The organism is Paenibacillus sp. 01T424 (assembly GCF_056398745.1).
This window is the reverse complement of sequence record NZ_JBFTPZ010000024.1, coordinates 1-108978: the sequence shown is the minus strand read 5'-3', so window position 1 is coordinate 108978 and position 108978 is coordinate 1. Positions and strand designations below refer to the sequence as shown.

The 108978-nt window shown below is 46.2% G+C and carries 84 protein-coding genes and 1 pseudogene; 57 read left to right on the top strand and 28 right to left on the bottom strand.

Annotated features, from left to right (window positions below; all coding sequences use genetic code 11):
- Both AC1DPK_RS18660 and AC1DPK_RS18655 read left to right on the top strand, forming a co-directional pair.
- Positions 1 to 244 (top strand): helix-turn-helix domain-containing protein (locus AC1DPK_RS18660; protein WP_477511277.1); only part of this gene is annotated, 244 nt, incomplete at its 5' end.
- 346 nt (positions 245 to 590) lie between these two features.
- Positions 591 to 803 (top strand): annotated as a pseudogene (locus AC1DPK_RS18655) (IS3 family transposase); the annotation flags it as partial.
- A 22-nt stretch (positions 804 to 825) separates the two neighbouring features.
- Here AC1DPK_RS18655 and AC1DPK_RS18650 read toward each other — a convergent pair.
- From AC1DPK_RS18650 to AC1DPK_RS18640, 3 genes are all read right to left on the bottom strand, one after another.
- A complete protein-coding gene (locus AC1DPK_RS18650) occupies positions 826 to 1410 on the bottom strand; it encodes a hypothetical protein (protein ID WP_477511276.1) in 585 nt (194 codons plus the stop codon).
- 109 nt (positions 1411 to 1519) lie between these two features.
- The gene (locus tag AC1DPK_RS18645) at positions 1520 to 2068 is read right to left on the bottom strand and encodes a hypothetical protein (RefSeq protein ID WP_477511275.1); all 549 of its coding nucleotides are present in this window, start codon (positions 2066 to 2068) and stop codon (positions 1520 to 1522) included.
- Between the two features lie 205 nt (positions 2069 to 2273).
- Entirely contained in the window at positions 2274 to 2732 is a 459-nt protein-coding gene (locus AC1DPK_RS18640) for a hypothetical protein (protein ID WP_477511274.1), read from the bottom strand.
- Between the two features lie 380 nt (positions 2733 to 3112).
- Here AC1DPK_RS18640 and serS point away from each other — a divergent pair, with 380 nt between their 5' ends.
- The 6 genes from serS to AC1DPK_RS18610 all read left to right on the top strand — a co-directional run bounded on the left by serS (position 3113) and on the right by AC1DPK_RS18610 (position 13110).
- Complete coding sequence (gene serS / locus AC1DPK_RS18635) at positions 3113 to 4396, top strand: serine--tRNA ligase (protein ID WP_477511273.1); 1284 nt, start codon at positions 3113 to 3115, stop codon at positions 4394 to 4396.
- Between the two features lie 227 nt (positions 4397 to 4623).
- Positions 4624 to 4872, top strand: coding sequence for a hypothetical protein (locus tag AC1DPK_RS18630; RefSeq protein WP_477511272.1), 249 nt, complete (start codon positions 4624 to 4626; stop codon positions 4870 to 4872).
- A gap of 69 nt (positions 4873 to 4941) precedes the next feature.
- Positions 4942 to 9237 (top strand): endo-1,4-beta-xylanase, encoded by a 4296-nt coding sequence (locus AC1DPK_RS18625; RefSeq protein ID WP_477511271.1) that lies wholly within the window; start codon positions 4942 to 4944, stop codon positions 9235 to 9237.
- Positions 9238 to 9443: 206 nt separating this feature from the next.
- Positions 9444 to 10409 carry an ABC transporter permease gene (locus AC1DPK_RS18620; protein ID WP_477511270.1) on the top strand — a complete coding sequence of 322 codons (966 nt, stop codon included), beginning with the start codon at positions 9444 to 9446 and terminating at the stop codon, positions 10407 to 10409.
- A gap of 18 nt (positions 10410 to 10427) precedes the next feature.
- Positions 10428 to 11306 (top strand): carbohydrate ABC transporter permease, encoded by an 879-nt coding sequence (locus AC1DPK_RS18615; RefSeq protein WP_477511269.1) that lies wholly within the window; start codon positions 10428 to 10430, stop codon positions 11304 to 11306.
- Positions 11307 to 11412: 106 nt separating this feature from the next.
- A complete protein-coding gene (locus AC1DPK_RS18610; protein WP_477511268.1) occupies positions 11413 to 13110 on the top strand; it encodes an extracellular solute-binding protein in 1698 nt (565 codons plus the stop codon).
- Positions 13111 to 13169: 59 nt separating this feature from the next.
- Here the strand turns inward: AC1DPK_RS18610 and AC1DPK_RS18605 are convergent, their stop codons facing one another.
- The 5 genes from AC1DPK_RS18605 to AC1DPK_RS18585 form a co-directional block, all read right to left on the bottom strand.
- Entirely contained in the window at positions 13170 to 14783 is a 1614-nt protein-coding gene (locus tag AC1DPK_RS18605; RefSeq protein WP_441874611.1) for a response regulator transcription factor, read from the bottom strand.
- Entirely contained in the window at positions 14761 to 16473 is a 1713-nt protein-coding gene (locus tag AC1DPK_RS18600) for a sensor histidine kinase (protein ID WP_477511267.1), read from the bottom strand. Before AC1DPK_RS18600 ends, AC1DPK_RS18605 begins: the two co-directional genes overlap by 23 nt.
- Before the next feature lie 237 nt (positions 16474 to 16710).
- Entirely contained in the window at positions 16711 to 17133 is a 423-nt protein-coding gene (locus AC1DPK_RS18595) for a DUF1284 domain-containing protein (RefSeq protein WP_441874613.1), read from the bottom strand.
- Positions 17134 to 17255: 122 nt separating this feature from the next.
- Positions 17256 to 17774: a DinB family protein gene (locus tag AC1DPK_RS18590; RefSeq protein ID WP_441874614.1), complete on the bottom strand. Its 519-nt coding sequence runs from the start codon at positions 17772 to 17774 to the stop codon at positions 17256 to 17258.
- A 65-nt stretch (positions 17775 to 17839) separates the two neighbouring features.
- On the bottom strand, positions 17840 to 20143 hold the full coding sequence (locus AC1DPK_RS18585) for an AraC family transcriptional regulator (protein ID WP_477511266.1): 2304 nt from the start codon (positions 20141 to 20143) through the stop codon (positions 17840 to 17842).
- A 145-nt stretch (positions 20144 to 20288) separates the two neighbouring features.
- On the opposite strand from AC1DPK_RS18585, the gene AC1DPK_RS18580 reads away from it, so the two are divergent.
- The 6 genes from AC1DPK_RS18580 (at position 20289) to AC1DPK_RS18555 (ending at position 27223) form a co-directional block, all read left to right on the top strand.
- Positions 20289 to 21809, top strand: a complete 1521-nt coding sequence (locus AC1DPK_RS18580; protein WP_441874616.1) for an extracellular solute-binding protein — start codon at positions 20289 to 20291, stop codon at positions 21807 to 21809.
- Between the two features lie 298 nt (positions 21810 to 22107).
- Complete coding sequence (locus tag AC1DPK_RS18575) at positions 22108 to 22293, top strand: hypothetical protein (RefSeq protein ID WP_076266352.1); 186 nt, start codon at positions 22108 to 22110, stop codon at positions 22291 to 22293.
- 240 nt (positions 22294 to 22533) lie between these two features.
- Positions 22534 to 24093, top strand: a complete 1560-nt coding sequence (locus AC1DPK_RS18570; protein ID WP_441874617.1) for an extracellular solute-binding protein — start codon at positions 22534 to 22536, stop codon at positions 24091 to 24093.
- Between the two features lie 71 nt (positions 24094 to 24164).
- On the top strand, positions 24165 to 25127 hold the full coding sequence (locus AC1DPK_RS18565) for an ABC transporter permease (RefSeq protein WP_441874618.1): 963 nt from the start codon (positions 24165 to 24167) through the stop codon (positions 25125 to 25127).
- 63 nt (positions 25128 to 25190) lie between these two features.
- Positions 25191 to 26066, top strand: coding sequence for a carbohydrate ABC transporter permease (locus AC1DPK_RS18560; RefSeq protein WP_477511265.1), 876 nt, complete (start codon positions 25191 to 25193; stop codon positions 26064 to 26066).
- 53 nt (positions 26067 to 26119) lie between these two features.
- Positions 26120 to 27223, top strand: coding sequence for a glycoside hydrolase family 88/105 protein (locus AC1DPK_RS18555; RefSeq protein WP_477511264.1), 1104 nt, complete (start codon positions 26120 to 26122; stop codon positions 27221 to 27223).
- A gap of 88 nt (positions 27224 to 27311) precedes the next feature.
- Here AC1DPK_RS18555 and AC1DPK_RS18550 read toward each other — a convergent pair whose 3' ends face one another.
- Complete coding sequence (locus AC1DPK_RS18550) at positions 27312 to 28034, bottom strand: amino acid ABC transporter ATP-binding protein (protein ID WP_430056719.1); 723 nt, start codon at positions 28032 to 28034, stop codon at positions 27312 to 27314.
- Positions 28027 to 29532, bottom strand: coding sequence for an ABC transporter substrate-binding protein/permease (locus AC1DPK_RS18545; protein WP_441874620.1), 1506 nt, complete (start codon positions 29530 to 29532; stop codon positions 28027 to 28029). The genes AC1DPK_RS18550 and AC1DPK_RS18545 overlap by 8 nt, the downstream gene beginning before the upstream one ends.
- Before the next feature lie 363 nt (positions 29533 to 29895).
- On the opposite strand from AC1DPK_RS18545, the gene AC1DPK_RS18540 reads away from it, so the two are divergent.
- Genes AC1DPK_RS18540 through AC1DPK_RS18530 form a run of 3 tightly spaced genes read left to right on the top strand, consistent with a single transcriptional unit; the run spans position 29896 to position 31857 of the window.
- Positions 29896 to 30219, top strand: a complete 324-nt coding sequence (locus AC1DPK_RS18540; RefSeq protein ID WP_076266345.1) for a hypothetical protein — start codon at positions 29896 to 29898, stop codon at positions 30217 to 30219.
- The gene (yidC, locus tag AC1DPK_RS18535) at positions 30189 to 31013 is read left to right on the top strand and encodes a membrane protein insertase YidC (protein ID WP_076266344.1); all 825 of its coding nucleotides are present in this window, start codon (positions 30189 to 30191) and stop codon (positions 31011 to 31013) included. Before AC1DPK_RS18540 ends, yidC begins: the two co-directional genes overlap by 31 nt.
- Before the next feature lie 19 nt (positions 31014 to 31032).
- Entirely contained in the window at positions 31033 to 31857 is an 825-nt protein-coding gene (locus tag AC1DPK_RS18530) for a sugar phosphate isomerase/epimerase family protein (protein WP_441874621.1), read from the top strand.
- A gap of 91 nt (positions 31858 to 31948) precedes the next feature.
- On the opposite strand, the gene AC1DPK_RS18525 is transcribed toward AC1DPK_RS18530, so the two are convergent.
- Positions 31949 to 32491 carry a DUF5673 domain-containing protein gene (locus tag AC1DPK_RS18525; RefSeq protein ID WP_441874622.1) on the bottom strand — a complete coding sequence of 181 codons (543 nt, stop codon included), beginning with the start codon at positions 32489 to 32491 and terminating at the stop codon, positions 31949 to 31951.
- A gap of 564 nt (positions 32492 to 33055) precedes the next feature.
- Between AC1DPK_RS18525 and AC1DPK_RS18520 the strand changes: the two genes are divergently transcribed.
- Complete coding sequence (locus tag AC1DPK_RS18520; protein WP_477511263.1) at positions 33056 to 33331, top strand: hypothetical protein; 276 nt, start codon at positions 33056 to 33058, stop codon at positions 33329 to 33331.
- Between the two features lie 63 nt (positions 33332 to 33394).
- Here AC1DPK_RS18520 and AC1DPK_RS18515 read toward each other — a convergent pair whose 3' ends face one another.
- A complete protein-coding gene (locus AC1DPK_RS18515; protein WP_339205489.1) occupies positions 33395 to 33565 on the bottom strand; it encodes a hypothetical protein in 171 nt (56 codons plus the stop codon).
- A 485-nt stretch (positions 33566 to 34050) separates the two neighbouring features.
- Here AC1DPK_RS18515 and AC1DPK_RS18510 point away from each other — a divergent pair, with 485 nt between their 5' ends.
- The 5 genes from AC1DPK_RS18510 to AC1DPK_RS18490 all read left to right on the top strand — a co-directional run bounded on the left by AC1DPK_RS18510 (position 34051) and on the right by AC1DPK_RS18490 (position 40720).
- Positions 34051 to 36021: a helix-turn-helix domain-containing protein gene (locus tag AC1DPK_RS18510; protein WP_477511262.1), complete on the top strand. Its 1971-nt coding sequence runs from the start codon at positions 34051 to 34053 to the stop codon at positions 36019 to 36021.
- A gap of 63 nt (positions 36022 to 36084) precedes the next feature.
- Entirely contained in the window at positions 36085 to 37110 is a 1026-nt protein-coding gene (locus AC1DPK_RS18505; RefSeq protein WP_441874833.1) for a FecCD family ABC transporter permease, read from the top strand.
- Positions 37107 to 38120, top strand: coding sequence for a FecCD family ABC transporter permease (locus tag AC1DPK_RS18500; RefSeq protein ID WP_477511261.1), 1014 nt, complete (start codon positions 37107 to 37109; stop codon positions 38118 to 38120). Before AC1DPK_RS18505 ends, AC1DPK_RS18500 begins: the two co-directional genes overlap by 4 nt.
- 9 nt (positions 38121 to 38129) lie before the next feature.
- Positions 38130 to 38999, top strand: a complete 870-nt coding sequence (locus AC1DPK_RS18495) for an ABC transporter ATP-binding protein (protein ID WP_441874626.1) — start codon at positions 38130 to 38132, stop codon at positions 38997 to 38999.
- Positions 38996 to 40720 carry an ABC transporter ATP-binding protein gene (locus AC1DPK_RS18490; protein ID WP_441874627.1) on the top strand — a complete coding sequence of 575 codons (1725 nt, stop codon included), beginning with the start codon at positions 38996 to 38998 and terminating at the stop codon, positions 40718 to 40720. Before AC1DPK_RS18495 ends, AC1DPK_RS18490 begins: the two co-directional genes overlap by 4 nt.
- Positions 40721 to 41043: 323 nt before the next feature.
- Here AC1DPK_RS18490 and AC1DPK_RS18485 read toward each other — a convergent pair whose 3' ends face one another.
- From AC1DPK_RS18485 to AC1DPK_RS18475, 3 genes are read right to left on the bottom strand one after another with little or no spacing between them, the layout of a single operon-like run.
- Entirely contained in the window at positions 41044 to 41589 is a 546-nt protein-coding gene (locus AC1DPK_RS18485) for a chromate transporter (RefSeq protein ID WP_441874628.1), read from the bottom strand.
- On the bottom strand, positions 41576 to 42214 hold the full coding sequence (locus tag AC1DPK_RS18480) for a chromate transporter (protein WP_441874629.1): 639 nt from the start codon (positions 42212 to 42214) through the stop codon (positions 41576 to 41578). The genes AC1DPK_RS18485 and AC1DPK_RS18480 overlap by 14 nt, the downstream gene beginning before the upstream one ends.
- A complete protein-coding gene (locus tag AC1DPK_RS18475; protein ID WP_339209783.1) occupies positions 42215 to 42664 on the bottom strand; it encodes an Lrp/AsnC family transcriptional regulator in 450 nt (149 codons plus the stop codon).
- 287 nt (positions 42665 to 42951) lie between these two features.
- On the opposite strand from AC1DPK_RS18475, the gene ggt reads away from it, so the two are divergent.
- From ggt to AC1DPK_RS18450, 5 genes are all read left to right on the top strand, one after another.
- A complete protein-coding gene (gene ggt / locus AC1DPK_RS18470) occupies positions 42952 to 44532 on the top strand; it encodes a gamma-glutamyltransferase (protein WP_477511260.1) in 1581 nt (526 codons plus the stop codon).
- Between the two features lie 19 nt (positions 44533 to 44551).
- A complete protein-coding gene (locus AC1DPK_RS18465; protein ID WP_441874836.1) occupies positions 44552 to 45742 on the top strand; it encodes an amidase in 1191 nt (396 codons plus the stop codon).
- Positions 45743 to 45761: 19 nt separating this feature from the next.
- Positions 45762 to 46622, top strand: coding sequence for a fumarylacetoacetate hydrolase family protein (locus AC1DPK_RS18460; RefSeq protein WP_441874631.1), 861 nt, complete (start codon positions 45762 to 45764; stop codon positions 46620 to 46622).
- Positions 46623 to 46690: 68 nt separating this feature from the next.
- Entirely contained in the window at positions 46691 to 47389 is a 699-nt protein-coding gene (locus tag AC1DPK_RS18455; protein WP_441874632.1) for a pirin family protein, read from the top strand.
- Between the two features lie 85 nt (positions 47390 to 47474).
- A complete protein-coding gene (locus AC1DPK_RS18450) occupies positions 47475 to 47801 on the top strand; it encodes a hypothetical protein (protein ID WP_441874633.1) in 327 nt (108 codons plus the stop codon).
- A gap of 203 nt (positions 47802 to 48004) precedes the next feature.
- Here the strand turns inward: AC1DPK_RS18450 and AC1DPK_RS18445 are convergent, their stop codons facing one another.
- On the bottom strand, positions 48005 to 48136 hold the full coding sequence (locus AC1DPK_RS18445; protein ID WP_076266332.1) for a DUF4023 domain-containing protein: 132 nt from the start codon (positions 48134 to 48136) through the stop codon (positions 48005 to 48007).
- 236 nt (positions 48137 to 48372) lie between these two features.
- Between AC1DPK_RS18445 and AC1DPK_RS18440 the strand changes: the two genes are divergently transcribed.
- On the top strand, positions 48373 to 49035 hold the full coding sequence (locus AC1DPK_RS18440; RefSeq protein WP_477511259.1) for a hypothetical protein: 663 nt from the start codon (positions 48373 to 48375) through the stop codon (positions 49033 to 49035).
- Positions 49036 to 49200: 165 nt separating this feature from the next.
- Positions 49201 to 49431: a cold-shock protein gene (locus tag AC1DPK_RS18435; protein WP_053373644.1), complete on the top strand. Its 231-nt coding sequence runs from the start codon at positions 49201 to 49203 to the stop codon at positions 49429 to 49431.
- 132 nt (positions 49432 to 49563) lie between these two features.
- Here AC1DPK_RS18435 and AC1DPK_RS18430 read toward each other — a convergent pair whose 3' ends face one another.
- Both AC1DPK_RS18430 and AC1DPK_RS18425 read right to left on the bottom strand, forming a co-directional pair.
- Positions 49564 to 51186 carry a response regulator transcription factor gene (locus AC1DPK_RS18430; protein ID WP_477511258.1) on the bottom strand — a complete coding sequence of 541 codons (1623 nt, stop codon included), beginning with the start codon at positions 51184 to 51186 and terminating at the stop codon, positions 49564 to 49566.
- On the bottom strand, positions 51183 to 53039 hold the full coding sequence (locus AC1DPK_RS18425; RefSeq protein WP_477511257.1) for a cache domain-containing sensor histidine kinase: 1857 nt from the start codon (positions 53037 to 53039) through the stop codon (positions 51183 to 51185). The genes AC1DPK_RS18430 and AC1DPK_RS18425 overlap by 4 nt, the downstream gene beginning before the upstream one ends.
- A 187-nt stretch (positions 53040 to 53226) precedes the next feature.
- Between AC1DPK_RS18425 and AC1DPK_RS18420 the strand changes: the two genes are divergently transcribed.
- From AC1DPK_RS18420 to AC1DPK_RS18410, 3 genes are all read left to right on the top strand, one after another.
- A complete protein-coding gene (locus AC1DPK_RS18420; RefSeq protein ID WP_477511278.1) occupies positions 53227 to 54114 on the top strand; it encodes a carbohydrate ABC transporter permease in 888 nt (295 codons plus the stop codon).
- Positions 54114 to 54947, top strand: a complete 834-nt coding sequence (locus AC1DPK_RS18415; protein ID WP_076266327.1) for a carbohydrate ABC transporter permease — start codon at positions 54114 to 54116, stop codon at positions 54945 to 54947. Before AC1DPK_RS18420 ends, AC1DPK_RS18415 begins: the two co-directional genes overlap by 1 nt.
- Before the next feature lie 149 nt (positions 54948 to 55096).
- A complete protein-coding gene (locus AC1DPK_RS18410; protein ID WP_477511256.1) occupies positions 55097 to 56413 on the top strand; it encodes an ABC transporter substrate-binding protein in 1317 nt (438 codons plus the stop codon).
- Positions 56414 to 56535: 122 nt separating this feature from the next.
- Here the strand turns inward: AC1DPK_RS18410 and AC1DPK_RS18405 are convergent, their stop codons facing one another.
- Positions 56536 to 57816 carry a glycoside hydrolase family 125 protein gene (locus AC1DPK_RS18405; protein WP_477511255.1) on the bottom strand — a complete coding sequence of 427 codons (1281 nt, stop codon included), beginning with the start codon at positions 57814 to 57816 and terminating at the stop codon, positions 56536 to 56538.
- 16 nt (positions 57817 to 57832) lie between these two features.
- Positions 57833 to 60625 (bottom strand): alpha-mannosidase, encoded by a 2793-nt coding sequence (locus AC1DPK_RS18400; RefSeq protein WP_477511254.1) that lies wholly within the window; start codon positions 60623 to 60625, stop codon positions 57833 to 57835.
- A 414-nt stretch (positions 60626 to 61039) separates the two neighbouring features.
- On the opposite strand from AC1DPK_RS18400, the gene AC1DPK_RS18395 reads away from it, so the two are divergent.
- The 3 genes from AC1DPK_RS18395 to AC1DPK_RS18385 all read left to right on the top strand — a co-directional run bounded on the left by AC1DPK_RS18395 (position 61040) and on the right by AC1DPK_RS18385 (position 64589).
- Positions 61040 to 61924, top strand: coding sequence for an ABC transporter permease (locus tag AC1DPK_RS18395; RefSeq protein WP_372238957.1), 885 nt, complete (start codon positions 61040 to 61042; stop codon positions 61922 to 61924).
- 19 nt (positions 61925 to 61943) lie between these two features.
- Positions 61944 to 62855, top strand: a complete 912-nt coding sequence (locus AC1DPK_RS18390) for a carbohydrate ABC transporter permease (RefSeq protein ID WP_076266323.1) — start codon at positions 61944 to 61946, stop codon at positions 62853 to 62855.
- Positions 62856 to 62975: 120 nt separating this feature from the next.
- Complete coding sequence (locus AC1DPK_RS18385; protein WP_477511253.1) at positions 62976 to 64589, top strand: extracellular solute-binding protein; 1614 nt, start codon at positions 62976 to 62978, stop codon at positions 64587 to 64589.
- A gap of 85 nt (positions 64590 to 64674) precedes the next feature.
- On the opposite strand, the gene AC1DPK_RS18380 is transcribed toward AC1DPK_RS18385, so the two are convergent.
- Positions 64675 to 67008, bottom strand: a complete 2334-nt coding sequence (locus tag AC1DPK_RS18380) for a helix-turn-helix domain-containing protein (RefSeq protein WP_477511252.1) — start codon at positions 67006 to 67008, stop codon at positions 64675 to 64677.
- Positions 67009 to 67141: 133 nt separating this feature from the next.
- Here AC1DPK_RS18380 and AC1DPK_RS18375 point away from each other — a divergent pair, with 133 nt between their 5' ends.
- From AC1DPK_RS18375 to AC1DPK_RS18345, 7 genes are all read left to right on the top strand, one after another.
- On the top strand, positions 67142 to 70261 hold the full coding sequence (locus AC1DPK_RS18375; protein ID WP_477511251.1) for a beta-galactosidase: 3120 nt from the start codon (positions 67142 to 67144) through the stop codon (positions 70259 to 70261).
- 1058 nt (positions 70262 to 71319) lie between these two features.
- Positions 71320 to 72486 (top strand): PP2C family protein-serine/threonine phosphatase, encoded by a 1167-nt coding sequence (locus tag AC1DPK_RS18370; RefSeq protein WP_477511250.1) that lies wholly within the window; start codon positions 71320 to 71322, stop codon positions 72484 to 72486.
- Positions 72487 to 72555: 69 nt separating this feature from the next.
- Positions 72556 to 72930, top strand: a complete 375-nt coding sequence (locus AC1DPK_RS18365; protein ID WP_477511249.1) for a hypothetical protein — start codon at positions 72556 to 72558, stop codon at positions 72928 to 72930.
- A gap of 213 nt (positions 72931 to 73143) precedes the next feature.
- Positions 73144 to 75447 carry a helicase C-terminal domain-containing protein gene (locus tag AC1DPK_RS18360; protein ID WP_477511248.1) on the top strand — a complete coding sequence of 768 codons (2304 nt, stop codon included), beginning with the start codon at positions 73144 to 73146 and terminating at the stop codon, positions 75445 to 75447.
- Positions 75448 to 75451: 4 nt separating this feature from the next.
- The gene (locus AC1DPK_RS18355; RefSeq protein WP_477511247.1) at positions 75452 to 75892 is read left to right on the top strand and encodes a hypothetical protein; all 441 of its coding nucleotides are present in this window, start codon (positions 75452 to 75454) and stop codon (positions 75890 to 75892) included.
- Positions 75893 to 76449: 557 nt separating this feature from the next.
- The gene (locus AC1DPK_RS18350) at positions 76450 to 78195 is read left to right on the top strand and encodes an ABC transporter ATP-binding protein (RefSeq protein ID WP_477511246.1); all 1746 of its coding nucleotides are present in this window, start codon (positions 76450 to 76452) and stop codon (positions 78193 to 78195) included.
- Between the two features lie 22 nt (positions 78196 to 78217).
- Complete coding sequence (locus AC1DPK_RS18345; protein ID WP_477511245.1) at positions 78218 to 80239, top strand: ABC transporter ATP-binding protein; 2022 nt, start codon at positions 78218 to 78220, stop codon at positions 80237 to 80239.
- An 80-nt stretch (positions 80240 to 80319) separates the two neighbouring features.
- Here the strand turns inward: AC1DPK_RS18345 and AC1DPK_RS18340 are convergent, their stop codons facing one another.
- Positions 80320 to 82065: a methyl-accepting chemotaxis protein gene (locus tag AC1DPK_RS18340; RefSeq protein ID WP_477511244.1), complete on the bottom strand. Its 1746-nt coding sequence runs from the start codon at positions 82063 to 82065 to the stop codon at positions 80320 to 80322.
- A 285-nt stretch (positions 82066 to 82350) separates the two neighbouring features.
- Here AC1DPK_RS18340 and AC1DPK_RS18335 point away from each other — a divergent pair, with 285 nt between their 5' ends.
- Positions 82351 to 83268 carry a hypothetical protein gene (locus AC1DPK_RS18335; RefSeq protein WP_477511243.1) on the top strand — a complete coding sequence of 306 codons (918 nt, stop codon included), beginning with the start codon at positions 82351 to 82353 and terminating at the stop codon, positions 83266 to 83268.
- A gap of 109 nt (positions 83269 to 83377) precedes the next feature.
- Here AC1DPK_RS18335 and AC1DPK_RS18330 read toward each other — a convergent pair whose 3' ends face one another.
- Positions 83378 to 86014 (bottom strand): EAL domain-containing protein, encoded by a 2637-nt coding sequence (locus AC1DPK_RS18330; RefSeq protein WP_477511242.1) that lies wholly within the window; start codon positions 86012 to 86014, stop codon positions 83378 to 83380.
- 156 nt (positions 86015 to 86170) lie between these two features.
- Positions 86171 to 86734, bottom strand: coding sequence for an FAD-dependent oxidoreductase (locus AC1DPK_RS18325; RefSeq protein WP_477511241.1), 564 nt, complete (start codon positions 86732 to 86734; stop codon positions 86171 to 86173).
- 229 nt (positions 86735 to 86963) lie between these two features.
- On the opposite strand from AC1DPK_RS18325, the gene AC1DPK_RS18320 reads away from it, so the two are divergent.
- Positions 86964 to 87404 carry a MarR family winged helix-turn-helix transcriptional regulator gene (locus AC1DPK_RS18320; RefSeq protein WP_076266311.1) on the top strand — a complete coding sequence of 147 codons (441 nt, stop codon included), beginning with the start codon at positions 86964 to 86966 and terminating at the stop codon, positions 87402 to 87404.
- Positions 87405 to 87431: 27 nt separating this feature from the next.
- Positions 87432 to 90647, top strand: a complete 3216-nt coding sequence (locus AC1DPK_RS18315) for an MMPL family transporter (RefSeq protein WP_477511240.1) — start codon at positions 87432 to 87434, stop codon at positions 90645 to 90647.
- Positions 90648 to 90718: 71 nt separating this feature from the next.
- Here AC1DPK_RS18315 and AC1DPK_RS18310 read toward each other — a convergent pair whose 3' ends face one another.
- Positions 90719 to 91330, bottom strand: a complete 612-nt coding sequence (locus AC1DPK_RS18310) for a PadR family transcriptional regulator (RefSeq protein WP_477511239.1) — start codon at positions 91328 to 91330, stop codon at positions 90719 to 90721.
- Between the two features lie 196 nt (positions 91331 to 91526).
- Here AC1DPK_RS18310 and AC1DPK_RS18305 point away from each other — a divergent pair, with 196 nt between their 5' ends.
- The 5 genes from AC1DPK_RS18305 to bcp all read left to right on the top strand — a co-directional run bounded on the left by AC1DPK_RS18305 (position 91527) and on the right by bcp (position 96993).
- Positions 91527 to 93077, top strand: a complete 1551-nt coding sequence (locus AC1DPK_RS18305; RefSeq protein ID WP_477511238.1) for a helix-turn-helix domain-containing protein — start codon at positions 91527 to 91529, stop codon at positions 93075 to 93077.
- A gap of 136 nt (positions 93078 to 93213) precedes the next feature.
- Entirely contained in the window at positions 93214 to 94545 is a 1332-nt protein-coding gene (locus tag AC1DPK_RS18300) for an ABC transporter substrate-binding protein (protein ID WP_477511237.1), read from the top strand.
- Between the two features lie 222 nt (positions 94546 to 94767).
- Complete coding sequence (locus AC1DPK_RS18295) at positions 94768 to 95826, top strand: asparaginase (protein ID WP_477511236.1); 1059 nt, start codon at positions 94768 to 94770, stop codon at positions 95824 to 95826.
- A 1-nt stretch (position 95827) separates the two neighbouring features.
- On the top strand, positions 95828 to 96508 hold the full coding sequence (locus AC1DPK_RS18290; protein ID WP_477511235.1) for a VOC family protein: 681 nt from the start codon (positions 95828 to 95830) through the stop codon (positions 96506 to 96508).
- Positions 96509 to 96522: 14 nt separating this feature from the next.
- Positions 96523 to 96993: a thioredoxin-dependent thiol peroxidase gene (gene bcp, locus AC1DPK_RS18285; protein ID WP_339205449.1), complete on the top strand. Its 471-nt coding sequence runs from the start codon at positions 96523 to 96525 to the stop codon at positions 96991 to 96993.
- A gap of 76 nt (positions 96994 to 97069) precedes the next feature.
- Here the strand turns inward: bcp and AC1DPK_RS18280 are convergent, their stop codons facing one another.
- Positions 97070 to 98932, bottom strand: a complete 1863-nt coding sequence (locus AC1DPK_RS18280; RefSeq protein ID WP_339205448.1) for an LTA synthase family protein — start codon at positions 98930 to 98932, stop codon at positions 97070 to 97072.
- A 340-nt stretch (positions 98933 to 99272) separates the two neighbouring features.
- On the opposite strand from AC1DPK_RS18280, the gene AC1DPK_RS18275 reads away from it, so the two are divergent.
- On the top strand, positions 99273 to 100160 hold the full coding sequence (locus tag AC1DPK_RS18275; RefSeq protein WP_477511234.1) for a M15 family metallopeptidase: 888 nt from the start codon (positions 99273 to 99275) through the stop codon (positions 100158 to 100160).
- A gap of 93 nt (positions 100161 to 100253) precedes the next feature.
- On the opposite strand, the gene AC1DPK_RS18270 is transcribed toward AC1DPK_RS18275, so the two are convergent.
- Positions 100254 to 100409, bottom strand: a complete 156-nt coding sequence (locus AC1DPK_RS18270) for a DUF1540 domain-containing protein (protein ID WP_076266302.1) — start codon at positions 100407 to 100409, stop codon at positions 100254 to 100256.
- A gap of 73 nt (positions 100410 to 100482) precedes the next feature.
- On the opposite strand from AC1DPK_RS18270, the gene AC1DPK_RS18265 reads away from it, so the two are divergent.
- Positions 100483 to 101454 carry a nucleoside hydrolase gene (locus tag AC1DPK_RS18265; protein ID WP_441874661.1) on the top strand — a complete coding sequence of 324 codons (972 nt, stop codon included), beginning with the start codon at positions 100483 to 100485 and terminating at the stop codon, positions 101452 to 101454.
- A gap of 158 nt (positions 101455 to 101612) precedes the next feature.
- Here AC1DPK_RS18265 and AC1DPK_RS18260 read toward each other — a convergent pair whose 3' ends face one another.
- The gene (locus tag AC1DPK_RS18260) at positions 101613 to 102929 is read right to left on the bottom strand and encodes a deoxyguanosinetriphosphate triphosphohydrolase family protein (protein ID WP_441874662.1); all 1317 of its coding nucleotides are present in this window, start codon (positions 102927 to 102929) and stop codon (positions 101613 to 101615) included.
- 205 nt (positions 102930 to 103134) lie between these two features.
- Between AC1DPK_RS18260 and cls the strand changes: the two genes are divergently transcribed.
- The 4 genes from cls (at position 103135) to AC1DPK_RS18240 (ending at position 108531) form a co-directional block, all read left to right on the top strand.
- A complete protein-coding gene (gene cls / locus AC1DPK_RS18255) occupies positions 103135 to 104583 on the top strand; it encodes a cardiolipin synthase (protein WP_477511233.1) in 1449 nt (482 codons plus the stop codon).
- Positions 104584 to 105716: 1133 nt separating this feature from the next.
- Positions 105717 to 106112: a Fur family transcriptional regulator gene (locus tag AC1DPK_RS18250; protein WP_477511232.1), complete on the top strand. Its 396-nt coding sequence runs from the start codon at positions 105717 to 105719 to the stop codon at positions 106110 to 106112.
- The gene (locus AC1DPK_RS18245) at positions 106088 to 106915 is read left to right on the top strand and encodes a winged helix-turn-helix transcriptional regulator (protein ID WP_477511231.1); all 828 of its coding nucleotides are present in this window, start codon (positions 106088 to 106090) and stop codon (positions 106913 to 106915) included. Before AC1DPK_RS18250 ends, AC1DPK_RS18245 begins: the two co-directional genes overlap by 25 nt.
- A 161-nt stretch (positions 106916 to 107076) precedes the next feature.
- Positions 107077 to 108531, top strand: a complete 1455-nt coding sequence (locus tag AC1DPK_RS18240) for a catalase (protein WP_477511230.1) — start codon at positions 107077 to 107079, stop codon at positions 108529 to 108531.
- Positions 108532 to 108978: the final 447 nt, after the last annotated feature.

Below are 108978 nucleotides of genomic sequence, written 5' to 3'. Positions count from 1 at the left end.
TGGGAAGACTGCGGAGCAACATCAGGTTTCCTACCAACAGGTATATCAGTGGGTGAAGAAATACCAAGACGGCGGGCAAGATGCGCTGCAGGATGGACGTGGACGTAAAAAGACCGAAGAAGAGTTAACTGACACAGACCGCCAAAAGCTTGCCATGAAGAAGATGCAGGCTGAAAATGAACGTCTGCGCGCAGAAATTGCATTTCTAAAAAAGTTAGAGGAACTCGAAAGAAGGCGACGCTAAGTCAAGTACGTCAAGAAAACATCTATCTTGCCATTCAAGCTGTACAGCAAGACGGGCAGTTCAGCATAAAGATACTTTGTGAAATTGCAGAGATTCCACGATCCAGCTATTACAAATGGTTGAACCGCAAGCCTAGCGTACGTGAACTAGAAAACCAGAAACTCACAAGATCGATGATCTCGCTGCATGAGAAGGTAGGCGGTATCTACGGGTACCGTCGATTGACCCTTCACTTATGCAAAGAAACGGAGCAGCAGATTAACCACAAGCGCATCCAGTAGTAGACCGAKGCTTTCAATACACTTCYCWACGGTTCAAAAAGTYATTTGGMAAAAAATTAACCCATAGCATGTCYCKCGTAGGGAGMTGCATTGATAACRGWCCCATAGAATCCTTCTGGGRAACCCTGMAGTGCGAAAAATWTTATTTGCATACATACCGAACTTTTGATGAGCTTGAACGGGACATTGAAGCYTACATTCACTTTTACAATTACGAACGATTACAGGCRAAACTAAACGGCCTCAGWCCAATGGAGTTTAGGACTAAGGCCGTTTAACAGTTTTTATTTTTTGTAATGTCTACTTGACGGGGGGCACTTCAGTGCTACCAACTTCTAGATTAACGGCAATAATGCCGTATGCTTGAGGCTCCTCGGCTGATGCTCCAAACCAAAGCTCACCGTCTCCGACCATCACGCCTAGATCGCGTACGAACAAATCCTCCACCTTCTGAGCGGCTAGCGCATCCTTCACGGGTTTTGTCATAATGGCATCATATTTCTCTATAAACTCTGCTTTGGTTGTAATCTCCATCGATGTTTTTCCATTTACTCGAAGCGGCAGCAGCACTAGGTCTGCAACGGCCTCTTTATCATCAGCGGCAACAGCTGTCTTAACCGCTTCAAACATTTTGATAAAAGCTTTAGGATCGGTAATGCCAGCAGCGGCGAAAGGGTTATCCTTCTCTGAAGCAGCATTTGTTTCTTCGGTTTGATTAGCGGGAGCGATTGCAGCGGAATCTGGATTAGGTTGAGCACCCATTTCACTCGTTCCTGTTTGACTGCAGCCAGCTAATAAAGTCATCGTTATGCCAAAAGCGGCGAAAGCCGCAAAACCTTTCCGCCTTTTATTTGTACGCGGTATTGTTGTCATCTCATTCAGCATGAGAAGCCTCCTTCATGAAGGGCTTGTATAATCAAGCCCATCAGTTATGTCTCCATGTTATTTTAAACGAGTTGTCCTAATCTCAATCACAAATCCCCAAAATAATGCATCAGCGTCGTCCTAGTTTCCCTTTACGTTTCAATAGAAGGAATACGGTGACGATAACAGCGGCAGCAACGATGGGAATAATAATAAAATAAACCATGTTAGTCATCTTTTTATATTCATCTATCGCTTCAAGATCGTAACTTGCAAGCGACAATGGTTTTGTTCCGCCGCACCAAGTATCAGTCGCTATTTCGCCTGGTTCAAACTTGTATAAGTAATTTTTCTTTGTTGTTTGATAAGCATATACTAGATAGTCTGTGCCTTCAGTAAATTCGCTGCCAGCAGTCGTGACAATGGTTACTTTATCGCTGGAGGTGCCTTTTAATGTCGACTTCACTTCAAAGGTTGTCCTGCTTTTGGGATTCATACTGCCGGCTTCCTCATAGGTGGTCTCCATGGCTTTAGCAATATATACAAAATCATGTTTTTTAAACAATTGCTTGGGTGCATCGCTCTCGGCACATGACCATGCGAAGCTTTTGGAAGGTGCAATCGTTAGAGACAGGGAGACGAATACGATTAAAAAGAGAAGAGAACGGAACATTTTCATTACTGTATGACTCATTTTTTTCTAATATAAGAAAAGACCAGTATCCAGAAAATGCATCCGAGCAATATTTCAACTCCGCTATCCGTAACATCTCTACCCGTTCCAGCAAGCAGTATGCCTGAAAAAAAGCCTAAAACAATGCAAATTAATACTTCGAGTAATTTGGATTTCATAATATGCTCCTTATACGTTTGTCATGAATCCGTTATTTTAAAATAGTACTCAGCGTTTCTGCATCCTCTTGCGACGTTTTTTTATAAGAATGAATGCCGCTTATATAAATCTCAGCGATGTCGTTCGTAAACCAAACCTCATATAATACCGCTTTTGCTTCTGAGCCATCGGTAGGTTGGAAATGCACTTTATAATCGGATGGTCTTGTCATTAGGAATTTAACTTCTTCCCATTCGCCTTTGTTTAAAATGTTCCTCACTGTAGAAACGGATTTCTTTTCGATTATTTCCTTATGATCTTCGTATTGGTTTTCCATGCCAACTCTTTTGGCAATGATCAATTTATCGCTTGATTTGGACAACGATTCCGTCAGGTGATCTTTGTTCACCTGCTCTGTATGAGTGGTTAAGCCATTGTTCGCTCCGGAGCTTTCGCAGCTTGCCAGCCCAAACAGGATAAGTAAGAATGTAAGTAGAAGACCATATCTCAACAAATGCACCTCCCCTTCATATAACCTACTGACTGTTAATAAGTGGATAAAGTTGCATATGAAACACACTAAAAAGATGAATTGGAATTTTATTTCCACAATGACACTTGTGTTGGCCTTATATAATGTGTTATATTACTACAAAATTAATTATCGGATCACGCCAGTGAAGAGAATCCAACTCGGAGGCGTTCTCGTCAAGGGGAGGGAAGCACCTTCCCCCTAAGTTTACCGGGCCCGCCCGTTATCGCGGAACAAAGAGGATTAAACAGTGCGTCTGTTTAGTCAATTTGGGTGGCACCGCGAGTAAAAACGCTCCTCGTCCCATTGGGATGAAGGGCGTTTTTTGTGTTTTTCTAATGAAAAGGAGCGCGGTTAGCATGTTGGACATGAAATGGGTTAGGCAAAATCAAGAGCAGGTACAGACGGTTGCGAATCAGAAGGGGATTCAGATTTCTATTGCAGAGCTGATGCTCTGGGACGAGAAGAAACGTCAGCTCATGCAGGAATCGGAAGCTTTACGGGAAATTCGCAACAAGCTCTCGAATCTTATCGGTACACTAGTGAGGCAGAATGCTCAAGCTGAAGTGGAAGAAACGAAGTATAAGGTCAAGGAAACAAATGAGAAGCTGGGCACAGTGGAAGCAGAGCTTGCGATAGTAGAGCAGCATGCAGCTGAGCTCATGGCGTTGGTACCTAATATCGTATCGCCAGACACGCCAGATGGACGATCGGACGCGGACAATATAGAGCAAAAGCGTGTTGGCGAAGCCCCGAGTTTTCCTTTTGAACCAAAGGATCATATGGCGCTGGGTGATCTGCACCAAATGATTGATGTGCAGCGAGGTGTGAAGGCAGCAGGCAGCCGCAATTATTACTTGAAGGGGGCAGGCGTTTTGCTCCATCGTGCCGTGCAGCAGCTGGCTGTCGATTTGCTGCTGAGAAAAGGCTTCACACTGCTGGAAGTACCATTAATGGTCCGCACCGAAGCGATGAAGCATACTGGCTTTTTCCCGCTTGGTGAGGATCAGACCTACCGGATTGCAGGCGAGGATAAATGGCTGGTAGGCACCTCGGAGGTACCTATGGTTACCTATTACGCGGACGAAATTATAGAGGTAGGAGAGCCAATCAAGCTGGCTGCTGCATCGGTATGCTTCCGCAGCGAGGTCGGCTCGGCTGGCAGAGATGTTCATGGTCTATACCGTGTACATCAGTTTGCCAAGGTCGAGCAGGTTATTTTGTGCGAGGCTGATCCGGCGTTGTCGGAGTCGCTGCTGCAGGAAATAACGGCTAATGCCGAGGAACTGCTTCAATGCCTTGAGCTGCCCTATAGAGTCATGGCAGTATGTACTGGCGATATGTCGCAAAAAACGTATAAGCAATACGATATTGAGACATGGATGCCAAGCAGGCAGGCCTACGGGGAGACGCATTCGTCGTCGAACCTGCATGATTTTCAAGCACGCCGCTCGAATATACGGTACCGTGCAGAGGATGGCTCGTTAAAATATTGCCATACGCTCAACAATACAGCAGTGGCTAGCCCGCGTATTCTCATTCCACTCATCGAGAATCATCAGGAGGAAGACGGCTCGATTCGTATCCCAGCTGCACTTCAGCCTTATATGAGAGGGCTGGAGAAAATAGCAATTAATGAATAAATTGAAAATGCGGTAAGGAGATGCTCAGCAGCATTTCCTTATCGCATTTTTTGGTTCTATTTACTTTGATAATGAAAAAAGGTTACTCGATTAGGGACAAAGCTAATAATTTGTTATGTGAGTGATGTATTTGTTATATGGAAACGCTTACCTTAGAGCTATACTTCAACTATCCGGTTGTAGTACATGAAGTGAAGAGCGGGATTTATATACTAGGGGGAAAAGCATTGAAGAAGAGAGGGGGGGCGCTTTGGATGCCCCGGTTGAAGGGGCGTGGGATATGGTTATTGAGGAAGCCAACGCATCAAGGTGCGGAGTGGATGGCTGAAGAATATGGAACTAGGGGAGTTTGGCGTCTATCGCACGGCAGACATGGCTTCCCGAGTGGTTTGGACGGAGACCGTACGCTTGGATGCAGAGCGACTAAGCATGCCTTAGGCCTACTGGGAATTCGGTGCCACCTTTGGTTTATATAATCGCACAACAAAAGAATGGAACAAAGAGCTAGTTGCAGCGCTATGATCATCACATTAAGGAGGATTTATATGAAATTTACTAAATCGTTCGCATTATTTATCGCTTTTGTCATGCTTATCACTATCATTCTTCCTCCCTCTCAGCAGGTGTTTGCTAACGAGAGTAGCACAACCATTCTCACTTCAGATTTTGAGAATGGAACAACACAGGGCTGGGCGCGTAAAGGAAACGAGTCACTAATAGTCTCAGGCGATGAATATCATAGCGGTTCTCATAGCCTATATATATCGGGGAGAAGCGAGGATTGGGAGGGACCCAATTACGTTTTAACGGAATTATTGGCTCCTAGCAGCACCTACTCCATTAGCGCTTGGGTTAAGCTAACCCCCGGTACAACGCCAGCTGATATTAAGCTTACAATGAAGAGCCGCATTGACGGGCAAAACCACTGGGAGCAGATAGGCACGGCGGATCAGAATGCCGCATCGCAATGGACCTTAATTAAACGGAATTATACGACAGGGAGCAAGAATGGCCAATATGATCTTTATGCAGAAGCCACGGCAGGTACCTCCTTTTATTTTGATGATGTTTCCATAGAGCTTGTTCCTGATTCAGAGGGCCCGGTGGGCGATGATCGACTGCTTATCGATTTTGAAGATGGAACGCTTCAGGGGTGGTTGCCGCGAATCGGACATGAGGCGCTGACCGTTTCCGCAGCCGAAGCCTATAGCGGCAGCAACAGTATGTTGGTAGAAGGGCGGAGCCGTACGTTTCATGGGCCAGCACTTGAGCTTAAAAATCACCTTCAAAAGAACAAGGAATATGAATTAATAGCCTATGTTCGATTAAAGAAAGAGCCAGCCTCTGACATCAAATTGCAAATGACGGCCTATAAGAAGTCCGGATCGGAGAGCTGGAATGCACTAGATACCATTACGATTAAGAAATCGGAGTGGCAGCAATGGTATGAGCTTAAGGGACAGCTTAATTACAGCGATTCTCCTTCGGAGCTAAAACTATTCATCGAAACGCCTTACATTACGGAGAATACTTCAGATACGCTATCTTTTTATGTAGATGAAGTAACAGTAGTCCCTGTTTCGGCGCTATCGATTCAAAACGATATCGTGTCCTTAAAGGATTATTTTAAGGATGACTTTCCAATTGGTGCTGCCGTCTATACCTGGCAAATGGAAGGAGCCTATGGGGAGCTTCTCAAAAAACATTTTAACAGCATAACGGCAACGTATGAAATGAAACCAAAGTTTATTTCCCCAGCTGAGAATCAGTATACATTCGATGCAGCCGATTATTACGTGAAATATGCTCAGGATAATGGAATGGGGCTGCGCGGACATGCTCTTCTATGGCATATTGATGCGGCCGAGTGGATGTTTACGGACAGCAATGGACAGCCTGCCAGCCGTGACTTGCTTCTGCAGCGCCTTCAGTCTTATATAGAGACGGTAATGACACGTTATAAAGGGAAAATATACGCATGGGATGTTGTAAATGAAGCTATCGCTGACAATGGGGGAGATGCGGACGGTGTTAGAATTTCACCGTGGTATACTCTCATAGGTCCTGATTACATCGAGAAGGCATTCGAGTTTGCTCGTGCTGCGGACCCTGATGCCAAGCTGTATTATAATGATTACTTCACAGAGGTTCCGGAAAAAAGAGAACATATCTATCAATTGCTAAAGCGTCTCAAAGATAAAGGTCTGATCGACGGAGTAGGCTTGCAATCTCACTATGGGTTGGTTACGCCGCCAATTGAGGAGGTTGAAAAGACAATCAAGCTGTTCTCTTCGCTAGGGCTAGATATTCAGGTTACCGAGTTGGATGTTGATAGCGGAGTGAGCATGGGTACGCCTATGCCTGATGACATAGCTGCAAAGCAAGCACATAGATATAAGGAATTGTTTGACTTATACAAAACCTATAAGGACAAGATTTCCTCTGTAACGATTTGGGGACTGCAAGACGAGAAATCCTACAATAATCAGGCTATGCTATTCGATGCGAATCTCCAGGCTAAGCTAGTCTACTGGGGAATTGTAGATCCACTTACACTTCCTATTATTACAAACCGTACGGTATCACTCATGGCAACGCCAACGGCGGGCGATCAGAATTCTACAGATTCCGTATGGAAAAAAGCTGTACAGACGCGGCTTAAACGCAGCGGCAGCGAGGCTGCAACGTTCCGTACCATATGGGATATGACCAATCTTTATGTTCAAGTAGAGGTTAAAGATGCTACCCGTGATGCAGCGGACAAGATAGAGCTGTTTGTGGATGAGAATAATGGAAAGTCGGCGGTTTACGAGTCAGATGATCGTCATCTTACTTTTAATCGGTCAGGCGCTGAAAATGGCGATAGCAGCTATAAAATAAAAGAAACAGCAACTGGTTATAAACTAGAAGCCGTTATTCCTTGGAAAGGCTTAGCGCAAGGAACGGAAGAAATCGGATTCGATATTCGTATTCAGGATGCATCGACAAGCGAGGTACTGCCGGTTTATTGGAATGACAGCACATTAAGTCAAGATCTGGACACAAGCAAGTATGGCGTCATTCAGCTTGCTAGTATGCCAAAAAGCGCACAGTCGATAAAAGGCACTGCACGTATTGATGGACAAATGGAAAGCGAGTGGGAAAAGGCAAAGCCATTCGCTGTGGATCTAACTAATAATAACAGCAAAGCAACGGCTCAAGCTCGCTCTATGTGGACGGATGACAGTCTGCTGCTGCTAATCGACGTAACCGATCCTTTGCTTAAATCAGACGATCCGCAGCCATGGCTGCAGGATTCAATCGAAATTTTCATCGATGAAAATCATCATCGTACATCGGCTTATCAATATGACGATGCACAATATCGGATAAATATTGATAATGCGGCAACTTTTGCTGGAAATGCTTCTCCTTCTCGTCTGGAGAGCGCAGTTGTAAAAACAGAGAAAGGCTACCGCATGGAAGTGAAGATCGCGCTGCCTGAGCTTCGTCCGAATAAAGATAGTGTAATAGGTCTGGACATTCAGGTGAATGACGATCAGGGCGAAGGAGTGCACAGCACCGCCAAATGGAACGATCCAACAAACGATTCATGGAGAAATACTTCTCAGTTCGGCATTTTGACTTTTGCCGAGTCAGAAAAGAACAGCGGTATCGATAATGGCGGTGACAAACCTGGAAGCTCTGGGCAATCTGGCAGCACTGCTAATCCTGTGATGACCATTACTCAGGAGAATTTTCAGAACGGGTCGCCTAATCAGGTAAGCATTAGCGTACCAGAAGGTAAGCATCATGTACGGCTGCCCCTTCAATTAGCTGGTCTATTAAAAGGCAGAGAGCTGGAGCTAGCCAAGGGGTCTGCTACACTAACAATTGATTCAAAAGTGCTCCAGCCCCTCATTGATCAGTTGAAGCCTGAATTGCGGAATGGAGCTGAGCTGTCGCTTCGTATGGAGCCTGCTAAAGAAGCTACAGGCAGTCAGCAGCTAAAAGGAGAGCAAGGGTTATCTGCGAAGTTTATTGGCGGAGAAAGCTGGTCCTTTGAACTGTCCTTAATAACGGGTGATGGTCGTGAGCTGAAGGTGGGCACATTTGATGGAGCTGTCACCTTATCTTTCTCCTATTTAGCGGAAGCCAATATGCAGAAGTCGCTCTTAGGCATTTACATGCTGAATGAACAGACCAATAAGTGGGAGTATGTAGGCGGGAAGAATGACGAAAAAACGAATCAGATCTCTGTTGATCTTGCGCATTTCAGTAAGTACGCGCTGCTTGAATATGATAAGATCTTCAATGACGTTAATTCAAGCCACTGGGTATACGAGCCGTTGAAGGTGCTGTCTGCAAAACAGAATGTGAATGGCCAAACCGCTGCTCTCTTTGCTCCAGACAAATCTATTACGCGAGCGGAGTTTACCGTTCTATTGGTACGCCTGCTTGGACTTAAAGAGCAAGGGGCCTCCAGCTTCAAAGACGCTGCGGAAGGAACTTGGTTCTCGTCGGCGGTTAATGCTGCCTTTCACGCAGGAATTGTTAAGGGTGTGTCAGCGGATCGGTTTGCTCCGCTTGCAAACATTACCCGTGAAGAAATGGCGGTTATGCTTGCCAATGCGTATGCATACCAAGCAAAAACGAAACCTGAGGAGACTAACGTCGAGCTAGTATACGTAGACAAAGCTAACATCTCAGCATGGGCGGAGAACGCTGTTTCTATTGTTTCTTCGCATGGAATGATGAAGGGCAAGGATGACCATCGTTTTGTTCCTAGTGAGCATACTACTCGAGCAGAGTCAGTTCAAGCTTTATATAATATGCTCATGATCCTGAATACAAGCAAATAATGAATGGATTTAATGACGCCAAGCTCTCTTCTATAGAAGGGGGCTTGGCGTTTTATTTGTATTCAAACAGCGTCAGCTCGGATATTAACAATTTGTTATCGATGCTTATGATTTATCATAGTAGCGTCTCTAGGCGCCACTTATAATGAGAACAGACGATAGGACAGATAGGGTTTATGTCATTCAAACAGAAGGGAAGCACACAAATGAAGAAATCAATAACGCCAGCAGATGCCCTTGCAGAGACCGCTCCACAGCTGTCTAAACGCACGGATCGCCGCTCCAAATGGCAAAGGGCGTTGGTGCTGGATGCGATGCTGCTGCCAGCGGTTATCCTTACTTTAATCTTTGCTTACATTCCAATGTTCGGACTCGTAATTGCTTTCCAAGATTTCAAGCCTTGGCTAGGATTTTCCCAATCCAATTGGATTGGCTTGGAGCACTTTCGTTACCTTTTCAGTACGCCAGAGTACGTACAAGTCATTTGGAATACCGTTATTATAGCCGGAATGAAGATGGTTTCAGGACTCATCGCTCCGTTTACCTTCGCTCTCTTGCTCAATGAAGTGAGAAAGGCGGCTTTCAAACGGACGGTACAGACGCTGGTTTACTTGCCGCATTTCCTTTCTTGGGTCATCATAGGGGGCATCTTGCTGGACATGCTGTCCAGTGAAGGACTCGTCAATCAGTTTCTAGGCGCGGTGTTCGGTTTAAAACCGATATTCTTCCTCGGCGACGGCAATTGGTTCCGATTTATCGTTGTTGTAAGCGATGTCTGGAAGGAGTTTGGATTTGGAACGATCGTATTCCTTGCTTCACTAGCAGGAATTAATCCGTCATTGTACGAGGCGGCGGAAGTAGACGGAGCGAACAGATGGCATCAAACCTTGTTCATTACCATCCCAGCACTTATCCCAATTACAATCGTGGTTGGAACACTCTCTTTAGGCAATATATTGAATGCGGGCTTTGACCAAATATTCAATCTGTATAATGCATTGGTTTTCGACAAAGGGGATATTATTGATACGTTTGTCTATCGTATCGGTATCATAGACGGCAAGTTCGGATTCTCCACAGCAATAGGGCTTTTCAAATCGGTCGTAGGCTTCGTGCTTATCGTCGCAGCTTACCGCTTGGCTTACAAACTGGCCAATTACCGTATTTTCTAGAAAGGATGAACCGACAGTATGTATCATAAATCGAACACCTACAAATTATTCACAGTGATCAACTATACGTTCCTAACTATATTATCTATTGCTTGTATTATTCCATTAATTCATATTTTAGCTGTTTCATTCAGTGGGAAAGCAGCTGCGAACGCTAATTTGGTCGGATTGCTGCCCGTTCAGTTCACGGTTGAAGCCTATAGCAAGACATTGGAGAATGAGAATTTTATTCGCTCTCTGTGGGTGGCTGTTCAGCGTACTACATTAGGCACGCTGATCAGCATGGTACTCGTTACGCTCGCGGCGTATCCATTATCTAAAGAAGCTTACCATTTTAAACGCAGAAGTATTTATACGTGGTTTTTCGTATTCACTATGCTGTTCAGCGGTGGCTTGATTCCCTTCTACATTCTTATTCAAAAGCTGAACATGATGAATACGCTTTGGGTGCTTATCATTCCTGGAGCTGTATCAGTATGGAATATGATACTCCTTCTTAATTTCTTTCGTGGGGTGCCTAAGGATTTGGAGGAAGCCGCATTCATCGATGGAGCCGGCCATCTGAGAACACTATTCAGTATTTATTTGCCAGTATCGATGCCTGCAATTGCTACACTATCGTTATTCTCAATGGTTGGTCATTGGAATTCCTGGTTTGATGGTCTAATCTTTATGACTGATCATAAAAACTATCCACTTGCGACTTTCCTGCAGACCATTATCGTACAGCAAGACTTCAGCAAAGTGACGGTGCGTCCTGAAGACTTGGAAAATATTTCACAAAGAACCGTAAAGGCTGCTCAAATCTTTATCGGCATGGCACCCATTCTCCTTGTGTATCCGTTCCTTCAAAGATTTTTCGTCAAAGGAATTGTACTTGGTGCCGTGAAGGAATAATGGATTTGCTTCATGAGAGGGGTGTTGCTGCACAGTAGGATCTATCTATGATTTGGTTGGAAGGGTCAAAGCAAACCAAATAAATTCCATTGGGGGAAATAAAGATATGCTAACTAAATTGAAAAAGCCGGCTGTTATGGTTATGACAGGGGCAATGCTGATGGCATCGCTTGCAGCTTGCGGCAGCAATAAAGACGATCAAACAGAAGGAAAGGCCGATAATGATTCCTTTTATTCAGCGAAGTTCGACAATGGAAAATATGTGGAGCCTGTTTCCATTACGACGGTCTTCCCTATTACAACCAATTTGAAATTCAAAAATGGCGAAAATATTGATAATAACGTTCATACAAAGTGGGCGAAAGACACTTTGGGTATTGATATTAAGTACTTATGGACGGTCAGCGATCAAAACAATGCCTACCAAACGAAGCTTAGGCTGATGCTTACCTCGGGGCAGGAAATGCCGGATATTATTTCATTCAGGGGCGATCCAACGCTGATTGCTGATTTAATTTCGAGCGGGCAGTTTGCGGATGCAGGAGAACTGTTCGATAAATATGCTTCCGATACCTATAAAGAAGCAATGGCACAGGACCCAACGGTTTGGAACCCGTACATGCGTGATGGAAAACGAATGGGAATTCCGATTTTGGAGAATGCCTACAATAATGATCCAGTCATGTATATTCGTGAAGATTGGTTGAAAAAATTAAACTTGAAGGCTCCTCAGACGATCGATGAGCTTGAAACGGTAATGGAGGCCTTTACTAATCAGGATCCAGACGGTAATGGCAAGAAGGATACCACAGCTTTATCCGTTGGCTTTAAAAACAATTTGAATACTTGGATGTCCGAGACAGGATGGGTGTTTGGCATGTTTGGCGTAATGCCAAACCAATGGAACGTAGGGGCCGATGGCAAGCTTGCCTATGGTTCTATTCAGCCAGAGATGAAGCCTGCACTCTCCAAGCTGCAGGATTGGATGAAGAAGGGCTACATTTCGCAAGAGTCGGGACTGTATGATGAAGTAAAGGCTTCAGAAGCTTTCACAGCTGGCAAATCAGGTATCATTGTTGGCCCTTATTGGATGACAGGCTGGCCAATTCCCGATTTGAAAACAAATGTCCCTACTTCTGAATATAAGCCGTATCCGCTGCCTGCTGGTCCTGATGGCAAGGTTGGCCGTCATGGAACTCCAATTAGCACAGGTGCGGTTCTTATCAATAAAAACATGAAAAATAAAGATGCATTCTTCGTCTATCAGAATTACCTATTTGACAACTGGGCAAACCCTGATGGGGATGGTCCATTCTCTAAAGGCTTCGCAAAAGGGTATGACTATGATATTGGCCCGAACGGTGAGATTTACCGCGAGCAGGATAGTGATAAAATCCCTGGCGGTTGGGTAGATGCCATACGATATACACTAACCTTTGATGGAGCCATCATTCCTTTTCTTCGTATCAACGGGTTAGCAAAACTAGCGAACGGCGAAAAGCCGTCCACGCCGTATGAAGAGACGCTTACTACCTCTATTCCAGAGCAAATGCAAGCGGCGAAGATTGTTGTTGATCAGAAGGATGCTATTATGCCTAGTATGTTTACTGGTACTCCTACGGAGACGCAGCTATCCAAAGGCGATATGCTAAGCAAGCTGGAGAAGGAAGTACTGAACAAAATCATTTATAATAAAACCTCGGTTGATGAATTCGATGCTTTTGTTGAAAGATATAATTCTTCAGGCGGAGCGAAAATAGCGGAAGAAGTCAACAAATGGTACGATGAAATTAAGTCAAAATAAATAACAGCAAGAAGGGCGGCTCATTTATGGGCTGCCCTTCTTGCTGTTATTTAATTCAACTAGGTCTTATCCCGAAAATCCTGAGGGGTCATACCATGCTGCTCCTTGAATACCTTAATGAAGTATTGTGAATTTGAATAACCGAGCTTATCCGAAATTTCGTATACCTTATCGGTTGAATTTCGGAGCAAAGCAACGGCATGCTCCATCTTCACACTGAGAATATACTCACTCAGGCTGCTGCCGCTCAGCTGCTTGAACAGCTTGGATACGTAAACAGGATGGAGGGATACGCAATCGGCTATCGATTGCAGGCTGACTGTCGACAGATGAGATGAAATAAATACTTGGATCTCTCGAATAATTGCTTGTTGTTGACTAGAAACGTCTTTCTCCAGCTTCTCCTTTAGTGTTAAGGCAAGCTGTTTTGCCCATTCAATAAGCTGACAAAGTGAGCGGAACGTTTGTCTATACATAAGCGCATTTCCCGCTACATCTGACAGGAGAACATTGTTTCTATGAGCTATGTAATGGAAGGAGGACATGAGCACCGTACTTATTGCATCCAAATGCTCTTCCGTTTGCTCGGATAAAGCGCTGAAAGCTTCCTCAACTTGGTTCAATCTGTCTTCAAATCCGTCCCATTGGCTGGTTTCCAGCAGATGGATAAACGTAGGCGGATCATATAATACGTTCATGGATCGAACGTAGGATACTTGTGACGGCTGCTCGGCAAGCGCTAGAAAATAGCCTGTACCGTTTCCGACTTGCTTTCTGATTGCTGTGACTGCATTCTCATGCATATGGCGAAGATCACTACTGAATTTTCCCGGATAGGTAAGGATGACCGATATGCCGCCCCCCAAGTATTCATTCACATTACGATGCAATTGGAGTGAACGACTGGTAAGCTCCTTTAATAGACTTTCAGAGTTCTGAAACCCGTCTGTTTGTTTTGCTTTGAGCGTAAATATAAGATAATCATAAGCATCTCGGCAATGCCAAGTCTCGAAGGAGTCCTCGAGCAGCTCGCAAGCGATGTTTGTCACTGCATATTCGAAAAGCAGCAGGCTGTTTTGTCCATAGCGGTTGAAATGCTCCTCCAGACGAATGACAAGAAGAAAGACATCATCGTCTTTCCCATAGGTCAGTGAGAAGCTGGAAAGCTTGTCGACAAGAGCCTCCTCCGAGTAGTTCTTGCCTTGCAGCAGCTCATTAAGGAGCTTGTCCTTCATGACAGGAAGATGCTCCCGGAACGTGAATAAAGCCTGCTCGTAGGATGCGGTCTGCTCCATCTCCTCTTTCATGATATTTATCGTTTCTTCAAGACAGAGGCCGAGCTTATTATGATCAAGCGGCTTAATTAAATAGTCTACGACCCCCTGCTTTATCGCCTCCTGGGCATATTCGAATTCCGCATAGCCAGTAAGCAGAATGCATTTGATTGCCTTATTAAATTCTTTAACTCGTGAAATGAGCTCTAGTCCAGTCATTCCTGGCATGGCAATATCTGTAATGAGAATATCAATAGAATTCCGTTCAATGACCTGCAGCGCCTCTATGCCGGAATAAGCTGTATATACCTTTTCAACCCCATATTTGGTCCAGGGGAAGGCAATTTCTAGATCATCGACGACATAGGATTCGTCATCAACTAATAATACTTGTAGCATGGTTGTCCTCCTGCTTTTGAATTGTAATGATATAACAAGTTCCTTCGGCTAATTTAGATTGAATAGTCAGCCCAGATCTCTTTCCAAAATATAGCTTGATACGCTGGTGTACATTCCTCATGCCTGTACCTACCTTATTCTCAGAAAATATGCGTTCCTCAATATGTTGATTAACGATAGAGAGTCTATCCTCCGCTATTCCGACTCCGCTATCTTGAATCAATATACGCAGGGACTGCTCGTCCTCCTCCGCACTAATCTTGATATGACCGGGATGCAGAGAGGGTTCTATGCCATGCTGAATGCAATTCTCGACAAGCGGTTGAAGGATCATTCTAGGCAAGCGATACATACACATGGATGGTGGGATTTCAATAGAGAAGGTCATCGACCGTTTACGCAACTGTAAAATGGACAAGTAGTGCTCAACGAAGACAAGCTCCTCGTTAATGGTAGAATCGATATTTTCAATTTTGTGAACGTATCTGCAATAAGCTCCGAGATGAAGCGTCATCGCAGTTACGGATTCATGGTCCTCGATGCTGGCTTTACTCTGAATATAATTCAAGCAGTTATACAAAAAATGGGGATTAATTTGAGCTTGGTATTGCTTAAGTCTTGCTTCGGTAACTTCCAGCTCTGCAACGAGCACCTGCTCAATGAGTCGCTGCGTATTCTCGGCCATACGATTAAAGGAGTTGCCAAGCATTCTGAACTCGGTTGCATGAAGATCGATGACACGACTAGAAAAATCACCGCGATCAAATTTGTCAATAGCCTTCCTTAGTACAATAACAGGTGTCTGCACTTGCCTGCGCAGCACGAGGCTATACATCAGTGAAATAAGCAGCAGCACAATGATGGAAAATATAAAAAGAATATTATTTTGAGAAATAGGCTCAATGAACTGACGCATAGGGTGGTAATCTATAAAGTACAAATCAAGCAAGTCAGATTTCATATAGTTGAGCAGGTATTCAGTTCCATTGTCGTCGACCGATAAAAAGCCGCTCTTTCCCTCAATTAACGGAATAATTCGGCCTGTCGTATCCTCCAGTAGAGGGGAATTACCAGTTTGGATAATCGTTTTGTTAAAAGAATCATAAAGCAAAGGGGTTCCGGATGAGTACTGCTTCATCATTTTAAGTAGATTATCCAAAGACACTCTTGTTTCAATAAGCAATGGACCGATATGGCTCCGGGTCAAATTAGAATAATATCCAGTACCATCCTTCTCCCAGTGCACGACCCACTTATTCAGCCGTTGGGAGGGCGGATTATAGGTTGAGAAGGATAATGTACTGTCGGAAGAGACGGTTTCCTTCAAATCAGGGTAGTAGAGAGTGATCGTGTTGTTCCAGGATGTAGAGGCACTGTTGAGAGCGAGCTTGTCAATAATAGCTAATTTCGCTTCGTACTTGGAATAGGCATCCCCGAATTGCAGGACATAGGGATATCCTCTGACCGAATGGTCTTCAGACATGGTCGTCGTATTCATAAGGACTTGCTCGAACTGGGTGGAGAGTTGTGAGGTCATGAATTTGACTTCACCAATTTTGTTTTTCTTTAGTTCTTCTTGGATGTCCGTTACATTAAGCCGATATATAATCCAGAAAATAATGATGATTAAGAAGAACATGAGCAGTAGCCCTAGCATCAGCTTTTGAAATATAGAAAGACCAGCATTCATGATTAATATTCCTCCGGAAATTTAAATAGCAGCACCTTCTATTTTACTATATTTTAATAAGCATGGTGGGAATTGTACTAATAATTAGGCATTAATCAGCTTATTTTGCGCACTAAATAAAAGGCTGCGCCAGTTTCAGCGCAGCCTTGTGGGAATTAATAATTTAATTAGTTCTATTTAGCTGTATTTCGTTTGTAACGAATATAACATAGCTGCATTGATGTTTTCTCCATAGGTCTACTTAATGCCTACCTTAGGCAAAGACTTGCCTTGTATAACGAGGCCAACACCCTCCGCACAGACGCCATATTTTTCCCAAGGGCAGGTCATACATAGATGACTGATGTCCTCAGGCACCATCGTTTTAGCTACGCGGTCACATATGGACTGCCAGCTTCCTCGCTCAGCTACTTGGAGCCCAAGCTTTGCGAGTATCGCTGCATCCAAGCTGTAGACGGTTCCCTCGCAATGATAGGCTTTGTCCGGCGGATATGCTTTGCAAACATCGTCTGGGCCTAAAATAATTTCAATTTCAGTTTCAGGCTTTGCGAGCAGCAATTCGTAAATGGCAGTCATATTGACGCAGAAATCATCCGAATAACCCATACCTCGGTAGCCTAGTAGACAAAGCAGATGGTGTCCTCGTAATCGAATCGTCATAGAAGTACCGCTCCTCATGCAAAAAAATCCTATATGTTAACCATTTTATCATAATAAAAGGTTTACATATAGGATTTTATCTAGCTATTCATTAAGTTAATGAGCGAATAAGAGAAAACGATTTATTTTCCTAAATATTTTTCTTGAATGATGTTCAAATGATGAGTCTCATGTCCGGCAATAATGTAAGCGAGAGCTCTAGCGGAGATATTGCCGCCATTAGCTACGCCAATGCGAAGCCATGCTTCATCCGACAAGCCGCGCAACAAAGCGAGAGTAGCCCGGCGAACCGAGATGTAGTCCTCGATAATCTGTGATAAAGACCATTCTTGAAAGGTGGCGCCGTTCATAAATTCGTCCTGATCATAGCCGGCAAGAGGTGTCTTGTCACCCCGTGCGATTCGAAGCAAACGGTAGCTCATGACGCGCTCATTATCCGAGATGTGACCGATGACTTCCTTAAGCGTCCATTTTCCTTCCGCATAGCGGTAATTAGCCTGCTCCTCGGGAATATCGGAAAGCAATTCAGTTGTGCTTGCGAGCTGTTTTGTCAGCCATTCCGTAACAGATCCTTCGCCTACTAGGCCGATATACTGTTCATAATAATCAAAGTATTCATCCCGTGACGGTCGTTGTGTCATGCGTAAAGCCTCCCATTCATATTGAAGAGCATTTATTTTCCAAAAGCTTTCATTATTTTTATCGGCTATCCGCTGCGTTTTTTATAGCGGTATTGCCCTGGAGTAATTCCCTCTTGTTTGCGGAAGGAACGGATGAAGTTTTGCGGATTATTGTAACACAGCTTTGCAGCGATGTCTTTAATTGGCAGCTCGCTATCAGCGAGCCATTGTTTTGCCATTTTGAAACGGTACATCGACAAATACTCGCTAAACGAATAATTCGTCTCCTTACGGAAAACGCTGCTTAAATAATTGGCATTATAGTGAAGCCGCGATGCACATTCTTCTAGCGTAAGATCGGTGTCGTACAAATGCTGTACGAGGTCAATGATCTTCTCCGAAATGTTGTGGTACTGCGCCTCCTGACGATCCTTGAATATGTTGATCATTGGATAAACAACGCTAGTCCAGAACCAATCATCGATCTCGGCAGAGGTATGCAGCTCAAGCAGCTCCTCAAGCAGGGAACCCTTTAACGGATGGATTTGATTAAGGCTTACGCCTGATTCCTGCATAACGATCAACAGATTATTGAGCAGCCGGGCAAGCGGAATTTGATATTCCTGCGGCGATAGCTCCACGACAAATACCGCCTGCAAAAAAGCTCGCAGCAGCTCCTTTGATTTATCCTTCTCGGCCAGCTTAATCGCATCGATAAGCTCATTCTCGATATGCCCTGGGTAGTTGAGATTCAAATAATGTTTGCCGGCATTCACATTCTCATACTGAATAATGATGCCTTCGCCTAATTTCATGCGCTGCTTCAGTGCCTCAAGGCCTTCTCTGTACGCTGTCGACAGCGATGAGAAGGAGTCGAACGGCAAGCTCATGCCAATGCTGACCTGCACGTTTAGGTAGCTTGCGATCTGCTGCTGCAGATGCTCCGTTAACGCGTATTTTGCATTGTGGAAAGCTTCCTTGCCCACTTCTGCGCTGCCGATAATCGTCACAATCGTTTGATCCATAATGATCGGGGCAAGTCGCTGCTCGAAGGGAATAAGCTCCTCGATGATGTTATGGACAGCGAATAGGAGCAGCTCCAAATCACTTTTGGAGTAACGGCTGTTATCAGGAAAATCAATTTGCAGCGTAATCGCGGCCATCGTTTTCCACTCTTTTAGCTGAGAGCCATAGCCGAATTGAGCCAGCTTCTCCGGAATTTCACTTGACTTGATGTTGCCTTGGAAGGCTTTCATGAAGAAGAAGGTGCGCACTTGATGAATATGYTGCCTAACCTCTTTTTCAAGCTCGGATTTGGACTGGAATAAATGGGTGACGCGTTCGCCAATCGCTTGGAATTCATTTGTTTTCCGCTTCTGAATGTCGGTTAGACGCTCGCCGATTTGATTCAAAAGCAATTGAATTGGCGAATACATATGCCGTGAGCCGATCCAAGCGAGCAGCATGGATAGCGTGAGCATAAATAGACATACATAAAGTGTATACGTGCCAATTTTATTTGATTCCTTCGTCATGCCGGCAATGGACGTGGCAGAGAGATAGATCCAGCCGTTAAGGTCGGAACGGTAATAGGTGACGGAATAATCCTTCTGTTCAATCGATTGTGTAAACTGCCCAGAGGGCTCAGTGAGCTGTCCCATATGCAGTCCGCTCTCGAGCACAGGCTTGCCGATTAATGCTTGGTCGGGATGGAGCAGAATACGGTATTGATCATCCAAAATCATAATGGTCGAAAAAGGGTCCTCATCGCTCTTTAGCAGCTCCTGCAAGCTGCAGGTCGGAATGTTGGCGAGCGCCAAGCCGTATTTTTCAAGCCCATTGGTCGGCAGCTTCTTCACGAGGCTGATGCTGTAGCTGCAAGCAGCGCTTTCCGCGGCTTCCTCACTATAAAACCAGCTGGACGGGTTAAGCACCCACGAGGTTCCTTCGGGCATTTGCATAAGGCTGGACAGCTCATCGAAATAAGCATATTGTTCAAACGAATATAGTCCGGAATTTTTGATCATCCAGTTATGGCGCTCATTGATCAGGATGACATCCTCAAGCTTGGTGTCAAAGGATTGCATATGGCGGATCTCGTTCCGCAGGTCATCATACATCACAAAATCGTTGACGGTTAGCGGCTGATTCATCGCTTTTTTGAGCACGGTCGAGTTAATAACCTGATTCAGCGTGTGGTTGACAGTCGTCAATTTCTGCTCTACATTGGAGTTGATTTGCATGATAAGCTGCATTTTCCCACGGTTTACATTTTTCTGAATTTCACTGGAAGAGGTCGCATACGAGAATGCGCCGATAAAAATGACGGGAAGCGTGCTGAGCAGAAAGCCGAAGATCGTCATCTTGCTTAAAAAGGTTAAAGATCGCACAGCTATCAACACCTTGTCTAGTAATGAGCGAGCATTAGCTTTATTTTAGTAAACGCATACATTTTGAGCAATAATCATCTATCGCGCAAATAATCATTTCCTTAGATTATGAAGAGAAAAGGCTGATAAGACAAGGGGGATTAAGGTGGTAATCCATTCACGGAACATAGGAGTACGCGCAGGCTGTCGCTTTTTTATCGTGCTGCTTATCCTTTTCATTTGCGCTTCATGCACCGCATCTTCTGCTCCAAATGAGCGAAAAGACGCAAACACAAAAACGACGATCTCCATTATGGCACCGCTGCACTTTCCCCATCCGCCAAGTGAAGAGATCATTGCGCTCATCGAGGATTTAACAAATGTGAAGCTTGATATTAACTGGGTACCGGACGGCATCTACACAGATAAAATGAACACAGCCCTCTCCACAAATTCGCTGAAGAAGGCGACTTTCGTGAAGCATACCGATTATATTTTTGTGAAAAATGCCATTCGCTCGGGCTCATTCTGGGAGATCGGCCCTTATTTGGAGCGGTTCCCGAATTTAAGGCATTTGAATAGCGGCATTTTGGGGCAATCCGCAATAGATGGCGGCATATACGGGCTTTACACGGAGCGGCCATCGTCTAGACAAGGCGTTATTATAAGGGAAGACTGGCTGGATAATCTCAAGCTGGACAAGCCGGGAACGATTGAGGAGCTGTATGAGGTCATTCGGCAGTTTACGCTCGGTGACCCGGACCGCAATGGGATAAAGGATACCGTCGGGCTGGCTGACCGTAATGATTTGGTATTTGGGGCCTTTAAGACGCTGAGCTCTTATTTCGGCACGCCGAACAACTGGGGTATCGTCGATAAGAAGGTAGTTCCAGAGTTCGAAACGGCAGCCTACATGGATACGATGAATTTCATGAAGAAGTTGTATGATGAGCAGCTCATTAACGCGGATTTTGCGGTAACGAGCAAGGAGATGCAGCGGGCTAACATTATACGAGGTGCAGCAGGCGTATATATCGGCAGCATGACCGACGTGCAGCGGCTCTCGGATGAAGCGAAGCAGATCAATCCTGCTGCGCGCTTCACCTTGGTGAATCGCATTCAAGGACCGGAAGGGTATCGTGTCTGGTCGATTCCGAATTATAACGGGCTATATTTATTTTCCAAAAAGGCGATTCGGACGGAGGAGGAGCTGCTGGAGCAGCTTGCGTTCTTCGACCGTACGATGGATAAGGATGTTGCCAATCTTATGCGGTATGGGATAGAAGGCAAGCACTATCTTATGGAGGGTGAAGAGGTTCAACTGCCTGAAGAGACGTCGCAGCTGCGCGTAACAGAGGTCAACGCGCTTTATCCGCTTATGATTGCCGATCTAAGCAATCCGAATGTACTTAAGGTAGCAGAGAAAGAAACGATGTGGGAGATGGCGGAGCGTCTCAGCGCAGATAACGATAAGTTTCTCGTGACGGATAAGGTTATTGGCCTTGAATCGAAGACTTACGATGAGAAGAGCATGGAGCTGTACAAAATCATTTCCGACGCGACATACAAATATATTCTCGGACAGATTAGTATGGAAGGATTTTATCAGGAGGTCGAACGCTGGAAGCGCAGCGGAGGCAGCTTAATGATTAGCGAGTATACGGATGCATATTTCAAGAAGCAATGAGCGGGCCGGATTCCAAGTAACAGCATATTAAAAGAGAAGTAGGCAATATCATTATTTATAGAGCAGCTAAGCAGGTTATTTATTCCCTGCGTGGCTGCTATTTTTTTGCTTATAAAAAATAGAAGTGAATTCATATGAGCACAAAGAACTAGGTATAAATATCGATTTTAAAATAAAAAAGATATATTATTGTCGAAAAATCCCGTAAATTGTTTAGAAATTGCATAGAACAGCAGTATATAATAAGAATCTGCTTAAGTATTGGCAGAAGTGAATAAGACGACATGGAGTGTGACGTATGATGAAACCTGATTTTTTCCAAGAAGTACATAAACTCGGATATGATAACGAATGGAGATACCAGCTGCTTATACGAGGTCTGCGCAACATACAAGAAGAGAAAAAGACCCAAGGTTTTTTTAAGAAGCTGGAGAGAAGATTCGTGAACAAATATAAGAAGATCAAGGTTTCTGCTTGGAAGTAAAGGGCGCCATGAAATAAGTGCCATTTCATATAAACTACATGATTTGAGGGTGAAGAGCGATCTTCACCCTTTTTGTGTTGCGGTATTTAGTCAAAAGTGTCACCAGAAGCGGCAATAATCATTAGCTCAGATGCCTCTAAAACGATATGCCATATGAACAAATGATTGTTTCGGCACTCTTCTTCCAGGTGGTAGCTTGAAGAGGTAGCAACCAAAACGATATATGGAGGTCAACGCTGTATGAAGAAAAAATCGTTTTCGATTCTGATGGGCGTAGTTTTAACATTTAGTTTATTGCTCGCAGCTTGCTCAAGCGGCAGCAATAACGGAAAAAATAGTACGCCGCCAGCAGCAACCAATGACAGCGCAGCAAAGACGGAAGAGACAGACAAACCGGCAGAGCCGGAGAAGCCGACTGAAATTACGATCATGCTGCCTCTTAACATCGCAGAGACACCGCCAGATACAATCAAAAACGAGCTGGAGAAGCTGACGAACACAAAACTAACGTATCAATTTTTTCCGGCAGACACGTATGAGGAGAAGCTGAACGCATCCTTTGCGACGGGTTCGCTGCCGCAGGTTACTTATTTGAAGAACCAAGCGACCTTCGTTCAAATGAAGGAAGCGATCAGAGACGGTCAGTTTTGGGAAATTGGCCCTTATTTCAGCGAGTTTCCTAACCTGAGCAAGCTGAAGGAAGAGATTTTGAACAATACAAAAGTGGATGGCAAGCTATATTCGCTATACATCGGCAGACCGCTGGCTCGCCAAGGCATTATTTATCGCAAGGACTGGGCAGATAAGCTTGGCCTCGCCGCACCTGCTAACGTGGATGAGCTGTTTGCGATGATGGAGAAATTTACGACAGGCGACCCGGATGGCAACAACAAGCCGGACACGATTGGTTTAGCTGACCGGAACGATCTCGTATATGGTGCGTTCAAAACGGCCTCCGCATGGTTCGGCACGCCGAACAACTGGGGTGAGCGGGACGGCCAGCTTGTTCCAGAGTTTACGACGCCTGAATATGCAGCCACGATGGATTTTATCAAAAAAATTCGCGACGCCAAAGCGATGAACGTAGACTTTGCAGCGACAAGCAAAACAGATCAAGTCAATATGTTCACGAGCGGCAAGGCAGGCGTATACATCGGCTCCATGCAGGATGTGGACTCACTAGTGAAGGACCTTGTTAAAAACGTGCCGACCGCAGTCGTTGATACACACAGCATGATTGCTGGACCAGACGGGAAGCTGGCATCATGGTCCATTCCGGGCTACAACAACGTAGCGTTATTCCCGAAATCTGCGATTAAAGATGAAGCCGAGCTGAAGAAGATTTTGGCTTACTTCGATAAGCTGATGACGCCGGAAGTGGCGAACATGATGTTCTGGGGCATTGAAGGCACTCATTATACGGTAGTGGATGGCAAGGCAAAAGCATCGGCAGATAAAGAGCTGACGGAGCGCGAGGTCAAAGGCTTTAAGGACAGCGTTATTGGTGAGCCGGAAACAAACGGTATGTACGATGGTTTCCACGAGCTTCCGGCGAGAATTCATGCGGAGCAGCTCATTATCGAGAACGAGAAGATCGCCATTGCCGATCCTACTGCGCCGCTTGATTCGAAAACGTATACCGAGAAGGGCACGGAGCTTCAGGAAATTATAAAGGATGCCACTTACAAATATATTTATGGATCGATTGATAAGGCTGGATTCGACAAAGCGGTTGAGGATTGGAAGAAGCGCGGCGGGGCTCAGATTATCGAGGAATACAATGCTGCTTACAAAAAATAAAGAATAGCCCATAGAGGCTGCTCGCATGCTCGAGCAGTCTCTATAACCTCCCGTGGAAAGGAAGAACCCATATGCAAGAAGCTCATCAGGAAAACGCGGTTCAACTGGCAAGGGTACCTCAGCCTAGAACGAGCGAGCTTAAGAAGCGGCTTTGGAAAAACAAATGGCTCTATGTCATGCTGCTGCCGGGCGTACTTTTCTTCATTATTTTTAAATATATTCCGATGTTTGGGCTTGCTATTGCCTTTCAAGACTATAAGCCGTTCAAGGGTATTGGCGGGAGTGAATGGGTGGGCTTCAAGCATTTTGAACGTTTGTTCACCGAGCCTGATTTTTTGAACATTTTAACGAATACACTGCTGCTGTTTGGCATGAATTTATTATTTTATTTTCCGATCCCGATCCTGCTGGCGCTTATGCTGAACGAGGTTCGATTCTCTTTTTTCAAACGGACGTTTCAGACGCTTGTGTATTTGCCGCATTTTATGTCTTGGGTCATTATTGTGTCGATCAGCTTCGTCATGCTAACGTCGGACGGCGGTATTGTGAACGAGCTGCTTGAGTACTTTGGATTCGAAAAAGTCAATTTCCTGCTCAGTCCCGAGTGGTTCAGACCAACCTATATCATTCAGGTGATCTGGCGGGAAGCGGGTTGGGGAACGATCATATATTTGGCGGCCATCGCCTCCGTCGATCCTGGCCTCTATGAGGCAGCACGGATGGATGGAGCGGGCCGGCTTAGACAGGTATGGCATATTACGCTGCCTGCCATTCGTAGCGTTATTATTATTTTGCTCATTCTAAAGATCGGCGATGTGCTTGAGCTTGGGTTCGAGCATGTGTACCTGCTGCTGAACTCGATGAATCGTGAGGTTGCTGAGATTATCGATACCTATGTCTATACGGCTGGACTTAGACAGGGGAAATTCAGCTACAGCACGGCGATTGGCTTCTTCAAATCCTTTATCGGGCTTGTGCTTGTAATGACGGCCAATAGGCTCGCGAAGAAGATGGGCGAGGAAGGCATCTATTAGGATAAGGCGCTCGAAGGTTAAGTCGCCAGAAGCTTCACTACAAAAACTTAAGGAGGATTCAGCATGGTAGAGGATAAAACGTTTAGCGGGCGGCTATTTTCCATTGTGAACTTCACGCTCCTTGCCATTATCGCGCTCGTTACGGTGCTTCCGTTTCTGCATGTTGTTGCCGGATCATTCAGCACAAGCGCCGAGATGGCGATGAAGAAGTTCATCCTCGTGCCAACGATTTGGAGCTTTGATGCCTATAAATTCATTTTCTCGACCAATACGATTTTTCGTGCCATGACGGTATCGACCGGCGTTACGATCGTCGGCACCCTGTTCAGCATGTTCACAACAGCGTTGATGGCCTATGGCTTGTCGCGAAGAGATCTCGAYGGACGCAAGGGAATTATGTTTCTCGTTGTATTTACGATGCTGTTCAGCGGAGGGCTCATTCCGACATTTCTTGTTGTGCGCGAGATGGGGCTGATCGACAGCTATGCAGCGCTCATTATCCCGTCGGCAATCAGCGCGTTCAACCTTATTATTTTGAAAAACTTTTTTCAAAATATACCCGAAGGGCTTGAGGAATCGGCCAAAATCGACGGCTGCAACGACTTCGGCATCTTGTTCCGTATCGTGCTTCCGCTATCGATGCCCGCGATCGCTACCATTTCATTATTTTACGCGGTCACCTATTGGAATACGTATCTCAGTGCGATTCTGTACTTGGATGACAGCGCCAAGTGGCCGATTCAGGTGCTGCTCCGCCAAATCGTCGTGCTGGCTAGCGGCCTAGACTACAGCTCTGACCTGGATGCAGCAGTTCCGCCGCCGGATCAGACGGTGAAGATGGCTGTCATTGTTGTAGCGACGCTGCCTATTCTGATCGTATATCCGTTTTTGCAAAAGCATTTCGCTAAGGGTGCGATGCTGGGCTCGATTAAAGGTTGATGTTGTTTGAGCTTGAACTGTAACAGTGGAAAATGGAGAGGAGTACTGTTTGGATGCGAAATGATGTGAAATTGACACCTATCGATTGGGCGAGAGCCGCTTGTGATTCATTAATGGACACCTATTTGCCAGAAAAGCTTCCTCCTGCTGGCCGCTGGCATTATCACCAAGGCGTGTTTCTTTGCGGGATGGAGATGCTGTGGCAAGCGGAGGGGGATGAACGTTACGCTGCTTATATTAAGCGCTACGTAGACAAGCTGGTGGATGAATGCGGCAACTTTGATTTTGCCCGTGACGAGCTGGATGCTATCCAAGTGGGGCTGTTATTGTTCCGTTTAGATGATCAAGGCGATGAGCGCAAATACCGAATCGCAGCCGATAAGCTGCGCAGCCTGTTCGACACGCTGCACCGCACCTCGGAGGGCGGCTTTTGGCACAAGGATAAATATGCCTACAATATGTGGCTGGACGGCTTGTATATGGGCGGAGTATTTGCGCTAAAATATGCGAACGCMTACGGAGAAATAGCGCTGCGCGATATGGTTCTGCATCAAGAGCAGCTGATGCGACGCTATATGAGGGATGAGAAGACGGGGCTGCTCTATCACGCTTGGGATGAGAGCAAGCAGATGCCTTGGGCAGATCCTGAGACCGGCTGTTCGCCAGAGTTTTGGGGTCGGTCACTTGGCTGGTATGGTCTTGCAGTCGCTCAGTTTCTTGATGAAATAGCGGAAGGCGAAGCGGGACGTGCTGAGCTGGAAGCCGTGCTGGCTGATTTCTCTCAGTCGCTGATTAAGTATCAGGATGGAGAGAGCGGACTCTGGTATCAGGTCGTGGACAAAGGCCATTTGGCTGATAATTGGCTGGAAACTTCTTGTACTTGTTTGTTCGTTTATACGCTAGCAAGAGCCTACAAGCTTGGCCTTGTAGGAGATGAGTGCTTGGATGCGGCAAGGCGCGGGTTTGAAGGGCTTGTTCRAGTGGTGCAGTCTGACGAGCAGGGACGTTTCATCCTGCCGGATATTTGCATCGGCACCTCGGCTGGCGACTATGAAAACTACGTCACGCGCCCAACGAGCCAGAACGATCTGCACGGCGTCGGGGCTTTCATTATGGCATGTGTTGAGATGGAGTCGCKTGTTGATCGGAAGGAGTAGCGTATAAAAGAGAAAGCTCTGCGGCAGAATGAGCCGCAGAGCTTTGTTTAAATGTGCGCTTAGCACCTGTTATCCTTAATAAGCTAATTTAAAGCACCTGCTCCAGGAAACGTGCAGCTCTCTCGCTTTGCGGCTTAGTGAAAAACTGCTCAGGCTTCGTTTTTTCAACAAGCTTGCCGTTATCTAGGAAATAAATCGTGTCCGCAGCTTCACGGGCAAACTTCATTTCATGCGTAACAATAAGCATCGTCATGCCGCTGTCGGCAAGGCTGCGAATAACATTAAGCACCTCTTTGACCATCTCAGGATCAAGCGCAGAGGTTGGCTCATCGAACAGCAGGATGTCGGGCTCCATCGCTAAGCTTCTTGCGATCGCAACGCGCTGCTTCTGTCCGCCGGATAAGCGGGATGGATAACTATCTGCTTTGTCCGAGAGACCTACGCGAGCTAGCAGCTCCATCGCTTTCTTACGGGCTTCCTGCTGCGATACTCCTTTGACCTGAATCGGAGCAAACGTAATATTGTCGATCACGGTCATATGCGGAAATAGGTGAAAGTGCTGGAATACCATGCCGATCCGCTGCCGCACGCGGGCAATATTTGTTTTGGGGTCGGTAATGGCTGTTCCATCTATTGTAATTTCGCCGGAAGTTGGCGTCTCCAGCATATTTAAACAACGTAGAAAGGTGGATTTCCCTGAGCCGGATGGTCCGATTAGAGCAACAACCTCTCCTTTTTCAACGGTTGTTGTAATACCTTTTAGCACTTGGTTTTTGCCGAAGGTTTTAGTTAAGTCGGTTACATTAATCACTGCGGCGCAGCCTCCTTTCAAGCATTCGAGCAAAGGATGTTAAGACAAGCACAAGCACGTAATAGATTGCAGCTATAAATAATAACACTTCAATGGAGCGGAACTCAGTGGAGCGTACTACATCTGCACGGCGCATCAAATCGGATACCCCAATGACAGATACGAGTGACGATTCCTTAAGCAAAGCAACACATTCGTTCACGAGCGCCGGCAAAATATTACGAAGCGCCTGCGGGAATATAATGCGAAGCATCATCTTCCGGTACGGAATGCCGAGTGCAATGGCAGCTTCGCGCTGCCCTTTGTCCACGGCCATTATGCCGCCGCGGATCGTTTCTGACAAATAGGCAGCTGAATTGAGTCCGAAGGCAAGGCCGGCAGCCATTAACGCAGGTATATCGTAATTGAATAGCTGCGGCGTTGCATAATAAATAATGGTCAGTTGTACAAGCAGAGGCGTGCCGCGGAATATAGATGTATAAGCGGTTGCGAACCACTCAAGCGGCTTAATGCCGGATATTTTGAATAGGGACAACACTGTACCCCACACAAGTCCGAACAATGCGGAGACAAGGGTGAAGAGCAGCGTGACATATACACCCTTTAGAATATAAGGAGTGTATCCCTTCAGTATACTGAAGTCGATGTTCAAATTAAGCAGAGAGTTGGATTGTTCCTTCTCAGCAGTAAACCATTTCTGCACGATTTCATCGAGCTTGCCGTCGTCCTTCATTTTTGAGAGGACACCGTTAAACTCGTTCACAATAGTGGACTTCTTAGGAAATGCAATGGCATAACCATTTTCCGCCGATTCAGCTGGCAGGAAATGCATCGCCAAACCCGGGTTAAGGTTGGTCATCTCAATGGCGACAGCGTCTTCTACGATAGCCGCATCGACACGTCCGGAGTTCAGCTCTTGAATAAGATCTGGAATCTTATTAAGCTTCTTAAGCGTGGCTCCTTCAATCGTTTCTGCGTAAAGATCCTGTGTGGAGCCAAGCTGCGTCGCGACTAGTTTACCCGATAAAGAAGCTTCTGTTTCGAGCGGTGCAGACTTCTTTGAGACAATCGTATTGCGGGCAGCGTAATACGTATCAGAGAAATCGACATTTTGCCTGCGCTCATCCGTGGCGGACATTGCGGACATGACGAAGTCGACTCGGCCGGTCTGAAGCGCAGCAACAAGCCCATTGAAATCCATGTGTGTGATTTCCAGTTCGTATCCGAGCTGACTAGTGATATACTTGGCTATATCGATATCTAATCCAACGAATTCGCCGTTGTTTTTGGCATCGACGCTTTCGTAAGGTGGATAATCGGCGGATGTGCCCATTATGAGTTTCTTTTTTTGACCATTAACTGGAGTGCTTGATGCACTCTCTGCACTAACGGAATAAGCGCTGCTTTTCCCCATAGGGAAGGCTTGTCCAAGTCCGATTAGCAGAACCGTAAAGACGATAAGCGATAAATAAATGACTTTGAGCTTTTTTCGATTCATGGTGTCCTCTTTCTTCTAAGTTGATAGGTTTAACAGGCTTATCTGTCATCACGAGATGAGTGTATATGATAAAATAGCTCCGTTTCAGCCGTATGCGCCTGTAACATTAGAAATTATATGGTGTTCACTATCCTTTGTAAATAACCAATGGGCCACTTTTGTGAAAATTTCAGCATATTTATTAGTACCCACTTATATTTATGCTGAATAATTTATGCGAAAAGACTGCATTTATTGAAGAAATTAGTGCCTGCCATTTTTGTTTGCATATTCGAGATTTTGACAGTCGTCATTTGATCAGAATTACTGTTATAATATCCAGATAGAAAGAAAACTATTTTTAGATGAAGGGAGGTGAGTACATTGTTCGAGCTTGAACTGCATGACATCATACCGTATCTCATTTCAATCAGCCTACTTTGTTCATTAGCGTATGCTTACGCTTCGCATCTGCATTCTGGTGCCTATGAGTACTGGGAACGGAATCAGGTTGTAAGTATAATGTATAGTTTGCTGCCGCAGGTATTGATTCGTTCAATACCGCTGCATCATTGGTTAGTTCGCAAGGTAAAGCGGAAAGAATCGCCAGATGATGACATAGCAGACTGTTCCAACTCGTTTGTTCAGCTATTTTCAAACAAACGAGGAGGATTTTTATGCAAACGAACAATGTATTCACTTCTTTAAAATACGGACGTGTATTAATGGCCGGTTTGATGCTGGCAGGGCTGCTTCTAGTAAGCGGCTGTAGTACGGCTAGTGGTACGATTGATGGAAATACACCGGGTATTTTTAACCACTATGTCATTTACCCATTATCAGCGGTGCTTCAATATCTGGCTGATATGTTTGGCGGAAATTACGGTTTTGCGATTATTGGCATTACACTTATGATCAGACTTGTTCTATTGCCGCTCATGATGCGCCAGTATAGATCTCAGAACCAGATGAAAACAAAGATGGCTATCCTTCAGCCGGAGCTCAAGCAGCTCCAAGATAAGTACAAAAACAAATCAGATGCAGCATCCAAGCAGAAGCTGCAGCAGGAAACGATGCAGCTTTACCAGAAGCACCAAGTGAATCCGCTCGCTATCGGGTGTTTGCCAATGCTCATTCAGATGCCGATATTGATGGGTCTATATTCCGCAATCAAGCTTACGCCAGAGCTGGCAGATCATTCGTTTCTTTGGTTTAAGCTAGGCTCGCCGGATATTGTGCTGCCGATTATCGCAGCGCTCGTTTATTTTGTACAATTCAAGGTTTCGCAGACGACGCAGCCCAATGCGAATGCTGCACAACAGAAGCAGATGGCTTTCATGGGTTACCTGTCTCCGATACTGATGGGCGTATTCGCTCTATCGGCACCGGCAGCTATCTCACTTTACTGGGTAACAGGTGGGTTGTTCATGATTGCGCAATCTTATTTAGCCAAAAAAGTGTACGCGCCGAAGGTGGATGTCGCACTCGAGGGCAGCGCCTAAACTTGAAGGAGACGATCAGATGTCAGTCGGTGTACTCGCTCATTTATTCGGAAGCTTGCCGTACAAGGAGCTTGCTCCTAAGGTTGCGGAGAGCGGCTTCAGCCATGTGCAGCTAGCTTTGTGGAAGGCGATTAGCGATGTCGATTTCAGCAAGCCTGGGAACTTAAGCCCAGGTCTTGCGAATGCAATCGGCGAGCAGTTCGATAAGCATGGCGTTTCGATTTCAGTGCTTGGCTGCTATGTTCATTTATTTGAACGTGACGAGCAGCTGCGCCGTGCCAATGTGAATCGCTTTAAGGAGCTGCTGCGCTATGCGAAGTATTTCGGAGCGCCAATGGTAGCTGCGGAAACGGGACGGAATGAAGGTGGAGACTACACTGACCGAGATTGGTCCGTGATGAAGGTGACATTAGAGGAGTTAGTAGAGGAAGCTGAGAAGTGGGGCGTCTTTGTCGGTCTAGAGGCGGCAAACGACCATTTGATTGGAACGGCTCCTGAGCTGGCTCGGATGCTGGGGGAGGTTCCTTCCTCCAATATCGGTGTCGTTATTGATCCTGGCAATCTGCTGACATCTTCTAATTTTACGAGGCAGGATGAGGTCATTGGGCAAGCGTTCGAACTGCTCGGTGATCGTATTATTGCGGCTCATGCGAAGGATCGCATGCTGCTCGGGAGTGGCGAACTGGCTACCGTAACTGCTGGCCTCGGACAGATGAATTATGAGCTGTATATGAAGCTTTTGAATCAATATAAGCCGCATGTACACATCATCATGGAAGAAGCGAAAGAGCATCAGATGGCGGAGTCAAAGGCTTATATAGATGGAATTCGTGCGCGGGTATAAGGGCTTAAACGCAAAAAAAACAGTAGACCATGGGACTCCCGAGGGCTGCTGTTTTTGTTTTTTTATATTGGAAAAGACGGTTTAGCCCGTCCTATTCAGTTGGAATTTCATCTACATTACCTGAAGTCGGAACATTTCGAAGCAGCACAAGTAATTTTTTTTTGGAATCGGCATGAACTACTCCGCGAAAAACCTGATGTTTTGTGTGGATGTCGAGTGAAAATTTCGTATGAAAAGGATCTGTTTCCGTCAATTGATAATAAACAACATCCTCCCAAGGAATGACTGTTTTTGCATGGTACACGCCATCTTCACCAATTGAATAATTGATTTTACCGCCAGAGAATATGGTGGTGAGCATAATGGGAAAAACATACGCAAACCAGTGCTTATAAACGATATCCGTTAAACCAAAGATAAGCAGTATCCATAAGGTCGTAACGATAACTACATACGACAGCACTGTGAGAGTGAATTTTTTGTCGGGAATAAGGAAAGATGGATTATATACCTGAACATTTTTTTTGGATTTTTTAAATATCCGAAATTGTTTATGCTCATTGTAGAAGGACCAAATGAGGATCAAGCAGCTGAGGATGTTCAATAATAATGTAAACAAAAAATCGATGTGCAATTCGGTCGCTCCTCGTATATTTGCTGTAGTTGTTAGTATAAAGGGATATATCCGATAAGGTAGAGGAGGTACTGAGAGCAGTTGAATAAGAATTGTTACTCTTCCATTGATTATAGGGATAACAATACTTTTGTACCAAGGGACTAAATTCCTATTTCATTTAAATTATATTTGATTTAAAAGAGCGCAAGCAACGAAATATAGTTTGGTAATTTCCGAAAGAGGTTTTGCGTGCATTAACTAAACGCTAACAACTGTTTATCGGTGGAATCTAAAAAAGAAATAAATAGTGCAGAAAATGCCGTAGCCTTATCACTTCCAGGTTAACGGTATTTTTATGTTGGCTTAATTGAAAATTGATTTGAAATCCTCAAATATGTAAGAATGGAATAGGGATTTATTGTAACTATTTTTGAAAATATACTATGATGAAGAAGAAAATATCGAAAGAAAAATTAAATGATGAGTAAACCTTACTACAGAGCCAAGGGAGGCACATTGTGAGCCATAAAATATGGATGGGTAAGCAGACTGATTGCTTATGGAAAAATCATCAATGATGTTGTGACGCTGCTTGCTGTGCTGGAGGAAGCCGAAGCTTTTGAGAAGAGTTTCATAAAAGAGGGCAATCTACCGAGGTTGATGCTCACTATTGGTGCAGACGAGCTTCCCGCTATGGTGAAGGATGCAGAACAGCTTGCTGAGCGGCTGCTGCCCCTTGCGGAAAAAGGCTTTTATTCTGAAATGGTGAAATTTTGTGATGAGAGTCATGTCAGTGTGCTGCCAGCGACAATTAGCAGAGTATTGCGGTTCGCGTTATCGAGCAATCATAAGGGATGATAATTTAGATTTTTAAGAAAACCTCTAGTCTACCGAAACGTAGCTGGAGGTTTTTTTGCAGTCCTAACTGCTGATAGAAGCTTGTTTGGATTTAATGATTTTTTTGCCTATAAATCCTATCAAACCTAATCCAGCAAAAGCGAACATGATGCCCTTGTAGTCGTATAAAAAAATACGCATAATAATAAATCCAGCCAATCCACCGTAATAGGCGAATTCAAATATTTTTTTCATTTATATATCCTTTCTTGAAGAGTAGTCTCCAATCGGTCAAATCACTAGACATCATATTTTGGTCATATTTGGTATAATACACTAAATTTTATAATTTATATAGTGCTAACTATGACTTATGCAGTTCGCTGAATGAAGTGGGAATTGTGAGAATTTATGCTTGAATAAACCGACCACCAAGGGCTTTAAGCTGAAGAGATATTTTTTTGGGAAATTTGCTTGTTTTAGTTGCCCTTTTACCACTCGTGTGCCAATTACGTCAGTAACGTTATAAGGGGATTGTATCCTACGAAGTAAATATTTCTCTCAAACGTGTCTAGCGCACACTACTGCTAAAAGGATGAAGAAAAGCATAACGTCCGTTGCCTGCTCCCCAATGTCAATTAATGATGATATACTTATCTAACACAAATGATATTGATAATCAAAATCAATTATTAGCGGTAAGTAAATTAGAAAAAAGTGAAATAAGGGAGCTCGGATAGATGCAGGAAGAAGCAGAAGCAAGCCAGGTATATACACCAGAGATGATCGATACGATGGCCCGTATTTGGACACGTTCGGTCATTACATTAATAGATGTACGCTTTCAGAATATAGAGCCCCAATACCCGTTAGAGCAGTATAAAATGCCTAGTAGCATGTTTATCTATGCATGTGGAGGAGAAGCGGAAATTCAACTGAATGAAACTACATTTGGAATGGAGCGCTTCGGTTTAGTTCACGGCGGGAAGGGGAGCCTGCTCAGTATTTCGCCTAAAGGGGGAAATGTGAAGACCTTTATGATGTTTTATAAAGCAGAATTACCTCTTTTTTTCAATAAGTATCTGCAGCAATTACTGGAGCAAGTGAATCCATTTATTCAACAGTTTGGTTATACGCCAAGTAATCCCATCTTGCTGCTCGATTGGTTTCAACAGATGATGAATGGCTGGAACCGCGGTAAGGCGATGGATCAGCTGCAGGCCAAAAGTTTTCTATTTCAACTGATTCATGGGGTGTACAGAGATTTTGAGGGTGGTGAGATTAGGTATCTCCAGCCAGATCCAGCCTGTTCTGCCAAGATATATCTTGATAAACATTACAGAGAGCCGATTATGTTTCAAGAGATTGCCGATATGTTTGGCATTAGTGGTGGGCAATTGACGCGGCTGTTTAAAAAGAAGGAAGGGATGAGCTTACAGGAGTATCTCATTCAGAGAAGGATTGAAGCTGCGTGTCATGACTTGAAGCATACAGAAGCAACCATTAAAGAGATCGCAACAGGATCTGGTTTTGCAGATGAGAAAAACCTGTTTCGGATGTTTAAGAAGTATTACAAGATGACGCCAAGTGATTATCGGAAAATAAACGCACTATCCATGCAGGTTGATGGTATTGATAACGATTCTCATCTTCATTACAATAAGATGGAACTAGCGAATCTAGTCAAGTCTTATAGAGAAGGGGAATCAACCATGTTTGGACAAGTAAGAAGTAAAGAAATGATTTTGGCGGCGGCAATGAGCTTGATGCTGTTGTTGTCGGCATGTACATCGGGGACGCCAGCGAATAACGGAGGAACGGTGAATCAAGCGCCTGCACAGACACAACAGACGACACAATCGGAAGTCTCGGAGACGAAAGCTTCAGAAGCAGTCTCGCAGACCAGAACGATATCTACAGTAAAGGGTGATGTTGAGGTGCCTAGCAACCCTCAGCGTGTTGTAGTCGATTATTTGGTGGGTGATGTGGTGGCCCTAGGTGTAACTCCTCTAGGTGTGGCAAGAGCGGCAAGGGGCGAGACGGAACCTGTGTTTGCTAACCAGATTAAAGACGCCATTAATATAAAAGCGGAGCCGGAAGATGTCATGACTCTTGAGCCTGATCTAATCATTTTAGCATGGGGTGATGAAAATTATGAAGATTTATCCAAAATTGCCCCGACAATTTATGTCCCTTATGGTGATATGACTACAGAAGAGCGGATAAATTTTATTGGTGATGTTTTGAATAAGCAGGAAGAGGCTAAGGCTGTTTTGAATGCTTATGCCGGAAAAATCGAAGAGGCGAAGCTAGCCCTTCAGAATGCAGGTCTTTCAGACGTGACGATTACGATGGGAGAATTCAGTGATAAAAGTAACTACGTTGCTGGAGCCAAGCATGCGGTTGGCGAGCTTGTTTATAATGAACTTCAAATGCAGGCACCGTCAAAAGTTCAAACTGATATTATTGACACTGATAGATATTGGGGAGATATCTCTATGGAGGTCTTGGACGCTTACATAGGGGATTATCTGATCTCCATAGGAGATACGGAAATACCTGCTGATAATGCGGTTTGGAAATCACTACCTGCTGTGCAGAACAATCATATCGTAAAGGTGGGTACATCGCTATCTTGGTCCACGGATATAATGACTTCCAGTGCATTGATCGATCATATTGTAAATCAATTGCTGAAATTAGCTAAATAAGGTTTTTAATATAAGAGCAATGTTTCAAACTAGATTGTCATTAGGTGAGGAAAGGAACACATGATGAAAAACAAGCCTGAACAAAAACGCCGTGGAGCAATAAACTTCACCATGTACATGGTGGTAGGGCTTGGATTAACGGTTCTCATGTCGGCGGCATCGATTAGCTTCGGTGCCGCCGACATGAGGTTAGCGACTGCATGGGAGGCTATTTTCCGATTTGATCCAACTCTGACTGAGCATCAAATTATTCAAACCCTACGTCTTCCTCGTACCGTAGCCGATCTGATTGTCGGGTGCAGCCTTGCGGTATGCGGGGCTATTATGCAGGGGACGACGCGCAATCCGCTGGCCGACTCTGGGCTGATGGGAATCAGCTCTGGGGCAGCATTCGCGATTGCACTTTGCCTGGCCTTTCTGCCGGGTTATTCGTATGGGCTGATGATGCTGTTTGCTTGTCTGGGTGCAGCGCTTGCGACCGGGATGACCTATTTTTTCGCTTCACTGGGCAAGCGCGGAATGACGCCTCAGCGGTTGGTTCTGGCAGGACTCTCCATATCCATGCTGTTTGGTGCACTCAGTCAGTATTTAGCGATTAATTATAACCTTGGTCGAGCATTAGCATTTTGGACGGCAGGCAGTACAGCGGGGACTAAGTGGGGGGAATTGCTGATTATTTCACCGCTATTTGTTGGTGGCGTACTGCTGGCGCTGGCGCTGTCTCCTTCCGTTACACTGCTCAGTTTGGGGGATGATGTGGCAAGTGGACTCGGTATTCGCAGCGGATTGGTCAAGGGTCTATCGACGATTATCGTGCTCGTGCTGACTGGATTGGCAGTTGTCATGGTTGGCCCTGTTGGTTTTGTTGGTCTGATTACCCCGCATATTGTACGATACATGGTCGGTGTCGACTATCGGTATATTATTCCTGCTGCTGCGCTATATGGTGCGTTGCTGACCGTATCGGCCGATCTGGTTGGCCGATTGATCAATAAGCCTTTCGAAACACCGATTGGCATTATATTTTCTATCATTGGTGTACCGTACTTTCTCTTCCTGGCTCGCAGGCAAAGGAGGGAATTTGAATGATCAAGCAGCGTTATACGGTGCAACGGGGCATCATCGTCAATGTAGTGCTCTTGGTGCTCATCCTTATGTTTGCTGTCCTTAGCGTGAATTCTGGCAAAATGAATCTTTCGCCGCTAGAAGTGCTGAACGTTCTTCTGGGAAACGGTACCGACAAGCAAAATCTGATCGTGTTCGATTTTCGCCTGCCACGAATTGTACTGTCGATCTTGGTAGGTCTGGGGATGGGAGCGTCTGGGGTCGTGATGCAGAGTTTGCTGCGCAATGACATGGCTAGTCCGGGGACACTTGGAATTAGTTCGGGATCGGGTTTGTTTGTCCTATTCTTCGTCGTATTCATTGCATCGACAGGAAAGAGCGCCTTTATTGCCCTGCCATTGCTGGCCTTTGTTGGGGGACTGTTGGCGGCAGGATTGATCTTCTTATTATCGTATCGCCGTGGGCGAGACATCTCGCCAATCGGTTTGATTTTAACCGGTGTCGCGCTCGGAAGCGGGTATGGGGCGCTGACCACCTTCCTGACGCTCAAGCTGGATGATTCGCAGATGAACTTCATGCTGCACTGGATGGCGGGAAGCTTGTGGGGCGATGATTGGCGCTATATTTCCATACTAGCACCATGGGTCTTGATTTTACTCGGCTATATTTTCTATAAGGCTCGCATGCTGAACACCCTCTATCTGGGCAATCAGACGGCACAAGGGCTGGGCCTTGCCGTGAAGCGGCAGTTTTTGGGGTTGTCGATCGCTGCTGTTGCTTTATCCTCTGGCAGTGTGGCCGTGGGTGGAAGCTTCTTCTTCGTTGGCTTGATCGCACCGCATATGGCAAGAAAACTGGTCGGGCCCGATCACAAATTGCTCGTTCCGGCTGCCAGTCTGACCGGGGGATTAGTCGTGGTTCTGGCTGACACGATTACGCGCACGGTTAGTCTTGGGGGAGATGTGCCGACGGGAATCGTTATTACGGTCATCAGTGTTCCTTACTTTCTTTATTTACTAGCGAAGGCCAATTAGGAGGACGCCATGGAATGTATTACAGCGCAACAAATCGATATTGCCTATAATGATACACTTATCGTAAAAGAACTGGATTTGCAGATTCCGCGTGGACAGATTACCTCGATTATTGGTCCCAATGGATGCGGCAAATCAACCGTACTAAAGGCAGTCGGTCGGCTGCTCAAGACGAAACATGGCACGGTTTATTTGAATGGTGCCGATATCCACACACTGTCCACCAAGGAAGTAGCCAAGCAGATGGCGATTCTGCCGCAGACGCCGACCGCACCGAGCGGTTTGACAGTCGGTCAATTAGTCGCCTATGGGCGCTTTCCTCATCAACGGGGCTTTGGCAAGCTTTCCAAAGAGGATAAGCAAGTAGTCGCTTGGGCCCTATCGGTTACACAACTTACAGTGCTTGAGCATCGTGAGGTCGATACGCTCTCTGGCGGTCAGCGTCAGCGCGTATGGATTGCGATGGCGCTCGCCCAGCAGACCGATCTGATCCTGTTGGATGAACCCACCACTTATCTGGACTTGGCGCATCAGCTTGAAGTGCTGGAGCTGCTCTATGAACTGAATCGCAGTCAGCAGGTGACGATTGTGATGGTGCTGCATGACCTGAATCTGGCAGCGCGCTTCTCCGATTATATGGTAGCGATTCGTGAGGGCCAGGTGGTGGAGCATGGCTCGCCAGAGCGCGTAATGACGGTACGGACACTGCGTGAGGTGTTTGCCATTGATGCCGAGATTATGCTGGAACCACGAACGGGGCGACCGGTGTATGTGACGTACGAGCTATTGCGTGATAAACGTAGAGAACAAGGAGCGGATCAAGGAGCAGATGAAGCACTCCTAAGAGCTAAGGAACAGAAGGAGGCAATTGCCACATGAAAATCGCATGGCGTGTCCTACTGGGCGCCCGGAAATACTGGTTACAGTTAGGCATTGGATTTGCCGGTGTCTTAACGGCTACAATGGCAGGGTTTTATTTACCCTGGGCGCTCCGCTCGTTGACACAATTGGCGACTGAAGGTAGCAGTCAGTTTGCCTCAGAAGCGCTGACGATTGGTTTGTTGCTGCTTGGAGCCACCTGTCTGCAAGCCATCGGAACATCACTGGCAGGTTATATGAACCATTATGCCGCACTTCATTATGTGGCGGATTTAAGAACAAGATTGTATAGCAAATATCAGCAGATGAGCTTGCGCTATTTCCATCGAAGCCGGACGGGTGACTTGACCGGGCGCGTTGTTAATGATGCGATGGAAGCGGAAATTTTCATTGCCCATGCTATTCCTGAATTTATCATCAACGTACTGACTTTTATCGGAGTAGGCATCTTGCTCTTGACGATCAATGTGAAACTGGCACTGATCAGTCTAATCACGATTCCGTTGCTGCTTGCGATCACGATATGGCAAAGCAAGCGCTTGTCGCCGCTGTGGGGAGAGAATTCCAAGGCGCGGGGAGAAATTGCTGGCAAGGTTCAGGAAAACTTGTCGGGCATGAAGGAAATCCAAATTTTCAATCGGCAGGAGGAGGAGCGGGGCAACGTTTCTCGTCTGGCTATGAAAAATACTAAGGCCTATTTGCGCGCTAGTCTGTTCTATGAAACCTCTGTACCGTTGTTGGCATTTGTGACCGCGCTGGGTACCGTGTTTATTGTGATAATGGGCGGCAGACTGATGGCAACAGGCGAGGTAAGCATTGCTGATATCATCGGATTCATCGCCTACCTGGGTATGTTTTATCAACCGGTAAAGTCCTTTTCCGGCTTGGTAGAAATGGGAGGGCGAGCCGCCGCTGGTCTTAAACGGGTATATGATGTGCTGGAAGAAGAGGAAGACATACAGGAGAAGCGAAACGCAGTTCGTTTGCCTCGTGTACAAGGACAGATATCCTTTCAAAATGTCTCATTCGCTTATCAAGATGGTGCGCCTGTACTAGAGAGGCTGAACCTCACTATTGAACCCGGAAAGACCGTGGCGCTTGTAGGAACAACCGGCGTAGGAAAGTCGACATTGGCCAGTCTCGTTAACCGTTTCTACGATCCAAAGGCCGGTTCGATTCGAGTAGATGGCATCGATATTCGTGATGTGACGCTCTCCAGCCTACGTGACAATATCTCGATGGTGCTGCAGGATACCTTCTTGTTTGATGGCTCGGTGTATGACAATATCGCTTATGGCTGGAAGGACGCGACCCAGAAAGATGTGATTGATGCAGCGAAAGCGGCTAAAGCGCATGATTTTATAGCACAGATGGAGCAAGGCTACGATACGGTAATTGGTGAACGCGGTGTGCGTCTGTCCGGAGGGCAGAAGCAACGGCTCTCGATAGCACGGGCGATTCTGCGCGATGCACCGATCCTCATTCTGGATGAAGCGACATCGGCGCTTGATACCAAGACCGAGCAAGAGATCCAGCAGGCGCTGGACGACATATCCAAGGATCGCACAACACTGGTAATTGCCCATCGGCTATCGACGATCCTTCATGCCGACCAGATCGTCGTGCTGGAGGGTACAGAGATTGCCGAGATGGGTACGCATAAGGAACTGCTGCGAAGTGGCGGGATTTATGCACGATTGTATGCGACGCAAGCCTCTTGAATGTACTATGGTGCTAACAGTTGTATAGACATATTCCTTTCCCTCCCTGGAGCGTTCGCTCCGTTCATTTGTCAATGGTAGGGAGCAGGGCTTGATAAAAACATGAAAACCCGCAAAAAACCTTGATTTTATAAGGCTTTTCGCAGGTTTTCTTTCCTCTTCTTAGATTTATCTTCTGCTATCAACTATAAAAAAAATAAACTGATTGTTATTCCTGCAGCACTCACCCATGTTATAAACTTTTTTGATTAATCGTTATATTCATGAAAAAATAGGGCGAACCCCACTAGACATTTGCTACTGGGATTCGCCCTATTAGTTATTTATAGTACGTTCAAATGAGGAATAACAAGACCGCCATAGGCGAATGCGATAACGATGACGATGGCAGGATGAATTTTGCGGAACTGCATCGCCCAGAAAGCGACTGCTGCAATAATGAGCGATTGCACAATTCCGATCGATTCGATAGAGCTTTCAGCCATTTGCCATGTAAGCAGCAGCATCATTATGGCAATTACGGGCTGTACAAGCAGCGTCATTCCTTTGACTACAGGCGATTGACGATGCTTCTGCAGCACCTTAAGAAGTAGAATGAGCGCAACAGCGGATGGAACAATCGTTGCAGCTAATGCGGCAATTAAGCCGATCCAGCCGCCGACATCGTAGCCGACAAAGGCGGCAATTTTAGTCGCAATCGGACCTGGGAGTGCATTGCCAAGCGCCAGTATGTTTGAGAATTCTACTGGTGTCGTCCACTGATGATTCGTTACAATCTCCCTGTACATAAGCGGAATGGAGGCTGGTCCGCCCCCGTAGCCAAGCACATTAGCAATAAAAAATCCGATAATTAAATTAATCCATTCCACGTGTTACGCCCTCCTTCTGCTGGCTGCTTCGGAGTTGCTTCTGCTTTTTTTTGCGCTGAAGGGCTGCAACTGTTTTTAGATGAAAAGCACCGTAACCAAGAAATAAAAGAATGACGATAGCAGGATGAATATGAATGCCTTGCAGCAGTCCAAATGCTAATGCAAAAAAGCCAAAACCGACGTATTTGCCAAGTCCTTTGACGGCACGTTCTCCGAATTCATAGGCCATCATGCCAAGCATGACAGCGATGACAGGCGTTACCGCACCGATCATACCTTGTATGAAGGCCGCGCTGCTGAGGAATTGAACCGTCGTTAATAGCAGAATCATCGCAACAGCAGAAGGGATGATATGGGCGAGAACAGACACGATGGCACCGAGAGTACCTTTTTCGCGATACCCTAAATAGGCGGCAATCTTTGTTGCGATCGGACCTGGCAGTGCATTAGCAAGCGCAAGAATTTCGCCAAATTCCTCATCTTCAATCCATTTATAGTTCGTAACTGCCTCGTATCGAATCAGCGGGATAACGGACGGGCCGCCCCCGTAGCCAAGAATACCTGTCTTCATCATCGCCCATGAAAGCTGCATGTAGCGGTTATTCATTATTTTGCCAGCCATCATCTACAGCCTCATTCCCATTCGACTCTTGTAACGATTGATTAACACTTGACAATCGACGCTCATAATGCCGGGCAGTGTGTAAAGCTTATCTTTGAGAAAATGCTCCATCTCCTGATTGTTGCGAAACAGACCATGCATATGCAGTTTACTCGGTCCAGTCATATGGTAGAGGCTTGTGACAAACGGCTCTGTCGAAAGCTGATCAGCAACGGCGTGCAGATGCTTAGGCTCTACCTCTACATTGAAAAAAGCCGATACATTTATACCGATTCGCTCAGGGTTAATGACGGCCGTGAATCGTTCGATGACGCCGCCGTCCATCAACGCATTAATCCGAGATTGGACAGCTACTCGCGATAATCCAATCTCCTTCGCTAAGTCTGTGTAAGATATTCTTCCATTAATATTGAGCTCAGCAATGATTTTACGATCGATATCATCAATTTCCATGATTTTTGGTTCATCAATAAGCTTTTCTTGCACTTGTTCATCAGCTCCAATTTTATTTCATTATTTTGCAAGGTGTCTTGTAATACCGAGTTTTAATTACCATATGTATAAATATATACACATCACCATTCGTTTTCAACACAATTAATAAAAAGAAGTTACATTTTTATTGCCTATCATTCTCTGAGGTGGTATTTTAAAAGAATACACAATGTTATATTATCTAACATATTAATAATGAATTGCGAGTTTGATTAGAGTTATATCCATTTTTAGGGGTGGTAGATATGAATCAATCGGTCATCGGAACCAAAACTATGGTTGTCAGCCCTCATTATTTAGCTACTGCAGCTGGCGCTCGTATGCTTGCGCAAGGTGGGAATGCTTACGATGCAGCTGTCGCTGTGAGCGCATGTCTCGCCGTCGTTTATCCGCATATGACAAGCCTTGGAGGAGACTCCTTCTGGCTCGGCTATCATCATAGTGAAGGAAAGGTGCGCGGCTATAATGCCAGCGGCCGATCTGGTTATAAAGCTAGTATTAGTGCTTACGATGGCTTGGCGGCGATTCCGAATCGGGGCATTGGCAGTATCGTAACGGTGCCCGGCATGGTAGATGGCTGGGATGCGGTTCACCGAGAGTATGGCAGACTGGACTGGGCGCAGGTGCTGGCACCCGCTATTGATTACGCCGCGAATGGCTTCCCTATGTCGAATGATCAATATCAAAATACGGTTCATAATGAAATCGTTCTTGCAAGAACACTCGAAACAGCAGATATATACTTGCCAAACGGGCAGGTGGTTAAGGTTGGCGAGCGATTTAAGCAGCCTGCGCTTGCGAAGACGCTGCGCCGTTTAGCTGAATTTGGGCGCGATGAGTTTTATAAAGGCGAAACTGCAAAGGAAATGACGAGTTTTTTGGGCAAACAAAATGGTCTGCTTGCCGAGGATGATTTTGCGGATCATCATGGCGACTGGGTGCTCCCGATTGAGGGCACTTACCGAGGATATACGCTTCATCAGATGCCTCCCAATTCACAAGGCTTCTCCGCTATTATGGCGCTTCAAATACTAGAGCAGTTTAAGCTCGGTGAAATTGAACATGGCTCCCATAATTATTATCATCTATGCGTCGAGGCACTAAAGCTAAGCTTCCATGACCGGAACAAATATTTATCAGACCMTGCATTTACGAGCATACCGCTTGAGCGGCTCTTGGATAAAAAATATGCGGCAGCGCTAGCTGCTTCAATTGAGTTAAATCATGCTTCATGCGAGAAATCAGAGATGCTGGGCAGCGACACCGCCTATGCAGCAGTTGTAGATGAGGAAGGGAATTCCCTCTCTTTCATTCAAAGCTTGTACTTCGAGTTTGGATCGGGCGTCGTAGCGGGCAATACGGGTGTTTTATTGCAAAACCGCGGCTCGTTTTTCTCGCTTGATCCGAATCATGTAAACAGTCTGAAGCCAGCTAAAAGGACATTCCACACCTTAATGCCAGCGATGGCATGTCGTGATGGCAAGCCTGCTGTGCTGTATGGCACGCAAGGCGGCGAGGGCCAGCCTCAGACGCAAACGGCGATATTTACCCGGATGATTGATTATGGCATGGATCCTCAGCAAGCGATAAATGAACCTAGATGGGTATGGGGCCGAACGTGGGGAGAGCCAACGCAGGAGCTGAAAATAGAAGGACGTGTTTCTGCAGACGTACTAGCATCGCTGGCGCAGGCAGGTCACTCGGTAAAGAAAGTGAAGGACTTCGACGGCATTATGGGCCATGCTCATGCGATTATGCGAGATGAGCAAGGATTACTGCAAGGCGGATCGGATCCGCGCTGCGATGGCGCAGCAATGGGATGGTAAAGAGGAGGCGGGGATCTTGATGAAGCAAAGCTGGAATGCGTATGCGACGGAACAGCTTGAGATAGAGCCTTTAGCTGAAGGTGTCTTAAGCGGTAAAACGTATGCGGCAAAGGATGTATTCGATATTGCTGGGCATATCTCTGGTGCAGGCAATCCTGATTGGCTGCGAACACATGACGAGGCGGATAAGCACGCTTCGGTCATAAATCGGCTGCTTAGAAACGGAGCGACATTAAAAGGAACAACCATTACAGATGAATTGATGTACAGCATTAACGGGGAAAATGCCCATTATGGAACACCGGTGAATCCTAAAGCGTTTGGCCGAATACCCGGAGGCTCCTCCAGCGGATCAGCTGTTGCGGTGTCGGCAGGATTAGCAGATTTCGCTATAGGTACGGATACGGGAGGCTCCATTCGAGTGCCATCCGCCTATTGTGGAATTTATGGAATACGGCCTACGCATGGTGCAGTGGATACGAATGGGCTTATACCGCTGGCGCCTAGCTTCGATACGGTAGGCTGGATGGCCCGAGATGCGCAGACACTGCTTCAAGTGGGCAGTGTACTGCTTGATGAACAAGGGAGCAGTAAGGAGACATTCACGCGAATGGTGTTTGCGAAGGATGTATGGGCATTGACGGATGAGCACACATCTACAGCTTTGTCGCAATATTTTCCAATGCTGCATGATCTAGCCCGGAGGCATGAACAAGCCATCATTGCGCCAAACGGGCTGCGAGAATGGGTGAATGCTTTTCGTATCATTCAAGGATTAGAGATTTGGCGTGAGCATCGGGACTGGATATTGCGCGAGCAGCCTGCCTTCGGACCGGGCATAGCGGAGCGATTTGCTTGGGCGAGCACGCTGCGGGAAGAGGATAGTGGTACAGCTTTCACCATTCGGGATGAAGCGCGGGCGCTTATGGATGGATGGCTTGGAGAGGATACGGTGCTCGTTGTGCCGACCGTGCCTGCGATAGCGCCGCTGCTCGGATTATCGGGCTTGGAGGTTGAGCAGCGTCGTGCTCAAACGCTCGAAATGAGCTGTTTAGCAGGGCTGGCAGGGCTGCCGCAGGTTACGGTTCCGATTGCAGGCGAGCTGGGTTGTCCAATTGGCCTCTCCTTCATTGCGGGAAGAAGTCAGGATATGAGGCTGTTGAAATGGGTCGCTGATCACGTCTCGATACGAATAAAGCCATTAAGCTAAAGAAAAGGAGCTGCTGGCAATGAAAATATCAACAGTAAAAAGGAATGGCAAGGAGCTCGCTGCGATACCAAGTGCAAAGGGCCTTGTTCTTATAGAAACGATTAATGAGGCGGAGAATGCCAGCTGGAGTACAGAGCTGTTCGAGCTTATTCGTTTGGGCGAGCTGGAGTTTTTAACAAAATGGTACGAAGGAGCAGGGAAGGAAAAGTTGAAGCGATTGCCGGCGATTCCTTATGAGGAGGTACAGTACGCTCCGCTATACCGTCACCCTCGCAAAATTTGGGGTATCGGCATGAACTACGTAAAGGATGCGGCAGAATTAGCGTTGGCGGACCCAAATGAAGAGCCAGTCAGCTTCATCAAGCCGGATACGACGATTATCGGCCCGCTTGATGCGATACAAATTCCAGAGGGAGTTGGGAAAATCACAGCAGAAGCTGAACTCGGCATTATTATCGGAAAAACCTGCAAAAATATATCAGAAGCTGAAGTGTATGACGTCATTGCCGGGTATACGACGACAATTGATGTTACGGCAGCTGATATTCATGCTAGACATCAGAGGTTTTTATCGAGGGCCAAAAGCTTCGATACCTTTTTCAGCTTCGGGCCGGAGTTTATTACGAAGGATGAGTTTCCTGATTTGTTAGAGCTGAATGTGGAAACCGCAATTAATGGTGAGGTCGCACATCGCAATAAGGTATTCAATATGAAGTTTCGCCCCTTTGCAGCTGTTGCTTTTCATTCCAGAGTGATGACGCTGCTGCCGGGCGACATTATGATGACTGGAACACCAGGTGCTGTCATTATTCGCGGCGGAGATATAGTAGGCTGCCATATCGATGGTTTCGAGCCGCTGCTGAACGCTGTTCAATTTTAAGCTTGCTCAGAGAATGAAAAACTGCTATATATAAGTAAGTAAATAAAAACTTGTTTGGAGGAGAGACGATGATCGACGTATTCCCCGCGGCATCGCGGCATTCGGCGGATCTAGGCTGGCTGCGCAGCCACCCAAGCTTCTCATTCGGAGCTTATCATGATCCGAATCGAACAGGCTTTAGTGTGATGCGTGTGTGCAATGACGATTATTTGGCTCCGGAAAAAGGTTTTGGCGCGCATCCACATAGCGACATGGAAATCGTATCTATCGCATTGAATGGTCGCATTAGACATGAGGATAACATGGGCAACTCTGTCGTGTCCTCGTTTGGCGAGGTGCAACGGATGTCAGCTGGCACGGGCGTTATCCACACGGAATTTAACGCATCAGAAGATCAAGAGCTGCGCTTGCTCCAACTGTGGTTCATGCCGCAGGAACGAGGAACGAAACCTTCTTATGAAGCGAGCCGATTCGATGTAGACAAGCTGCATAATGCACTGCTTCCTGTCGTTTCAAATCAGGTTTTGGAACAGGTTGCCTCGATAAATCAGAATATGACGATTTATCTGAGCAAGCTGGAGCAAGGAAAACAGCTCGAATACGTTGTCGATCCGGGACGCAAGCAATTTATATATATTATTGAAGGTGAACTGTCGGTTCACGGCGAAACGCTAATGACCGGTGATGAGGCACAAATTGAGGCAGCTGAGGAGCTTACACTCACCGCTGCGGCTCCAGCCTTTTTTATGCTGATCGATTTGCCTTAGCTTTCGAAGTAAGTTTGCATTCGCAAACTTTAAGCATACGCTTTCGAAGTAAGTTTGCATTCGCAAACTTTAAGGAGGGATAAAAATGAAACAAACGTTTCTTGTTAAACATGCGGTGGGTGGACGGATGTTTATTGATTCGAATAAGCTGGAAGTGCCCTATACGCTTGTTCCACAGGGGGAAGGCTGGCGATTCACGGTTTCTGTGCCATGGAGCGAAAGTATCGAAGAGCTGCTTGCACATAAAGCGGAGCTGAACGTGTTTGTTTTCCAAGAGTTTGATGATAAGCCCACGTTAAAGACGTGGTATTACGTCAAAGACGGTCCAGTTGAATATAACACTGATGAGAACAGTCTCACGATTGTAGCGGATTCTCATATCCCCTACTACCCTCACGAGTATTCGGTTTAAAAGCACAAGGCAATCATGTGCAATTATCAATTTGCTGTACACATAGGCCAGTCAGACATGCTTCCACATGTAGGGCTGGTTTTTATTTGTGTCCATACATGTCGGAGTTGTCCAGCTGCTGAAAGAAATGACCTTCTCTGCAAAGCAAGAAAGGTGCTGCCACCCTGCGGCGACAGCACCCTATCGAAGCCTTATCCAATCATTTATTTATTGGTGCTGTGCTGCTTATTTACAAGTCTCTCTGCAGGGTTGCCGTTGCCGTTTCTTCTTTTGTTGAGTTCGGCTTTACGCTGCGTAGCCTGTACCTTTTGGACAAACTCACTTGTGCTTTCCAATTGTATTTCCTCCTCGTTTTTTTGGCATTCTTTCCAACTTCCTTAATTAGAATATCCAACATTCAAAAAAACTGGCGTTAGCGTCACTTATTTTGAGAAAATCGATTGATTGTAGCATTGGGCTCCCTTATGATACCGATATGTACTACCCTTTTGATAAAGTCATTTACGTTAACTATATAGGGAAGATTTAAATTTGCACTTCAATTGATCGTACGAGCGGAGCGAGAATAATCATGTTTAGAGTCATAGCGAGGGCGCAAATGAAAGAAGGCTTCGAGATGGAAGCCATCGAAGCGGCGAAACAGTCAGATGCTGTACAGCAGCTAATAGAGCAAGGGGAGATTATGACGGTTGGCTGTTTCCAATGGGAGCGAAATGTGTTCATTTACTGTGAGTGCATCCATCGAGTGCTCGAGCCCGAAGAGCTGCTTCCAGAGATGGCTGCTTTTTTGGAGAATTGGCCCGGACAGTCAGCTGCGCGAAAATGGATTCCGATGATTGATGTCTTCCATTTCAACGAACCAGCCAGCTTTGATCATTGGCTTCGCAAAGAAACAGTTGAACGGCGTGTTGGAAGAGTGGCGCATTTAAAGCCGGATATGGCAGCAAGCTATATTTATTTTCATTATCAGCTCCAAGAGGAGCGGGCTTTCCATGGGCCGAAGTATGAAATCATTGCGATGCATGAGAATTTACTGTTTGGTTATCAGGAATTTCCTGCCGTCGTCGAGGAGCCCATATTGCCGGGGAAGCTTAGTACGACAGGGACTCCTGCCAATTGGAGCGATTCTAGAATGGATCTTCATTTTCAACCTTGGGAGGATGGGCATTTGTATTTCAAACCGATTGAGCAGCTGTTTGCGCATTACTGCCACTCTCCAAAAAAAAGGCGCTAAAATATAGGCTGATATTTGCCTTTATTGGACGAAATATGGTACAATAAAATCAATTGCAAGTTTGAAGCAAATATTCACAATACACTGCTGTTTATAAATGATAACTGCCCCTTACTCTAAGTTCGAGGCAGTTTTTCCTTTTTTATCGCGAAGGGGGCTGACCATATGTACAATCGTAAAAAACCGCTTGAAGAAATTCCGGAAGAAAACACGAAGGTATGGACATGCGAGACGGAAGGGTGCAACAGTTGGATGCGCGATAACTTTGCGTTTGATCACGTTCCTACTTGTTTAATCTGCCATGAACCAATGGTCAGTGGCGAGAAGATGCTGCCCGCGCTCAATAACTCCAATAGTGACATGAAGACGTTGAAGAAGGGTACACCGATTATGTAGGTGTCTTTCTTAGACAAAGAGAAGCTGAGTTTTGCTCGGTTGGTTAACGCCAATTGAACGAAGCTCAGCTTTTTTTTGCCTTTGAATCAGTTTATGGAGCGACTTTAATCCCTTAGCAAAAGCAGTTTCCCGCTAACTATCCCCGCTGTAATGATGTTTCCTATAGTCGTTCGGAGAGCAGTTCGTACGTTTCTTGAAGACGCGGCTAAAATATTTCTCATCCTGAAAGCCTACCAGCTCTGCAACCTGAGCGATCTTTAACTGCCCGTTCGCCAAAAGCTCCTTTGCCCGCTTGATCCTTACCTCCGCAATAAAATCGGATAAATTGCCATTCGTCTCCTGCTTGAATTTGCGCGAAATGTATTCTCTGCTTAAATAAAAGCGCTCGGATATATCCTGCAGCGTGATCTCCTCGTGAGGATGCTGTTCAATATAGGCAGCGATGTCCTCAATGACACTGCGTTCCTTGTCATGTTCAGCCAAACGCAAGGAAACATCACACGTTTCTATAAAAACGCCCTGTTTCCACAGCTCGTAATCAAAAAATCCATTGGCATCCAAGGATAAGAGTGCCTGATCCTCAATTAAATCTGATTTGCTTCCAGTTTTGTTTTTGTCGCTTTTGTATTCCCATATAGATTTGGCGAATTCGAATTGCTGACGCCAGTTCATTAGCTGCTCTTGCGAGATGAATCCTGCTTGATCAAGTGAATCGAACCAAGGCTTTAAAGCGCGGCGGATTTGTTCTTTGTTGCCGCTCTGCACAGCAAATTTTATTTTTTCTTCATGCTCGCTAAAGAGCAGAAGCGTGTTTTTGTGCTGATGGACAGCTGCCTCAAAAGTATGGCAATACGAATCGTTAACGAGCAAATTCCGGCGCAAAAGCGCATGCTTCGCTTGTTGATAAGCGGTGGCTGCTGATGAAGGAAAGGCTGTAGCATGCCCGAGTCCAAAATGAAACCGCGTCTTCAATATCACAAATATCGCATCGTTCATTTCCTTGATTAACGCAGGCGCCAGCTCGCCATCTCCCCAAAACAGCAGCAATAGCTCCTGCTCCTGTCCGCGGTGGCGAAGCGCGAAGCCGATTTCTTTTTCCTTTAGAAATTCATTGCAAATATTCGTCAAAGAGAACAGCAGCAAATCGAGTCCTGAGGCAAATTTCTCTCTGATGAACGTTGAAGCAAGCTCAAGCTTGACCAGTGCAACACGTGCACGAGGTATAGGCTTCGTAATCCCTAACTCCAGTCTGAGTGTTTCAGCAAAATTAGAGTAGGAGCCAGGTTCGTTGATCATTGCTGAAAAATATTGCTCCAAGTACATCGGCTTAAGCTGATTAAGCTCGATATTCATCCTCGTTTTGCGGCATCGCTCCTGCTCCTCCAAGGTATAGCAGCTCACTGCTTTCGCTAATGCACTAACGAGCTGCTCCGCATCAATGGGCTTCAAAATATAATCGATTCCGCCGTATTTGACCGCATGGCGAACGAGGCTAAAGTCGTCATGGCCGCTAATGACGATGATTTTGCTGGCAGGCGCATGTTCGGCCGCCCATTGCAGCAGCTCCGTGCCATTCATATTGGGCATCATCATATCGGTAAAAATAATTTCTGGCCGTTCCGTGCGAATTAATGCAGTAGCGGCGATACCGTCTTGTGCCTCAAGCAGTGTATCGATGCCGTAATCATCCCAAGGGACGAGCAGCCGTATCGCTTCCCTCACATGCTTCTCATCGTCAATGATTAATGCCTTCATCGTTCATTCTCCTTTGCCAGCGGAATATGAATCGTAACGGAAAAGCCATGCGGCTTCACGTGACGCAGCTCCATAGCAGCTGTTTTGTTAAAATGCAGGCGCAGACGCGAAAGCACGTTAGGCAGGCCAATGCCGCCTTCTTCTTGATCATTCGGCTGCCCGGTTCCGATTGGAGGCATTTTCTCCAGTTGAAGCCGCACCTCTTGCAGCCGATCCTCGGACACGCCGCAGCCATTATCTTGAACAGTAATCGAAAGCCATTCCCCTTGTTTATCCAAACCGCTGGTAATCAGAAGCTCCGAAGGCTCCTCCGATGATTGCACAAACCCATGCTTAAAAAAGTTTTCGAGCAGCGGCTGCAAAATCATTTTTGGAACGAGTATTTGCCTTGTCTGCTCGTCAATTAGCAGCTGCACATGGAGAGCTGTATCAAAACGCTGTTTCTGCAGATCGAGATAGGCCTGAACATAGTCGAGCTCCCGGCGCAGCTCCACGACCGAATCCATGGCGTTCATTTGATAGCGCATCATTTTCCCAAGAGACGTAATGAGTGAATACGCTTTGGTGTCGCCGTGCTGCAGTGAAACGGTACCGATCGATTGCAGCGCATTATAGAGGAAGTGTGGATTCACCTGAGCTTGCAGCGCTTTCAGCTCATTGGTTTTATTGGCAATCTCAAGCCGATATTCGGTCAAAATGAGATTGTTGATGGTCTGCATCATCGAGCGGAACCGCCTTGCGAGCAGGCCGATTTCATCATTGCTGTGTATGTCGATCGATACATTCAAATTGCCCGTCTCAATCTTGTTCACGTAACCGATTAAGCGAATCAGCGGCTTCGTAAACCGAATTGAAATGAACAAAGTGGCTAACACGACAATGGCTAGAAAAGCGATTCCGACTGCTGTATTAATGCGGGCAATCCGATCAGCAGCGCTGAAGAGATGCTTGTAGGGCGTCTGTTTGATTAAATACCAGTCCATGTAAGGCGTCTTAATCCGATCATAAAAAATCATGCCTTTGAACGTTTCCTCTTTCCAGTCAAAATGGCCGCTGTCTTGCCCAGAGCCCAAAATCGTCCCCAGCCAGCTCTGTTTAGCAGGCGTACCGATTTCGTTTTTATCTGAAGAAAGCACGATTTGACCATTGGAATCCGCGATATAGAAGCTTTCCTCACCGCCGTCATAGAGCTGGCGATTTAAATCCTCTAATACATTCAATCTTACATCGATAGATAATTCAGCAAGCAGCTCATCACTTGGGGCGAGGAAGATCGGACGATGGAGCGTAAATACCATTTCCTCGCTTGCCGAAGATTTGAGGTCAACGAGTCCGTAATTATGGCTCATATGTGTAGGCTCTATATATGCTTTCTTAAAGGTTTGTGGAATGGGAACATTATTTCGCCCAACCTTAATGTCGTCATTCCATAGTAGATACGTTGCGTTTTGGTTGACCGCATAAAGCCTTACTTTATGAAATTCACTGACGCTTTGATACATGTTGTACAAATGATCCTTCAGCAGGTTGCGATTGCGAATGACGTCGGTAATATCGTTCGGGAATACCTCATCCTCCATGCTGTGCTCCAAAATATAGTACAAAGAGCGCGGAACGTTCATTGCGTTGTAGACAGCGAGCGACTTCTGATTGATGTTGTTCATGTAGTTCATAATGTTGGTTTTCCCGAGCGACAGCAGTCGATTGTTGCGAGCAATCGCATCCTCTGTAATCGATTTGGTTGTCGCATTATAAGAGATAATCATCGAGGTTGCAATCGGCAAAATCGTAGCTGCGAGCAGCAAAAGCATGAGCTTTTTGCGAATCGTGTTAAATGGCTTAATCGTATTCATGATCACAATCGCCCGCTTTCTGTCTAAGTCACTCTTGCATAAACACAGTAACCGATCCTGCTGCGGATGGTCAATATAGTCCACCTACCTTATCATCATCCTCTGTGGTTTGATGGGGGACTCGGTTTTATACTGTGAATATCAACAGATACATTGACACATAGGGAAGAGAAAGGGGACGAGAATGATGTCCAAAAAAATCAAGTGGAACGAATGGGTACAGCAAACGGTATTTGTTGGACCGGGACTCATTGCCTTTATATTGATTGTGCTTGCGCCATTCGTGATGGGTTTTTACTACACCTTTACGGAATGGAACGGGATGGACCTCGGCAACGCCAAATGGGTAGGAATGAAAAATATAGTTAAGATTTTCTCGGACGATGAGCGTTTTTGGAATGCATTCTGGTTTACGACTAAGTTTACGGCTGCCGCGGTTATCGTCACCAATCTGCTGGCATTTCTGTTATCTCTGCTGCTTACGCGAAACCTGAAGAGCCGCAACATTTTGCGAACCGTATTTTTTCTGCCTAACGTAATCGGGGGACTGCTGCTCGGCTACATTTGGTATTTTATATTCGTAAGGGGCTTTCGGGCCATCGGCGAAGCGACGGGCTTCGGATTCTTTAACCTTCAGTGGCTAGGTACTCCAAATACTGCCTTCTGGGGCATCGTTATCGTATTCGTATGGCAGACGGCAGGGTATATGATGATTATTTATATCGCAGCTATGATCAGTGTGCCGAAGGATTTAATCGAGGCCGCCAAAATCGACGGGGCAGGAGCTTGGCAAATGCTGCGTTCAGTCACCGTGCCGCTTATTATGCCAGCCATTACGATCTGCTTGTTCCTTACGACATCAAACTCGTTCAAAATGTTCGATTTGAACCTGTCGCTGACCGCTGGCGGTCCTGGCAATGCAACGGAGTCGATCGCGCTAAACGTTTACCGCGAAGGGCTAGTTAACAACCGTTATGGACTTGGAACAGCGAAAGCGATGATTTTCTTCTTCGGCGTAGCTTTAATTACGGTCACGCAGGTATGGTTCACGAAGAAGAAGGAGGTGGAGGCGTAATGGAAAACAAACAGCGCTATACACCTCTCATTTTATTGCTCGAAATTATAGGTATCGCGGCTGCGCTCATTTTCTTGGCACCGTTCTACTTTTTGATCATCAACTCGTTCAAGGAGCTCAAATTTATTTTGCTCAACGCCGCTTCGCTGCCGGAGAAGCTGGGGCTGGACAACTTCAAGCGCGCATGGGTTGCTATCGATTTTCCGACGGTGTTTCTGAATTCGTTTATGGTGACCTCGATTAGCGTCCTTATGCTTGTCATCGTCAGCTCCATGATGGCTTATCGCTTAGTTAGGCGTCCGACGACCTTTAATAAAATATTGCTGACGGTGCTTATTGCTGCCATGATCATTCCGTTCCAATCGGTTATGCTGCCGCTGATGCGCATTACGTCGATGTTCGAATTGCGCGGACATTTGTATGGTATCGTTATATGCTATATGGGCTTCGGCATTTCCTTGTCGATGTTTCTGTATCATGGGTTCATTAAATCTGTTCCGCTAGAGGTAGAGGAAGCGGCGGTTGTGGATGGCTGCTCACCTTATGGCGTGTTCTGGCGTATCGTGTTTCCGCTGCTGAAGCCGATCACGGTAACGGTCATTATTTTGAACGTGCTGTGGATTTGGAATGATTATTTGCTGCCAGTGCTCGTTATAAATGATAAGCTGACTACGATTCCGCTCGCCGTGCAAAAGTTTTTTGGCCAATATTTGCGCAAGTGGGATCTCGCAATGGCTGCACTCACGCTTAGTACGATTCCGATTATTTTGTTTTTTTTATTTTTGCAAAAGCACATTATTGAAGGAATTACAGCCGGTTCAGTTAAAGGTTAACGATAAAAAGTTTTATTATGGAAGTTATCAACATTTTACACCTAGAAGTACAATATATTCGGTGTTGTGCCACGTTGTTGCACAATTATAATGACGATGTAAGCGATACAAAAACGAAATGATATATAAAATTTGCGGGAGGTCATAAGATGAAAAAAGTTTCCTTACTTATGCTAGCTGCTATTATGCTCATCGTTCTGGCAAGCGGCTGTGGAAGCAACAACGGCAACAGCGGGAAAGCAACAAATGCACCAAAAGAAACTGAAAAAAACGGTGGAACAGAAGCGACGGCAGCGCCGAAGAAGGACGTTACCATTAAAGTGTTTCAATTCAAGGTAGAGATAGCTGATGCACTTGCCAAAATGGCTGCTGAATACGAGAAGGAAGCCGGCGTAAAAGTGGAAATCGAGACACACGGCGGCGGGGAAGACTACAGCGCATTGCTGAAAGCAGAGCTGGCTGCCGGCGAGGAGCCGGAAATTTTCAACTCAAGCGGCTGGGCAGGCTTCGATCCTTACGTGAACCGTGCGACGGACTTGACTGGCGAGGCTTGGGCAAAGGATTTGGTTGAAGCATCGAAAGCGCAAATTACGCGTGACGGCAAGCTGCTTGGCATGCCGATGAACCTTGAAGCTTATGGCTTCACCTATAATAAGGATCTATTTGCAAAAGCAGGCATCACCGACCTGCCGCAAACGCTCGAGGATCTAGAAGCAGCAGCTAAAAAGCTGAAGGATGCTGGCATCATTCCATTCGCGCTTACTTCGGAGTGGTGGTCGATGGGCATTCATACGCTAAATATCGCATTTGCTAACCAAGCTGATCCTGCGGCATTTATCGAAGATGTAAAAGCGGGCAAAGTGAAGCTGAAAGATGATCCGATCATGAAGCAGTGGATTCGCCTAGTGGACATTATGTTCGCGAATGGTCAAGACAATGCGCTGACAACGGATTACAATACGCAGGTAGCGGAGTTCGCAGCAGGCAAATATGCCATGATTCAGCACGGCAATTGGATTCAAGGCATGATTGATGAAATTGATCCAACGCTTAACCTTGGCATGATGGCTGTCCCTCTTCAAGGCAAGCCTAACGTATTTACCGGCGTACCGAACAACTGGATCGTCAACAGCAAATCCGACCAAGTGGAAGAAGCGAAAGCCTTCTTGAACTGGATGGTTACTTCGGAAACAGGCAAAAAATTCATTTCAACCGATTTCAAATTTGTACCGGCATTGTCCTCCATCGAGCCGAACCCAGAAGCGGTAGGCAAAATCGGCGGCGACTTCGCAACCTTCGCGAATGCTAATCCTGAGCAAGTGAAAAGCTGGAACTGGGATCGTTTCCCTGACGGCATTACACAGCAATGGGGTGCAGCAATGCAAGAATATCTCGGTAAGCAAATTACTAGCGATCAATTGCTTGAGAAATTCGACAAAGCGGTACAGGATATCGTGAAAAAATAATATTTTGAGCAAGCAGAAGATTATGATGCTCCCGTATCTTCTATAATAGAAGAGGCAGCTCCTTAGGTTATTGACCTAAGGGGCTGCCTCTTATTCGTGAGAGAGCTTACCCGTACACGAGATTATACGATGTCTCTATCCATCGCCTCGCAAATCAACATGGCGAACAGGCTGTTGGACCAAGCGAACCATTCTCGCGAGAATACGGACGGATCGTCCGGATGGAAGCCCTCGTGCATAAAGCCCGTATCTGCATCTGTATTCACGAGCATATCGATAAGCTCTTTTATTTCTTCATTATTATCAGCAGTCAACGCTTGCATCGACAAAGCCATATGCCATACATGCCCGGCAGGCGTATGAGGGCTGCCAATGCCTTTGGCAAATTTGCCTTCATAGTAAAACGGATTTTCATGGCTCAGCGCAAACCTGCGTGTGTTCTGATAAATGGGATCGTCCACAGGCGCATAGCCGAAATAAGGAATAGACAGCAGTCCAGGTGTACCCGCATCATCCATAAGACAGTAGTTTCCATACCCATCCGTTTCATAAGCATAAATTTTGCCGAATACCGGATGATTGACGATGCCGTACGCTCTGATGCCGAAGTCGATCTCCTGCCGCAGCTTCTCTGCTCTTGCGGCCAATTCTTTGTCGCCATACACTTGATCCGCAATATCCCGAATATAGCCCAAAATAACGACGGCAAACATGTTGGAAGGAATGTTGTAGCCGAACAGGCACGCATCATCGCTTGGACGGAAGCCCGACCAAGACATGCCTGTGTAGTTGACCGGCAGTCCTAACCCGTCATTTTGCAGCGTTTCGGTTTCTTTAAAGCCTGGACGCACGAAGCGGTAAGGGGATTTCTCTTCATGCCGCTGCTCTGTTTTGATTACATGGACAATCGAGTTTAAGGCTTGATAGCAGGCATCGTCGAAAATATCGCTTTTGCCCGTTTCCTGCCAGTACATATAGGCGAGCTGAGTAGGGAAGCACAAGGAATCCAGCTCATATTTGCGCTCCCACATCCAAGCTGTCATATCGGATTGATCGCCAGCATTATAATGTTTGCCGCTTGCCGTCTCATTAAATGCGTTCGTATAGGGATCTATATTAATGTAGAACATTTGACGGCGAATTACGCCGCTAATAATACGCTGAAGTTCAGCATCCTCCTTGGCATAAGGGATGTAATGACGAGCCTGCTCCGTAGAATCCCGCAGCCACATCGCCGGAATATCTCCTGTAATGACAAAGGTTGTGCCATCGTCCATCAGCTTGATCGTTGTCTCCAGCGTATTTGGAAAACAATTTTTGAACAGCTTTTGCAGCTTGGGACGATGCGCAAGGCGCTGGTCCGCCTCAGCCAATACGTTAATAATGGAATCTGGTAATTTCATAAGGTTTGCCTCCTGATTAGTTCAATTGTAATGAGTAGGTTATAATTTTTGCTTTTCCAATGGTTTGGCGTACAGAGCTGTTCTGAATGCTCGCGGCCTCTTGGCGGCGTTCCAAAATATCGCTTTGATAAATATGATCTACGCCAAAATTAGCTTCAAACGCCAGCTCCTGCGGCTCGCCCGCAAGGTTGTACCAACGAATAATGACATCGCCGCTTTGCTGCGAAACTTTAAAGGCGGACAAAGCGAACCCTTTGCCTTCCCACTTCAGCGGCTCATAGGTTGCCGGGAGCGAGCCTTGTTGATTTCCGGTTTGCAGGTGGAACCAAGGCGCTTGGAATTGGTAAGCTTCCACAAATGCCTCCGAAGAAATAGCATCGCCGGCGTGCGGGAATAGGGAGAACTCTACGGTATGCTCGCCAAGGCACTGCGCCTCTGGTGTCGGGAATACTCCCCAATCTCCCAGCTCAGAAACAGAACGGAGARGCGTAACCGCTATGGTATTCGATCCATCGCGAAGCACTTCGTATTCGTTAAGGCCTTTATTAGCGACGCTTAAGCCGTGTTCGCCGTCGGACACACTAACAAATGCATGTTGATGCTGGGCATTGCTTGGATTTATCCACTCCTCCGCTGGCGTCGTATCACGGGAAGCGACCTCGAAGATCGAGTCAGCCAAATGCTTGTTCGACTTCAGCCCAGTAGGGAACAATACGCGAAGGCGATGATCCTTGGCTTGATTATTGAAGGATGCCTCCAGCTGCAGCCCTCTGCCGGATTGCTCTAGACTAACGCGAGTGACGATGCGCATCGGCACCCTATGCTCGACTCGTTGGGCTTGCCGATCGCGGAAACGGACCATTTTTCGTTTTTCAGTGGTGAATGTATCATCAGCTCTGGCTGGAATTGCCCATTCATGAACAATCTCGTACGTGACCCGATAAGCTTCATTCTCAACAAGGGTTATAGTTGCCGGAATACCCTTGGTCGTAAGAGGCTGTTCTCCCTCAGGCTGCCGGAATACATATTCATTGCCAATGTCGCCGCAATCCTCGTAAATGCCAAGTCCTTGGAATGTTTTCCCGGTTACTTTATCCGTTAAATTATAAGAGCCGTCTGCTTCAAAGCTTACAGCAATATATTGATTTTCCATGCCGCTTGGGCTGGCGATTAGTGATGTGTTAGCCACTAAAGCCGGGGCTGCAGCGGAATCATGCCAAGCATAAGTTTTGAAGCCAAGTGCCGGAACCCGGCTTGCTTCAAACGTTAACTTTATTTTGCGAGCCATATAAGGCTGGCGGAATTTATCCTTCGGCAGCTCATAACCAAAATGAACGCCTAAATCCTCCACTTTGGCAGCAATCGCATAACCCTCGTCATCCAGCAGAGCCCCATTCTCCAAATGAAGCGGAAGCTTCTCAAGCCGTTCAGCAATGGCAGCAGGGTTAGGCCCTTCCTTGAAATAAGCTTTGGCAACGATGAGTTCCGCGCTTACTGTACCGCTGCGCTCCCAACCCGTCATGTTGAAAATAGTAACCGGCACGCTGGATTCTCCCCATGCTTTAACTCCGCTCGTATCGATCTGTCCCGCAATTGCACTCAGGCTCTCCGCTACAATGGATTCGGCCGTATGGCGGCTCTTATCGAATCGCGTCACCATTTCCTGATGCACTTCGTCTACGCTGCAGCCGCAAATACTGTCATGAGGATGATTTTGCATAAGCGTCTTCCAAGCATAGGTCAATAGCTGATGCGGATAGCTTTGGCCGCCGACTAGATGTGCAAGTGCAGCTAGAGGCTCAGCGCCTTTCTCCAGCAAGGTTTGCCCCCGCTGATTGAGCTGCTTCAAATAAACCCGAGCGGAAGCCGTGTTGACGAGCGTGCTCCACCCGTCTGTATGCTGGCTGCGCAGCTCGCCCTCGACCGTCGTCAAATGAGAAGGCAGCTGTCCCTTCAATGCCTCGATATATTGCTCAAAGCTGGAATGAACAAAGGTAACGTCCGGGAAAAGCTCGCTTGCCGTGCGAATACCCTCGGATAAGTTGGTTTGAACAGGCTGATGATCACAGCCGTTCATGAATAGAAGCTCTGGCGTAGAAGCGTATTTGCTGGCATCGCCAAGTCTTTTGGTCCAATAGGCTTTTGCTTCTTCTGGATCTGTCGGCACTTCCATCCCGTTGTTGTACCAGCTCGCGAATAGCAGTCCGAGCACGGATGAACCGTCAGGAGAGGTCCAGTGCATTTCTGAATAAGGAGATTCATAGTTGGAGCCGGTCGTTTCACCAACCATATTATCGAAGCCGGTCGGCTTAACGCCCCGTCCAAACACAGCGGTATCAATATCTGCTTGCTTCAGCATTTGTGGAGCCTGCCCCATATTTCCGAAGGAATCGGGGAAATATCCAAGCTTTGAAATAACGCCATAATAAGCAGCGTCTTGATGCCCAATCAACAAGTTGCGGACATTCGCCTCGGAGCTTGTCAGAAATTCATCCTGCAGCACATACCATGGACCGATAATAATTCGGCCTTCTCGAATGTATTTCTCGAGCACTTCTCTTTTCTCAGGATGAATCTGTAGATAGTCTTCAATAATGATCGTCTGTCCGTCCAGATGAAAGCTGCGGAAGCTGTCATCCTCTTCCAAGATGCGAAGCAAATCGTTCATTAGCTCTGCGAGCAGCGTATGGTGGTATTCGTAAGGCATGTACCATTCGCGGTCCCAGTGCGTGTGCGAAATAAGATGGGCGGTTTTGTTTGTCACGGTCAAAAGCCTCCTGAATTGGATTGGAATTGTATGCGTGTTCATAAGGGATAATTAATAACGGCTGTTTAGAAACAGGCATTCGTAAGAAAGGTTCACACATTTATCCGCAAAGCACAATATGTATCACTTGCACCCCATTTTTGGACAGCATATCTAACACATTAAGAGCATTCTGATGAGTGAAAATAGGACAACTGTCATTGTGAAAAGCCTGTAAAACCCTATGGTTACGGCGTTTTCGAATGACAATGCAGATCATACATATTTACCGTTGATGGTGAAAATGACTACAATTTGGAATGTAAGCGCTAGTCAATTACAATGCCGGTTGCCGGTAGAGTGAAGCTGCGAATAACAACATAGAGAGAGGAGGATTCGAGAGAGATGGAAGGAAACGAATTGCAAGCTGTTCCATTAAACAAGAAGACAAGCGGAAACAAGTCGCTCGCAAAAAAGATGCTGCAAAACTGGGAGCTCTACTTATTTATGACTCCTGTCATGCTGTACTTTCTTATCTTCCATTATGGTCCGATGTACGGTATCCAGATTGCTTTCAAGAACTTCATTCCGACAAAAGGCATTATGGGAAGTCCGTGGGTAGGCTTCGAGCATTTTGAGAGATTTTTTAACTCCTATTATTTTTGGGACTTATTGTGGAATACGTTCAGCATTAGCTTATATGAACTGGCCATCGGTTTTCCGCTGCCCATTATTCTAGCGTTAGCATTTAACGAAATTAAGAACGGCTACTTTAAGAAAACTGTGCAAACGGTTACTTATGCACCGCATTTTATTTCTGTCGTTGTTATGGCCGGGATGATTATCACTTTCTTGTCGCCATCATCGGGAATGCTTGTGAGGCTAATCGAGCTGGTTGGCTTGGAGCCGGCTGCTTATCTTACGGATCCTAAATGGTTTAAGACGGTGTACGTCTTATCAGGCGTGTGGCAAAGCGCGGGGTGGGGGACAATTATTTACCTTGCAGCATTGTCTGGCGTAGACCCTCAGCTTCATGAGGCTGCTATCGTCGATGGCGCAAGCCGATTCAAACGAGTGCTGCACATCAACTTGCCGACAATTGTACCGACCATCACCATTTTATTGATTTTGAACATGGGCAATATTTTGGGCGTTGGCTTCGAGAAAATTTTGCTGCTGCAAAATCCATTAAATATGGGGTCATCGGATGTCATTTCTACATTTGTTTACCGAACCGGGCTAGTAGATGCACAGTATAGCTTCTCTACAGCTGTGGGCTTGTTCAATTCAGTCGTGAATGCGCTTTTGCTTATCATGGTCAACAAAATTGCGAAACGCACAAGCGAAACCAGTCTTTGGTAGGAAGGAGGAGCAGAATCGTATGGTTACAGCAGTAAAAGAATCAAAGGGCGATAAGCTGTTTCTCATTTTGAACTATATTTATTTGCTACTAGCGCTAATCGTTGTGTTGTACCCGGTGCTTTATATGGTCAGCGCTTCGATAAGTGATCCGAAATACGTCAATTCAGGTGAAATGTGGCTGTTTCCGAAGGGGATTACGTGGGAAGGGTACAAGCTGGTATTCGATAACGCGAAAGTTTGGAACGGATATCTCAATACGATCATTTACACGGTCGTGGGTACGCTGCTCAATCTAGTCGTTACCTTGCCTGCCGCGTATGCGCTGAGCAGAACCGACTTCATCGGGCGCAAGCTGTTCATGGGCATCATTCTAGTTACGATGTTCTTCAGCGGAGGCCTTGTGCCAAGCTACTTATTAATTAAAAACCTAGGCCTCATTAACAGCATGGGTGCGCTTATTTTGCCAGTCGCTGCTTCAGTATGGAATATCATCGTGGCGAGAACCTTTTTCCAGTCTACGATTCCGAAGGAGCTGCAAGAGGCTGCACATATGGATGGCTGTACGAACTTGAAGCTATTTGTCCGTATTATTTTACCGCTATCCTCACCGATTATTGCGGTTATGGCTCTCTTCTATGGAGTAGGCCATTGGAATAGTTATTTCTCTGCATTGATTTATTTGAATGACGAGGCGAAATATCCGCTTCAAATGATTTTGCGTCAAATTCTTGTGCTGCAGGAAATGACAGCAGAGACTACGGGTGCCGCGGTTAGCGGTGAAGTAGCAATGGCGATGAATTCCAAGGCAGATGCGGCTTCTTTGGTCAAATATGCAGTCATTATTGTATCGACGCTTCCTATCATTGCCGTTTATCCGTTTTTGCAGCGTTACTTCGTACAAGGCGTCATGATTGGCTCTGTAAAGGGTTAGTTGCCTTGTTCGGAGCTTTTCCGAAGGACTTTGTGAGATAATGGACGAAGGAAATCATTCCTTCGCTTATTATATAGCATCATTTAAATAGTACAGAAGAAAAAAAGGGAGGATTTAAGAATGTACAAATCAAGAAAAGCAGCGTCCTTGCTGCTTGCAGGTGTGATGACGGTTACATTGCTTGCGGGCTGCGGCTCGAACGGCGACAAGGAAAAAGGAAATACGACTGGAGCGGGAGCAGGAGCAGCTGCAAACGTGAATAAGGAAGGTTTTCCAATCGTTAATGAGAAGCTTACCTTAACGCTAATGGCGCCGGACATCGGTATTCAGAACTGGAATGACATGCCGGTAATGGACGAAATGGAGAAATTGACGGGCATTAAATTTGAGTATTTGAATGCGCCTAGAGACAGCTTTGATACGAAAAAAAATCTAGTTTTTGCAAGCGGCGATTATCCTAATGTATTGTTTGGCGCAAAGCTAACTCAGGCTGAGGAGCTTAATTATGGTGGACAAGGCATTCTTATTCCACTGGAAGACCTTATTGACGAATATGCACCGAATGTGAAGAAGCTGCTTGAGGCTTACCCGGATATTCGCAAATCCATCACAGCACCGGACGGGCATATCTACTCCTTGCCAAGATTTGATTTAAACCAGCCATGGTACCGCAATCCGCTTTGGTATAACGGCGACTTTCTGAAAGCGCTTGATATTAAGAAAATTCCTGAAACAACGGAGGAATTGTACACTTATTTGAAGCGGGTCAAAGAAGAGGATCCGAACGGCAATGGCCAAAAAGACGAAATTCCACTCGCTTCCTCCTCGAAGATGAGAGATTTGCGGACGTGGATTCTAGGAGCTTTTGGCGCATATGAGGAAGAAATTTATGTAGATGACAAGGATGTTGTTCATTATACGCCTATGGAAGAGCCTTACAAGGCGTACCTGGAATACATGAATCGTCTTTGGAGTGAGGAACTGCTCGATCATGAGTCCTTCTCTCAAACGGATGATCAGAAGAAAGCAAAAGCTAAAAACAATCAAGTCGGATTGTTCTCGGAGTGGCATGCATACTTTACACTTGGCGGCGAGCCAGACACCGAAGATGTGCTGTTCAGCCCTGTGAAGAGCGATATGGTAGCAGCTCCTGCAATTGCAAAAAATAGAGGTTATTCAACAGGCGCCTTCGCCATTACGAGCAGCAACAAAGCGCCGGAAGCATCGATGCGTTGGGTCGATTATTTGTACTCCTATGATGGAGCAATGCTGTTTGACAAAGGACCTGAAGGTACGCTCTGGAAATACACTGACAAAGCTTCAATGACGAAGGAATGGCTGCCTGTTCCAGGCGGTGGAGATCGTGAGGAATACCGCTCAACACTTACGCCTAACTATGGTATTGCCGCGCCTATGGTTATTAGTGATGACCTTACAAAGGGCTTGAAAACAGAGTTCGATGAGTGGGTAAGCAAGGAAAATAAAGAAAAGCTGTTGGATCGCGGTGCAAGAGTTCCGTTTCCAGCATTGTTCTTAACTGCAGAAGAGTCGGCTGAGGTTACAAAGCTTCGCTCTGACCTGAGCACGTATGTTATGCAAATGGAAGCTAAGTTTATTACAGGTCAAGATTCGATTAGCGGTTGGGATAAATACGTTGGCACGATCAAGAAAATGGGTGGAGAACGGATGGCGGCGATTTATCAGACGGCATACGACCGCTGGAAAACGAGCTAACATCCAAGTAAATAAGCCAACTCTTGCACCGGAAACGGTGCTTAAGAGTTGGCTTTGATTATGAGCATGATGACAATGATGGGCTTTACTCCACATGGTGGACTTCGGGAGCATTAAGCTTACGGTATTGCCCTGGGGTAAGGCCTGTTTCTTTCTTAAATTTACGAATAAAGTTCGGTGTATCCAAGTATCCGACTTGCTCAATAATGTCTTTAAGTGGAGCATCGGTGCTCAGCAGCAGGCGCATGACCTCATCCATACGGCAGCGCGAAATATATTGTGAAAAGTTGAGGCCTGTTTTTTCTTTGAAGCTGCGGCTCAAATAGGAAGTTGAGATCGCGTATTTCAAGGCGATATGCTCCAGACTGAGCGTGTAATCCGCATATTGTTGATCCACGTACGCTACGATATCGTCCATTAAAGAATGCTGCTCGTTCTCGGTATTTCGTTCCACCTGGTCGCAAATTTGTTCGGCAAGCCTGTTCAGCTTTTGTTCGGTTTCTTCGAGTGTATCGAAGGTTGCCAAGGCAGAAATATGCTGAATAACGCTGTGCATGCCCATTTCAGAGGCTGCCCGCAGCAAGGCATTTAGCAGGTCATAGCAAAAGCAGCGCAGTAAGGATACCGATAATGACTCGTTTTTCATATCAAGGATGATGCTGCTAATCATTTGTCTGGCTACGATTGCGTTTCCTTGCTTTAAGCTTTGCTCTAGCTTGAGCAGCGATTTTTTGGAGATCCAGAAGGTCTCTGTATCAGGCGAGCTGAGCTCTGCCAAGTGTTCAAAGTAAGTGACGTGGCCATTACCGCCTGCCAATCGGAATTCCAGCGCGGTAGCCGCTTCGATAAAGGATTGATTAAGCTCTGCCAAATTCTCGTATGGCGTACCAACCCCTAGCGATGGCAGCAGCTGCGAGTTTTCCATAATCATGAGCTTTATGGACTCAACGATTTGTTCAATCTGCTCCTGCAAAGGTACGGACTCTGATGGTATAAGGCTAACCATGAACGCAAATTGCTCTGCTGGGGAGAACTCGATCCCATAAACTCGCGAATGGAGATCCGGCAGCTCCAATTCATGGAGCATTTCCTGCATCTGCTGGCGTTCCTGACGGGAATTTTCGCCCGTATTGGAAGCATTCCAAGCCAAAATAACAGAGAAATAATACCCTTGCCCCTGCGGAAGCTCAAGTCCTGCATCCAAGACTAGCTGCTCGATCTCTGGGTCGTCAGGCTTGCCATGCTTGAGTAGAAGCAGTAAGCACTGATTGCGAACATAAGGCACCTGTATATCTATTCGAGCATTATAATCATGAATGGTCTGCTTGATCCAATCCCATTCGTTGCTGATTTTTGCTGAATCTAATGCAGTGCTTTTGCTCTTTTGTTTGGCGAACTCCATTAAATCTTTAATGGGATGGTATTGACGCTTGGCCAATAACATAGCTGCGGCAATGCCCGTCAGTACGACGATGCTGAATACAAGTAGAATCAGAGTCTGAATGTGAACGACACGGCTGAAAAATTGATGGCTCGGCATTGCGGCGACGTAAGTCCATCCATTTTCTTGCGATAGCACAGCAACAACAGACTGCTTCTCGCCGTTCAGTGTCAGGCTGTGAATGCCTGGCTGCAAAGCAGAGAGGATAGCTAAGTCACCCTGCGGCATGCTTGCTCCATGATTATTGGCCGTCAGCATTTTGCCGTCCTGATCAAAGATATAGCTGCTGCCGGAAAAGTTGTTGAGGATGGAATCCATGACTCCGGTCAGCTTGGACTCTTCCATCAAATAGACAACGGTTCCATAAGGAAAAGGATCATTTGGCATAATCGGAACGAGCAGCGTAAGCATAGATTCCTTGCGGTAGTTAACGTTGACCTGCTCAGCAGGACGCATAATCGGACCTTTGGCTTCATTTAGGTCATGAAGTAAATCCTCTTTACTCACTTGATTAAACTGATAGGTTTGGCTGAATAAAACATCTACATTGGTAAGGCCGCGAGATGAGTAAATAGTGGAATCCTCATGGAAATATAGGAATAAATCTTCCAAAATGCTGCTGTTGGCTTTGTAGGTAGAAAGTTGACGAATAGCTTCCCAGCCGAAATAGGGATCACGAACCATATAAGGCGTTAATTGCTCGTCGTAAGCTATTTTGCTGGCGATTTCCTGAAGCTCTCTCATCCGGTCATCAATCGTCATTTTCACTTGATTCAATTGATTCACATTGGACTGTTCTATCTCTGAGCGAAGACCAGTGACTGCGTTTTCATAAACGAATATGGTAACTCCGGTCAAAGGGATTAGGAAGATAAGTATGTACGACAAGGCGTATTTTAGAAGTAAGCTTGATTTCAAATGATTCCAATTTATTTTGGCTCGTGACAACGAAGTTGACTTATTTGTGAGCTTTGACACGACTGTGTTCGCCTCCAGTACGTAATTGTAATCCATGTTCAATCATGACGCTTAGTCTTCCATTATGCAATAAATAGCGGATCATGGAAAGTAAAGATCCATAAACAATAGAGAAATGATAGGAGCGAGAACCATGAAAGCAGTACTATTTTATGACCCTACTTTTCCGTTAGACGGCTGTGCGCCAAATACAGAGGCACTTCAAAAGCTGAATAGTCTGTTTAAAGTAACCGATGCGGAAGGATTGTCAGCAGCTCTTAAAGAGGACGGGGTAGACTGCCTCGTTCATTTGCACGGATCGTATTTTCCGAAAGCATCATGGCCGGAAATACTCGCTTTTGTAAAGCGGGGCGGGGGATTGATTCATGCAGGCGGAGCCCCTTTTAAACAGCCGGTGAGCCGGGATGGCGAGCAGTGGGACGTCCAGCAGGAGATGACAGCGTACCATCAGGAACTATTTATTCATGAAGCGCTTGCTGTCGATCATACGCGCTCGACTGAATTGTGCCACAATCAGGAGCTGCCTTTGCTGCAGGGCAAGGAGCATTTGTTCACGATTGAACCTACGTTTGGCCTTATTTTGCATGTGACGCATGAGCGGGATCAGCTGAATCAGGCTACGGGCTCGCAGGGACCGATGAATGCACACATTCGTCCGCTTCTGAAGGGAATGTCGGCAGGCGGCCGGGAAGTATCGGCTCCTGTCGTTCTGATCGAGCATAACAAGGGCGACTTTGCAGGCGGACGCTGGTTGTTTGTGAATCAACAGCTGACTGACCGTTTCTGGTCGGGCGCAGGTGCGGATGCTCTTGCAGAATGGGCGGCATTTTGTGCGAGGGGTGTAACTGAGCTTTGGATTAAACCGAGCTACGCTGTTTATTATGAAGCAGAGAGACCGCATCTGACGCTTCAAGCACAGCAGATTAAAGCGGCATACGGCTATGAGCAAAGCAGCAAGCAAGAGAACTGGTCGATGGCTATTTCTATTTATAAGCAAGGAGAGGCTAAGGCGGTATGGGAGCATCAGTTGAGCGTGAGCGTTGGAAGCGAAATCGAGTATATGAGTTTTAGTGTACCGCTCGCTATTGAGCCGGGCTTGTATGAGATTGTATGTGAAGCCGAAGCTGAAAGCGGAGAAAAAAGAGTACTGCGGCAGGGCTTCTGGGGGTATGACCGCGATTTGCTGGAGAGAGGTACGCCGCTTGCAGTTGGTCGGGATTATTTTGAGAAAAATGGCGCTCCCTTCCCGATTGTAGGAATGACGTATATGACCTCGGATGTTGGCCGGAAATTCGTGTCTATGCCAAATGCCGCGATCTGGGATCAAGATATGGCGACGATGAAGGAAGCCGGCATCAACCTGATTCGTACCGGTTTATGGACGGCGTGGCGGCATCTTATGTTCGAGGATGGACATGCATCGGAAGAGCTGCTCAGAGCTGTAGATGCTTTTATTTTGACAGCGGCTAAACATGAGATTGAAATGACCTTCAGCTTCTTCGCCTTTGCTCCCGAAGCTTGGGAAGGCAAAAATCCGTATCTCGATCCAAGAAGCGTACAAGCACAAAAACGGTTTATTGCAGCGATCGTATCCAGGCATAAACACACGTCCAATGTACAGTGGGATTTGATCAATGAGCCTTCATTATTTGATCATATGCGCATTTTCTCAGGGCCTCGCTCCATGCATGATCCTTTTGAAAAAGCAGCCTATGTGAATTGGCTAAAGCAGCGGCACGCATCGATTGGCAAGCTGCAGGCGCGGTGGAATATGACGAGCACGGAGCTGCCGGACTTTGAAGCGATCACCTTGCCGGAGCAAACGGACATCGCGTTTGATATTCAAGACGTGAAGAAGCTGAAGAAAAACACGCGCTGGCTGGACTATACACGGTTTACGATGGATATGCATAACCGCTGGGTAGGGGAGCTTACGGCAACGATTCATGCCATTTCCCCGCGTCAGCTCGTGACCGTTGGCCAAGACGAGGCGCTTGGCATGGGGCCGCGTCCTTCCCCGCTAATTTATGCGGAAAGCGTAGATTACACAACCGTACACACTTGGTGGCTGAATGACAGGCTGCTATGGGACAGCGTATATGGCAAAGATCCTAGCAAGCCGACCTTGATTCAAGAAACGGGCATTATGTATGTGGAAATGCCGGATAACCGGGCGAAGCGTTCAGAGGAAGAGCTGAGGAACATCTTGGAGCGCAAATATGCATATGCTTTTGCCGCAGGCGGCGCAGGTGCGGTGCAGTGGCTGTGGAATACAAACTATTTCATGGACAACGTTTGCGAGTCGAATATCGGTGCACTGCGGGCTGACGGGACACAGAAGCCGGAAGCGGATGTATCCTATGATTTTGGCAAATTTATTGGGCAGATTTCGAGCTTGTTTGAGGAACGCCAGCTAGAGGAGATTGCGGTAGTGTTTCCTTACTCCAATGATTTTTCCAGCCGCCGTTTTGCATGCGAAGCGACAGGGAATTTAACTCGTGTGCTGGGCTACGAGATGAAGCTTCCGCATCGCGGCATTGGAGAGTTTCACTTGGAAACCTTGCAGCGCGACAAACCGAAGCTCATTATCGTTCCGAGCGCTCACAATTTCAGCGATGCTGCGCTGACGGAGCTGCTTGCGCATGTTGAAGCGCATGGAGGCACGCTGCTCTTCACCGGACCTATTGGGCTGGATGAATATTGGAAGCCAACCTCACGGGCGGAATCGATTGTAGGACCGTATCGTTTGAGCAATATATCACGGGAGGAAACGCTGCAAATTGGCGAGCATACCTTCAAAGCTTCTTTCGGAGGCAAGAAGATTGGCGAGCTGAACAAAGAAATTGCTTTGGACAGCAGCGGAAGCTATTCGGATGGCATTTCAACCGTTCGTACCGTAGCTCACGGATTAGGCAAAGTCATGTGGTGTCCGCTGCCGCTGGAGCTTAACGAGCGTACGGATACCCTTATTGCGCTTTATGAGGCTGCGCTGCATGAGGCTGAGGACTTGAAGCCAGGAATCGTATGGGAAGCAGGCGGAGACCACCCGGGGCTCTTTGGCAGCAAGCTGCAATTTAAGCAAGGAAGCCTGTATACTTTTATCTCGGAAGCGGGTACGGATTGTCCTGTTACTGTGCGTGACGCAAAAACCAACAAGAGCTACAGCTTCGTGCTGGAGAGTGAACGCTCGGTTCTATTTGCGACGGATTTGGAAGGCAATGTGCTGGCGTCCTATCGCGATATTATCGTATGAGCTTTGTAATGGGGTTAGCTTAGACAACTGCAATGTTTATCGAGAGGCTGCTTCAAAGGTAGATAAATCTACTTTTGGAACAGCCTCTGTTTCTTTTTAGGTGGTTGTTTTCAAAAAAACAGCTTCACTAATTTTAACTGAACGAGGTTAAACAAACATAAGCCTAGTTTCTAGCTCTATTTTTGATCAATGAGCTTGTTTGTTGAAAATAGGTCTATATTTTAGTTCTATTTTGGCAAAAACGTCACTTTATCAAGCTGATTTGCTGGTGATGTGGAAGTTTAAGACTAATTTCTAGCTCTATTATTGATTAATGGGCTTATTTGTTGAAAATAAGACTATATTTTAGCTCTATTTTCGTTGAAACGGTTTCATATCATACTGATATGCGGGTGATGGGGAAGTATAAGACTAATTTCTAGTTCTATTTTTCATCAATGGGATCGTTTGAAGAAAATAAGGCTATATTTTAGCTCTATTTTCCCTGAAACGGCTCTAAATCATGCTAATCTGCGGGTGACGAGGAATTTAAGGCTACTTTCTAGCTCTATTTTTGAACAGTGGGGTCGTTTGATGAAAATAGGACTATATTTTAGCTCTATTTTCGCTGAAACGTCTCCAAATCATGCTGATTCTCGGGGTTGATGAAGTTTAAGTCTACTTTCTAGCTCTATTTTTGATTAATGGGCTTGTTTGATGAAAATAAGACTATATTTTAGTTCTATTTTGGCTGAAACGTCTCCAAATCATGCTGATTTGTGGTGTTGATGAAGTTTTTAAGTCTACTTTCTAGCTCTATTTTTGAAAAATGAGCTTGTTTGATGAAAATAAGCCTATATTGCAGATCAATATTAGTTGAGAAGAGCAGGGGCAGATGAGAGCGTGCCGCATGGCTTTTTATCTTTTTGAATAGCACCTTCTTTTTGTGCATCGGTTCCTTTCTGTCTAAGAAGTTGCTTATTATGCACGTTTTCTACTTATGGTTTCGGCATAAATCGCTGCTATCGCAAATAAAATGGTAGATGGTGGGTGACAAGCTGAGGCGAGGCGGGGATCTAATGAACAGAAGAGGGATCATTAAAGGTTTGGCTATTGTTTTATTGCTGCTTGTAATCGTCTATATCGGAGTAGCGGCGATTCCGGATAAGCAGCTGGAACAGCTGTGGACTAGTGAGCAAGGAGAGATTATTGAGATAGCGATCGCAATTGGCATGATCGGGTTTGGGGCCCTGCTAATCCTGATTATTGTATTCGATCTGCCAGCTGGCAACAGTCACATAAGCAATCGCAGCCATGAAGTGGTTGAAGCCGCTAGAGCGAAGACGGAGTCAAGGCCAGAGGTTGCCGTAACGCCTGCATGGGAGCCGCCACCCGTCCCTCTAAAAACACCTTCAATCGAGCAGATCGTTGGAGCCGCAAACGCTGCCGCTGAGTTAATAACGAATAGCCGTAATGCTGTCATCACGATGAAGGTCATTACCGGTCATGCGCAGCATATTGGTGAGCGTGAGGAGCAGCAGGATGCTTATGGCTTCTCGTCACTCGAAGATGAAGAAGCTATTGAGCGTCACGGCGTGCTTGCTGTGCTTGCGGATGGCATGGGCGGCTATGCTATGGGGAAGGAGGCGGGGCAGCTTGCCGTGCAAACGATGCTGAATGAATATATATCAAAATCAACAGAGGAGTCTATCCCGCGGGCATTGGAGCAGTCGCTGCATCTTGCCAATCAAGCTGTATATGAGATGGCGCTAAGTCATGAACTCGAATGGAGTGTCGGAACGACGCTTATTGCGACCGTCATCCATCAAGGAGAGCTGTACTGGATATCTGCCGGCGACAGCCGTATTTATTTGTTTCGAGGCGGAGTGCTCATGCCGCTAACGAGGGATCATATTTATGCGAATCGGTTACGGGAGTATGTTTTGGCGGGCAATCTAACACAGGAGGAAGCCGAGTCACACCCGGAGCGCCATTTGTTAACAAGTTATTTAGGTATCCCTCGCATAACAGAAATCGATGCCAATCAAGAGCCGCTGCACCTTTTGACGGGCGATTTAGTTATATTGTGCAGCGATGGGCTCTATGACGATTTATCAGATAAGCTGCTGGATGAGGCGTCGTGCTTATATCCTCCGCTTGCCGCAGCGTTTATTTTGCAGCATGTGCTTGCAGAACAAAGGCCTTACCAGGATAACGCAACGATAGCCATATTAGCTTGTGTGTAGGTTTATGGTTAGAAACGCCCAGATAGTGGGTAGTATAAGGTAGGTGATATGAAGAAGGAGGTCTTTATAATGGATAATGAACATGATGTGCGGCATGCTAAAAGCCTAGCAACGGAAAAGGATATCGATCCTGATTTTGGTTTGTTTACGGAGGATGCGAGTGGCGCAGCTGTGCCTCATGCATCGGAGCTGCTGGAGAAGCAGCATCCCGATGCACACGTGCTTGAATCTCATATTCCTGCTTCGCTGGATAATCGTACGAGGCTGGACGACGAGGTCGATACGCCAGAGGAAATTTCTGAGGAGCTGGCTTCGGTGCCCGATGCGGATGTTATGGCGAAGGACAGTCCGATCGATCCTGCGTCTCCCGGTGAGGAATTCCACGGCATTGACCTATTGAATGGTGTCGGCAATCACCCTGAGGATGAGACGGAAGAGCTCTAACTACTGATCCGCATAGATTAGCTGGAGAATAAGGCTTCCATAATAGACGTCTATGTTGTATTCCATACAATATTGACGTCTATTTGTCGATTTAATACATGCGATAAGTACCTTCGCCAAGCGAATAACAAACATAACTGTTGTGCGATGATGATGATGCTTATGTTACAATAGAGGAACAAATGTTCTTTATGGGAGCGGTAGAAGGAAAATATGCTGATAAACGATACGGTCACGATATCGGTGAGAAACTTAGTCGAATACGTATTTCTGAGCGGCAGCATCGACGTAAGGCTAAATGCCATCGATACGATGCATGAGGGCACGAAAGCGCATCAGAGAGTACAGCTAACCTATGGTGAGCAGGATCAGAAGGAGGTCTATGTCAAAGCGGATATCCAGTTGGATGATCTGCTGTTTGTCGTGGACGGACGCTGTGATGGACTGCTTGGGACAGACCCGATATTGACCGTAGATGAAATCAAATCGACTGGCGGTGACTTGGATCGTATAGCAGAGGACGGTTATCCTGTCCACTGGGCGCAGGCGCTATTTTATGCCTACATGTATGCTAAGGAGCATGAACAGTCCGCAATGCGTGTACAGCTTACCTATGTGCAGACGAAAACAGAGGAAGAGCGGCGGTTCATGCGGGAAGTCAGCTTCGTAGAGCTGGAGCAATACGTTTATGAGATTACTGCGCGATATGCTCCCTATGTGCAGCAGCTCCGCAAGCATGAGCAGTTAAGGAATGAGAGCATTAAGGGGCTTGCTTTCCCGTTTGAGACGTACCGAGCAGGGCAGCGCAAGCTTGCCGGAGCGGTCTACAAATCAATTGAGGAAGGCGTTCGTTTGTTTGCGAAGGCGCCGACGGGTATAGGGAAAACCATATCGACGACCTATCCAACGATCAAAGCGATAGGAGCAGGCATGCTGCAGCGTTTTTACTATTTGACAGCAAGGACGACAACAAGAGCGGCTGCCGAGGACGCCCTGATTTTTATGCGCGAGAAAGGGCTGCATCTACACGCTGTGACGATTACGGCTAAGGATAAAATATGCTTCCAGGAGGAAGTCCGCTGCGAGAAAGAGCATTGCCCTTACGCGGAAGGCTACTATGATCGGATTAATGGGGCCGTGCTTGATATATTGGAGCAGGAAACGATTATGACGAGGCCTGTTATCGAAGCCTATGCCCATAAGCATAAGGTTTGCCCATTTGAATTTTCGCTGGATTTGGCGTATGCATCGGATGCGGTTGTCTGTGATTATAATTATATTTTTGACCCGCGCATTTCATTTAAGCGTCAATATGCGGAGATGAAGAAACGGACAGCGCTGCTGGTGGATGAAGCACATAATCTTGTGGATCGAGCGCGGGAGATGTTCTCTGCGGAGCTGACGAAAGCTCCGTTTCTTGCGCTGCAGCGAGAGTTGAAGGGTGTGCATAACGAGGGGTATCGCACCGCCAAGGCAATCAATGATTATTTCATCGCGCTGCGCAAAAGCAGCGATGGGGCGCCGCATTTGATTCAGCGGCAGCTGCCGGAGGAGCTGGTCGCATTAGTGGATGCGTTCGCGTCGGCTGCGGAACAGGCGATAGCTATAGGTGTTAGCGGAGACAGCACGCTGCTGGATACTTATTTTGCAGCGCAAAATTTTGTGCGGACAGCTAAGTTATTTGATGATCGTTATGTCGTCTATATCGAGCTTTCGAAGAGCGATGTTCGGCTTAAGCTGTTTTGCCTTGATCCCTCTCAATTGCTGCAGCAGGTCGGTAAGGGTTATCGCTCGCATATCTATTTCTCTGCAACGCTCTCTCCCGTCTCGTATTATATGGACATGCTGGGAGCGGGAGAAAATGATTATACGCTCGCAGTGCCGTCTCCTTTTGCGAAGGAACAGCTTGATGTAGTCATTAATCCGCTTTCTACAAGGTACCATGACCGCGATCAATCTAAGCTGCCGATAGCGAAGCTGATTATGGAGCTGATGAGTGAGCGGCCGGGTAACTATTTTGTATTTTTCCCATCCTACGCTTACATGAATGCTGTTTATGAGACGTATATGGAGCTGAAGGAATGGTCTGTTCCAACAGGAGCGGCCTCGGATGCAGAGGTACTGCTGCAAACGCCCGATATGGCAGAGGAAGAGCGGGATCGTTTTTTAGGTGCATTTCAGGCTGGGAGCGGGAAGTCCTTGATCGGTTTTGCGGTGATGGGCGGCGTGTTCTCGGAAGGCGTTGACCTCGTCGGAGACAGATTGGTCGGCGTTATCGTTGTTGGGGTAGGTTTGCCGCAGCTTGGTGTAGAACGCAATATGCTGAAGGATTATTTTAACGAGCAGGGCAAGAATGGGTACGATTATGCTTACGTATTTCCGGGAATGAACAAGGTGCTGCAAGCTGGAGGAAGGCTCATCCGCTCGGAAACCGATCGCGGCACACTCGTGCTCATCGACGATCGGTATTTGCAGTCCCAGTATCAACGGCTTTTGCCTGAGGAGTGGAAGGGATAATCAATTGACAGAATCGGACTCTGTTTTTGGTTTGCGGCTGAGAAATGACGGCAATTGCACGGAACCAAACCTTTTCTCGACATATGCTGCAGCCGATAAGGTGATTAATAACCCGAGCAGCGATCCGCATACGGACAAGGGAACGACCCAGAATAACGTGGGATGTGTAAAAAAAGGAATGAGTGCGACGGCCAAAATCGGAGGCGCGTTCCATTTGAAGGTTCGGATGCAAAAAATAACGATGATAAGCGTGAGAAGCAGCGAAAGAGCGCTCGCGTTCCAGTGGGCAAATAAAGATCCGATCAGCGAGGAAAGCACGGCGCCAACGGCGATTTTGCGTAGTTCGGCTTTCTCGAATGGACGCGAGATGAAGAGCAGGCTGAAGGCACCCAAGGTAGGGAAAAACAAGGTGTGCATACTCGGAATATGTAACGAAATCCAGTAAATTGTGATGATATATAAGCAGATTGCATAAGTTCTAATACGCATGCTGTAAAATCACCTTCTTTCAAAAATAAGTGGCTGCTGCGAGCCATTTTACATTTTACCTTCTCCGTTCTTGTACCGTCAATCGCTGATATATTCCATTTGCCATCTTGCTCGGCATAATTTGTTTTTTTACCAATCGGTATTGACAGTAATTTCTATGGATGGTAAAGTGACTAATATATTTTAGCGAGAGGAGGGTTACGTTACATGAACACTTACGATTACAATCAATTTGCAGCGAAGAATAACCATCATTTGAACATGAATAACGTAATCCATCCGCGCGTTGTTTCACTTTGATTAAAGGGTAAACCCCATCATCAGAGGCGCATGATTACGTCATCGTAATTATGCGCCTTTTCTATGACCTCGCGAGACTTGACTATGTTCTAAGTCGCGTTTTTTTGAGGGGAAGAAGCGTGTCGTTACGACGACACGCTTTTTTTGTGTTCTCGGGAGTAAATCGAAGGTAAACGAAGCTTGGATGGATAGCGGAAGGTGTGGTAGAGAAGCATGTTTAGTGTACTCAAAAAATTAAGCTGGTTTTTTAAATTGCATTGGAAGCGTTATACGGTTGCTATAACACTTCTAGTTCTAACAGGAATTATTGATGTCATCCCGCCTTGGCTTATTGGCTATACGATTGATGGCATACATCAGGATTTACTCGGTCAAGCCGATTTTAATCGCGTGCTTTACGGCTGGATCGCACTAACGGTAGTAGGCTATGTCATTACGTACATATGGCATTACAAGCTGTTTGGCGGAGCATTTGTGCTGGAGAAGTTGCTGCGCTCACGATTAATGGGACATTTTTTACGAATGACCCCCACCTTTTATGAACGCAATCGGACGGGCGATCTTATGGCGCGCTCGACCAATGATTTAGGAGCGGTTGCACAGACAGCCGGCTTCGGTATTTTGACGTTAATCGATTCGACCTTATTTATGATTACGATTCTAATTGTTATGGCAGGCTTGATAAGCGTGAAGCTTACGCTTGCGGCATTGCTGCCGCTGCCGCTTATGGCGCTTGCGATGAAGCATTATGGTAAAAAAATTCACGAACGTTTCATGGACGCGCAAGACGCATTTGGCGATTTGAACGATCAGGTGCTGGAATCAGTATCGGGTGTTCGGGTTATCAGAGCCTTCGTGCAGGAAGAAGCAAGCGAAGCACGTTTCAGCGCCAAAACAAATGAAGTGCTTAACAAAAATATTGCTGTTGCGCGCATCGACGCGTTATTCGAGCCGACGATGAAAATACTCGTTGGAACAAGTTATTTGATCGGGCTTTGTTATGGCGGATATCTTGTATTCCATAATGAAATTACGCTCGGGGAGCTCGTATCCTTCAACGTGTTTCTTGGTATGCTGATCTGGCCGATGTTTGCAATCGGTGAGCTCATTAACATTATGCAGCGCGGCAATGCTTCGCTCGATCGTGTAAGTGAAACACTTGGCTATAAGCCTGATGTTGCTGATGCAGCAGCACAGGTGAAAGTAGATGAACCAACGTCCGTTGAATTCAAAAATGTGACGTTCCGTTACCCGTCCTCCCAAGTCGACAACTTGGTTGATCTCTCCTTTGCGTTATCGCAGGGGCAGACGCTTGGTATCGTAGGCAGAACAGGCAGCGGCAAGACTACATTGCTGAAGCAGCTGCTTCGGGAATATCCACTTGGACGCGGCAGTATTCATATATCTGGAGAGCCGCTTGGCAGCTTGAAAATCGATGACATGCTGGGCTGGGTCGGATATGTGCCGCAGCAGCCTATCTTGTTCTCGAAGACGATTCGCGAAAATATTTTCTATGGCCTAAAAGAAGGTACAGACGTCGATTTGCAGCGAGCACTCGAGCGGGCTTCGTTCGCCAAAGATATTAAGTTTTTGCCGGATGGACTTGAGACGATGGTAGGCGAGCGGGGCGTGGCATTGTCCGGCGGACAGAAGCAGCGTGTAAGTATTGCGCGTGCCCTTATCGCCGATCCGGAAATATTGCTAATGGACGATGCTTTGTCAGCTGTTGACGGGAAGACGGAATCCGAGATTATTGAGGGCATCCGTACAGAAAGAGCAGGCAAGACGACATTCATTACGACGCACCGGTTATCCGCAGTACAGCATGCAGACTGGATTATCGTTCTCGACGAAGGACGAATTGTGCAAGAAGGCACGCATGAGCAGTTGCTGGAGATGGGCGGCTGGTATCGCGAGCAGTATGATCGTCAGCAGCTTGAGGCTATTATTGAAACGTAATAAATTGGAGGCGTGAAGAGCAATGGGCAACACAGGAAAACGATTGTTTCAATACGCCATGCTTTATAAAAAACCGATCCTGCTTGCGCTTCTTCTGCTCGTGCTTGCTGTATGCGCAGAGCTTGCAGGACCGCTAATTGCAAAACGGATGATTGACCAGAATATTCTCGGCATCGAGAAGAAATGGCATGAAGTCGAAGCAAAACAAGAGTATGCGGTTCTTTATAAAGATAAATGGTATAAGCGCGAGGATCACTTTGCCGCTTCGGAACAGAAGGGCAAGGAGGTTCGCGTGCTGCAGGTTGGACGCAAATTTTATTGGCTGGAGGATGCGCTGGCATCTGATCAAGGCAAACGTGTCGTAGAGGGGAACAACCTTGCGGTGACAAATAAGGAAACGGGCGAAACGGTCTCGTATCCAGTAACACAGCTTACATCACAAGAGCTGTATTCCTTCTATAAGCCGGAGTTTCCGGCGTTAATGAAGCTAGCAGCTATGTATTTCGGATTTTTGCTGCTCGTAGCTGTCTTCACCTACGGACAGCGGCTAATGCTGCAGACGTCAGCGAATCGTATCGTGCGCAAGATGCGTACGGATATATTTGCACACACGCAGCGGCTGCCGGTCAATTATTATGATAATTTATCAGCTGGGCAGGTTGTCTCGCGGGTGACTAATGATACAGAAGCTATACGCGAGCTGTATGTCGCAGTGCTGGCGAATTTCTTTACAGGTGTTATTTATATGGTGGCTATTTATGGAGCCTTGTTCTTGCTTGATATGCGCTTAGCGCTTCTGGCTCTGCCGCTTGTGCCAATCCTCATCGTTTGGATTATCGTTTATCGTAAATTCGCTGCTCGTTATAACCGTATCATTAGATCAAAGCTGAGTGAAATTAACGGAATGATCAATGAATCGATACAAGGGATGACGATTATTCAGGCGTTCCGCCGTCAGAAGGAAACGACGAAGGAATTTGAGGAAATGAATGAGCATTATTATAAATATCAAAACAAGCTGCTCAGCCTCAACTCGGTGACATCGCATAATCTAGTCAATGTTATACGGAATACATTGTTCCTCATTGTACTCATTATGTTCTGGGGCGATTCACTCCGCGGAGCGGTATCGGTCGGCGTGCTTTACGCATTCATCGATTATATGAACCGTATGTTTGCGCCGATCGTTGGTATCGTAAACCAGCTATCCAATCTCGAGACGGCACGCGTATCTGCAGAGCGAGTATTTAAGCTGATGGACGAGGAAGGAATCGATGTCGTTTCCGGCAAAATGGACCGATATAAGGGCGATGTTAAGTTCGAGGATGTTTCTTTTGCTTATAAGAAGGATGAATATGTGCTGAAAAATATTTCCTTCCACGCTCAACAAGGCCAGACGGTTGCGCTAGTAGGCCATACCGGCTCAGGCAAAAGCTCGATTCTTAATCTGTTGTTCCGTTTCTACGATTCGAACGAGGGCAAAATCATCGTAGATGGCACCGATGTACGCGATATGCCGAAGCAGCTGCTAAGGCAGCATATGGGTATCGTTCTTCAGGACCCATTCCTATTTACCGGAACGATTGCATCGAACATCAGCCTTGATAACCCGGAGATTAGCCGCGAGAAAATTGTACAGTCGCTGCGTGACGTTGGCGCTTACGACATGTTCAGTCAGTTCCAAGGCGGCATTGATGCTCCTGTTATTGAGAAGGGAAGCACACTGTCTGCTGGTCAAAGGCAGCTGATTTCCTTTGCAAGGGCACTTGCTTATGATCCCGCTATTCTTATTCTCGATGAGGCGACAGCCAGCATTGATACCGAGACGGAAGCCATCATTCAAGAGGCGCTTGATGTACTGAAGAAAGGCCGCACGACGTTCGTCATCGCGCACCGCCTGTCGACGATTCGCAGTGCAGATCAAATTCTTGTGCTTGATCGCGGCGTCATTGTGGAGCGAGGCAGCCATGATGAACTTATGGAGCATCGCGGCAAATACTACGCGATGTATCAGCTGCAATTCGGCGCAGCATCTGCATCATAGAAAACGGCAAAAAAAGGCTAAGCGAGAGTCATCCCGCTTAGCCTTTTTTATTTGGGCAGATATTATCGTTTGTTAGTACATCAGGTCTTGAAGCGGCTGATCGCCTCATTCAAGGTAGAAGCTAAATTACGCAGCTGCTCGGAGGAGCTTGCAACCTCCTGCATGGAAGCAAGCTGTTCTTCTGACGCCGCAGCGACACGCTGTGAGTTTCCTGCGGAATTAGCCGTTATGCCCTCAAGCGCATCTAGCGAAGCTGCAATTTGCTCGCTGCCAGCTGACATTTGCTCCGACGCTGCGGATACTTCCTGTACTTGACTGGAAACATCACGAATGGAAGTAACGATAGAGCGGAAGGACTCGCCGGCTTGTGCCGAGATGTTTGAGCCGAAACGCGCGGCTTCCACAGACTRCTCCATTGATGAAACGGCTGTTGAAGCATAACTTCCGATGCTATGCAGTATAGTTCCAATCTGCTCGGAGGATTCCTTGGAGCGTTCAGCCAGCTTGCGGATTTCATGGGCAACGACAGCAAAACCTTTGCCATGCTCGCCGGCACGCGCCGCTTCAATAGACGCATTAAGTGCAAGCAGATTAGTCTGATTGGCTACATCGCCGATCAAGGCGAGGATGCCGCCTATTTTGTCACTCTGCTCCTTCAACTCATGCAAGGTCGTAACCGTTTCGACTACATTGGACTCGATAGTATTCATTTGATGCAATGTTTGATCAATAACGGTCTCGCCTTCCGTAGCCATTGCCGTAGTGTCCGCTGCCAGCTCAGATACAGATGAGGTCGACTCTGCAATTCTTTGAATGCCGATCGTCATTTCTGTCATCGCGCGCTGGCACTCTTGCAAGCTTTGCAGCTGTGTTTCAGAGCCGGAGGCAACTTCTTGAATAGCTTCAGTTACTTCTTCTGTCGCACGGGAGGTCTGCTCTGCACTTTGCTGCATGTTGAAAGCCGAGCCAGCCACCTCATCGGATGTTATTCGAATGCTGCCTGTGAGCTGACGAAGGCTTGCGATCATTTCATTAAAGGCGATAGAAACTTGAGCTATTTCATTGCCTCCTTTGACCGCAACGGCAAGCGTCAAGTCGCCATTCGCTGCTAATGAGGATACTTCCGCGAGCCGTTTGAGCGGCTTCAACGTCATTCTTACCAGTGCAACAATAATAAGTATGGCAATAAAGGCTAGCAGCGCTGCAATCCCTATGCTTTTCCAAAACATAAGATTTAAGGCATCATCAATTTGTTTGAAATCAACGTCGATGCCGAATATGCCGATTAATTTGCCGCTTGGGTCTTTTACGCGTGCTAAATAAGAAATCCACTGACCATATTCATCTGTAACGACTTCGGTCAAAGCAGATCCCTCATTTAGGGCATCATCAATTTTGCCAGCGAATGCTTCACTCATTTCATACTCATCTCCAGGTCCAAGGCCTGCGGCGGAGAGAGCCTCATTGCTCTGCATCATCTTTATAAATTTTTTTCCGTCGCGTTCGATTACCTCAGGCATATACACATATGCATTTGCGACGATATCGTTCTTAATCATGACGTCGAGCTGCAGCTTAAGCATCTTGAACGTAGCATTATTGGTATCACGCCCAGCGGATACTTCGTTGTATCCAAAAGTAACCAGATCATGACCAGCTTCGATTTGATAACCAAGCGTTTGTCCAATCCGTTCAATTTCATCTAAATAGGATTTTTTCTGCGTGCTGTAGGATAAATACTCGGTGACGCTAATGACAATAACGAGGAGAAGGGCTAATACGATGGAGCTGGTAACGACTAAACTTCTGTCCTTAATTCGGAACATGCAATCACACCCCATAATGAAAAGTTAAGATAAGATAAGTTATCGTCGAATTCTGTCGAAAAATGAATAGTAACGATACAGTCCATTTTTTTACAATTCAATGAATGACATCTGTTATTACAATAACAAACTTTTATTAGAGAAATACGGGGCTTTATGTTAGAAAAGTGTTCAATTACAGCATGTCTTCAGCCAACTTTCAGCGGGGATTAAAGGAGGCTTAAGTTTTATTGTCTATGCTAGGTCTTGTAACAACAAATTTGAAAGTGAAAGGTGGAATATTCAATGAAGAGAGCAAAAGCTATAACAGCGGGTGCTATTGCGCTAACGCTTGCCTTAGGGGGCGGAGGCCTATGGGCTAGCCAATATGTAAATGCGGCAGCAGCAAGCAGCGACGCGCAGCAAGAGCAAGGTACACAAGCAGATAGCGGCGCAGCTAAGAAGGATCATGAAGGCAGACATGGCGGTTTCGGACGCGGTTTTCAACAAATACAGGAAAAGTTACTAACGTACTTAGGGCTCGATGAAGCGGCGCTTCAGACTAAGCTGCAAACGTCAACGCTGGCAGAGGTTGCAGTCGCGAGCGGGAAAACGCGAGCTGATCTTAAGGCTAAGCTTGTTGAATGGCTGGAGGCAGCTGAGGCAGCTAATCCGAAACCTGACGCAAAAGTAGAAGCAGACAAGCTAGCAGAAACTGGACAACAGCAAGCAAAGCCGGATGCTGCTGCACAGGCGGAGAAGCTGCTTGATTCCAAAGGATTAGGTTTTGGAAAGCATGGCGGCGGTGGTGAAAGAGGAGGCGGCTTTGCGAAAAACGTAGATGGCATAGCTGCAGCGCTAGGCATAACGGCAGATGTATTAAAGACGGAGCTTGAATCAGGCAAGACCTTGGCGGCAATCGCTGAGGAGAAGGGTGTTGCGATCCAAGTGATCATTGACGTGCAGGTAAAGGATCAAAAAGCGAAGCTAGCGGAGGAGCTGGCAGCGGGAACGATTACGCAGGAGCAATATGATACGAAGCTAGCTGAGGCTGTCGATCATGCAACAAAACATGTAAATGAAGAAATCCCGGCGCGTGGAGGTCATGGCAAGGGTGGACACGGCGGAAAAGGACCGCGTGGCGAACGTCCGAGTGACGATGCAGCGAAACGTGAATCCACAACGGATACCTCCGCAGCAGCAACTCCAGCTCCAACTGCATAACAGTTTTGTATGCGAAATATTCAATAAGTCCGTGTAGACTTTAAAAAGATGAAGGAGCTGCTCCGCGGTCTATGACCTTGAGGCAGCTCCTTCATGTCTGTTGTATAGCTTATTCATTCTTACCGAGAAGGAGCGCCAGCTCGTGTGGCGGCAGCGGTTTACTGAATAAATAACCTTGCAGCTCATCGCACTGCAGCTCCGTACAGAAATTCGATTCGGCAATTGTCTCCACGCCTTCTGCAACAACCTTCATATTCATGCTATGTACAAGCTCAATAATTGCTTTGACGATCGATGATTTTTTCTCGTCATTCGTAATGCCTTGAATAAAGGAACGATCCAGCTTTACGTCTGATATAGGCAGGCGCTGCAGCTGATTCAAGGATGAATAACCCGTGCCAAAGTCATCGATTGATATTTGAATGCCAAGCCCCCGAAGGAAAAGAATGGTCTCGATCACTTGATCCATATTCCGCATAAATACACCTTCAGTAATTTCAAGGCTTACATATTGCGGATCAAGGCCGGTGTCCTTTAACGCTTTGACGATCATTTCAGATAAGTTTCCTTGGTAGAAATGTCTTGCTGAAATGTTCACTGAGACGCATATATGCTGTAGTCCCTCATCCTGCCAAGCTTTATTTTGCCGGCAGGCCTCATGGAAGACCCAGCTGTCAATATCTAATATAAAACCGGATTGCTCGGCAAGTGGAATAAACTTATCGGGCGGAATCATGCCAAGCTCGGGATGACGCCAGCGAATGAGCGCTTCAATGCCGCATAGCTCGCCGGTTGCAGCATTTATTTTTGGCTGATAATGTAGCGAGAACTGTTTGTTTTGCAGCGCATTATAAAGCCCGTTCTCGATCTGCATCTTCTCTGTCATCGCGGATACCAGCGTTGGTTTGAAAAACCGGTAGCAGCCGTCACCTTGCTCTTTGGCGCTATACATAGCAATATCGGCGTTTCGGATAATGGTATCCATATCGCCGCCATCCTGCGGGTACACGCTAACGCCGACGCTAACGGTTAAATAAAGCAGCGTTTCGTCGATCATAAAAGGCTCATTGAAGGAATCTACGACGGCTTGGGCATTTGCAGCCAGTTCATCTTCATTCTCATACTGTCCGACAAATACAAACTCGTCTCCACCCAATCGGAAGACGTTGCATTCATCAAACACCGCTGCTCCGAAGCGTTCTGCTGCCTTGCCGAGTAAAATATCACCTACAGCATGTCCAAGCGTATCATTAATTTGCTTAAAGCGATTGATGTCAGCGAACATGATGGCTATCGGTTTTTTCATAGCAGCGTTCATAGTTATCATGTCTTGAAAATGGAGTGTGAATTGCAGCCTATTCGGCAGACCAGTCAGCATGTCGTAATAGGCAAGCTGATGCAGTCTTTCCTCCGATTGCTGCAATAAATAAGTTTGAGCCTCCAGCCTCTCGTTGCTTCGCTGCGATTCTTGAAACATGTGAATAAGATTGGTTGACATATGCTTGAAATTTGCAATCAATGAATGAATTTCTACAATGCTGCTTCGTGGCCATTCCAATGTGTTCATCTCCTGAAGCTTCAGCGGAAGGTTCGTTGTTGCTTTCGCTAACCGAGTTAAACTGCGAGAGAGCCACCAATTAATGAGATACGCTAGAATGACGGCAAAAAAGGCAAGCCCGATCATATAAACAAAATGAATGAAATATTTGGTAAACAAATATTTTTGATGATTTTTAATGGGAAAGTCAACGTAAACAAGCCAATCCGATGCCTGAAGTTTATCTTTATATATCAAATTTCCATCATACCAGGTCTGGAAATGCCAAGAGTATTTTTTTACGTCAGGCATAACTAAATACGCTTTTTTGTTCATGGGAGTAATGCTGCTTTCTTTGGAGAAATCAAGCATTTCACCTACAGTCTCAGGCGCGCTGGATGCAATAACTTTATGGTCGGCGTTCGTCACAGATATGATAGAATTCCCGAAATGTTTGCCAAGGGCTAGTTGAAGGAAAGCAATCTGATCTTGCTTATCTAGATCGGTGCTAACCGCCTGCCATTTATCCAATGATTCTGAAATGCGATTGATTTCGATCGAGGAGATTCGCTCGGCATATAGACTTACTTCTTTAATGGAGCTCAAGCTGTTAATGAAAATGTTGAGTAAAAACGAAAGGAATACGATACCGATGGAGAAATGAAACAGTACCTTGCTGAAGGAATTTGGTCCTTGCTGCGAGCGGGCAAACCCACTCCATTTGCGCAGTGGCATGTACTGGTAGATAATCTCAGCGAACAGTGCGTTAAATAGGCCATTCATGGCAATAATTCCTGCAATAAGAAGCAAATCCTGCGTTATGAGCGTTGAATGAAAGGAGTAGAACCAATAGATAGCGGGCATTCCGACTAGAACCCAGAAAACGGCGTCAATCCCAAACAGTTGATTCTTGTATTTGCGAAGAAGCAAGCCGATAAAGGCAGCTTCAATAAGGATGATGTAATGAAAGAGGGGCTGCTTTAATAAAAAAGTGCCTAGGAATAGGACAACTGCGCTCATTAAGAGTCCTGGCCAGTAACCGAATAATCGCAAGCCAAGAAGTGTAAATAGACTCGTTAATGAAAAGGTAATGCCATACAAAAATTGAAAATGGTTCGACTCGGCGATTAGCGCAAGAAGCGCACATAAGGCAAATGCGAAAGCAATCGTCAATTGTTTGTTGTGCTGCTGAAACAATGGGTTGCTCACCGTCGGCCTCCTGGAAGTGTGACAAAACCTTTTACGTTCAAATAAAAGGGTGCCGAAGCACCCTGACAAGGATAGGAACATAAAAAGAGTTTGATTATTTTCCCTGTTATTCGACAATTTTTTCTAATATCCTGCTTTTGTTTCAGGAAGATACTGTTAAACCTTTAAAATATCGTGATCCACATAACGTTCGCCGTTTAATTCGCTAATGATGTTAATGGCAGCTTTTGCCCCATCCCCTGCAGTAACGACTGCATGCACGCTTACGCCAGCAACCGTTCCTGCCGCCCAAATGTTATCAATATTCGTTTTACCAGCCGCGTCGACCGCAATAACGGTTTTGATACGAGGCTCGGTACCCGGTTTTGTAGAGATCCCGATATGCTCAGCCAGCTCAGTCGAAACGCCTGTTGCAATAAGTACATGCCTTCCTTCATAGCTTCCGCCGTCTGTTTCCACCCGCAGGCCGTCAGTGATGGTAACGATATTTTGTACGGTTTCCTCCTTGAACTCTGCTCCGAATTTCTCAGCCTGTCGTTTGCCTGTATCCACAAGGTCGGGGCCGCCAATTTCTGAAATTCCGTAGTAGTTCTCGAACCAAGCGCGTTTTGTCATTCCTTTGTTGTTCTCAAACACGAGCGTCTTTTTGCCTGCTTTTGCAGTAAAAATGGCTGCACTTGCTCCAGCCGGACCAGCACCAATAATAACGATATCGTACATACGACATACCTCCAATAATGGTTGGTTTGATTACTTCACTAGTATATAAACGGCAGCTTGAAAAAAGCAAATAGCTTGTCCTTCTCTTGTACACATCTGTTCACAATATATTCTAAATTAAGGCGTTGTTTTAAATAAAATCGTTTGATATAGTTCTATTATCGAACTGTTTCATAATAGAATTAATTTCGTGGATATTTAGAAACTACATAAAAAGGGGGACACCAGTGTGGATCGAGCATCATTGAAACAACTCATCGATCGCTACGAAGCGGCTAATTTTCTTGTAAACCGTCGACTAAATGCGATGATCCGCGAGTTAATGCCAGATGATCTAACGGTAGACCAGTTTGCGACACTACGTTATTTGCATTCGAAGGAAATGAGCACATCGTCCGAATTAGCGGACATTTTTTGCGTGGGGAAAAGCTCAATAACCGCGATCATTACGCGATTATTTGATAAAAACTTAATTCAAAGATTTCCAGATGAGAAGGATCGCAGGGTCATCTATTTAGCGCTAACCGAGGAAGGCAAGCAGGTTTGCGATCTCATGGAGGATAAGATACAAGTGCTGCTGGCCAAATACATTAATCGTTTTGAAGAGCAGGAAGCGAACTGTTTTATCGAAACCTTCGAGAAGCTTGCTAAAGAAATGATGAATCCATAGTTTTATTATATTTGAGGGGGAACAAAGATGAGAACCGTTTTGAAATTTAGATGGTTTGTTCTTATATTGTGGCTTGCTGCTGCCGTAGGTTTAATGCTCAGCGCGCCGAATATGGAAGAGCTTGTTCGTACGAAAGGGCAAATCAACGTGCCTGATGGATATTCTTCGTCGGTCGCCAGGGACTTGGAGAAATCGATTGGCGGAGGCGATAATGCAGGCGCCAGCAGCGGAATGCCTACCGTGCTTGTATTCCATAAGGACGGCGGTCTGAAGGACGCTGATTTAGCGGAAGTAAAGAGAGGAATCGATGAGCTGAAGAGCAAAGGCGAGGCTATTGGGGTTCTCTCCGTGACGACTCATTTTGATACCAAAGAGCTTGAGGAGCAAATGGTATCGAAGGATGGAAGCACCATCCTTGCGCTTGTGAATGTCGAGGCTGGCGACCGTGAGCTTGCTGAGCTAAGAGACGGTCTCTATGAGACGATTTCAGATGTGAAGGTAGAGCATTATTATACAGGAAACTGGCTTATTTCTGAGGATGTTGTACAAAGCTCGCAGGAAGGGCTTAAGAAAACCGAGTTTATTACGCTTGGATTTATTTTAATTATTTTGTTTGTTGTATTCCGTTCTGCGATTGCGCCGCTCGTACCGCTAGTGGCCGTTGGATTTACTTATTTAATATCACAATCCGTTATTGCGTTTTTAGTCAAATATTTTGATTTTCCGCTTTCCAACTTCACGCAAATTTTCCTAGTTGCCGTATTATTTGGGATCGGCACAGACTATTGCATCCTGCTCATTAGCCGCTTCAAGGAAGAGTTGACGCATAGCGGCGGCGACAAGACAGAAGCGATTGTTCAAACTTACCGCACTGCGGGAAGAACCGTATTATTTTCTGGCTTAGCTGTGTTGGTGGGATTCTCTGCAATCGGATTCTCAACGTTTATGCTTTACCGCTCGGCAGTAGCCGTTGCAGTCGGGGTAGCGGTACTGCTTATCGCATTGTTTACGATCGTGCCGTTTTTTATGGCGGTGCTGGGTACAAAATTGTTTTGGCCGGCGAAAGGCTCGCTTGAGCATAAGCCGAGCAAGCTTTGGGGTACAGTGGGTAAGTTTTCACTAAAACGCCCTTTGTGGGCGCTCGTTATTTTGGCAGTAATTATTGTACCTTTCCTTACAGCGTATAAAGGCACAATTTCTTTTAACTCGCTGGATGAGATTGGCGATAAATATGACTCTGTTAAAGCGTTCAACATTATTGCGGATAGCTTTGGACCTGGTGATTCACTGCCTACTACCGTTGTGGTCAAAGCTGATAAACCGATGGACACACCTGAGGGGCTTGCTGTACTAGAGCAAATCAGCCGCGAGCTTGCGAATTCTGGAGGCATCAAGGCCGTTCGCAGTGCAACTCGTCCGACAGGTGATGTAATGGAGCAATTTCTCGTGGCAGATCAAGTTACCACCCTTGAGAGCGGGCTTGGTCAAAGCGGCGAAGGCTTGGGCAAAATCGGTGATGGTCTCTCCGAGGCAAGCAGCGCGTTAAGCGAGAATAAGCCGAAATTAAATGAAGCTGTTGACGGCGCCGGTAAGCTCGTTAATGGTACGAATGAGCTGAAGGCTGGCATTGTACAGCTTGGCGCAGGTTTGAAGAAGATTCAGCAAGGGCTGCAGGATGGATCTGCAGGTGCGGGAGAGCTTAGCGAGGGCTTGAAGCAGGCGCAGGCGAGTGCGGAGCAGCTGGCAGGCGCGAGCCGTAAATTGCTTAGCAGCTACGAGCAGCTAGGCGGCGGTCTTGGTCAGCTTACTGGTGCGTATAGCGCGATTGCATCTGAACAGGAGAAACTGGCGAGCGGATTATCCGGCGTACAGCAAAGTTTGACTGCACTTCAGGAAAGTCACCCAGAGCTGCAAGCCGATGAGACTTTTAAACAAACCATGCTTGCTCTTGGAAATCTCCAGCAAGGAGCAGCAGGAATCAGCGGGCAGTTGTCTCAGCTTAATGAGCAGCTAACAGGCATTTCAGCGGGAATGACACAAGCAAATGCCGGTTTCCTGCAAGCAAGTGAAGGGCAAACGGCGCTAGCTTCGGGTCTTGGCAAGCTTGCTGCAGGACTTGGAGAACTGCAAAAAGGAATTGAGCAGGCAGCCGCAGGCCAAGGTCAAATTGTATCGAAGCTGCCTGGTGTCACGCAGGGCTTTAATGAACTATCGGATGGTCAGAAGGAACTGCAGGCTGGGTTTGCATCGCTGAACGATCAGCTGGGCGAATTGACCGGCGGTTTGGATCAAAGCGTTGACGGCTTAACGAAGGTAACCGATGGACTCACATCCGCTGGCGGATATTTGAATAGTCTAGCGGAATCGCCGAATAAGCAAATGACGGGCTTTTATATTCCAGAGGAAGCCATTGCGAACAAGGAATTTCAGGCTGCCCTTAATGTGTATATGTCGGAGGATCGCCAAACAGCGAAGTTCGATGTCATATTTAAAGGCAATCCGTATGCACAGGAAACGATGGCGCAAATCGACGGATTGGAAGCAGCTGTTCACCGCGCGATTCAAAACACCGATTATAACGGATCACAGGTAGCTGTCGGCGGTGTAACGAGTATGAATAACGATTTGAGCAATATTTCAGCGTCGGATTATTCGCGTACGGTTATTCTCATGCTCATCGGCATTTCAATTATCCTTATCCTTTTGTTCCGCTCGATCGTCATGCCGCTTTATATGATCGCATCGCTTCTCGTTACGTTCTATTCCTCGATGGCGATTGCAGAGGTCATATTCGTAAGGCTGCTTGGGCAGTCGGGTATTAGCTGGGCGGTTCCATTTTTCGGATTCGTCATGCTCGTCGCACTAGGAATTGATTATAGTATTTTCTTGATGGATCGCTTTAAAGAATACCGCCATCTGTCGCCTCAGGAAGCCATTTTGGAAGCGATGAAAAACATGGGTACGGTAATTATGTCTGCAGCTGTTATTCTAGGCGGGACATTCGCAGCGATGCTTCCTTCAGGAGTAATGTCACTTCTGCAAATTGCAACTATTGTGCTTTGTGGACTGTTCATCTATGCATTGTTGATGCTTCCATTATTCATTCCAGTTATGGTACGCACTTTCGGTCCTGCTAACTGGTGGCCTTTTATGGGACGCAAACAGGATGCTGAGAAAACGGATCGTTTGCATAGCGGTCAAACGCTTAAGGGTCATCATGTTTCGCATGATTCAACTCACTAGTTAATAAAGCAGGGTTATCCAGGGTCTTTGGTGCATGACAAAGACCTATGCGATAACCCTTTTCTTGTTACTTAACGTCCGGCCAATTCGTATGGAACCTTAGCTTCATTCGCATTTTGCACGGACCCATCGAGAAAGGCGCTGATTTGCTGCTGCTGCTCAGTTAACAGACGCTGCAGCTCTTCTGCTTGCTCTTTGCTCGCGGATGCTTCTTGTTCGGCGCGTGTTACCAGCTTAAGCAGATTAAAGGATTCAATCGATAATCCAAGCTTAATCCGAATTTTCTCATTCCGGAACGATTCGGCTTTTGGTGATGGGCTGCCGCCCTCGGCTTTATTATGCCTTGTTTTTTCAGGAAGCAGCTGCAATGCTGCACGACCTTGCTCGGTAATTTTATAGACTTTTTTGGCGCCATCCTCTAACTGAACGGAGACGAAGCCGGATCCCACAAGCATCTGAAGCGTGGGATAAATGGAGCCGGCACTGGGTACATAAAGTCCGCCAGACTGCTCCTCTAAAGCCTTCATCATCTGGTAACCGTGCATTGGCTGGTCGATGAGGAGCTTCATAAGTGCAACCTTCACGCCGCCGCGGCCAAAATAACGCTTGCTGCTGCGCGGATTGACTTTAGGCTCTTCCTTGCTATGTTGATGATGCTCTTTGGAAACATCGTTAGTAGACATCTTCAAGTTAAGTCACCTCGATCTTTATGATAAGGAAAGCTTCTGTTTTTCTATGCTTGAGGGTGAAGTGAAACATAAGGGATCGCTCATCAGCTGTCATTTGGAATAAGCTTACTCTACTTACAGCATTGACAATGATAATTATTATTATTTACAATTTATAAAATAATATTGTTTATTAAGGATGTGAGCGCGCATGTCGCAGCAACCGAATCAAACAAAGTACGGTGAAATGCTCTATATTGGCACGGAGGAAGTTAAGCTCCCATCGCTGCAGCATATGCAGTTGAACAATCGAGAGGAGCAATGCTTTGCGTTTGTGCTTCAACATAAAATAAAGGTTTCCATTGTGAAGAAGGGGCAGCACACGACTAAAAAAGCCGTTGGCGGTGAGCTGTTTCTCATTCCGTCCCATTGTGAATGTACGCTGCTTAATGAGGGCAACCATCTAGCTGAAATCGTACTTATTCGCTTCCGAAGCGGTTCGACAGCAGCAGGCGCGGAGATGCTCCCTTACCGAGACAGTATGGGATTAAAACTGCTGAGGCTGCCGCAGGCGAGAAGCTGGCTTCAGGACTTTCAAAGCGACTGCGGTACTGATGATGTGGTTTTATACTATCAGCTGCAATCACAGCTTTATGCAATGGTGGCTGCGCTCATTCAGTCCGTCCAGCAGCCGAGAGAGACCGAAGCTGATTTAATTGGCTACGTCGAGCAAGCCAAGCAATTTATGATTGAGCAGTTAAGCACACCGATGGATATGGAGGAGCTTGCAAGATCCTCCGGGGTGAGTACAAGCCGTTTTTATCAAGCCTTTCGCAGTTATACAGGACTTACACCGCTTAAATATATGACCAAGCTGAGGCTCGATGCTTCTATGCGCATGCTCTCGGGTACGTCCTCTTCCATCGTCGACGTAGCCCATTCCGTCGGCTATCCTGACGAGTACTATTTTAGCCGGCTGTTTAAGAAACATATGGGACTGGCTCCTACGGAATATGCTCAGCTTGCGAAGAAACGAGTAGCCACGCTTGTATCTGTGTTCGCGGGCGACCTATCAGCTATCGGCATGCCTACTTGCTTGTCCTTTATTCGGTTGAGCACTCATCAGCATGAACGGGTGCTCCAGCAGCTGCGTGAAGCGGAGCCGGATCTCATATTGGCAGGTATGCTGGATGAGGAAATGTACGCGGCATGTTCGGCTATCGCTCCGGTTCTAATGCTCGATTGGAAGGCTTATTCCTGGAAGGAGCGGCTGCTTGAGATAAGCAATGCATTAGGCTTGTCCACCGTAGCAGAGCGCTGGTTGTCCTATTACGAGATGAAGGTGCAAAACGCGCGTGAGCAGCTCAAAAACAGTTTAGGCGATGAGCCTATCTTAATTGTTCATGCCGGAAAAACGGGCTTTCGAATATTTGGCCCGCGCCGCCGCAAGATGAAGGACCTTTTTTATGACGATTTGCAAATGACCTATCCGAAATCGGCACACCAGATCGGGTTTCTTGATACGAGCTCGCTAAGGGAGATCGCTGAACTAGGCTGCAGCAGCGTTCTCTTCCTCGTACCAGCGGAGGCTTCCCGTGATTATTGCAATCAGCTGGAGGAGGGCTGGCGCCGATTGAGGGAAAAGGATGCGCGTAGAAGATGTATCTTTATCGGCTATCACGACCGGCTGAACTATAATCCGACCGTCCACGATGGGCTCATCGATGAGACAGTGAGGCATTTGATGAGTTACGCGCAATAAATGAGGGCGCTCGTTCCATTTTATCTGTGGTATCCTGCAAAAAAAAAGAAGAGGTCAGCTGTATTGATTGAAGCGTATGTAGCCGATAAATAGAGTAATGGTTATGCATCATTACTTTTTGATCGGGAGGGAATTTATGAAGCTCACTCAAATGGGCAAAGCACTATACCCGCTCTCGTTAATTATCATGATATCTTTCATAAGCGGTTGTACGCTTAATCCAAATAGTCCGGAACCGCTTGAACAGACACCAGCTCCGAATAAGTTGACTTTAAAAATTGTTGAGAGCCTAATGACGCCGCTGCGGACAGTGGAATTAGACAAATTAATTGCACAATTTGAACTCGACAATCCAACCATTGAGATTGTGAGAGTGACATCAGAATACGAGACCGCTGATCAGACGATCTTGACGATGCTGGAGCAGAATCAAGCGATTGATATTGTTGAGGTGCGGGACGTTACGGTACATCAGCTTGCGGAAAGTGGTCTGATAACCAGCTTGGAGAGTTATATTTCATCATGGAGCAATTATATGCTGCTTAACAATAATGCAAAGCTGATGTCTAGAGATGCAGGCGATGTTGCTTATTATATTCCGAGCAGTCTTTATCAAGTGCAGCTTTATTATCGCAAGGATTGGTTCGATGCCAAGGCGCTGCAAGTGCCAGAAACATGGGAGCAGCTCTTCTTTGTCGGCAAGCAATTGACGAAGCCGATGGAGAGGATATACGGCTTTTCCTTTCGCGGAGGCAGTGGTGCCGTTAATACGTTGTCTTCAATCGTTCAGGACTATAACGGAGAGAACGTCGATATAAGCGATTCCATGTTTAATACGGATGGCTCGACGATATTCTCAGGCAAGCGGGCAGCAGAGGCTGTTGAGCTTTACAAGAAGATTTATACAGAGATCTCAGATCCTGCGTCCATAGATTGGGGCTTTAATGAACAGGTTCAAGCATTTGTGAACGGCAATGCGGCTTTGCTTATCCAAGACTCAGACGTGATAGAGATGATCAAGGAAAAGCTGGAGAGCAGCCAGTGGGCAACAGCCCCTTTGCCTACAGGGCCTGATGGGATCTCTCATTACAACGTTGGTGCAGCCGGCTGGGGGATTGCTTCCCAGTCTAAGCATAAGGATGAGGCTTGGAAATTCATTTCCTATTTGTCATCGATTGAGAACAATCGTGCCTTTGCTGATGCCTCAGGCGTTATATCCATCTATAACAATACGATTGAAGAGGAAAAGTATTCTACAGGGCCGTATGCCCCTTATATGCTGATGGCAAATGACCCGGATCGGTTTCAGGGCGTAAGAAAACCGAGCTATTATAAAAATTACAGTCAATTTTTTCAAATGGGAACGGATTTGGGTCGACAACATTTGATGAATGTCATTTCTACGGAGGAATTGCTTAAGCAGTTCGATGATTTTTGGCGGAAGCAAGGAAAACAGGAGCGAGATTAAATGAATGGAGGATGCTGTAGGCATGTGAGTTGCAAATGCCCAGCACCTCCTTTTTTAATTGGAGGAATAGGCGAAGTGATCTCGTATGAAGCGAGTTGCACAGGGCAACATGTAAGGATAGAGCTTGTGCCTTGACCAGAGTGTAGAGCCGCATATACGATAGTAGAAGTTATCTTTTTTTATCGCTGGCTAGCGATTGCAAGACAATAAGGAGGAACATTTGTGAAGCAGTTATTGGTTGTTTTTACAGGYGGGACCATTGGAAGCAAAAAGCAGGGAAACGGCATCGATGTTAATGACGCGGGATCTTATTCGCTTATAGATGATTATATCAACAGTGCTGAGCAGCGCGATGATGTTAGAATTGATGCGATACAGCCGCTTAACTTGTTAAGTGAAAATATGACGACCGAGGATTGGATCGCGCTTGCAGAGGCTGTCCATGGGATAGATACCGACTCGTATGCTGGGATAGTCATCACCCATGGTTCGGATACGCTGGCTTATAGCGCAGCGATGATCGGTTATTTGTTCGCAGATACAAAAATTCCAATTGTGCTGACCGCCAGCAATTACCCGGTTGCCGATGAAAGAAGCAATGGGCGCCGTAATTTTGCAAATGCAATCAATTTTGTAGTGGATGCACAGCTGCCGGGCGTATTTGTCGTTTACGAGGATGACAAAGGGGATGCACTTGTTTACTTAGCAACTAGAGTTACGCAAGCGATGTCCTTTACGGATCAATTCGGCAGCCCCTACGGCGTGCCGTACGGAAAGATGGCAGACCGAGTGTTCAACTGGCTGGAGCATGAGAGAAATCCAAGACCGGAAGCGCTGAGTACTAAGCCTAAAGCGTCGTTTGCATGGGAGCCGGACACCCTTAAGCTCGATTCCAGCATCGTCTATATTCGGCCATATCCGGGCTTGAACTATTCGCTGTATGATTTTACAACGATTCGGCCGAAGGCGATCCTCCATGATTTGCATCATTCGGGTACAGCAAGCGCAATAGAAGCAGGGCCGTACTCTCTTCCTGCGTTTATTGCAAACTGTAAAAAGCTTGGCATCGATGTATACATATGTCCGATCCGAGATCGTTCGGCAGCCCTATATTCGTCGTCGCTGCGCCTTATTGAAGCGGGTGCCATTGTAATTGAGAAGCTGTCGGTTGAGGCTGCATTAACGAAGCTCATGCTCGCATATGGTCTATATGATGATAAAGCACAGGCAAAAGCTTTCGTAACGGAAAGTGTTTTGTATCACGAACATAACGAGGTGTAAGATGATTATAGAAAAGCTGGTGCTTTTGACAGAAAAAGCAGCAAGCATTTTGCCTTTTTATAGGGATGTGCTGGCATTGCCGGTTATTCGCTCTGAGAAGGACAGCTTTACTGTTCAGGCAGGCTGGAGCGAGCTGACCTTCCAAGAGACTGGTGATCAAGCTGCTGAAGCGTATTGTTATCACTTTGCCTTTACGATTCCAGAGAATAAGCTTGAGGAAGCAAAAAAGTGGATCGAAGCACTTGTTCCAATCGGTACGGAGGCAGGTCAGGATGTGTCGTATAGTGAATCATGGAACTCGCATTCTGTTTATTTTGAAGACCCGTCGGGTAATATTTTAGAGCTGATTGCCCGCCATACGATGGATAACGGTGTTGAGCGTACCTTTGACCCGCAGCAAGACATTCTCTGTATCAGTGAAATTGGCATAACGACCAGCGACGTTCCTACAGCAGTCGATCAATTTGCAGAGCTTGGCATCATGACCTATAGGACGCGCAATGACAATTTCAATCCGATCGGCGATGATAATGGTATATTTATAGTGGTTGGAAAAGGAAGACGCTGGCATTTTACGAACAAAACCGCAGAGAGCTTCCCGGTTCATGTGACCGTGTGCGGGCTGGGTGAGCTGTACTTGGTGGAAGGCGAGCAAGGCTTGTTGATTGAAAATAAAAAGTAGAGGAGCATTCAACGATGGGAGAACATTTAAAAGTAGGGGACCAGGTCCCGAATTTTAAGCTGCAAGCATCCAATGGCAAAGAAGTTGAGCTTGCAGATTACTCAGGCAAGAAGCTCGTTATTTATTTTTATCCGCGCGACATGACGCCTGGCTGTACGACTGAATCATGCGATTTCCGTGACTTTAACGGCGAGTTCGGCACGAACAACACAGAGGTAATCGGAATCAGCCCAGATGATCTTGCCTCTCATGAGCAATTCGTCGACAAGCATGAGCTGCCATTCCTATTGCTGTCTGACACCGAGCATACGGTTTCGGAGCTGTTCGGCGTATGGAAGCTGCGGAGCTGGAACGGTGAGGAATTTATGGGTATCGAGCGATCGACTTTCCTGCTTGATGAACAGGGCAAGCTTGTTAAGGAATGGCGCAGCGTAAGTGTGGATGGACATGTGAAGGAAGTACTTGAAGCGGTAAAAAGCAGCTAGCTTTGTCATTTGCGAAAAAAAAAGGCTCCTCTCGAAGCGTGATATACGCTTCAAGGGGAGCCTTTTAGTTTTATTATTATTTGGTCTTCCAAGAAGGCAGCTGGCTAACATAGCTGTCAGATAAGTTGAGGAGCTCTAATGCACGCTGATACTCATCTTCTGTCGCAGCCTGCTCCGTAATGCCGTCTCCGGCTAAGGAATAGTGCTTGCCGTCCTCATATCCGCTGCCTGACATGAATAGCTCTTTGCTGCTTAAGAATGAGCCAGTCGGGAGATAATAACGTTGTGGCAATACGTTATACGACTGATTAAACAAGTCTTGGCCGAAGTGGATATGATCATCCAAGGAAATGCCAAGCATGTTCGCGATCGTAGGCAATACGTCAACTTGACCGCCAAGCTGATCGAATACTTTGCCTTCTGTTACGCCTGTCGATGCAACAACGAGCGGAATGTTGATCATATCGGTGTAGCTATATTCATGACCATAAATTTCAGCCATAAGCGCTTTGTCATCACGATCCAGCGAGTATACTGGAAGGCCGAGATGGTCACCGTATAACAAGATTAAGCTGTTGTCCCAAATGCCGCGTTCCTTCAAATCTGCAATGAATTCGCCAAGTGCGAAGTCAGCGTAGTTTTGTGCACGGATATAGTCACCAACAAAAGTTTTCTCATAACGCTCAGGGAGCGTCATTTTGTATTTGTCAGCAGGAATGGTGAATGGGTGATGTGATGTCATCGAAATAACATGGGAATAAAATGGTTTGCCATTCTCGCTCATGCGTGACATTTCAGCAGCTGTTTTCTTGTAAAGCTGCTCATCGGAAGCACCAAAAAATACGGTATCTTCATCTCCAAAAAACTTCTGATCGTAGTAACGGTCGAAACCAAGCGCTTTGTAAAGCTCGCCGCGATTCCAGAATTCAACAACATTCGTATGGAACGTAGTTGTGTCATAACCGTTTGCTTTCAGCAGTTTCGGCAAGCTCGGAAGCTCTTTGTCGGCATAAATCATCGTTGCCGCGCCGCGTGGCGGAATATAGAAAGACGTATTCACGACGAATTCCGCATCGGATGTATTACCTTGGCCGACTTGCTGATAGAAATGCTTGAAGTAATAGTTTTCGTTGACCAGCTTATTAATGTTAGGCGTAATCTCTTTTCCGTCAATCTTCAAGTTGACGAGGAAGTTTTGAAATGACTCCATTTGAATAATGATGACGTTTTTGCCTGCTGCTGTTTTCCACAGCTGCGGAGCGGCAGGTGTTTCGATCTTTTTGACGGAATCGATTTTTTCTTGCGTGATATGGTTTGGATCAACAAAGTCAATCGTTTTGTTCTTGAAAATCATATAAGCCTCGTAATTGAGTATGCCCATTTGCTCCGCTTTGACGATCTCATTCATGCTGGCGCGGTTAGGCAAAATGTTGAACAAGCAAAGCGCAATTGAAATGCTGAACAGGGCAAGGACAAGTCGTTTGCTTTCCTTAACGGAGCTTTGTTTCTTCCAATTCACGGCTTTCTTAGGTCTAAACAACAGAACAGCCATAATGATAATGTCGATAAAGATGAGCAAGTAATAAGGGTCCATCAGTGAAAATACGCTATTTTTAACCGCGGTAACTTGGTTTACCTGCTCTAGAGCGAGATAGGTTACAATAACACCGTAATACTTGTAATACATAATGACGGCAAATAATATGAGTGTCATTACTAGATTTGCTATTAAATAGTAAATAAGTTTACGTTTCGAAGCGAACCACTCTATGAGACAATAAACAATGAGGACAAACGGAATTTCTTTTAAAATAGTAGTCCACGAAAAACCATCCTCGAAAATGACCATCCAAGCCAGATAGCTTTTGAGAAGCATAATAAATGAAAAGAAAAGGATGGGACGAGTGCTTAATAATCGTTTTGGAGTTAAAAATGTCATATAACCGCCTACCTTTCACAGCAAAAACTGGCCATCTCACAGAGGCAGCCAGGCCGCTAATCATAATATACGTTCGTTCTGTAAATTCTTATCCATTATGCTCCTAATTATAGTCGAATGTCAAAAGGCAAAAGGCTCCTCCATGTCCAATCATAATTTATTGTAAAAAACAAATTTATTAGGATTTTTGTTTATTCCTATTCATTACAACATTTCCAAGCTATTAGATTGAAACATTATTGCTGATTTAGTAGTCTATTAATTAGATGCTATTAGACAAACCATGGTTACAAGTATAATTACATGAAATATATGTAAAAAAATATGTTGGAGGCTTATCATGAAAAAAAGAAGAAGAAGGCTGCTGCTGTTTATTATTGTATGCGCAGGAATGGTGTTTGGTTACTCTTTATTTAATAAGGATGAGACAACCACGATTCCGCCAAAGCAAGCTTCCGCTGATGGTTCCGCTAACGGCGGGGAAGTGTCGGGCAGCATAGGTTCTGAGCCTACGGATAAGCCGAGCGGCGGAACTCCAACAGATGGACAGCCAACAGCTACGGATAAGCCTGATTCAAGCAATAACGGCAAGGGCTCTGGAACAGGAAAAGCAGAGCAGACTGAGGATGGAATGGTCGTTATTGCCAAACCAGAGGATATCGCGGTGCTTGTGAATAAGCAGCACAAGCTTCCGGAGGAATACAATCCCACGGATTTAGTTTATCCTGAGGTTCGGTTTATATTTGCTGAGAAAATTGAAAAACGCATGATGAGACAGGATGCAGCTACAGCGCTTGAGAAGCTGTTTGCAGCCGCTGAGGAAGACAACATCCAGTTGGCCGGTGTATCCGCTTATCGCTCGCATAGGACGCAAACAACGCTCTTTGATCGCTATGTAAAGAGGGATGGACTCGAAAAGGCAAGAACTTATAGCGCGCTACCTGGTACAAGCGAGCATGAAACGGGACTGGCGATCGATGTGTCGGGTAGTGACGGCAAGTGTGCGGCTGCCGATTGTTTTGCAGATACAAAGGAAGCGCAGTGGCTTGAGAAGTATGCGCACGAGTACGGATTTATCATTCGTTACTTGGAAGGCAAAGAAAAGATTACAGGCTATCAATATGAGCCTTGGCATTTGCGGTATGTAGGTGTGGATGTGGCCACTGAGATGGTGAAGAGCGGAGAAGTGCTGGAAGAGTATTTTGACGCGGTTCCTGTTACAAAATAAGAAGCAATAGCGCAGCGCAAGCTGTATTCGGACAAGCCTTATTGTTCATAAAGGATAGTCGCTTGCGCTGCTTACTATTGGTAATGCCCTTCGTTAGATCTTTGCTTCAAACGTTTTGCAATCTGTTTCTTCGGAGTTGCTGGCTTGCTTGCCGCGATTGCTGACCACATAAATAGAAGAGGCGCCGCAGTGATTACCTGCTGCCCAGAACTTGCATGAATTCACTTCGCACAGTACATCCTTAGCCATTGACAATTCACCTCCTCTCTATATAGGATGGACAAACGATATATCGTTTTATACTCAGGAAGGATGGATAGATATGGGAGTTAAGCTTTATTTTAATCATGACGCCGGTGTAGACGACCTGGTATCGCTTTTTCTTCTTTTGCAAATGAAAGATGTTGAACTGCTTGGGGTATCCGTTATTCCAGCCGACGGCTATTTGGAGCCTGGCAGCAAAGCCAGCAGCAAAATCATTGACCGCTTTGGCGACCCTGTCAAAAATAAATCGCTTGAAGTGGCTAGATCAAATTCACGCGGTGTAAACCCATTCCCTGCTGAATGGCGTATGCATACGTTTTTTGTGGACGCGCTGCCTATTTTGAATGAATCAGGAACGATTAACACGAAAGTATCTGCGCTGCCAGCGCATCAACATATGATTGAACAGCTTCGCAAATCGGATGAGAAGGTGACATTGCTGTTCACAGGTCCGCTTACGGATCTAGCAAGAGCGCTGGATGAAGCTCCGGATGTGGAAGCAAAGATTGAGAAGCTTGTATGGATGGGCGGCACGTTTAATGAGAAGGGCAACGTTCAAGAGCCTGAGCATGACGGAACCGCAGAATGGAATGCCTTCTGGGACCCTGAATCTATGCACCGCGTATGGGCAAGCAGCATTCCGATTTTGCTTGTTGCGCTTGAGAGCACGAACAAAGTACCTCTTACGATGGATGTACGCAACCGCTGGGCATCGCTTCGCAAGCATGAAGGACTAGATTTTGTCGGTCAATGTTATGCTGCATGTCCTCCACTTGTTTATATGGAGACGAACTCGACATATTATTTGTGGGATGTGCTAACGACAGCTGTTGTCGGCAACCCGGATCTCGTGGAAATTAAGACGGTACACAGCGGCGTGATTAAGGATGGACCTAGCCAGGGCCGTACGGTGGAAGTGGAAGGCGGTCGCCCGGTCAGCCTTGTTTATGATGTTGATCCTGTTCGATTCTTCGATTATATTACGGACCTTTCTGCAAGTGCGGTTAGCTACAATGTTAAGCAAGACTAAACCATAACAAAAAGCGCAGCTTCGAATGAGTTACACTCATTCAAGGGCTGCGCTTTTTTTAAAATATAAGAAAGTATATTATTTTCTCATCCTTATCTTATATTTCACCGTCTAAGCTGCTTCAGCGTCAGAAGGACGCCGAAGGCGTTTTAGCTTGTTTAATCCATTTCATAAATTGAACCTGATTTGCTGGCATAAAGCTCGGCGTACACCTTCTCGGCGTAAGCATCGGTCATACCCGAAATATAATCCGCAACAAATCGCGGCCAGCTCCATTTGTTCTTATGGATCTCGTAATTTTCTATCCAGTCTGGCGGAATGATAAGGCGACCAGATTCTTGAACCTTGAAACTGTCCCATAACCGTCTTATCATGATTTCACTGCGCATTTGCAAGCGCTGAACACGGAAATCCTTAATGAGGGTCACCCATGCAAGCTTCTTCAAAATCTCCATCGTGCGGAGCAACTCGATATCCTGTTGCCCATTGTTGACGAACGTGACCTTTTTCCAGCTGCGCGATGTATCGTCTATAATGCCGACTTTGCCTGCAAACAAGCTGACCCAGCGCGCTTTCATCTCCCGCCTTGTGCGCGAGGCTTCGCGATCACAGCTTACATACAGCTCCTGCCACTGCTCGAAATAGGAGACGAGTACACGTTTCACCATCGCAGGGATATCGACCTCTCCCCAGCCGATTCCGGTATTGCCTTTATCCTCGACAATTTCCTGAACAACATGGTCGATAAGTCTGCTGTCTTCAAAGAAAGTGCGATTCATTTGGATTTTACCTGCACGTATGCCGTCTTCGATGTCATGTGTGGAATAAGCGATGTCATCACATAAATCCATGAGCTGTGCTTCCAATGTTGAACAGCCTTCTGGAATTTTCCATAAATGGCGTAGCTGTTCAATCTCTCCCCACTCTGTGCTGTAAAGCCCTTTTAGACGGCCAGGCTCACTGAGGCTAAAAGGGTATTTATTAATAGCAAGCAAGACAGCTGCAGTTAAATCAAGGCCGCTTCCGCTTCCTGCCCTTTTCTCTAAAAACATCAATATTCGAAAATTTTGCGCATTGCCCTCGTATGGTATGCCATACTCCTCCATGAGCAAATGGTTGAGCACTTCTTCACCTTTATGTCCAAAAGGGGGATGACCCAAATCATGCGCGATCGCGGCAATCTCGACGACAGCGGGATCTAATATGAGCCCCGGATGCTCTTTGCGCGCAAGGAAATCATATTGTTTGCCTAACTTGCGAGCAACCTCGCGTGCAATCTGCGACACTTCGAGAGAGTGAGTTAGCCTTGTTCTATAGTAATCGCCCGTACCTGCGCCAAATACTTGTGATTTACCTTGCAGGCGGCGAAAGGCGGGAGATTGAATGAGTCTCGCATAATCTCGTTCATACTCATCTCGCTCCTCGCTTAAAGTACCGAGCGCTTTCTCGTCCAATCTAAGCTTGCGTATGTCCATCGTAAGTCCTCCAGTGCCGTTTATGCGGGTAGTATTGAAATATATTAACTCATCTAGTACATGTTGTAGATAGGTTTTTTTACGTCTTAAATTAGGAAAAATGCTTTGTTGCTTGAATTGTAGCATATAATGAGGCTTGAACATACACCGTGCTTGGAGTATGATCGCATTAGCTTTAACATAAAACTGAGGTGCTATAATACGGATGGTCATAATGCAAAATGCATCTGCAATTATTATGCTGCTAAACATTTTTTTGGYGATTACGGTTATCTTTCTAGAGAGACGCAGCGCAAGTACAACTTGGGCTTGGCTGATGATTCTTTTTTTCATCCCCGTTTTCGGCTTTGTTTTGTATTTAATATTAGGGCAGAAGGTACGTAAAAGAAAGCTGTATAAGCTGCTGGGCGATAGTCAGCGCATTATCGAGCATACGGTCGAGAGGCAAATGCGCCAGCTGCGAGAAGATGAAATTGTATATAATGATCCGGCGATGCGAAGTTATCAAGACATGATCTATATGAGTCTGAAAACGAGCTATGCGGTATATACGAGCAATAATGCGGTTGAGATCTACACGGAGGGCAATCAGAAGTTTGATGCGCTGCTTAAGGATATAGAATCAGCCCAGCATCATATTCATCTCGTTTATTATATCGTCCGAGACGATGAGCTTGGCAGAAGATTGGTTAAGGCGCTGGCAGCGAAAGCGGCGGAGGGCGTAGAAGTCAAGTTTTTGTACGATCATATAGGAAGCTCAAGCTTGCCGAAGCGTTATTTTGCGGAGTTGATTGCAGCAGGCGGCAGGGAAGCGGCGTTTTTCCCTTCGCGAATTCCTTATTTGAATTTAAAAATCAATTATCGCAATCACCGTAAGCTCGTTATCGTTGACGGACAAGTCGGTTATATTGGCGGCTTCAACATCGGTGATGAATATTTAGGATTAAACGAGCATTTCGGCGAATGGCGGGATACACATCTTAGAGTTCGCGGCAATGCCGTGCTGCAGATGCAGGCGCAGTTTCTGATGGATTGGAATTTAGCGGCTTCCGGTCGAATTGAGCTTAACGAGCTGTATTTCCCAATTATGAGCGATGATACGGGAACGATTGGCATGCAGCTTGTAGCGAGTGGCCCGGATACGCAATATCAGCAAATTAAAAATGGTTATATCAAAATGATTTACTCAGCTCGGAAAACAATCAGCTTGCAAACGCCATATTTTGTACCGGATGAAAGCTTGATGACCGCGCTGAAGATCGCTGCCCTGTCCGGGGTAGRTGTACGTATTATGCTGCCGAGCAAGCCGGATCATTTCTTTGTATACTGGGCAACTCATTCTTATTTGGGAGAGCTTCTCGCAGGCGGAGTGAAATGTTATATGTACGAGAAAGGCTTTCTTCATGCAAAAACGCTTGTCATCGACGGCAAGGTGGCGTCCGTTGGAACAGCCAATGTCGATATTCGCAGCTTTAAGCTTAATTTCGAGATGAATGCGTTTATCTATGATACGCAGACATCGGCGAAGCTGCAACGCATTTTTGAAGATGATGTTAAACATTGCACGCAGTTAACGGAACAAGTTTATGCTAATCGTCCAATCATCAATCGATTGAAAGAATCGATTTCCAGGCTGCTTAGTCCAATTCTATAGACGAACATCAGTCTAATTCAATAGACGCAAATCAGTCCGATCCTATAGACGCACATAAGAAGGGCTTCTGCTTATCTAAGATAACCAGAAGCCCTTCACGTGCTTGGTAGAGAACTATTCAATTTATTCTAACGCTCCAATCCGCTGTTTGCCTCTTCTTCGTCCTTTCGAATTTGTTACAAACCCTATCGACTTCGATCCTAATTTTATTGACCTCGATCAACTTCCTTTCGATTTGTTTCAAATCCTTGTTGCTTGTAAGTACATCTCATCCAAATGATCGACTACATCCGTCTTCGCTATTGTCCCAGCATGTCCGGCAGTGATTGAATGCTCCTTCCCGAGATTATGAGACATGCATCGCTAACCTACTTCAATGGGCTATCCCCTCTCGTTTAAGATAGGCTTAGTATACACCTTTATTTGAATTTTGTAAATATTCAGATTATTTAATTCGACAAAAAATTTTGTGTTGTTTTTTAGGTGTGATTTTGCGTGTGAGGTGGGAGTATGTACATCTTAAGGTAGTGTAAGCTGTTGATCATGGTGAGTGGAAGTTGCGCATGATGGTAGGGGATGTAGAAATGGTTGCTTGAGCTGTAAACGCGACAAAACATTGACTATTTTGCCCGCCAGCGTTCAACCTGTACTTCATACACCTCAAACAGTAACTTTTGTGACCGTCACCATTTTTGTAATGAGCGTAAAAGTCGAAGTTAATGATGAGTGGAGTTCATGCTTGCCTCTAACGAACTTAGAAGTCGTTATTATAATGATTTAGGCTTAATCTGAATTCTAACGAACTTAGAGAGCGCTATATGCTCAAAAATGAGTTAAATCATTGATATTGGAGGCTAATAGGGTTATCTGGGTTCGTTACGTTTGAAAGTGTGTGGAATTGAAGCAAATAAGACTTCTGGAGTTCGTTACAACTTTTCGCGAGGCGCTTTTGCAGAGTTCGTGTGGCTTCTGTGTGAAGTTAATGAGTTTCCATATTGATTCGACAAGTATTGGTTGTGGCTTTGAGCCGCCTTTTGGAATAAGGAGGATAAAGGAAAGCCTGTGAGGTTGACCGTATTCGACCTTCAATTTATACTTAGTCTAAAATCAGTAGTAAAAGGAATGATCTTTTTATGAATAAAATTAACTTAACGATACAGCGCAAGGCCATCTTTGAAGTTGTGCAGCAAGCCCATGATCACCCGACGGCGGCCGATGTCATTGACCGGCTTCGGGGCAAAGGCTTCAACTTCGCTTACGGCACCGTGTACAACTCATTGCGTTATTTGACAGATGTGGGTCTCATTAGAGAATTGAAGCTTGGAGAAACGGTTAGCCGCTATGACGCTCGGACGGATGAACATCAGCATATTGTGTGTACTGTATGCGGGCGCGTGGATGAAGTATTGACCGACTTGCCGAGTGAGTGGATGGAGAAGGTCGCTTTAGAGACGAAATACAAGATCGAGCATGTGCAAGTTGTATTAGAGGGGGTTTGTGATCAATGCGCGACGAAACAACCACAATGAACAACGATTATTTGAACGGGAACATGCCGCTCGACCAGAGTGCAGCCGCTGGCTATTCAGAGGAAGAGTTGCTGCAAAACGGGATGCTTTGCTCGATCACGAAGCGGGTCATGATTATTAGTCCGTTGCCAGAGAGGGTCAAAAGCTTGCTTGTCGCGCTTTCATCCGAATGCTTTGACGTGTTTTCACTGCATGATTTCAATAAAAGCATGCTCCAAAGCTTGCAGCCAGAGCTGCTCGTATTTGATGCGATTCCTGTAGCTCAAGCTGCCGCGAGCCATACGCTGCAAGCAGGTGCAGAACTGGTGGAAGCGGCTGAGCTGCATGCGGTTCCTGTCCTCATTTTAATGGATCAAAAATCGTATGATAGCCGTGAAACTTTTGCCCTTGGCGCATCTGAGCTGCTAGTCTGGCCGGCTAAACCTGAGCAAGCGATAAAACAAATCAACCGTATGCTTCTGAATAAGCCAGCAGCAGCTGCGAAGGCGGATAGCGACATTCGTGTGTTTAAAGATATTGCAGTTGATCTCAAAAAAATGACCGTTGATCGGGCGGGGCAGCGAATTGAGCTTACCAAGACGGAATATGATTTGCTTCTGCATTTCATGACATCGGACGGTTCCGTTCTAACGCGTGAATCTTTGCTTGATACCGTTTGGGGGCTGCATTTCTATGGAGGCAGCAACTTGGTGGATGCTCATATTAAGAGCTTGCGCAAAAAACTAAAGGATAGCGCCGTAGCGCCAAAATATATAGTTACCGTGCGTGGTGTAGGCTACCGGATAGCGGATATTCGTGACTAAGGAGTAAGTGCATCATTTTTATTTCACCAGCATGCTGTGGTTCATGAAATATTCATTTTTCATTCATTAGGCTTTCATGACAGTTGACCGTTGATTCGATAAGATTGTTTTATGGATTTAGATCAAGTCTAAATATATAAAATGATCGATGAGGTGCTATCATGGAAAACTATATGACAACGAACCAAGGCACGCCGGTTGGCGATAATCAAAACTCGCGCACAGCGGGGCAGCGTGGACCAACTCTAATAGAGGATTACCATTTGCTTGAGAAGCTTGCGCATTTTGATCGGGAGCGTATTCCAGAGCGTGTCGTGCATGCCCGGGGAGCAGGCGCACATGGAGTATTTCGTACGGAAGTTAGTATGAAGGATCATACGAAGGCTCTTTTTATGCAGGAGCAGGGAGTGGAAACGCCTGTATTTGTGCGCTTTTCAACGGTTATTAACGGAACAGGTTCGCCGGAGACGGCGCGCGACCCACGCGGCTTTTCGGTAAAGTTTTATACGCAGGAAGGTAACTATGATCTTGTTGGAAACCATTTGCCGGTATTTTTCATTCGAGATGCGATGAAATTTCCTGATATGGTGCATTCCCTCAAGCCAGCGCCAAATACGAATGTCCAAGAGCCTGCGCGCTACTGGGACTTCATGACGCTCTCCCCAGAATCGACGCATATGCTCACTTGGTTGTTCTCCGATGACGGAACGCCTGCTACTTATCGTGAAATGGACGGATTCGGCGTTCATGCCTTCAAATGGATTAATGATGATGGTAAGCCGACTTATGTTAAATACCATTGGAAGTCGCTGCAAGGAGTACGAAACTTTACAGCAGCGGAAGCTAGCGTGATGCAAGGCAAAGACTTTAACCATGCGACACGTGATTTACATGATGCGATTGAACTCGGCAACTTCCCAGAATGGGAGCTTCATGTACAGCTTATGCCTGTCGATCATGTGGAACGGTATGCGTTTGATCCACTAGATCCAACGAAGGTGTGGCCGGAGGATATGTATCCGTTGCAAAAGGTAGGCACGATGACGTTGAACCGCAACCCAGTAAATTATTTTGCAGAGGTTGAGCAGTCGGCTTTCTCGCCAAGCACACTTGTACCAGGAATCGAGCCATCGGAGGATAAATTGCTGCAAGGCCGATTGTTCTCTTATCCGGATACTCAGCGCTACCGCCTTGGAGCGAACTATCTACACATTCCAGTAAATTGCCCGTATGCACCTGTTCGCAACTATCAACGAGATGGTGCAATGACGATGCATGCAAATCCTTCTCCAGTGAATTACGAACCTAATAGCTCATCAGAGAGTCCAAAGGAAGCAAAGGCTTACGGGGATTCTTATGTACCTCTTCAGGGACAGGCTGGCCGCCAAAAAATCGACAAAACTGACGATTTCACTCAAGCGGGCGAGCGCTATCGCTCACTGCCTGAAGAACAACAAGCAAACCTAATCGCCAATTTGACTGGTGAGCTGGAGCAAACAAACGATGATATAAGACTTCGCGCCATCTGCAACTTCTTCCGGGCTGATCGCGAATTAGGCATGAAGCTTTCGCAAGCGCTAGGCGTTGATATCAGGAAGTTTGTACCTCAGAGCTAATTCAAAAGTAAATGGGAACATGATGACAGAAGCACGCTAAAGATGCGTGTTTCTGTGTTTCTCATCTTCATATTCTTAAATCCACTAGAAGCCATGAGCAAGCTTAAAAGTAACCTCCAGCTGTGAGAAATCACAATCCGTCAAACCAAACTTTAAAAGATAACCCGTTCAAGACGAACGATTTAACCAAGAATGAAGAAACTTTTAACCACCCAGTACTATACTCAACAATCTACGAACTATTGAACAGACGTATCGACGAACCCACGAACTCGCGAACTGATGAACCGTTGTATCGACGAACCCACGAACCCACGAACCCACGAACCCACGAACCCACGAACCCACGAACCCACGAACCCACGAACCCACGAACCCACGAACCCACGAACCCAGGAACCCACGAACCCACGAACCCACGAACCCACGAACCACGAACCCACGAAC

What these genes read in the sequence shown, in the direction of transcription:
- AC1DPK_RS18650 (WP_477511276.1), bottom strand. Translation starts at nt 1,410, where the DNA reads ATGCTGAATGAGATGACAACAATACCGCGTACAAATAAAAGGCGGAAA.
- AC1DPK_RS18645 (WP_477511275.1), bottom strand. Translation starts at nt 2,068, where the DNA reads ATGAAAATGTTCCGTTCTCTTCTCTTTTTAATCGTATTCGTCTCCCTG.
- serS (WP_477511273.1), top strand. Translation starts at nt 3,113, where the DNA reads ATGTTGGACATGAAATGGGTTAGGCAAAATCAAGAGCAGGTACAGACG.
- AC1DPK_RS18625 (WP_477511271.1), top strand. Translation starts at nt 4,942, where the DNA reads ATGAAATTTACTAAATCGTTCGCATTATTTATCGCTTTTGTCATGCTT.
- AC1DPK_RS18620 (WP_477511270.1), top strand. Translation starts at nt 9,444, where the DNA reads ATGAAGAAATCAATAACGCCAGCAGATGCCCTTGCAGAGACCGCTCCA.
- AC1DPK_RS18615 (WP_477511269.1), top strand. Translation starts at nt 10,428, where the DNA reads ATGTATCATAAATCGAACACCTACAAATTATTCACAGTGATCAACTAT.
- AC1DPK_RS18610 (WP_477511268.1), top strand. Translation starts at nt 11,413, where the DNA reads ATGCTAACTAAATTGAAAAAGCCGGCTGTTATGGTTATGACAGGGGCA.
- AC1DPK_RS18605 (WP_441874611.1), bottom strand. Translation starts at nt 14,783, where the DNA reads ATGCTACAAGTATTATTAGTTGATGACGAATCCTATGTCGTCGATGAT.
- AC1DPK_RS18600 (WP_477511267.1), bottom strand. Translation starts at nt 16,473, where the DNA reads ATGAATGCTGGTCTTTCTATATTTCAAAAGCTGATGCTAGGGCTACTG.
- AC1DPK_RS18595 (WP_441874613.1), bottom strand. Translation starts at nt 17,133, where the DNA reads ATGACGATTCGATTACGAGGACACCATCTGCTTTGTCTACTAGGCTAC.
- AC1DPK_RS18590 (WP_441874614.1), bottom strand. Translation starts at nt 17,774, where the DNA reads ATGACACAACGACCGTCACGGGATGAATACTTTGATTATTATGAACAG.
- AC1DPK_RS18575 (WP_076266352.1), top strand. Translation starts at nt 22,108, where the DNA reads ATGATGAAACCTGATTTTTTCCAAGAAGTACATAAACTCGGATATGAT.
- AC1DPK_RS18570 (WP_441874617.1), top strand. Translation starts at nt 22,534, where the DNA reads ATGAAGAAAAAATCGTTTTCGATTCTGATGGGCGTAGTTTTAACATTT.
- AC1DPK_RS18565 (WP_441874618.1), top strand. Translation starts at nt 24,165, where the DNA reads ATGCAAGAAGCTCATCAGGAAAACGCGGTTCAACTGGCAAGGGTACCT.
- AC1DPK_RS18545 (WP_441874620.1), bottom strand. Translation starts at nt 29,532, where the DNA reads ATGAATCGAAAAAAGCTCAAAGTCATTTATTTATCGCTTATCGTCTTT.
- yidC (WP_076266344.1), top strand. Translation starts at nt 30,189, where the DNA reads ATGCAAACGAACAATGTATTCACTTCTTTAAAATACGGACGTGTATTA.
- AC1DPK_RS18530 (WP_441874621.1), top strand. Translation starts at nt 31,033, where the DNA reads ATGTCAGTCGGTGTACTCGCTCATTTATTCGGAAGCTTGCCGTACAAG.
- AC1DPK_RS18515 (WP_339205489.1), bottom strand. Translation starts at nt 33,565, where the DNA reads ATGAAAAAAATATTTGAATTCGCCTATTACGGTGGATTGGCTGGATTT.
- AC1DPK_RS18510 (WP_477511262.1), top strand. Translation starts at nt 34,051, where the DNA reads ATGCAGGAAGAAGCAGAAGCAAGCCAGGTATATACACCAGAGATGATC.
- AC1DPK_RS18505 (WP_441874833.1), top strand. Translation starts at nt 36,085, where the DNA reads ATGAAAAACAAGCCTGAACAAAAACGCCGTGGAGCAATAAACTTCACC.
- AC1DPK_RS18500 (WP_477511261.1), top strand. Translation starts at nt 37,107, where the DNA reads ATGATCAAGCAGCGTTATACGGTGCAACGGGGCATCATCGTCAATGTA.
- AC1DPK_RS18495 (WP_441874626.1), top strand. Translation starts at nt 38,130, where the DNA reads ATGGAATGTATTACAGCGCAACAAATCGATATTGCCTATAATGATACA.
- AC1DPK_RS18490 (WP_441874627.1), top strand. Translation starts at nt 38,996, where the DNA reads ATGAAAATCGCATGGCGTGTCCTACTGGGCGCCCGGAAATACTGGTTA.
- AC1DPK_RS18480 (WP_441874629.1), bottom strand. Translation starts at nt 42,214, where the DNA reads ATGATGGCTGGCAAAATAATGAATAACCGCTACATGCAGCTTTCATGG.
- AC1DPK_RS18475 (WP_339209783.1), bottom strand. Translation starts at nt 42,664, where the DNA reads ATGGAAATTGATGATATCGATCGTAAAATCATTGCTGAGCTCAATATT.
- AC1DPK_RS18465 (WP_441874836.1), top strand. Translation starts at nt 44,552, where the DNA reads ATGAAGCAAAGCTGGAATGCGTATGCGACGGAACAGCTTGAGATAGAG.
- AC1DPK_RS18460 (WP_441874631.1), top strand. Translation starts at nt 45,762, where the DNA reads ATGAAAATATCAACAGTAAAAAGGAATGGCAAGGAGCTCGCTGCGATA.
- AC1DPK_RS18455 (WP_441874632.1), top strand. Translation starts at nt 46,691, where the DNA reads ATGATCGACGTATTCCCCGCGGCATCGCGGCATTCGGCGGATCTAGGC.
- AC1DPK_RS18450 (WP_441874633.1), top strand. Translation starts at nt 47,475, where the DNA reads ATGAAACAAACGTTTCTTGTTAAACATGCGGTGGGTGGACGGATGTTT.
- AC1DPK_RS18440 (WP_477511259.1), top strand. Translation starts at nt 48,373, where the DNA reads ATGTTTAGAGTCATAGCGAGGGCGCAAATGAAAGAAGGCTTCGAGATG.
- AC1DPK_RS18435 (WP_053373644.1), top strand. Translation starts at nt 49,201, where the DNA reads ATGTACAATCGTAAAAAACCGCTTGAAGAAATTCCGGAAGAAAACACG.
- AC1DPK_RS18430 (WP_477511258.1), bottom strand. Translation starts at nt 51,186, where the DNA reads ATGAAGGCATTAATCATTGACGATGAGAAGCATGTGAGGGAAGCGATA.
- AC1DPK_RS18425 (WP_477511257.1), bottom strand. Translation starts at nt 53,039, where the DNA reads ATGAATACGATTAAGCCATTTAACACGATTCGCAAAAAGCTCATGCTT.
- AC1DPK_RS18420 (WP_477511278.1), top strand. Translation starts at nt 53,227, where the DNA reads ATGTCCAAAAAAATCAAGTGGAACGAATGGGTACAGCAAACGGTATTT.
- AC1DPK_RS18415 (WP_076266327.1), top strand. Translation starts at nt 54,114, where the DNA reads ATGGAAAACAAACAGCGCTATACACCTCTCATTTTATTGCTCGAAATT.
- AC1DPK_RS18410 (WP_477511256.1), top strand. Translation starts at nt 55,097, where the DNA reads ATGAAAAAAGTTTCCTTACTTATGCTAGCTGCTATTATGCTCATCGTT.
- AC1DPK_RS18405 (WP_477511255.1), bottom strand. Translation starts at nt 57,816, where the DNA reads ATGAAATTACCAGATTCCATTATTAACGTATTGGCTGAGGCGGACCAG.
- AC1DPK_RS18395 (WP_372238957.1), top strand. Translation starts at nt 61,040, where the DNA reads ATGCTGCAAAACTGGGAGCTCTACTTATTTATGACTCCTGTCATGCTG.
- AC1DPK_RS18390 (WP_076266323.1), top strand. Translation starts at nt 61,944, where the DNA reads ATGGTTACAGCAGTAAAAGAATCAAAGGGCGATAAGCTGTTTCTCATT.
- AC1DPK_RS18385 (WP_477511253.1), top strand. Translation starts at nt 62,976, where the DNA reads ATGTACAAATCAAGAAAAGCAGCGTCCTTGCTGCTTGCAGGTGTGATG.
- AC1DPK_RS18375 (WP_477511251.1), top strand. Translation starts at nt 67,142, where the DNA reads ATGAAAGCAGTACTATTTTATGACCCTACTTTTCCGTTAGACGGCTGT.
- AC1DPK_RS18370 (WP_477511250.1), top strand. Translation starts at nt 71,320, where the DNA reads ATGAACAGAAGAGGGATCATTAAAGGTTTGGCTATTGTTTTATTGCTG.
- AC1DPK_RS18365 (WP_477511249.1), top strand. Translation starts at nt 72,556, where the DNA reads ATGGATAATGAACATGATGTGCGGCATGCTAAAAGCCTAGCAACGGAA.
- AC1DPK_RS18360 (WP_477511248.1), top strand. Translation starts at nt 73,144, where the DNA reads ATGCTGATAAACGATACGGTCACGATATCGGTGAGAAACTTAGTCGAA.
- AC1DPK_RS18350 (WP_477511246.1), top strand. Translation starts at nt 76,450, where the DNA reads ATGTTTAGTGTACTCAAAAAATTAAGCTGGTTTTTTAAATTGCATTGG.
- AC1DPK_RS18345 (WP_477511245.1), top strand. Translation starts at nt 78,218, where the DNA reads ATGGGCAACACAGGAAAACGATTGTTTCAATACGCCATGCTTTATAAA.
- AC1DPK_RS18335 (WP_477511243.1), top strand. Translation starts at nt 82,351, where the DNA reads ATGAAGAGAGCAAAAGCTATAACAGCGGGTGCTATTGCGCTAACGCTT.
- AC1DPK_RS18325 (WP_477511241.1), bottom strand. Translation starts at nt 86,734, where the DNA reads ATGTACGATATCGTTATTATTGGTGCTGGTCCGGCTGGAGCAAGTGCA.
- AC1DPK_RS18315 (WP_477511240.1), top strand. Translation starts at nt 87,432, where the DNA reads ATGAGAACCGTTTTGAAATTTAGATGGTTTGTTCTTATATTGTGGCTT.
- AC1DPK_RS18310 (WP_477511239.1), bottom strand. Translation starts at nt 91,330, where the DNA reads ATGTCTACTAACGATGTTTCCAAAGAGCATCATCAACATAGCAAGGAA.
- AC1DPK_RS18305 (WP_477511238.1), top strand. Translation starts at nt 91,527, where the DNA reads ATGTCGCAGCAACCGAATCAAACAAAGTACGGTGAAATGCTCTATATT.
- AC1DPK_RS18300 (WP_477511237.1), top strand. Translation starts at nt 93,214, where the DNA reads ATGAAGCTCACTCAAATGGGCAAAGCACTATACCCGCTCTCGTTAATT.
- AC1DPK_RS18290 (WP_477511235.1), top strand. Translation starts at nt 95,828, where the DNA reads ATGATTATAGAAAAGCTGGTGCTTTTGACAGAAAAAGCAGCAAGCATT.
- bcp (WP_339205449.1), top strand. Translation starts at nt 96,523, where the DNA reads ATGGGAGAACATTTAAAAGTAGGGGACCAGGTCCCGAATTTTAAGCTG.
- AC1DPK_RS18280 (WP_339205448.1), bottom strand. Translation starts at nt 98,932, where the DNA reads ATGACATTTTTAACTCCAAAACGATTATTAAGCACTCGTCCCATCCTT.
- AC1DPK_RS18275 (WP_477511234.1), top strand. Translation starts at nt 99,273, where the DNA reads ATGAAAAAAAGAAGAAGAAGGCTGCTGCTGTTTATTATTGTATGCGCA.
- AC1DPK_RS18270 (WP_076266302.1), bottom strand. Translation starts at nt 100,409, where the DNA reads ATGGCTAAGGATGTACTGTGCGAAGTGAATTCATGCAAGTTCTGGGCA.
- AC1DPK_RS18265 (WP_441874661.1), top strand. Translation starts at nt 100,483, where the DNA reads ATGGGAGTTAAGCTTTATTTTAATCATGACGCCGGTGTAGACGACCTG.
- AC1DPK_RS18260 (WP_441874662.1), bottom strand. Translation starts at nt 102,929, where the DNA reads ATGGACATACGCAAGCTTAGATTGGACGAGAAAGCGCTCGGTACTTTA.
- AC1DPK_RS18250 (WP_477511232.1), top strand. Translation starts at nt 105,717, where the DNA reads ATGAATAAAATTAACTTAACGATACAGCGCAAGGCCATCTTTGAAGTT.
- AC1DPK_RS18245 (WP_477511231.1), top strand. Translation starts at nt 106,088, where the DNA reads ATGCGCGACGAAACAACCACAATGAACAACGATTATTTGAACGGGAAC.
- AC1DPK_RS18240 (WP_477511230.1), top strand. Translation starts at nt 107,077, where the DNA reads ATGGAAAACTATATGACAACGAACCAAGGCACGCCGGTTGGCGATAAT.